Below are 114779 nucleotides of genomic sequence, written 5' to 3'. Positions count from 1 at the left end.
CGAACATGAAACTCCTGATCGTCGCGGTCGGCACGCGCATGCCTGGATGGGTCGAGGCCGGCTTCGACGAGTTCGCGCGCCGAATGCCGCGTGAGCTGCCGCTGCAGCTGATCGAGGTGAAGGCCGAAGCACGCACGTCAGGCAAGACGGTCGAAGCGATGATGACCGCCGAGGCCTCACGCATCAACGCCGCGCTGCCGTCGCGCTGCCGGCGGGTCGTGCTCGACGAGCACGGCACCGAGCTCACCACCACCGCGCTGGCCGGCCGCCTCACCGCGTGGCAGGGCGGCGGCGAGGATGTCGCCTTCATCGTCGGTGGTCCGGACGGACTTGCATCGGAGATCAAGAATCGCGCGCACGAGCGCATCCGCCTGTCCAGCCTGACCCTGCCGCATGCGCTGGTGCGCCCGCTGCTGGCCGAGGCCTTGTACCGCGCCTGGACGGTGACCCGCAACCATCCCTATCATCGCGAATGACCGTTCCCGCAACCATGACCTCGAAAATCTATCTCGCGTCCCGCAGCCCGCGGCGCCGCGAACTGCTGCGCCAGATCGGCGTCCATTTCGACCTGCTGGTGTTTCGCAGCGGCGAGCGGGGCGAGGACGCGGACGTCGACGAGACCCCGTTCGACGGCGAAGCGGTGGAGCGCTATGTCGAACGGCTCGCGCTGTGCAAGGCGGATGCGGGTTACCGGCGCGTGCGCTGGCGCCACCTGCCCCCCCAGCCGGTGCTGGCGGCCGACACCACGCTCGAACTGGATGGCGAGATCATCGGCAAACCGGCCTCGGCCGACGATGCGCGTGCGATCCTGCGCCGGCTGTCGGGACGCGCGCACCGGGTGCTGACCGCGGTGGCGGTGTGCGACGGCGAACGCACCCGCAGCGCGATCAGCATCAGCGACGTTCGCTTCCGGGAACTCGACGACGCCGAGATCCGTCACTACGTGACCACCGGCGAACCGCTGGACAAGGCGGGCGCCTACGGCATACAGGGGCGCGCGGCGATGTTCATCGAAGAGATACGCGGCAGCTATTCCGGCATAATGGGGCTGCCGTTGTTCGAGACGGCGCAACTGCTCGACACCTTCGGTAATCCGCTTCATCCCTAGCAACCCGGCGGACGGATGGACAATCCGCAATGGCTGGCCGCGCTCCGACAGCCGGCCTGCCATTGCGCATTTTCCATCTTGGGGGGACCGTTCGCCCGAACGGTCCCGGGTTCACCGATGAACATCGAATTTCTGATCAATTTCACGCCCCAGGAGACGCGCGTCGCCCTGGTCGAGCAGGGCATCGTGCAGGAACTGCACGTCGAGCGCACCGCCAATCGCGGCATCGTCGGAAACATCTACCTCGGCAAGGTGGTGCGGGTGCTGCCCGGCATGCAGTCGGCCTTCATCGACATCGGCCTGGACCGCACCGCGTTCCTGCACGTGGCCGACATCTGGAACGAGCAACGGCACAACGGCCACAATGGTCATGGCGGCGATGGCACCCGCCCGATCGAGCGCATCCTGGCCGAGGGGCAGAGCCTCACCGTGCAGGTGCTGAAGGATCCGATCGGCACGAAGGGCGCACGCCTGTCGACACAGATCAGCTTGGCCGGACGCCTGCTTGTGTATCTGCCGCAGGAAAAGCACATCGGCATCTCGCAGCGCATCGAGGACGCGACCGAGCGGGAATCCCTGCGCGACCGCCTGACCCGCATGATGCCCGAGGAGGAGACCGGCGGTTTCATCGTGCGCACGATGGCCGAATCCGCTTCGGACGACGAACTGGCGGCCGACATCGCCTACCTGCGCAAGCTGTGGGCCGAGATCCGCAGCCGCGCCACCGGCCAACTGCCGCCCGACCTGCTATACGAGGACCTCGACCTCGGCCAGCGCGTATTGCGGGACCTGGTCAATGGCGACACCACGCGCATCCTGGTCGACTCGCGCGAGAACTTCCAGAAACTCACGGCCTTCGCGGCCGAGTACAGCCCCAAGGTGCTGCCGCTGCTCGAGCATTATGGCGGGGAGCGTCCGCTGTTCGACCTGCACAACATCGAGGACGAGGTCCAGCGGGCGCTCGCGCGTCGCGTCGACCTGAAGTCCGGCGGCTATCTGATCATCGACCAGACCGAGGCGATGACCACGGTCGACGTAAACACCGGCGGCTTCGTCGGCGCGCGCAACTTCGACGACACCATTTTCAAGACCAATCTGGAGTCGGCGCACACGATTGCACGCCAGCTTCGCCTGCGCAACCTGGGCGGCATCATCATCATCGACTTCATCGACATGGAAAACGCCGAGCACCGCGACATGGTGCTCGACGAGTTCCGCAAGGCGCTGGCCCGCGACCATACCAAGATGAGCGTGAATGGCTTCACCGCACTCGGCCTGGTCGAGATGACGCGCAAGCGCACCCGGGAGTCGCTCGCACACCTGCTGTGCGAACCCTGCCCCACCTGCGAGGGCCGCGGCGAAGTCAAGACCGCGCGGACCGTCTGCTACGAGATTCTGCGAGAACTGTTGCGGGAGGCGCGCCAGTTCAATGCCCGCGAGTTCCGCGTGCTGGCCGCCCCGAACGTGATTGACCTGTTCCTCGACGAGGAGTCGCAGGCGCTCGCGATGCTGTCGGACTTCATCAGCAAGAAGATCTCGCTGCATCCGGAAGCAAGCTACACGCAGGAACAGTTCGACATCGTGCTGCTGTAGAACATGACGCCGGCCGAACCGACTCCGCAGGCCTTTGCGAACCCGCTCGCGCGCCATGTCGCCGCGACCCGGCCGGCGTTCCTGTCGGTGACGCTGGTCGCCGGCCTGATCGGACTCGCCTCCGCCCATGCGGACGGCGTCACGATCGATATCGCGCGCGCACTGGTGACGGTGTTGTTCGCATTGCTCGCGCACGCCGGGGGCAACGTCATCAACGATTACCATGACGCGCGCAGCGGTGCAGACAAAGCGAATACCGGCCGGCTCTTTCCCTTCACCGGCGGCAGCCGTTTCATCCAGAACGGGGTCATGACACCGCGCCAGACCGCTGTCTTCGGCTATGGGCTGCTTGCCGTGGTGGTGCCGGCCGGCCTGTGGCTGGCGGCGGGCTCGGGCGGCGGCCTTCTTCTGATCGGTGCCGCCGGGCTGCTGCTGGGCTGGGCCTATTCCGCCCCGCCGCTGCAACTGGTCGGTCGCGGCCTGGGCGAGATCGTCGTGGCCGCGTGCTGGCTGCTGGTGGTGGTCGGCACCGACTATGTGCAGCGCGGCGCGTTCGCCTGGACGCCGGTCGCGGTCGGCCTGTCCTTCGCATTGCTGGTCGCCAACCTGCTCTACATCAACCAGTTTCCGGATCACGACGGCGACGCGGCCGCGGGCAAGCGCACCGTGATCGTCAGGCTCGGGCCGGAGAGCGCCAAGTGGGGTTATTTCGGCATCGCGATCGCCGCCTATGCCTGGCTGGTGATCCAGATCGGACGGGACAACCTGCCGCAGGCCTGCGGTGTGGCGCTGATCACGATCGTGATGTCGATGAGCGCATCACGCGAACTGCGCGAATACGCCAGCAGTCCGTCGGAACTGGGCAAGGCGATCAAGCTCACCATCGCGACCGCGGTGCTGCACGGCCTGCTGCTCGCCGGCACCCTCGCGTTCGACTGGCGCGCATGACTGATTACCGCCCCAATAACCTCGACGAACTGACCCCATCATGATCGGACGCATCACCGGCCTGCTGCTCGAAAAGAACCCGCCCCAGATCGTGCTCGACTGCAACGGCATCGGCTACGAAATCGACGTGCCGATGAGCACCTTCTACGGCCTGCCGGCGACCGGGCAGAAGGTCACGCTGTTCACGCATTTCGCGGTGCGCGAGGACGGCCACTTTCTGTACGGCTTCGCCAGCGACGACGAGCGCACCGCGTTCCGCCAGTTGCTGAAGGTGTCCGGCATCGGTGCGCGCACCGCGCTGGCGGTGCTGTCCGGCCTGTCGGTCGCCGACCTCGCGCATGCGGTGACCCTGCAGGAATCCGGTCGCCTGGTGAAGATTCCCGGCATCGGCAAGAAGACCGCCGAGCGCCTGCTGCTGGAATTGCGCGACCGGCTGGGCAAGGCCCTGCCCACGTTGCAGACCACCGGTGTCGCCGCGCCAGCCGCCGCCCCGCCCGACGCCCGCAGCGACATCCTGAATGCCCTGCTCGCACTCGGCTACAACGAACGCGAGGCTGCCGCCGCGATGAAGGGTCTTCCCGCGGACGCGACGGTGTCCGATGGCATCCGGCTGGCCCTGCGGCAGCTCTCCAAGGCCTGAGCACTCCCGGACCTGGCCGCATCTTGACTCGAGACGGTGTGGCGCTAGAATGAACATGCACAGCACATGTACACAGGAGGCAAGTCATGGCCACTGCAACCGAACGCATTCCGGTCCTGGTCACCCCGCAGGAGAAGGCGCACATCGCGCAGATGGCCCGGGAGGCCAACCTGTCCATGGGCGAATACCTGCGCCGGGCCGCGGCGGCGTTCCGGGCGCCGGAGGACGAGCGCCTGCTAGCCGGCATGATCGAGCAGATGCTCGCGACCACCGCGCGCGCGAACAAGGCCATGGACGAGGCCCTGGCCCTGGTCGCCAAATCCGAGGCACGCATCGAGGCGCGGGAGCGCAAAGCGGGTGCGCACGGATGAGCGTGACCGAGAAGATGTGGGACGCGATCACCACGGTGATCCGCATGAATGACAAGATCGAGCGCATGGCCGAAGCCATGGGCAGGCAGCAGCAAAGGATCGAGCAGCTCAACGAGCGCGTGATCCGGCTCGAGACCGCGCTCGAGATCGCGCTGTCCCAGGGCGGCACGACACCGCGGCGCATCACCCGCCCGGAGTAGCCTGCTACGGACACGCGCCGCGACACCCCGACGATAGTGGGCGACAATACCGCATGATCGAAACCGACAAGCTGCAGGCCCCGAGACTGATCTCCGCACAAGCCACGGATCGTCAGGAAGACGCGGTCGAGCGCGCGCTCAGGCCCAAGCGCCTGGTCGAATACGTCGGGCAGGCCAAGATCCGCGAGCAGCTGGAGATCTTCATCCAGGCCGCGCGCAATCGCAACGAGTCGCTGGATCACGTGCTGCTGTTCGGTCCGCCCGGCCTGGGCAAGACCACGCTCGCGCATATCGTCGCGGCCGAGATGGGCGTGAACTTGCGTCAAACCTCCGGCCCGGTGCTGGAGCGCGCCGGAGACCTGGCCGCGCTGCTGACCAATCTCGAACCGCATGACGTGCTGTTCATCGACGAGATCCATCGCCTCTCCCCGGTGGTCGAGGAGATCCTGTATCCGGCGCTGGAGGACTTCCAGATCGACATCATGATCGGCGAAGGCCCGGCCGCACGCTCGGTCAAGCTCGATCTGCCGCCGTTCACGCTGGTCGGCGCGACCACCCGCGCCGGGATGCTGACCAACCCGCTGCGCGACCGCTTCGGCATCGTCGCGCGGCTGGAGTTCTACACCCCCGACGAGCTGTCCTACATCGTCGGGCGCTCGGCGCGACTACTCAATGTCGAGATCGACGACGCCGGTTCGTTCGAGATCGCACGGCGCTCGCGTGGCACGCCGCGCATCGCCAACCGGCTGCTGCGCCGGGTCCGGGACTATGCCGAGGTCAAGGCGCAGGGCCATATCACCGCCGCCGTCGCGGACGCGGCACTGGTGATGCTGGACGTGGACCACCTCGGCCTCGACCTGATGGACCGCAAGCTGCTCGGCGCGATGCTGGAGAAGTTCGGCGGCGGTCCGGTCGGCCTGGACAACATCGCCGCGGCGATCGGCGAATCCTCGGACACGATCGAGGACGTGCTCGAACCCTATCTGATCCAGCAGGGCTATCTGCAGCGCACCCCGCGCGGACGCATGGCCACCGCGTCGATCTGGCAGCACTTCGGCCTGACCCGCCCGGGAAGTGGCAACGACCTGTTCCCCGGCGGCTGAGACCGCCGGCCCGCCCCGATGCGCACCTTCCAGGCCTTCGTCATCATCCTGTGCCTGATCGGCGGACTGTATCTGCTGCAGGGCCCGGAATTCTACTGGCCGGATCGCGGGGACCCGTCCCACGCCACGCATCTCGCCGGATGGTCGTCGCGCCTGCTGGGGCTGGCCTTGCTCACCACCGCCGGGCTGGGCGTGATGATCGCGCGGCAGGCGGGCCGTGCCGACGGCAAGGCAGCGCCGCGCGCATGGCAGCTACGCTTCTTCGTGCTGCTGATGCTGGTGATCGGGCTGATCAACGCCGCCTTCCAGCTCGGCGAGCACGGCCCCAATCCGGAATCCCGACGCTACGTCGAACCGCGCTGACGCGGGACCTCAGCCCACCTCGACCGCCAGCCCCTTCAGATATTCGCCCTCCGGCACGGCCAGGCCCACCGGATGATCCGCGGCCGCCGACAGGCGATGGATGATGCGCGCATCCACGCCCGCGTCGGCAGCCGCGCCGGCGACGATCTTCTGGAACAGTTCCACCCCGATCCCGCCCGAACAGGAATACGTCATCAGGATGCCGCCCGGATTGAGCAGGCGGAAGCCGAACAGGTTGATGTCCTTGTACGCGCGGGCGGCGCGCTCGGCATGGGCGGCCGACGGGGCGAACTTGGGCGGATCGAGCACGATCAGATCGAAGCGCCGTTCGTCGCGCCTGAGCGCGCGCAAGGCCTCGAATACGTCTGCCTGCTGCCACTCGGTCCGGCCGGCGTCCAGCTGCGGGTTCAGCGCGAGATTGCGACGCGCGATCTCGAGCGCCGGCCCCGAGGAATCGATCGACAGCACCGAGGACGCGCCGCCGGCCAGCGCCTGCAGCGAAAACCCGCCGGTATAGCAGAAGCAGTTGAGCACCGCGCGATCGCGTGCCAGCACACCGGTGAGCAGGCGGTTGTCGCGCTGATCCAGATAGAACCCGGTCTTGTGCCCGGCGACCACGTCCACGATCAGCCGGACGCCGTTCTCGTCTATCGTGATGCCCTCGTCCGGCAGCGCGCCCGAAATGCAGCCCGACACCGGCTCCAGCCCCTCCAGTGCGCGCACCTCCGAGTCGGAGCGCTCATATACCGCGGTGCACGAGGTCGCCTGCTCGAGCGCGGCCACGATCGCGCCCCGCCACTTGTCGGCTCCGGCACTGGTCAGCTGCAGCACCACGACGTCGCCGAAGCGATCGGCGATCACGCCCGGCAGTCCGTCGGATTCCCCGTGGATCAGGCGCAACCCGGACTGGCCGGCGAGCATCGGATGCGACGCGCGTCGCGCCACCGACGCGGCCACACGGCGCTTGAAGAAACCATGGTCGATGCTCTCGTCCGGCGAGAACGACCACATCCGCGCGCGGATCTTCGACGACGGCGACCAGGCCGCGCGTCCCAGCAGGCGACCGTCGTCGGTCACGACCTCGACCGTGTCCCCGGGTCGTGCGCGTCCTTCGAGGCCGGCGACCGAACCTTCGAACACCCACGGATGACGACGGAAGAGCGAACGCTCCTTGCCGGCTTTCAGAACGAGTCGGGACATCGCGAACCACCGAATGAGCGGGAAAGGCGCCGATTCTACTGCGATTTCGATGCGAGCCAGGAACCGCCCAAGGGTCCGCGTGCAGTTTGCCGGCCTGAGACGGGGATCGGGACGCGAGCTGACACCGTGACGGACGCCTTCGCATCTGCAAGAAACGGGATGTTCGGCTCGACCGGCGCCGGCGTCGATGGGGCGGTCGAGCCGTTCGGACTATGTCAGCGCGTCAAGCACGGAAGGTCCACGTTCGCATCGGCATAGAGACGGCGAACCTTGTCGGTGGTTTCGAGCAACTCCGGAAGGTCGCGGGATAGCAGCAATCGACCGAAATACTCGAGCGCGTTCGAGCTCACATACAGATGGCCGTTGTGGCGCTTGTTCAACCAGCCGAGTTCGACCAGGCGAGCGATCTTGCGCCGCACCGTCTCGCGCGGCAGGCCGGTCGCAGCGGCAATCGAGTAGGCGTTGCATGGCTTGAGCCTGCAGTCCAGCCAGTCTTCGGCGTCACCATTGGGCGGGAGCGTTTCACCGCGCTCCCGCGCACCGATATTGTGCAGCGCGACTTCTCCGAGCAGCAGCGGCAACAGGATGTCACGCTCGAAATCGTCGTAGAGGCGCTTCAGATTGTGAAGCTCGTAGCGCGCCAGAATGATGGAGACCGCTCTCATCAGCTTGTGCGTATCGTTCCTGCGCTCGGCGACGGCATTGCCTGTGGATTCTGGATTCACGATTTTTTCACGGGTTACCCATCGTTCGACACTGGCCAGCACACCGGTGCCTCGTGGCACGCGCCCCTTCGCTGACCCCATGTGATTCGGCCACTACGACGAACTGCTTATCGTCGAACCCAGCTTACCCATGAGCGGTTAAGGCTCTGCACAACTATTTCTCACTTTGGGGAATATCGCATCCAGGACGTTAAATACTTCGACGCGATGGCTCAGCGCTTGCGCGCCCGCGGATGTGCCGCGTCGTAGACCTTGGCGAGATGCTGAAAATCGAGATGGGTATAGACCTGGGTGCTGCGAATGCTGGCATGGCCGAGCAGTTCCTGAACCGCGCGCAGGTCACCGCTGGACTGCAACAGGTGGCTGGCGAAGCTGTGGCGCAGCATGTGCGGATGAACGTGAACCCCGAGCCCGTGCTGACTCGCCCAGCGCATCAGTCTGGAGCGGATCGCGCTGGTGCTCATGCGCGTGCCGGTACGGGTGACGAACAAGGCCGGCTCGTGGCCTCGCACCCAGTCGTGGCGGTGGCTCAGCCAGGCCTGCAGTGCCCGCAGCGCCGGCCCGCCGACCGGAACGCTGCGAGTCTTGCCACGCTTGCCGATGACGGTCACCAGGCCTTCCTCCACATCCACGCCGTGATGCACGTCCAGCCCGGCAAGCTCCGCCACCCGCAACCCGGACGAATACAGCAGTTCGAACATCGCGCGATCGCGCAGTTCGAGATCGTCTTCGGGCTGCGCATCGAGCATTGCGCCCGCCTGGTCCGGAGACAGGGTCCGGGGTAGCGTCTTCGGCGACCGGGGTGCGCGCACGCCCTCCACCGGATTCGCCGACACGAAGCCCTGCCGCAACATCCAGCGGTAACAGCCGCGCCATGCCGACAGCACCCGGGCGATCGAGCGGCCGCCGAGTCCACCGCCATGCAGCCGCCCGACGAAACGGCGGATGTCGTGTCGCACCAGCTCACCGAGCGGTCGACCGTCGGCCAGGGCCGCCAGCCGCGCGAGGTCCCGCGCGTAGTGCTGCACCGTGAGCGGCGACAACCGCCTCTGACTCGCGAGATGGGTCAGATAGACCTCGCATTCGGCCGGCAGGCCGGCCGGGGTGGACGACGCACTCGCGCCGGCGGGCGAAACCGGACCGGGCAGGTTCATCCCAGATGACGACGCAACGCGGAAGCCACCAGATCGCCGATCCGGGAAAGATACAGGGTTCCCATCTCCGGATAGAAACGCTCGGCCTCCTCGCTGGCGAGTACGAGCAGGCCGAAGACCTGCGCATCCCGACGCAGCGGGATCAGCGCGACCGAGCGGACATGAGGGGCCACCTCGCCGAACCACTGAAGCAGTTCGAGATTGTTCGGCGCCCCGCAATAGGGTTGATGCAGGTCGCCCGCCAGCATGCGCAGGTCATCGCTGACCGGCGAAAAATCCTCGTCGCCATGGCTGATCACACTGTTCCAGATCCGCACCCCCACATGGGGGATCGCGAAATCGTCGCGCAGGCTCGACAGCAACGCGTAACGCAGGCTCTCGTAGTTGTCCGACTCCAGCAATTGCAGGCTGAGCCGATGGACCTTCTCCCCGATCTCGTCGTTCTCCTCACCGAACCGGATCAGCTCCGCCAGCTTCAGCTCGAGCAGCCGGATCTTGTCCCGCAGCGCGTGCAGTTGACGCTCGGCCAGCGAGATCGCCTGGCCGCCATGCGGATGAGGCACGGTGATCTCGGTGAAGATCTCGCCGTGGAGGGACAGAAAATCGGGATGCTGCTTCAGGTAACTCAGCACATCATCGGCAGTCATGAATCGGGCACTCCCTGCGAGCGTCGAAAGTCAGGAACATCAGGCGACATCGAGCTCGCCCTCGAAGACGGTGACCGCCGGGCCGGTCATCCATACCGGCGTGCCCGGACCGGTCCAGTCGATCTTCAGCACCCCGCCCCGGGTCTCCACCGACACCGGCGACTCGAGCAGGCCACGCAACACGCCCGCGACCACCGCCGCGCACGCGCCGGTGCCGCAGGCGAGCGTCTCGCCCGCACCGCGCTCGAACACCCGCAGCCGGATCCGGTGGACATCGACCACCTCCATGAAACCGGCATTGACCCGGGCAGGAAAGCGCGGATGCTGCTCGATCAGCGGCCCCATGACTTCGACCGGTGCGGTATCGACATCGGCGACGACCTGTACCGCATGCGGATTGCCCATGGACACCGCGGTGATCGCGATACGCACATCACCGTCCAGTTCCAGCGCCTGGACCACCGCATTCGAGTCCGATGCGAACGGCACCCTGGCCGGCTCCAGTTCCGGCACGCCCATATCGACCGTGACCAGGCCATCCGGCTGCAGGCGCGGTGCGATGATGCCGGACGCGGTCTCCACCCGGATCTCGTCCTTGTCGCTGAGGCCTTTTTCGCGCACGAAACGCACGAAGCAGCGCGCACCGTTACCACACTGCTCGACTTCGCTTCCGTCCGAATTGAAGATGCGATAGCGGAAATCGACCCCCGGCGTCGACGTCGGCTCGACCACCAGCAGCTGATCGCAGCCGACACCGAAATGGCGATCGGCGATCGCCCGCACCTGCTCCCGCGTCAGCGATACCGACTGGCGCACCGCGTCGATGACGACGAAATCATTTCCCAGCCCGTGCATCTTGGTAAAACGCATGCGCATCAAAGCACTCCCTTCATTGAGCCGGGATTTTCCTCTACCGGCCGAAGCCCGTCCAGTCGGCACGCGCAATCGCATGAACCCATTGCGGCGCAGCGAGCCCGGCATGGCCGCTGTCCCTTCGGCTCCGACGGCCACTCCCGCTGCCGCTGTAAGGCGCGCTTCGCTGCAGGCCTCGAACTCGCGCTGGCGCGCTCAGACAGCGAGGCCCGCGGCCGCTACGCTCGCCAACAGCGGCATGCGCTCGGGCCGAGTCGCCGCAGGGACAGCGGCCATGCCGGGCTCGCTAAACGCCACAGTGTCCATGCAACCAGCCTCACTCAATACGGCTTGCTTTCCCCCGACGGGCGGGTCTTGAAGCGGCGGTGCACCCAGTAATACTGCTCGGGCATCGTGCGCACCAGCCGTTCGATCTCCTCGTTCATGCGCCGCGTGTCCGCTTCCACGTCCGCGGTGGGGAAGTTCTCCCACGGTTCGCCGACCTCGATCACATAGCCCTGTCCGCCCGGCAGCATTCGCGCGGCGCATACCACCACCGCAGCCCCGGCCAGCCGTGACAGGCGCGACAGGCCGGTGATCGTCGCCGCAGGCACGCCGAAAAACGGCACGAAGATCGAATCCTTCAGACGGTAATCCATGTCAGGCAGGTAGTAGAACGGACGGCCTGCCTTCATCGCCTTGACCGTGGGCCGGGCGCCGTCCGAGCGCGAAATCAGCTGCTGATCGCCGAAGCGGCTGCGACCGTGCTTGAGCCAGTGGTCGATCACCGGATCGCTCTGCTTCGCATAGATGCTGACGCCGTTGAAGCGCATCGCGACCGAGATTCCGCCGGCATCGAGCCCGACGAAGTGCGGTGCGAGCAGGATCACCGGGCGCCCGGCGTCCAGCAGCCGCTGAATCCTCTCGGGCCGATCCATCCGGATCAGCCGCTGCAGTCGCGCCCGACTGCCCCACCACAGCAACCCGCGCTCGATGAGGCTGCGACCCAGCATGCGAAAATGCGCCCGCACCAGCCGGCGCCGCTCGGGCTCGCTCAGGGCCGGAAAGCACAGGCGGAGATTGACGTCGGCGATATGCCGACGCGCACGCGCGACCCGATACAGGATCTCGCCCATAGCCTGACCGATCGGCGCGAGCACACCCAGCGGCAACCAGTGCAGCAACCACAGCAGCGCGATGACGAGGCGACTCATGCTTCGCCCTCGGGCGGCGGCACACCCGACGGCCTCTTGTAGCGGTTGTAGCCCCACAGATACTGGGCGGGGCATCTCAGGATCAGGCGCTCGATCTCACGGTTGATCGCGACCGTGCGGGCGGCGAGATCGCCTTCAATCGGCTCGACCGGTTCGGTGAGACGCAGCACGTACCCCGTCGCCCCGGGGAGCCGCTCGGTCCAGACCATGATCACGCGCACGCCCTTGACCTCGGACAGGCGCGCGGCCAGCGTCATCGTCCAGGCAGGCCGGCCGAAGAACGGCGCCCACATGCCCTCGCCCTCCTTGGGCGCCTGGTCCGGCAACATGCCGACCATCTCGCCGCTACGCAGGGCCTTGACCAGCTTGCGCACACCCGACACGTCGGCCGGCGCGACCCGCACATTGCCGCGTGCGCGCCCCGCCTCCATCAGCGGTTGCAGCACGGCCTTGCGCGGCGGGCGATACAGCACCGTGATCGGACCATGGGTCGAGCAGTACTGCGCGCACAATTCGAAGCAGCCGAGGTGCGCCGTCAGCAACAGCACGCTGGCGCCGTCCCGGCGGGCAGCTTCCAGCAGTTCAACCCCCTCCACCCTGACGATTCGCGACAACACCTCCTGTTGCGGTCGCACCCACACGAACGGCAGTTCCAGCATCTGCCGGCCGGTCTCGGCGATCACCGCATCGAGCAGCGGTTTGTCGTCGCGACCCGTTGCGATGATCAGGTTCTCGCGTACGCGGGACCGATACCCCTTCGAGAACAGCCAGACCACGCGCCCTGCCAACGCGCCGAGGCGGTGAAGCCAGGACAGCGGCAGACGCGACAAAAACCGGAAGACTGGGGAGACGAGCACGAAGGGCCTGGACCGGAAGCAGCGGAACTGCTTTCACCGGCAAATTGGAAACGCTACAATTATCGCCCAGCCGCCGAGTTAACACGACAACTTGCAGGGCGGATGTGGACGCTATCGCATGCAAATGCTGCGGGCCGACACGCAAATACTGCTAAAGCGTCGCCGCTCGACGAAATCCCCGGAGCTGGCGCCACGCCAGACATACTGGGGATTTTCGTTTTTGGAGCGTAGCCATGAGCAGGGAATATCTCTTCACCTCGGAGTCGGTGTCGGAAGGCCATCCGGACAAAGTCGCCGACCAGGTGTCTGACGGAGTGCTGGACGCAATCCTGGCCGAGGACCCGCATGCCCGCGTGGCCTGCGAAACACTGGTGTCGACCGGCCTGGTCGTCATTTCAGGCGAAATCACGACCACCGCCCATCCCAACTACAAGGAAATCGCGCAGGACGTGATCCGCCGGATCGGCTACAACGCTTCCGAGATCGGTTTCGACTACCGCTCCTGCGCGATCCTGACCGCGATCAACCGCCAGTCGCCCGACATCGCGCAGGGCGTGAACGAAGGCCAGGGCATCGACCTCGATCAGGGTGCGGGCGACCAGGGCCTGATGTTCGGCTACGCCTGCAACGAGACCCCGGCGCTGATGCCGCTGCCGATCTTCTATGCGCACCGGATCATGCAGCGCCAGGCCGAACTGCGCAAGGACGGCCGCCTGCCGTGGCTGCGCCCGGACGCCAAGAGCCAGCTCACCGTGCGGCATGTGGATGGCAAACCGGTCGCGATCGACACGGTCGTGGTGTCCACGCAGCACGACCCGGAGGTGTCCCATGCCCAGATCACCGAGGCGGTGATCGAGGAGATCATCAAGCCGGTACTGCCGCAAGAGCTGATGCAGGGGGAAGTGCGTTATCTGATCAACCCCACCGGCCGATTCGTGGTCGGCGGCCCGCATGGCGACTGCGGCCTGACCGGGCGCAAGATCATCGTGGATACCTATGGCGGTGCGGCCCACCATGGCGGCGGCGCGTTCTCCGGCAAGGACCCATCCAAGGTCGACCGTTCGGCCGCCTACGCCGGACGCTACGTGGCCAAGAACCTGGTCGCGGCCGGCCTGGCCGAGCGCTGCGAGGTCCAGATCGCCTACGCGATCGGCGTGGCCAGGCCCGTGAGTCTTATGGTCGATACCTTCGGCACCGGCAAGGTGCCGGACGAGCGCATCGAAGAACTGATCGCGAAGCATTTCGACCTGCGCCCGAAAGCCATCATCCAGACACTGGACCTGTTGCGCCCGATTTACGGCAAGACCGCCGCCTACGGCCACTTCGGGCGCGACGAACCCGAGTTCAAGTGGGAGACGACCGACAAAGCCGCGGCACTGCGGGCCAACGCGGGCCTCTGATCACGCACCCACGCCATGCTGACCCACGCCCTGTTCTTCGTTCTCGGCCTCACGCTGCTCGTCATCGGCGCCGAAGTCATGGTCCGGGGCGCGGCCAAGCTGGCGCTGTCGTTCGGCGTGTCGCCGCTGGTGATCGGTCTGACGGTGGTCGCGTTCGGCACCAGCGCGCCCGAAATGGCGGTATCGGTCGGGGCGTCACTGACCGGCACGCCGGATCTGGCGATCGGCAACGTGATCGGCAGCAACATCGCCAACATCCTGCTGATCCTGGGCATCTCGGCCCTGATCGCGCCGCTGCTGGTGCACGAACAGATCATCCGCCAGGAGATCCCGATCATGCTCGGCGCGTCCTTGCTGATGGTGGTCATGGCACTGGACGGCAACATCAGCCGGCTCGAGGCGGCCGTGCTGTTCATGCTGGTCGCCGCCTATTCGTTCTTCCTGATACGCCAGTCGAGGCGCGCGTCGCGCGACACCCAGGACGAATTCGCCGGGGAGATGCCCCCGGACACGAAATGGGACCGGCACTGGAGCGTCCAGCTCGGCCTGATCTTGGCCGGCCTGATCGCGCTGGTGCAGGGCTCGGACTGGCTGGTCGGCGCAGCCGTGGCCTTCGCGCAGGCCTTCGGGGTCAGCGATCTGGTGATCGGTCTGACCGTGGTCGCGGTCGGCACGTCCATGCCGGAGGTCGCCACCTCCATCGTCGCAGCGATCCGCGGCCAACGCGACATCGCGGTCGGCAACGTGATCGGCAGCAACGTGTTCAACATCTTCGCGGTACTGGGCGTCACCGGCCTGGTGTCGGCCGGCGGCATCCCGATCTCGGAGGCTGCGCGCAATTTCGACCTGTGGGTGATGCTGGCGGTCGCCTTCGCGTGCCTGCCGATCATGATCACCGGCCGCGAGATCGCGCGCTGGGAGGGCGCGGTGTTCCTCGGCTACTACGCCGCCTACACCGCCTATCTGGTGCTGGCTGCTCAACAACACGCGCTGCTGCCGGCGTTCTCCAACGCGATGCTCGGCTACGTGATGCCGATCACCGTGATCACGATCATCGTCAGCGTGATGCGGCATAACAGGCGGTAGGAGGCTGTCGGTCGGGGGGTTGCGTTCTGGCTCGATAGCGGTCGACACAATTGGGTGAAGTGGCAGGAGAGCCGAAGATGTTGGATCACCTGAGTTTCGTCATCAAGCAGTTCCATGAGCGGCTGTGGGTCAGGCCACTCATCGTCTGCGTGCTGTCCATTGCCGCAGTTTTTCTCGCCGATCTCATGGACATGACTGAACTCGACCGTTTCCTGCCGGACATCTCGAAGGAATCGACCGAAACGTTGCTCAAGATCATCGCGTCGAGCATGTTGATGATGGCCACGTTCGCGGTGACTTCGATGGTGTCCGCTTATGCGTCGGCAAGTCAGTCTGCGACGCCCCGCTCGTTTTCGCTGATGATCGCCGATGACGTTTCGCAGAACGCGCTGTCGGTGTTCATCGGCGCGTTTATCTACAGCGTGGTCGCGCTCATTGCGCTGATGAACGGGGCTTACGGTGGACCGGGCAGTCGTTTTATCCTGTTCTCCCTGACAATAGGCGTGCTTGCAATTGTCATTCTTGCCTTCATCCGCTGGGTCGATAAAATCGCCCGGCTCGGTCGGCTGGGAGATACGATCGACAAGGTGGAAGCGATAGCCGGGAAAGCTGTTCGGAAGCGGCAGTCGGCCCCACGTCTTGGGGGCGTCGCGGCGTCCAGTCCCCCAGATAGGGGTCGGGCGGTCTTCGGACAGGCCATCGGGTACGTAGGGTATGTCGACACCGCCGCGTTGCAGAAGCGGGCGGTGGAGTCGCAACTGAGGATTGTTGTGGCGGCGTTGCCCGGCACCTTTTGCACGCCAAACCGCCCTGTCGCGTGGGTCATCCGGGAGGCGTCGGACAGTGTGTCCGACGAGGACGCCGAAGCAATCGCTGCCGCGTTCGACATTGGCGGCTCGAGGGTCTTTGAACAGGATCCGCGGTTCGGACTGGTGGTCCTTTCGGAGATCGCCAGCCACGCGCTTTCGCCGGCGGTCAATGATCCGGGGACCGCCATCGCCGTCACGGGCGCGTTTGTCCGCCTGTTCGTCACGTGGAACGAGTGCGGCAAGGCGGGTGACGTTTCCGTGCAGTTCGACCGCGTCGCGGTGCCGGAATTGTCCATGGCGGACATGTTCGACGACGCCTTTACCGGAATCGCCCGGGACGGCGCGGGTACTATCGAAGTGGTGCTGCGGCTGCTCAAGGCCTTCGAGGCACTTGCCGCGGCCGGGGACGCCACGATGCGCGGCAACGCGCTGCGGCATGCCCGTCTCGCGTTGGTTCGCGCCGAAATTGCATTGAAGGCTCCCCAGGATCTCGCAGCCGCGCGCCAGGCAGCCAAGTTTGCCATGTGACCGGAAGGCCGAACCAAGCGCGGCACCCGACCCGGCGAGCAGGTCAGCGCACGAGCGCAGCGAATCAGGCACTGCAGCAGATGACGCCGTTGATGTATACTCAGCATCCTCCGAGGAGCGCTGCAAGGCGTCGAGTCATCCGCATCATGCGGTGTCCGCCCCCAGGCTCGGAGCCAGCCGACCGACAGGTCGCGGTTCTTGTACAGAAACGGCGCTCACCCGAGACACCGCTTGGTGTTTCATTTCTCAACCCTGCCGGGTTAGGGATTCCGGGTGAGCAAGACCGCACTACCCGTTCCCCCCGGCCATAGCAAGGAGCATTCAATGAACGCTGTGGCTGATTTCAAGGATTTCGTGGTCGCCGATCTGGCGCTGGCCGACTGGGGCCGCAAGGAAATCCGTATCGCCCAAACCGAAATGCCGGGGCTGATGGCGATCCGCGAGGAATTCGCGGCGAGCCAGCCGCTCAAGGGCGCGCGCATCACCGGTTCGCTGCACATGACCATCCAGACCGCGGTGCTGATCGAGACGCTGACTGCGCTCGGCGCCGAAGTGCGCTGGGCCTCGTGCAACATCTTCTCGACCCAGGATCACGCAGCCGCCGCCATCGCGGCCGACGGCATCCCGGTGTTCGCGGTCAAGGGCGAGTCGCTGAAGGACTACTGGGACTACACCCACCGCATCTTCGAATGGGCCGACGGTGGTTTCTCCAACATGATCCTGGACGACGGCGGCGACGCGACGCTGCTGCTGCACCTGGGTACCCGCGCGGAACAGGACCTGTCGGTGCTGGACAAGCCGACCTCCGAGGAAGAGACCATCCTGTACGCCGCGATCCGCGCCAAGCTCGCGACCGATCCGACCTGGTACTCGACGCGGATCGCGCATATCAAGGGCGTCACCGAGGAAACCACCACCGGCGTGCATCGCCTTTACCAGATGCACCAGCGCGGCGAACTGCGTTTTCCGGCGATCAACGTCAACGACTCGGTCACCAAGAGCAAGTTCGACAACCTCTACGGCTGCCGTGAATCGCTGGTCGACGGCATCAAACGTGCCACCGACGTGATGATCGCCGGCAAGGTCGCGCTCGTGTGCGGCTACGGCGACGTCGGCAAGGGTTCGGCCCAGGCGCTGCGCGCGCTGTCGGCGCAGGTGTGGGTCACCGAGGTCGACCCGATCTGCGCGCTGCAGGCGGCGATGGAAGGCTACCGGGTCGTGACGATGGAATACGCGGCCGAACATGCGGACATCTTCGTCACCGCGACCGGCAACTACCATGTGATCACGCACGACCACATGGCCAGGATGAAGGACCAGGCCATCGTGTGCAACATCGGCCACTTCGACAACGAGATCGACGTCGCCAGCATCGAAGGCTACCAGTGGGAGGAGATCAAGCCGCAGGTCGACCACGTGATCTTCCCGGATGGCAAACGGATCATCCTGCTCGCCAAGGGCCGCCTGGTGAACCTGGGCTGCGCCACCGGGCATCCGAGCTACGTGATGAGTTCGTCGTTCGCGAACCAGACGATCGCGCAGATCGAACTCTTCCAGCGCACCGGCGACTATCCGACAGGGGTGTATACGCTGCCCAAGCATCTGGACGAGAAGGTCGCACGACTGCAGCTCAGAAAGCTCAACGTGCAGTTGACCGAGCTGACCGATGCCCAGGCCGAATACATCGGCGTACCCAAGCAAGGGCCCTACAAGCCGGATCACTACCGCTACTGATCCCGGCTCTGGATCCACCCGCACCGGCCATCGCGCCGCTGCGGGTGCCGGGCGGACTGGATCGCGGCATTCGAAACGGAGAACGACCATGTCGAAAGTGACGATACGCCACACCCGGGCCGAAGACATTCCGGAACTCATACGGCTGCAAAAACACGCCTACCCGCCCGAAATGCCCCCCTGGTCGCGGGTCAAGTTCGAGCATCAGCTCGAGATCTTCCCTCACGGCCAGATCGTGGCCGAATTCGACGGACGCGTGGTCGGATGTGCGAGTTCGTTCGTCGTGATCTGGGACGACTGGTTCGACACGCACACCTGGAAGGAGATCACCGCCTCGGGCACGTTCCAGGAGCACGACCCCGGCGGCAAGACGCTTTATGGCGCCGAAGTGTTCGTCGACCCCGAGGTACGGGGCATGGGGCTGGGGCACGCACTCTACGAGGGACGCCGCCGCCTGTGCCAGGCAATGAACCTGAAGCGCATCATCGCCTGTGGGCGGCTGCCCGGCTATCATCTGCATGCCGCCGAGATGAGCGCCGAGGACTACGCCAAGCGGGTCGTGTGGGGCGACTTGCGCGACCCGGTGCTCGGTTTCCAGCTGCATGAAGGCTTCCACTATTGCGGCGTGATCGAGGACTACCTGCCGGAGGACCATGAATCCTGTGGCAACGCCTCCCTTATCGTGTGGCTGAATCCGGCCTACGATGCGGGCAGGCCCACGCGCATACCCGAAAAGGAGATCCTATGATCGTCAGAATCGCCGCAGTCCAGTACCTGCTCCGTCAGATCCACGACTGGTCCGGGTTCGAGAACCAGGTGCGCTTCGTCGTGCAGGCGGCGGGCGACTATCGCCCCCACTTCGTGCTGCTGCCCGAGATCTTCACCACGCAGCTGCTGTCCTTCATGGACACCCGCGAGCTGCCGGAGGCGGTGCGCAACATGAACGATTACACGCAGCGCTACATCGAGCTGATGCGCGAACTCGCACAATACTGGCGGGTGTTCCTGATCGGCGGCAGCCACCCCACGCTGCGCGACGGGCAACTCTACAACACCGCGTATCTGTTCACGCCCGACGGCGAAGTGCATGAGCAGGACAAGATCCACCGCACGCGCTGGGAGCGCGAGATGTGGGACACCGCCGCCGGCGACCAGCTGCACCTGTTCGAGACGCCCTACGGCAAGATCGCGATCCTGATCTGCTACGACATCGAGTTTCCCGAGCTCGCCCGCATGGTCTGCGAGGCCGGTGCCGACATCCTGTTCGTGCCCTCATGCACCGACGATCGCCAGGGTTTTCTGCGCGTGCGCTACTGCTGCCATGCGCGCGCGATCGAGAATCAGGTCTATGTCGCGATGACCAGCACGGTCGGCAATCTGCCGGTCGAAGGCCTGGGCGTGCATTACGGCCAGGCGAGCATCATCACGCCGTCCGATTTTCCGTTCTCGCGCGACGGCATCGCGGCCGAAGGCACACCGAACGTCGAGCAGATCGTGATCGCCGATGTGAATCTCGACAACCTGACCCAGAACCGGGTCAACGGCACGACCATTCCGCTGTACGACAAGCGTCACGACGTCTATGACAACGAAGTCCAGACCCTGGCGATCAAATGACCACGGACCGAGGCGGCTGTCGGACCCGAGGCTGACATCATGTCGATGAACTCCTTCCACAGCCGCAGCCATCGCGCCGCACCCAAGCGCGAGCGGACCGCAGCGATCGCGCCACGGCCGGCCGGTCTGCAACGCCTCGACACGCTGCTGGTCGCACAGGGCCTGGTGGAATCGCGCACCCGCGCCAGGCAGTTGATCGAAGCCGGCCGGGTGTCGTGCGACGAAGGCGTCATCGTCAAACCCGGGCACCTGCTGCCCGAATCCGCGCGGCTGACGGTCGCCGAGGACGAACAGACCCGCTATGTGTCGCGCGGCGCGCTGAAGCTCGCCGCCGCACTCGAACGGACCGGACTCGACGTACGCGGCGCGACCTGCCTCGACATCGGCCAGAGCACCGGCGGGTTCACCGACTGCCTGCTGCAGGCCGGTGCCGACCGCGTGGTCGGCGTCGAGGTCGGACACGGCCAGCTTCACCCGCGTCTGCATGACGATCCGCGCTGCGTCACGCTGGAGGGCGTCAACGCCCGTCATCTGGTCGCGGCCGATCTCGCACCGCACGTGCCGCCCGAAGGCTTCGACCTGATCGTGTGCGACGCGAGCTTCATCTCGCTGGCGCTGTTGATGCCACAGTGGCCGGCGCTGCTCGCCCCGGGCGGGCAGATCGTCGCGCTGGTCAAGCCGCAGTTCGAGGTCGGTCCGAACGGGCTCGGCAAGGGCGGCGTGGTCAGGGACGAGGCCCTGTACGAAACGGTCGAGCGGACGATCCGGCTCGCGGCGCAAGAACTCGGCCTCGCGGTGCGGGGCTGGTACGAATCCCCACTCACAGGCGGCGGCGTCGGCAACATCGAAGGCAATCGCGAATTCCTGATCTGGATGCAACACCGACATGACGACCAAGACTGAACTTTCGATCGAGTTCTTCCCGCCGCAGACGCCGGAGGGCGCGGAGAAGCTGCGCGCGACCCGCGCGCGCCTGGCCGAGCTCGAACCGGCCTTCTTCTCGGTGACCTACGGCGCCGGTGGTTCGACCCGCGAACGCACCTTCGCCACGGTACGCGAGATCGCCGACAGCGGCAGCGAGGCCGCGCCGCACCTGTCATGCATCGGGTCGAGCCGCGACGGCATCCGCGAGATCCTGCAGGAGTACGCCGCGACCGGCATCCGCCGCATCGTCGCGCTGCGCGGCGACCTGCCGTCGGGCGTGGGTGCGGCAGGCGAGTTCCGCTATGCCAACGAGCTGGTCGAGTTCATCCGCAGCGAGACCGGCGATCGCTTCATCGTCGAGGTCGCCGCCTATCCGGAATGGCATCCGCAGGCGAAAAGCCCGCGCGACGACCTGCTCGCGTTCAAGCGCAAGGTGGACGCCGGCGCGAATTCGGCGATCACGCAGTACTTCTACAACCTGGACGCCTACCTGCACTTCGTCGACCAGGCGCAGGCACTGGGCGTGAGGATCCCGATCGTACCCGGCATCATGCCGATCACGAGCTTCAGCAAGCTGGCGCGCTTCTCGGACGCCTGCGGCGCCGAGATCCCGCGCTGGATGCGCAAGAAGTTCGAAGGTTTCGGCGACGACACCGACTCCGTGCAGGCCTTCGGTCTGGATGTCGTCACGGCCTTGTGCGAGAAGCTGCTGCGGGCCGGCGCACCGGGCCTGCACTTCTACAGCATGAACCAGGCCGGACCCACGATGGACATCTGCCGGCGGCTCGGCCTGGCGATCTGAGCGGTCGGGCGCTCAGCGCTTGGCGCCTCCGAGCAGCGAGCCGAGGATGCCGCGCGCGATCTGACGCCCGATCGAGCTGCCGATGGTCCGGGTCACGGTCTTCGCGGCGACCTGTGCAAGACCGTCACGACGGCCGCCGCGCGGGCCGGTGGAGCCGAACAGCACGTCGGACAGTACGTTGCCGCCCTGTTGCGGCGTGGTCGACGCCGTGCTCCGGGCCGCCTTCTCCGCCGCGGCTTCGAACGCCGCCTCGGCCGCGCGCTGCGCGGCGCTCTCGGCCTGCGCCCGCAGCAGTTCGTAGGCCGATTCGCGATCGACCACCTGCTCGTAATGGCCGTACAGCACGGATGACCGGATCGCGGCGAAGCGCTCGGCCTCGGTCATCGGGCCCAGGCGCGATCCGGGCGCGATGATGGACGTGCGTTCGACGACGCTCGGTCGCCCCTTCTCGTCCAGGAACGACACCAGCGCCTCGCCCACGCCCAGCTCGGTGATCACGTCGGCCGCATTGAAGGCCGGATTGGCGCGCATCGTGTCGGCCGCGCTCTTGACCGCGCGCTGGTCACGCGGCGTGAACGCGCGCAACGCATGCTGAACCCGGTTGCCGAGCTGGCCGAGCACGCTCTCGGGCACATCCAGCGGGCTCTGCGTCACGAAATACACGCCGACGCCCTTGGAGCGGATCAGCCGGACCACGCGCTCGATCTTCTCGACCAGCGCCTTGGGCGCATCCTTGAACAGCAGGTGCGCCTCGTCGAAGAAGAACACCAGTTTCGGCTTGTCCGGGTCGCCGATCTCGGGCAACTGCTCGAACAGTTCGGCCAGCATCCACAGCAGGAAGGTGGAGTAGAGCTGGGGCGAGTTGTACAGCTTTTCCGCTGACAGGATGTTCACGACGCCGCGCCCGTTGGCATCGGTCTGGATCAGGTCGGCCAGATCCAGCATCGGTTCGCCGAAGAAGAGATCGCCCCCCTGCTGCTCGAGATTCAGCAGTCCGCGCTGGATCGCACCGATCGAGGCGATCGAGACGTTGCCGTACTCGGTCGTGAAACTGCGTGCGTTCTCGCCCACGTACTGGATCATCGCGCGCAGATCCTTCAGATCGAGCAGCAGCAAGCCGTTGTCGTCGGCGATCTTGAACACCAGCTGCAGCACGCCGGCCTGCGTGTCGTTCAGATTGAGCAGGCGGCCGAGCAGCAGCGGACCCATGTCCGAGATCGTCGCGCGCACCGGATGACCCTTCTCGGCGAACACGTCCCAGAACACCACGGTGTTGGCGACCGGCTCGAACTCGGTGATGCCGATCGCGTCGAGACGGCTCATCAGCCGCTCCGACGCGACGCCCGGCGCGCCGATGCCGGACAGATCGCCCTTCACGTCGGCGACGAACACCGGCACGCCGATCCCGACGAAGGCTTCGGCCATCTTCTGCAGCGTGACCGTCTTGCCGGTGCCGGTCGCGCCGGTGATCAGTCCATGTCGATTGGCCAGCCTGGACAACAACTGGCATTCGGTGTCGCGCGTGCGCGCAATCAGCAAGGGTTCAGTCACGATTGAGCACCTCGGATGGATGACGGATCGACGCGGCTTCGGGATACGCGGCTCCGGTCATCGGGGAAAGCGCGCGAAACAGCTGTTCACGCATTGTTCATAGGTCTGTACGCAGGGTTCGCAGGCCGGTCCGCGGCAGGTCTGCTGCTGACACTGGTACAGCGTGTCGGCGCAACGACGCGCACAGGTGTTCCAGTCGTCCTGGCCGGACGGCGGATGCGCGAGTGAGGGCCGGTCGGCATATTCGCGCATGCAGGCCGGCAGATACCACTCGAAGCCGCGCGGCGGCCCGGGCAGCAGCGACCAGTCCTCGATCGCGAAACGCATGTCGGGCAGCATCGCCGGTACGTCACGGTCGTCGAGCAGCCTGGAGCGGATCAGCGTGACCAGCCCCCAGCAGTCAGCCTCGCGCGCATCGGCGAGCATGCGCGGCGCGGCCGGCGCCATTCCCAGATTCACACGCGCACATTCGTGCGCATAAAAGAACAGCCTGACCTTGGGCGCCATGTCCGGCAGCAGGTCCGGGTTGTAGCGGATCACCGGCCGACCGCCCTCGATGCGCGTGTCGAAGGTCCGGGCCAGCGTCTCGTCCAGCACCGACGGCACCTGCACGCCGTTCGAATCGAGACAACCGTCGAAGGTCATGCGCACCTGAGCATGCGCGCCCCCCGCAAGGGCCATGAAGCACAGAAACAAAGACAGGACGAGGCGATTCGGCATGCGTGGCTCACGGGACGTCGTTACAAGTCCATTGATACACCAAACCGATGGAAAATGACACTGTCGAAGGGTCGCGAGGTCGGGCGGCCCCGGTCATGGCGCGCGCGGTATAATTCGCGCTTCACACATCACCGGCAGTCTCGAGGAATCTATGGCGGGTCACTCCAAATGGGCCAACATCCAGCACCGCAAGGGGCGTCAGGATGCCAAGCGCGGCAAGGTCTTCACGAAGCTGATCAAGGAGATCACGGTCGCCGCGCGCATGGGGGGCGGGGATCCCAACTTCAATCCGCGCCTGCGACTCGCGATCGACAACGCCAAGGGCGAGAACATGCCGGGCGAGAACATCGAACGCGCGATCAAGCGCGGCACCGGCGAGCTCGAAGGCGTCAGTTACGAGGAAGCCCGCTACGAAGGCTACGGCATCGGCGGCGCGGCGGTGATGGTCGACTGCCTCACCGACAACAAGACCCGCACCGTGGCCGACGTACGCCACGCGTTCTCCAAGTATGGCGGCAACATGGGCACCGACGGCTGCGTGGCGTTCCAGTTCACCCACTGCGGCCAGCTGATGTTCGCACCCGGTACCGACGAGAACGCGCTGATGGAAGCGGCACTTGAGGCTGGCGCCGAGGACGTGGTCGGCAACGAGGACGGATCGATCGAGGTGATAACCGCGCCCAACGATTACTCCGCGGTCAAGGAGACGCTCGAGAACGCCGGATTCAAGGCCGAGTTCGGGGAAGTCACGATGAAGCCTCAGAACGAAACCGAGCTGACCGGCGACGACGCGGCCAGGATGCAGAAACTGCTGGACGCGCTGGAGAGCCTGGACGACGTGCAGGAAGTCTATACGTCCGCGGTCTTCGACGACTGACGATCGCCCGATCCTCGAACCGCCCCTTTTTTCTGAACAGCGGTGCCAGCTGCACCGCTGTTCTGTTTTGAACCCGGCTCGCACGCCCTCTGCCATGACCCGACCCGCCCTCCGCTCCGCGATGCCGTTCCTGTTCGTGCTGTTGTGGAGCACCGGTTTTCTCGGTGCCAAGTTCGGTCTGCCCTTCGTCGAACCGCTGACCTTCCTGTCCATCCGCTATGCGCTCGTGATCGCGCTGATGACCGTGATCGCAGTCGCGATGCGCGCGCCGTGGCCGAACAGCTGGCAACAGGTCTTCCATATCGGCGTGACCGGCCTGCTGGTGCAGGCCTTCTACCTCGGTGGCGTGTTCGTCGCGATCCATTTCGGACTGCCGGCCGGCGTCGCGGCGCTGGTCGTCGGCATGCAGCCGCTGCTGACCGCGCTCGGCGCCGGCTGGCTGCTGCATGAACGTGTCAGCCGGCCGCAGTGGATCGGCCTGGGCCTCGGCTTCATCGGTGTCGCGCTGGTGGTCGGCTCCAAGAGCGGCCAGGACGGCGCATCGTTCGCCGAGGTCGGCGTGATGATCGTGCCCGCGATCGTCGCGCTGCTCGCGATCACGCTCGGCACGCTGTATCAGAAGCGCTTCTGCCCGCGCTTCGACCTGCGCACCGGTTCGGTCATCCAGTTCGTGCCCTCGCTGGTGCTGACGCTGGCGATCGCGTCGCAGACCGAGACCATGCGGGTCGAGTGGAGCGGCGAGTTCATCTTCGCGCTGCTGTGGCTGGTCGTGGTGCTGTCGCTGGGCGCGATCAGCCTGCTCAATCTGCTGATCCGCAGCGGCAGCGCGGTCAATGTCGCCAGCCTGTTCTACCTGACCCCGCCGACGACCGCGCTGCTCGCGTGGTTGCTGTTCGGCGAAACGCTGACCGGCTTCGCGCTGGTCGGCATGGCGATCGCAGTCGTGGGCGTCTGGCTGGCGCGCAAGTAGGCATACAATCCAGGCATGCCGACCGCGAGCACCATCGTCACCACCCGCATACTCGGGCTCGACCCGGGCCTCAGAATCACCGGCTTCGGCCTGATCGACAGGCTCGGCAGCCAGGTCCGCTACGTCGCGAGCGGCTGTATCAAAACCCGGGACGGCGAATTGCCCGGCCGTCTGAAGACGCTGCTCGACGGCGTCCGCGAGGTCATCGAGACCTACCGGCCCGATCAGGTCGCCGTCGAAAAGGTGTTCGTCAACGTCAATCCGCAATCCACGCTGCTGCTCGGCCAGGCGCGCGGCGCGGTGATCTGCGGGGCGGTGTCCTGCGACCTGCCGGTGCACGAGTACACCGCGCTGCAGGTCAAGCAGGCGGTGGTCGGCTACGGCAAGGCCGACAAGGTGCAGGTCCAGCACATGGTGCAGCGCCTGCTGACGCTGGAGGGCAATCCCAGCGCGGACGCCGCCGACGCACTGGCCTGTGCGATCTGCCATGCGAATGCGGGCGAGGGCATGCTCGGCCAGCTCGGCGGGCGCCGCCGCGCGGGACGCATCCTGCTGGCACGCTGACCCGCCCACTAAGGCGCGGCGGGCGATGCGGGCGCGCCGGCCTCAGGTCTTGGGCAGCCGGCCCATCAGGTAGAACTCCTCGTTCGGACGCATGCTGCTCATGTTGGCCAGCCGGTTGCTCATCGCGAAAAAGGCCGCGATCGCACCGATGTCCCACGCGTCGTCGTCCGAGAAGCCGTGCTCGCGCAGCCGCGCGTAGTCGGCCTCCTCGACCTCGGCCGCGCGCAACGCGACCTTCATCGCGAAGTCCAGCATCGCGCGCTGGCGCGGCGTGACCTCGGCCTTGCGGTAGTTCGTCGCGACCTGGTCCGCCACGCGCGGATTCTTCGCACGCACCCGCAGGATCGCACCATGCGCGACCACGCAATACAGGCAGTCGTTCGCCCCCGAGGTCGCGACGACGATCATCTCCCGTTCGGCCTTGGTGAGGCCCTCGTTCTTCTCCATCAACGCATCGTGATACGCGAAGAACGCGCGAAACTCCTCCGGGCGATGCGCCAGCGCCAGGAACACGTTCGGCACGAAGCCGTTCTTCTCCTGCACCGCGAGGATCTTGTCGCGGACATCGTCCGGCAGCCTGTCCAGCGCCGGAACCGGGAATCGACTGATCTGCGGTAGTGTCATCCACGCGCTCCTTGTTTCATGGTGTGTGTTCGCCCATGATGCCATCAGAACGCTCGCAGACACATCCCTACAGTGAGATGAGCGCATCGAAGGAGGCTTTCCACTCGTATGTCGAGAATCCTGCTGCTCGCCACCGCGTTCCTGCTGCTGAGCTACGGCTTCTGGGTCAGCGCCGACTTCAAGGAGATCGTAGCCGGCGTCGCGATCTTTCTGTTCGGAATGATGTCTCTGGAGGAGGGCTTCAAGGCCTTCACCGGCGGCACCCTCGAACGCCTGCTGCAGCGGACCACCGACCGGCTGTGGAAGAGTTTCCTGTTCGGCGTCGTATCCACGACCTTGATGCAGTCGAGCTCGCTGGTGTCGGTGATCACGATCTCGTTCCTGAGCGCCGGTCTGCTCGGACTGGCGCAGGGCATCGGCATCATCTTCGGCGCCAACCTCGGGTCGACCACGGGTGCGTGGCTGGTCGCCGGTTTCGGCCTGAAGGTGGACATCGCCGCATACGCGATGCCGATGCTGGTGTTCGGCGTCGTGCTGATGTTCAACAGCTCGAAATCGCTGAAGGGCGTCGGATACGTGCTGGCCGGCCTCGGTTTCCTGTTCCTCGGCATTCACTACATGAAGACCGGGTTCGAGACCTTCGGCCAGACCATCGACCTCGCCGAGTACGCAGTGTCGGGCCTGAAGGGTCTGCTGCTGTTCACCCTGATCGGCATGTTCGCGACGGTGGTGATGCAGTCCAGTCACGCGACCATGGTGCTGATCATCACCGCGCTCGCAGCACAGCAGATCACCTACGAGAACGCGCTCGCGCTGTCGATCGGAGCCAACGTCGGCACGACGATCACGGCGCTGATCGGCTCGATCAGCGCGAACATCGAAGGCAGGCGGCTCGCGGCCGCGCATCTGATCTTCAATGTCACCACCGGACTCGTCGCATTGTTCTTCATCGGCCAGTTCGAACAGGCGGTCGAGGTCGGCAGCGCCTGGCTGGGCATCGCGGCAGACGATCACACGCTCAAGCTCGCGCTGTTCCACTCGCTGTTCAACATGGCCGGCATCCTTCTGGTGATGCCGTTCACCGAGCGACTGGTCCGGCTGCTTGAAACATATCTGAAACCGAAGCCGCGTAAAGTCTCCAGTCCCCAGTTCATCAACGATTCGATGATCGAGATGCCCGACGCCGCGCTGGAAGCCGCCCGCAAGGAGATACGGCATTTGTTCGGCAACGTCTTCGACATCATGGCCCTGGTCCTGCATATCGACCCGGGTCGCCTTCGCAAGGGCGAGTCGCTCGAAGGGCTGGCCAACCCGCCGGAGCGGGTCAGGTCGATCGACGTGGACGACTACTATCAGCGGCGCGTGAAACCCCTGCACGGCAGCATTCTGGACTTTCTCGCCCGCACCCGGACGAACGAAGTGCAGTCCCGCCAGGCCTTCATCCTGCGCGCGGCCAGCCAGCAACTGGTCGAGGCGCTGAAGGACCTCAAGCACTTGCAGAAGAATCTGGTCCGCTTCCTGATGTCGCCCAACCCGCACCTGCGCCGGGAATATGTCGCAATCCGCCAGAATCTGGCGTTGTTGCTGAACGAACTGCACAAATTGTCCATCGACCCGGATGCCAATCCGACGCTGACACTGGACGTCCTGCGCGCCGGTCTTGAGACCCATGACATCGTCGGCAATGGCACGCTGGACAGCTTGATCCGGGAGAAGCGCATCAGTGCCGAAACCGCCACTTCGCTGATGAACGACAATGCCTATGCACACGATATCGCGAGCAATCTGTTGGCGATGGCCAAGGTCGTGTTCATGCCGTTCGAAAGGCTTGGCCACGAGATCGACCGCGCACTGCGTCTGGAGAATCACGAGATCGCCGCGCTGCTCGCCGCATCCGGACAACAGCGCACACACCCCGAGGTCAGCCCCCATGAAGATCACTAAACTCATCGACAGGCTCGGAGACCTGCTGTCGGCCGACCGTCGGCGTCAGCACGAGAAGCGCGACAAGCTCAAGAACCTGCTGAGGCAGATGAAGGCGCAGCAGCAGGCGCTTCAGCGGCAGCTCGACGACGAGGCAGATACCGACAAACGGGCCGGCCTCGAGTTGAAGCTGCAGATCCTGATCGAACAGCGCAAAAAAGGCATTCGTCTGCGCAAGACACTGAAGGCCGAGGGCTGAGATCGGCTCCCGGGACATCGCGGCGACGGGAACATCGGCGACGGTCACGAGTCTGCCGAGAGGCGCGCATCATTCGCAGGGTGCGATACACGCCCGAAACACTAAGCCCGAATCCCTTACAAGAATACAGGAGACCCTAGCCATGAACACCACCGCCGAATTCGACAGCCTGCTGCCCGCGGCGAAACTCGACCGTCGCGCCTTCGTCGCGACGCTTGCCGCGACCGGTTTCGCGCTGGCGGTGCAGCCGGTACAGGCCCAATCGGTCGTCACCACCGACACTGCCGGGCTGACGACGGGCGAAACCACGATCGATGTCGACGGCGACTCGCTGCCGGTGTACTTCGCAAAGCCAGAAGGCGGTGGCGACCTGCCGGTCGTGCTGGTGGTGCAGGAGATCTTCGGCGTGCACGAATACATCAAGGACGTCAGTCGGCGCCTGGCCCAGGCGGGTTATCTGGCGCTCGCGCCCCAACTGTTCTTTCGCCAGGGCGACCCGGCGACGATGGAAAGTGTCGGCGAGATCCTGCAGGGCATCGTGTCCAAGGTGCCGGACGCCCAGGTGATGGCCGATCTCGATGCGGCCGCGGCCTGGGCGGCGGCCAACGGCGGAGATCCGAACCGGCTGGCGATCACCGGATTCTGCTGGGGTGGCCGCATCACGTGGCTGTATGCCGCGCACAATCCGGGGCTCAGGGCGGGCGTCGCCTGGTATGGCCGCCTGGACGGCGCGCCGACCGACCTTCAGCCGCAGCATCCGGTCGACATCGCGGCAGAACTGCATGCGCCGGTACTGGGCCTGTACGGCGGACAGGACCAGGGCATTCCGGTCGCCGACGTGGAGATGATGCGCGACGAACTGCGTCGCGCCGACAAGCCGAGCGACATCGTGCTCTATCCGGACGCCCCGCATGCTTTCCACGCCGACTACCGTCCGAGCTATCGGGCCGAGGAGGCTGCCGACGGCTGGAATCGCCTGCTCGGCTGGCTGGACACCCACGTCTGACACGCTCGACCGTGCGATAGCCCCTGACTTCTGTCATGACCGGAAAACCGCAGTGAGAGGCCCGTGTCGGCGCGGTTCCTCCCCCTTCACGCAAGGGCGGAAGTCAGGAGGGGGATGGGTCTTGGCGACGTCCGTTCGACCCGCAGACCGTCATGGGCGCCAGCGCGCCAGCACCTGTAGCCTGCCGTCAGCCGGTCGCGTCACCAGCACTTCACCCATCGCGACCGAAGTCCCGGTCAGCGCCGTGATGTTCACCTGATGGGTAACCCACACCCAGTTGGCCTGCGGCGGAAGATCACGAAGCGCGGCCAGGGCCGCGCGGGTCTGGCTTTCGCGATCGCCCTGGCCGGCGAAGAAGGAGTTCAGCGGCGCCCAGACCTCGACCGGGAGATCGGGCGCGAACGCGAGCGTGGCGGTTTCCAAGCAGCGGCACCACGCGCTCGAGCGGACCGCGGCGATCGGCACGTCCGCATCCCGGAGCCGGTTGCCGAGGCGCCGGGATGCGGCCCGACCGGCATCCGACAGATTGCGCTGCGTGGCGCAATCGGCAAGGTCGAAGCCCGGCGGGTCGCCGATGCCGGGGACGGTCGTCGCATGTCGCACCAGCACGACGTTTCCGCCTTCGCGCAACAGCTCGAACACCCGCTCGTCCGACGCCCCGTCCAACGCGCCCACCGACGTGGCGCACAGTGCGACCACGGCGATCAACCATGACGGCAGCCATCTCTTGTCATTCATCGCGCGGACGCTCCGTTCGGTGTGCAGGCCTCCGCTGGACCCTGCCAGTCGAGCACCGTTCCCGCAAAAGAAGCCGGGCTCAGTCCGCGCTGGACGAACCCCGCTGCAATGGCGCGTCGCCGTCGGGCATGTCGCGCAGCAGACGGGCCGCCACCAGACCATTGACCAGACCGAACACGGTCGCGGCCAGCGCGAACACCGGCACCAGGTAGAACACGCCGTCATGCGGCACCAGCCATAGCCTCGCCAGGATCAGCTGCCCGCCGATGTGCGCGAAGGCGGCCAGAATACTCAGGCTGACCGGACCAAACCAGCGCCGGGGCAGGTGCATCGCCACGCCCAGCATCGCGAGACTGGTCACGGACCCGGACAGCGCCAGAAAGAAGCCCGGGGCGAAGAACTGACCCAGCAGCAGGCTGCCGGCGAAGACCCGCAGCAGCGCGACCCACACCGCATCCCGCCAGCCCCAGCGCAACAGCACGATCAGGATCACAATGTTGGCCAGCCCCGGTTTCACGCCCGGCAATGGCAGCGGGATCGCGGCCTCGGCTACCGACAGCACGATCGCCGCGGCCGCCAGCCGGGCGATGCGCGCATCGTCGCGCGTCGGCTGGATCTCAATAGTGGAGGGAGTCATAGTCGGAAGAGCCGCCCGCCAGCGTCAGGCTGACCTGGTTCGGGGCGCAGATCGCCGCCGCGCCGGAACGGGTCAGCCAGCCTTGGCGCACGCAATACTGCCGCGGACCGGGGTCGGACATGACCCGCGCCCGACCCGGTTCGATCTCGACCAGGGTGATTCCGAGCGGGCCGGGCACCTCGATGATCTGCGGCCGCGACAATGCCGCCTCCGCGAACACCAGGCCGCCGGCCCGCACGATGGCCTTGTCCGGCGCGCCGCCGCGCCACAGCATCAGCACCGACGAAAGACACACCGTGATTGCGACCACCAGTGTCAGAACGTCGCCCGGCCGGACCAGCGCCAGCCAGGACCGCAGCCCGCCACGCAGCATCAGACGGACGATTCAATCGCTTCGCGATCGGCCTTGCGCCGCGACGCGGATCGATGCCGCAGCAGCACGCGCGCATTGTCGCGAAAGCGTTCGGCCAGCCATTCCGCGATGTACACCGATCGATGCTGCCCGCCCGTGCATCCGATCGCGACCGTCAGATAGCTGCGATTGTCGCGGGCATAGGTCGGCAGCCAGGTCGCGATGAAGCGGCGTATGTCCTCCGACATGCGCCCGACCTCGGGAATCCGCTTCAGGAAGTCGATCACCGGCTGGTCGCTGCCGGTCAGGGGCCGCAGCCGCGGGTCGTAGTGCGGATTGGGCAGACAGCGCACATCAAACACGATGTCGGCATCCAGCGGAATGCCGTACTTGAATCCGAAGGACTGGAACATCAATGTCAGTCCTTCGGCCGCGGCCACGTGCAGGAAGTCCTTGACCCAGCCGCGCAGCGTGTTCGGATGCAGGTCGCTGGTGTCGATGTTGTGCCCGAGTTCGGCGATCGACGCCAGCGCGTCGCGTTCGATATGGATGGCCTCCGCCAGCGACACCGTCTCGCTGGCCAGCGGATGACGGCGGCGCGTCTCGGAAAACCGTGCGATCAAGGCATCGTCACGCGCATTCAGGAACAGCAGGCGCAGATCCTCGACCATGCCGCGCAGCGTCTCGACCTGCTGCGGCAGCGCAGCGATGCTCACACCGGAGCGCACGTCGACCGCCACCGCGATCCGCTTGTAGCCGCTGCCGCGAAGATGCGTGATCAGCTGCGGCAGCAGCGTCGCCGGCAGATTGTCGACCACGTAGTAACCCGCGTCCTCGAGCACGTTCAGCGCGATACTCTTGCCGGAACCCGACAAGCCACTGATCAGGACAAACTGCATGAGACCTTGCTCCGCAACGGGTGATGAATCGGGATTATCGCCAAAGTCCTGGCGAGCGAACAGGCTCAGTGCGACCGATCCACGCGGCCACGCCCTTCAAGCCGCGACCAGAAGCGCGCCCTCGCGCCGGGCGACGCCAGCGCGGATCAGCTCGGCGACCAGCCATTGTGCCAGTGCGTCCGGGGAAAGTCCGAGAAAGCGCCGGTTCGCCTCATGATAGAGTGGAACGGTATCGAGATGTTCCGCCAGTCCGTCGAGCGGCATCGCGCGCACGTCCAGCAGCGAGAATGTGAAGCAGGCGCGGATCGCGTTTCGCGCCATGCGCGCGCCATCCTCCTCGAACGCACGCAAACGGCCGAAGGCCCGCGCGAGTGCGTCGTCCACGTCGGTGAAGGCCCCGCCGTGCCCCGGAATCACGATATCCAGCGGCAGGCGCGCGATCGCCTCGAGCGTGCGACGCGCCTCGCCGACGCCGTCGCCGGTGCCGAGCACGTCGGCGAACAGGATGCCGAATCCGTCCCGCCACAACGCGTCACCCGAGATCAGCACACGCCGGTCGGAATTGTAGAAGACGAGCGCATCCATGTCGTGACCCGGCGCCTCGATCGCCTGCCATGTGAAGCCGCCCATGTCGACACAGTCGCCAGGCGAGACCAGGTCGTCGGCACTGAACCGCTCACCGACCTGCTCCGCGATCGTCAGCATCAGCGCATCCTCGTCCCAGTTGGCGATCATGTCGGCCATGCCGAGCGGAACCGCGATGCTGCAACCGAAGGCGCGCTGCAACGCGGCGTTGCCGCCGATGTGATCCGAGTGCGAATGGGTGTTGATCAGCCGCGCGAATCTGCGCCCGCCCAGCGCTTCGCGCACCAGCGCGACGGTCTGGTCGCTGCGGGTGCGATAACCGCTGTCGATGACGGTCGCGTCACCGCCGTCGAACAGCAGGATGCTGTTGGAGGACAGCCAGCCGCGCTCGATGACCCGTATGCTGTCCGGCAGCCGCGCCGTCATTCCGTGCCTTCGCCGACCTGCGCCGCGACATTGGGCGGCAGCGGCGGCGCGCTCGGCTTGGTGTCATGCTTCACCGGTGCGACCGGCACGCCGTCGATCTCCTCAGGCGTGCGCCCGCAGCCGAGACAGACGCCCGAATCCCAGTCGATCATGCACACGCCGACACACAGGGGATCGCTCATGTACGCGCTCCGGCCGTGGCACCGGCAGAAACGCCATGGATGTCGACGCGACGCGCCTCGACCGCTTCGAGTATCCACAGGCGGGTCTCGTGATCGTAGGCGCTCCAGCCGGCAATCTCGTCGAGCGTGCGGAAACAGCCTTCACAGTAGCCGGTATCCGCGTTCATGCGGCAGATGTTGATGCAGGGGGAAGGGATGGACATTTTTTTTGGAGCTTTAAGCTTTAAGCCGTAAGCTTTAAGCTTGAAGCAAAGCGTGATGATGGTTGTTGAACGATGGGCTGAAATCGATCGATAGAGCCATGCAGACCCGATCGGTTCCCCCGCCTCATAATTTTCAGCTTACAGCTTAAGGCTTACAGCTCAAAGCCGCGCCCCTCGGCGCCCGTTTCGCCAGCACCGCGCGCGCGACCCTCGAAGCGGGTTCGCGTCCGAGTTCGCCACTGATCCACGCGGCCGTATCCACCAGTCGATCGAGGTCGATGCCGGTCTGAATGCCGAGTCCGTCGAGCAGCCACACCACGTCCTCGGTGGCGACATTGCCGGACGCGCCGGCGGCATAGGGACAGCCCCCGAGGCCCGCCACCGACGCATCGAACACCGCCACCCCCATCTGCAGCGATGCGAACACGTTCGCGACCGCCATGCCGTAGGTGTCGTGATAGTGTCCGGCGAGGCGCTCGGCCGGCACGCGCGCCATCACCGCGTCGAGCATGCGCTGCACCTTAGCCGGCGTGCCGACCCCGATGGTGTCGCCGAGCGAGATCTCGTAGCACCCCATGTCGAGCAGGGTTGCGGCCACGTCGGCCACCTTCTGCGGCGCGACCGCACCCTCGTAAGGACAGCCGACCACGCACGAGATGTAGCCGCGCACCTTCACGTTCGCCGCGCGCGCGGCTTCGGTGACTGGTCGGAAGCGTGCGAGCGATTCGGCGATCGAGCAGTTGATGTTCTTCTGGCTGAACGATTCGGATGCGGCACCGAATACAGCAACCTCCCGTGCGCCGGCCGCGAGCGCGGCCTCGAAGCCCTTCAGATTGGGCGTGAGCACCGGGTAGTCGATGGCGACGTCAGCGCGGGCACCGAGCACGCGCTGCAACACCTCCGTGTTGTCGCCCATCTGCGGCACCCATTTCGGCGACACGAAGGACGTGACCTCGATCGTGCGCAGGCCGGCATCCGCGAGGCGGCGAACCAGCTCGACCTTGACGTCGGCGCCGACCAGCTGCTTTTCGTTCTGCAAGCCATCGCGCGGGCCGACATCTACGATTCTGACTGACTGGGGAAGGCTCATCCCACGCTCCTCATGCTGCCGCGGTTTCGGCGGCCTCGAAGTCGACCAGTTCGGCCCCGTCGCCGACCTGGTCACCGACGGCGAAACGGAAGGCCTTGACCGTGCCGGCCGAAGGCGCGGTGATCGTGTGCTCCATCTTCATCGCTTCGAGGATCAGCAACGGCGCGCCCTTGTCGACCCGCTGACCCTCGGTCGCGACCAGTGCGATGACCTTGCCCGGCATCGGCGCGAGCATTCCGCCCTCCGCACCGCCGCCCTCGCCCGCGTGATGCAGCGGATCGACGTTGGAAAGTTGCCAGGCCCGGCCATGGATGAACACATGGCGCTTCTCGGCGGCCGCGATGACGGTCGCGTCCATACGCATGCCGTCGATCTCGACCCGCAGCAGGCCGCGCGTATTGAGCTCGCCGCGGGCCTCGACCGGGCGGCCGTCCACGGTCAGCGTATAGGTCTCGCCCCGATACGCGACGCTCACGCTCTTCTGCGTGTCGCCCGCCCTGAAGACCAGATCGCGGTGCGCGGTCGCATTCATGCGCCAGCCGTCGCGCGCATGCCACGGCGACAGCGGATCGGCGTGGCGCCGGGCCGATTCCGCCGCTCGGGCGGACTCGCGCAGCAGTTCGGCCAGCGCGGCGACCTGCCACACCTCGGCCATGATCTCGGTCTGCTCCGGAAACAAGTAGTCTTTCTCGCGCTCGATCAGGCCGGTATCCAGATCCGCTCCGGCGAAGGCCGGGCAGGCGGTCAGGCGCGACAGGAACTCGATGTTGTTGGACACGCCGACCACGCGGTAATCGGCCAGCGCCTGCAACATGCGCGCCAGCGCGCGATCCCGGTTGACGTCCCACACGATCAGCTTGGCGATCATCGGATCATAGTGCGGGCTGATCTCGTCGCCCTCCTCGACCCCGGTATCGACCCGCACGTGCAGGCCCTCCTCGGGCGGGGCCAGGTGCAGCAGCCGGCCGGTCGAGGGCAAAAAGCCCCTGACCGGGTCCTCGGCATAGATCCGCGCCTCGAGCGCATGGCCGCGCAACTGCAGCTGTTCCTGCGCGAGCGGCAGTTTTTCTCCGGACGCGACCCGCAGCTGCCACTCGACCAGGTCGAGCCCGGTGATCATCTCGGTGACCGGGTGCTCGACCTGCAGCCGCGTGTTCATCTCCATGAAGTAGAAGCTGCCGTCCTGATTGGCGATGAACTCCACCGTACCTGCACCGACATAGCCGACCGCCTTGGCCGCATCGACCGCCGCCTGGCCCATCGCGGCGCGGCGTTCGGGCGTCATGCCGGGCGCGGGCGCCTCCTCGAGCACCTTTTGGTGGCGGCGCTGCACCGAGCAGTCGCGCTCGAACAGATACACGACGTTGCCGTATGTGTCGCCGAACACCTGGATCTCGATATGGCGCGGACGGGTCAGGTATTTCTCGACCAGCACATGCTCGTCGCCGAACGAGGACGCGGCCTCGCGCTTGCATGACGCAAGCGCGTCGAGGAAGTCCTCGGCCCGCTCCACCAGGCGCATGCCCTTGCCGCCGCCGCCGGCCGCGGCCTTGATCAGCACCGGGTAGCCGATGCCGTCGGCCTCCGCCTTGAGTAGCGCCGGGGTCTGGTCGTCGCCGTGATAGCCCGGGGTCAGCGGCACGCCGGCCGCCCCCATCAGCTTCTTGGCCTCAGACTTGGAGCCCATCGCCCGGATCGCCGACACCGGCGGCCCGATGAACACGATGCCCGCGCGCTCGCAGGCTTCGCAGAAGTCCTCGTTCTCGGACAGGAAGCCATAGCCCGGGTGGACCGCCTGCGCACCGGTCTGCTTCGCGGCGTCGATGATCCGGTCGATGACGAGGTAGCTCTCGCGCGCCGGCGCCGGACCAATCAGCACCGCCTCGTCGGCCATGCGCACATGGCGCGCATTCGCATCCGCCTCGGAGTACACCGCCACGGTCTTGACACCCATGCGGTGCGCGGTCTTGATCACCCTGCAGGCGATTTCGCCGCGGTTTGCAATGAGGATCTTCTCAAACATGGGTCACCTCCACGCACCAACGGCCCGATTTCGCGGCGAATTCGCCTGGCGTGCTGCGCACCCTTGGCGATGTGACTGCGTCGCTGCGCCGCCAAGCGGCTGGTCGCCGCGGATTGCGATCAGTATCTTCTCGAACATCATATGTCTCCAGCCTCGTTTTCCGTGAGCCGAAGCTCAGCGAAGTGATCGGTTCGCTCCCTCCCCTTCAAGGGGAGGGCTGGGGTGGGGATGGGTGGACTTCGCAGCGCTCGCACCAAACCCATCCCCCTCCTGTCCTCCCCCTCGAAGGGGGAGGAACCTGCTGATTCATTCCGTCGGCACCCACGCCGCTGGGCGCTTGCTCAGAAAGGCGTCCAGGCCTTCCCGCGCTTCCGGCGTCACGCGCAGCTGCGAGATGCGCCGGGCGGTGTCCTCGACCACGGCGTCGTCGATCGGGCGGTTGGCCACGCCGCGGATCAGGTCCTTGGCGGCGGCCTGGGACAGCGGCCCCCCTTGCAGCAGCGCGCCAACGATCTCGGCGACCTTGGCGTCGAGTTGGTCGGCAGCGACCACTTCATGGGCGAGGCCGATCTCGAACGCACGTTGTGCGCCGATGCGCTCGGCGCTCAGGAAATAGCGGTAGGCCTGACGCTCGCCGATTGCGCGGATCACGTAGGGGCTGATCGCCGACGGAATGATGCCGAACTTGACCTCCGACGTCGCGAACACGGCCCTCTCGCTCGCGACGCAGATGTCGCAGGCACTCGCCAGCCCGGTACCGCCGCCGAGGGCCGCACCCTGAACCCGCGCGATGGTCGGCTTATTCATCTCGGCCAGCGTGCGCAGCATGCCGGCCAGCCGCATCGCGTCGCCGAAGTTTTCGGCCTCGCTCGCCTCGCCCGCCGCTTTCATCCAGTTGAGGTCGGCCCCGGCCGAGAAGCTTTTGCCCCGCCCGCCCAGCACCACCAACCGCACCGCGTCGTCGGCGTCCAGCTCGTTGCACGCCTCGGTCAGATCCACGATCAGCTGCGCATTGAAGGCGTTATGCACATCCGGCCGGTTCATCCAGACGTTGGCCACGCCCTGCTTCAATTCGATTTCGAGTGTTTGGTACATTGTTTCCGGTCTCCTCGTATCGGCGCGATGCCGGTTCCGGCATCGCCCTACATCACATCCTGAACACCCCGAACCGGGTCTGCGGAATCGGCGCATTCAGCGCGGCCGACAGGCTCAGGCCCAGCGTGCGGCGCGTCTGCGCCGGGTCGACGACACCGTCGTCCCACATCCGCGCGGTCGCGTAATACGGATGTCCCTGCAATTCGTACTGGTCCCGGATAGGCGCCTTGAAGGCTTCCTCGTCTTCCTTGCTCCATGCGCCGCCCCGGGCCTCGATGCCGTCGCGACGCACGGTGGCGAGCACGCTTGCCGCCTGCTCGCCCCCCATCACCGAGATGCGCGCGTTCGGCCACATCCACAGGAAGCGCGGGCTGTAGGCGCGGCCGCACATGCCGTAGTTGCCGGCGCCGAAACTGCCGCCGATCAGCATCGTGATCTTGGGCACCTGCGCGGTCGCGACCGCGGTCACCATCTTCGCGCCGTCCTTGGCGATGCCGCCGTTCTCGTACTTGCGCCCGACCATGAAACCGGTGATGTTCTGCAGGAACACCAACGGGATGCCGCGCTGCGCGCACAGCTCGATGAAATGCGCGCCCTTCTGCGCCGATTCGCCGAACAGGATGCCGTTGTTCGCGACGATGCCGACCGGATAGCCATGGAGCTGCGCGAAGCCGGTGACCAGCGTCGTGCCGTAGCGGGCCTTGAACTCGTCGAAGCGCGATCCATCGACGACCCGCGCGATGACCTCGCGCACGTCGTACGGCTTGCGCGTGTCGGTGGGGATGACGCCGTAGATCTCCTCCGGGTCGTACAGCGGCTCCTCACCGGCGCCCAGGACCATGTTCATCGGCTTGGTGCGATTCAGGTTGCCGACGATGCGGCGCGCGAGGTACAGCGCATGGGTGTCGCTCTCGGCGAGGTGGTCGGCCACGCCCGACAGCCGGGTGTGCACGTCGCCGCCGCCCAGGTCCTCCGCGGTCACCACTTCGCCGGTGGCGGCCTTCACCAGCGGCGGGCCGCCGAGGAAGATCGTGCCCTGGTTCTTCACGATGATCGCCTCGTCGCTCATCGCCGGTACATAGGCGCCGCCGGCGGTGCATGAACCCATCACCACCGCGATCTGCGGAATGCCGAGCGCGCTCATGTTGGCCTGGTTGAAGAAGATGCGGCCGAAATGATCGCGGTCCGGAAAAACCTCGTCCTGGGTCGGCAGGTTGGCGCCGCCGGAGTCCACCAGATAGATGCAGGGCAGATTGTTCATCTGCGCGATCTCCTGCGCGCGCAGATGCTTCTTGACCGTCATCGGGAAATAGCTGCCACCCTTCACCGTCGCATCGTTGGCGACGATCATGCATTCCAGCCCCTTCACCCGGCCAATGCCGGTGATCACGCCGGCCGAGGGCGCCTCGTCGCCATACATGCCGAGCGCGGCGAGCTGGCCGACCTCGAGGAAGGGCGTCCCGGGGTCGAGCAGGTGATTGACCCGGTCGCGCGGCAGCAGCTTGCCACGCGCGACATGCTTCGCGCACGCCGCCTCGCCGCCGCCCAGCGACACCGCCGCCGCCTTGTCACGCAGGTCCGCGACCACCTTGCGCAGCGCTTCGGCATTGCTGTGGAACTCGGGACTGCGCGTATTGATGTTCGATTTGATTGTACTCATGTCTCCTCACCTGATCGTGCACGGCCGGTCTTCGATGACGGCATTCGTGTCCCATGTTCGATGAATCAGAAACCGCCCTCGGCCAGCCAGCGCTCGATCTGCGGCAGGCGATCCACACCCCAGAACGGCTCGCCGTCGATGATGACGTAGGGCGACCCGAACACGCCGCGCTCGAGCGCCTCGTCGCAGGCCGCGCGCAGCCGGGCCTTGACCGCATCATCGACCAATGCACGCTGCAGCGCAGCCCGATCGACGCCCAGATCGACCGCGATGTCGCAAACGACTTCCGGCTGCGAGATGTCGCGGCCATCCACGAAATAGGCCCGGAAGGTCGCCAGCGCGAAGCGCCGCGCAAGCACCGGATCCTGGTCCGACAACCAGTAGAACGCACGCGCGGCATGCTGCGTGCCGACCGGAAAATTGTCCGGAATCCGCGACTTCAGGCCCAGAAATCGACCGGTACGCGCAAAGTCATGAACCGAGTAAGGCCCCTTTATCGGTCGGGAAGGCAGCGGTTGCTCGCCCAGCTTCTTGTACACCGCGCCCAGCAGATAGGGGCGCCAGTGCACGTCGCGGCCATGACGGGCGGCCACCTCGTCGATCTTCTCGGCCATGAAATAGCCAAAGGGCGAAGAGAAATCGAAATAGAAGTCGATTGCTGCGGTCATCGTGACGACTCCGGCCAGGGTGTAAAGAGATCCTGCGGCGCACGACCGGGTGGAGAGGGAGGCAAGGAGCCCGGTCGACGCAATTGCCGCAGGATCTGAAAAGCTTGTCAGCCCGCCAGCGAGCGTCCGATCACGAGCCGCTGGATGTCGCTGGCGCCCTCGTAGATCTGGCAGACCCGCACGTCGCGGTAGATCCGCTCGACCGGGAAATCGCTGACGTAGCCGTACCCCCCATGCACCTGGATCGCGTCCGAGCACACCCGCTCGGCCATCTCGGACGCGAACAGCTTGGCCATCGACGCCTCCTTCAGGCACGGGCGTCCCGCGTCCTTCAGGCTGGCCGCGTGCCACACCAGCTGGCGCGCCGCCTCGAGCTGGGTGGCCATGTCGGCCAGACGGAAGTTCACCGCCTGATGCTCGAAGATCGGCTTGCCGAAGCTCTCGCGCTCGTGCGCATACTTGATCGCGGCCTCGAGCGCTGCACGGGCCATGCCCAGACACTGCGCGGCGATCCCGATGCGACCGGCTTCGAGGTTGGACAATGCGATCTTGTAGCCCTGGCCCGCTTCGCCGACCAGCGCATCGGCCGGCACCCGGCAGTCCTCGAACAGGATCTGGGTGGTGTCCGAGGCCTTCTGCCCCATCTTCTCCTCGATCCGTCCGACCTGGTAACCCGGCGAATCGGCCGGCACCAGGAAGCACGAGATCCCTTTCTTGCCCGCCGCCTTGTCGGTGACCGCGAACACGATCGCGACATCGGCGTACTTGCCGGTAGTGATGAACTGCTTCACGCCGTTCAGCACCCACTGGTCGCCGTCCCGCACGGCCGACGTGCGGATCGCCGATGCGTCCGAGCCGACATGCGGTTCGGTCAGGCAAAAGCAGCCCAGTGCCTCGCCGCTCGCGAGACGACGCAGCCAGCGGTCCTTCTGTGCATCCGAACCGAAGCGGTTGATGATTCCGCACGGCAGCGAGTTCTGCACGCTGACGATGGTCGAGGTCGCGCCATCTCCTGCGGCGATCTCCTCGAGCGCGAGCACCAGGCTCATGTAGTCCATGCCGGCACCGCCCCACTCCTCGGGAACCACCATGCCCATCGCGCCGAGGCCCGCGAGTTCGGTCAGTGCTTCACGCGGAAAGGTGTGGTTGCGATCCCAGTCGGCCGCGAACGGCGCGAGCCGCTCCTGCGCGAACGCGCGCATCGCGTCGCGGATCATTTCCTGCTCTTCGGTGAGAATCATGCGTCGTCTCCGTTGTTACCTGGTTTTACCGGTCAGCGCTCAGACCATCTCCACCGCGAGCGCGGTCGCCTCGCCACCGCCTATGCACAGGCTGGCGACGCCGCGCTTCAGTCCGTACTGACGCAGCGCGCCGAGCAGCGTGACGATGATGCGCGCACCGGATGCGCCGATCGGATGACCCAGCGCACAGGCGCCACCATGTACGTTCACCTTGTCATGCGGCAGCTTCAGGTCGTGCATCGCGGCCATCGTGACTACCGCGAAAGCTTCGTTGATCTCCCACAGGTCTACCTGCTCCGCGGTCCAGCCGACCTGGCCGAGCACCTTGCGGATCGCGCCGACAGGTGCGGTGGTGAACAGGTTGGGTTCCTGCGCGTGGGTCGCATGGCCGACGATGGTCGCCAGCGGCGTGAGTCCGAGCGCATCGGCAGTCGACCGGCGCATCAGCACCAGGGCGGCGGCGCCGTCCGAGATCGAACTGGAGTTGGCGGCGGTGACGGTCCCGTCCTTGCGGAAGGCCGCCTTCAGGCCGCCGATCTTGTCAAGCTGCGCCTTCAGCGGCTGCTCGTCCTTGTCCACCACGACATCGCCCTTGCGTCCGGCCACGGTGACCGGAGCCACCTCCCACGCGAACGAGCCGTCCTGGATCGCCTTTTGCGCGCGCTGCGTGGAGGCGATCGCGAATTCGTCCTGCGCCGCCCGCGTGAACCCGTAGCTGTCGGCGCATTCCTCCGCGAAGGTCCCCATCAGCCGGCCCTTCTGATACGCGTCTTCCAGTCCGTCGAAGAACATGTGATCGAGCAACTGGCCATGGCCGAGGCGATAACCGCCACGCGCCTTGGGCAGCAAATAGGGCGCGTTCGACATGGACTCCATGCCGCCCGACACCATGATGTCGTTGCTGCCGGCGACGAGCAGGTCGCGCGCGAGCATCGTCGCCTTCATGCCGGACCCACAGACCTTGTGCACCGTGGTGCAGCCGGCCGACAGCGGCAGCCCCGCACCCAGCGACGCCTGGCGGGCCGGTGCCTGGCCGACGCCGGCCTGCAGCACGTTGCCGAAGATCACCTCCTCGACCTGCTCGGGCTTGATGCCCGCGCGCTCGACCGCGGCCCGGATCGCGACCGCACCGAGTTGCGGCGCGGTCACGCTGGCGAAATCGCCCTGGAAGCCTCCCATCGGGGTACGGGCGGCAGATACGATGACAATCGGGTCACTCATGGAATCACTCCTTATGCTCGGGTTGATCGACGAAGCGAGGGGGCGGTCGCTGAAAGCTCATGCGGTCGCAGCCCCCCACCCGTCGGTACGGCGCGGCCGGGCCGCGCACGCGTCGGGGATCGGGGTCAGGCGGTTTCGGCGAACAGCTCGCGGCCGATCAGCATGCGCCGGATCTCGGAGGTGCCGGCTCCGATCTCGTACAGCTTCGCATCGCGCCACAGGCGACCGGTCGGGTATTCGTTGATGTAGCCGTTGCCGCCCAGGGTCTGGATCGCCTCGCCGGCCATCCAGGTCGCCTTCTCGGCCGAATACAGGATCGCGGCGGCCGCATCCTTGCGCAGCGCTCGGCTGTGATCCATGCGGTCGCAGGCCTGACCGACCGCGTACACATAGGCGCGCGACGCAGACCAGATGGTGTACATGTCGGCCACCTTGCCCTGCATCAGCTGGAATTCGCCGATGCTCTGGCCGAACTGCTTGCGGTCGTGCAGGTAGGGCACGACCACGTCCATGCAGGCCGCCATGATGCCCAGCGGACCACCGCACAGCACCGCCCGCTCGTAGTCCAGCCCGCTCATCAGCACCTTGACGCCGCCGCCGATCTCGCCGAGCACGTTCTCCTCGGGCACCTCGCAGTCGTCGAAAAACAGCGGATAGGTGTTCGAACCGCGCATGCCCAGCTTGTCTAGGTGGGTGCCGCAACTGAAGCCCTCCATGCCCTTCTCGACCAGGAAGGCGGTCACGCCGCGCGGCCCGGCCTCGACGTCGGTCTTGGCATAGACGACCAGCGTGTCGGCGTCGCCACCGTTGGTGATCCACATCTTCGCGCCGTTCAGCACATAGCGATCGCCCTTGCGGTCGGCGCGCAGCTTCATCGACACCACGTCGGATCCGGCATTCGGCTCGGACATCGCCAGCGCGCCGACATGTTCGCCCGAGATCAGCTTGGGCAGATATTTCTGCTTCTGCGCGGCGTTGCCGTTGCGCCTGATCTGGTTCACGCACAGGTTGGAGTGCGCGCCATAGGACAGCCCGACCGATGCGGACGCACGCGAGATCTCCTCCATCGCGACGATATGGGCGAGATAGCCCATGCCGGTGCCGCCATACTCCTCTTCCGCGGTCATGCCGAGCAGCCCCATGTCCCCGAACTTCCTCCACAGGTCGGCCGGGAATTCGTTCTCGCGATCGATCGCCTCGGCACGCGGGGCGATCTCGTTCTGCGCGAAATCCCGCACGCTGTCGCGCAGGGCGTCGATGTCTTCACCGAGGTTCAGGTTCAGGCTCGGAACGTTCATGTAGAGGTCTCCTTCTCCGGGTTGTCTTGACGCGAGGGCGGCGCGCATGAACCCATTATGGACGGCCGCCGCCCAAGGATGTACGGAGATTAGCCGGAAGCGATGAGCGACGAGTGCCATTGGGGTTGCAAATCGTGCCACGATGTCTAGCATTGCTGTTGATGAAGATCCTCGCCCCCTCGCCAGCCGAACTGACGCGCGGTCGCGCCGCTACACCGATCGCGTTCATCCATGCGATCGTCGTCGGATACGCGCGCCTGGGCATGGATCCGGCCAGTGCGCTGCAGCAGGCGCAGATCCCCGCCAGGCTGCTGGATAACCCCGACGCGCGGGTCACCGCGGCGCAGATGGAGGTGATGTCCGGTACCGCGATGCAGGAACTCGACGACGAGGCCCTGGGCTGGTTCTCGCGCCGCCTGCCCTGGGGCAGCTACGGCATGCTGTGCCGCGCATCGCTGGGTTCGCCGACGCTGGAGGTGGCACTGAAGCGCTGGTGCCGCCACCACCGCCTGCTCACCGAGGACATCTCGCTCGGCCTCGATCAACAGCGCGGCATGGCCACGATACGCATCACCGAAGCCTGCGACCTGGGTGAGCTGCGCGAGTTCTGCCTCGTCAGCAGCCTGCGCTACCTGCTCGGCTACGCCAGCTGGCTGATCGACTCGCGCATCGCGCTGGCCGAGACGACCTTCCCGTTCGCCGCGCCGCCCCACGCCGACGCGTACCGCTATCTGTTCCCCGGTCCGCTGCGTTTCGCTGCCGACGCCGCCGGCTTCGGCTTCGACGCCCGCTACCTCGCCCTGCCAGTGCGGCGCGACGAGCGCGCGCTGCAGACCATGCTGCAACGCGCATTGCCGCTCACCGTGCTCCAGTACCGCCGCGACCGCCTGCTGGTGCACAGCGTCCGCCAGCTCCTCGCCGCCGACCCGGCCGCCGCCCACACCGCGGAGGAACTCGCCCCGCAACTCAACCTGTCGGTCCGCACGCTGCACCGCCAGCTCAAGGACGAAGGCGTGTCGCTGCAGCGACTGAAGAACGAAGCCCGCCGCGAACAGGCCATCAGGCTGCTGCTGCACACGCGCAAGCCGATGAAGCAGATCGCCGCTGCGGTCGGGTTCGATAGCGACAAGAGCTTCGCGCGCGCGTTCCGCGAATGGGTCGGCGTGACGCCGGGCGTGTTCAGGTCCGGGGCGATGGCACAGGGCGCGAAGACCGAAGCACCGGCCTAGGAGGCTGTCGGACTTGAGCGATCGTCACGAGCCGGGTGGGAAAGCGAAGACAGATCTGGTTGATTTTGAGGCGCATAGTGGTTCTATGCAACGCAAAAATCGGGCAGATATGGACCGATTCTCCCACCGGCGCAGTAGATCAGCCTCAAGTCCGACAGCCTCCTGGGACGGAAAGGCCGAACGGCCCTTTTATCCGCTGACGCGTCGCGCTCAGCTCCCGAGCGCTTCGAGCGCCGCTACATAATGCGGCATGAGTTCTTCGCTGCGACTCACATTCATGCCGAGATCCCGGATCAGACCATTCTTCAGTCCGTAGATCCAGCCATGGACGGTCAGGTGCTGGCCGCGTTGCCAGGCGTCCTGCACGACGACGGTCTGGGCCACGTTGGCCACCTGTTCGATGACGTTGAGCTCGCAAAGGCGGTCGTAGCGCAACTCGGGCGGCAGCGCGTCGACGACCTTGACATGGCGCACATGCACGTCCTGCACGTGGCGCAACCACAGATCGACCAGACCGACCCGGGCACGGTCCAGCGCGGCTTTCACGCCGCCGCAGCCATAATGTCCGACGACCATGATGTGCTTCACCTGCAGCACGTCCACCGCGTACTGCACGACCGCCAGACAGTTCAGGTCGGTATGGACCACCACGTTGGCGACGTTGCGATGCACGAAGACCTCGCCCGGCAACAGACCGACGATCTGGTTGGCCGGTACGCGCGAATCGGAACAGCCTATCCACAGGTATTCCGGGCTCTGCAGGTGGGACAGCTTGTCGAAGAAACCGGGGTCGATCTGCTGCATCTGCCGCGACCACGACCGGTTGTAGTCGAACAGATGCAGAAGCTTCTCGTTGCCGACCTGGTCCTCGGACCATTTCGACAGATCGAGGGTCAGGAACATCGTGCCCTCGATCGGCGACGGGTAGTAGGCCGGCGTCTCGGTGAAGCCGAGCTCGCGATACAGCTTCATCGCGATCCGCATCGCCGGCAGGGTGTCGAGCAGGATGCGGCGATAACCGAGCACCTGTGCGGTCTTGATCGCCTCCAGCGCCAGTTGCCGCCCCAGGCCGCGACCGCGCATGTCCGGGTCCACGTAGAGCCGCTTCATCTCGCACACGCCTTCGGAGAAACGGCGGATGCCGACGCAGCCGGCAGGCCGGCCATCGACCTCGGCGAAGAACAGGCGCCCATCGGCTTGGCCGTAGGCGCCGGGCAGGTTCGCCACCTCGTCCGCAAAACCCTGAAAGCTCAGGTCCACGCCCAGCCAGGCGGCATAGTTGCGGAAGAACTGGCGTACATGCCCGATTTCGACCGTATCGGCAGCAGTGAGAGCGCGCAAGGATGTCGCCACGTCAGTTCTCCTGTTCAAGTTGAGGGGTGGGTGCGAGCCGGAACGCAGCGGCGCGCATCAATCCCCACGCTCCTTCCGGCCGTGCATCGCCATGATGGTCTGCTGCATCATCGCGCACAAGGTCCACTTCTCGTCCCGAATGGCGAACACTTCCGCCTTGGTCACGATCAGCGTGCGCCCCGGCTTGATCACCTCGCCGCGCGCCACCAGGCGCTGGCCATCGGCCGGGGCCACCAGATTCATCTTGTATTCCACCGTCAGCACGCTGGTGTCGGCCGGCGTCAGCGTGTTGGCCGCATAACCGGCCGCCGAGTCGGCGATCATGCCGACGATCCCCCCATGGATGAAACCGTGCTGCTGCGTCAGATCGGGACGATGCAGAAGATGGATCTCGACATAACCGGGTTCGACCACCGCCAGTTCCGCACCGATCAGTGTCATCGCGTGCTGCATGCCAAAACTCGCCCGCACGCGCTCGGCGTAGCCCGGATCCTTGGGCTGGTAGATCGGCAGCTCGGGTCGCATCGTCTTTCCCCTGTAGTGTGCGTCTTGTCGATGCTGCATCACGCCTGCCGCGATTCCAGCACCGACAGACGCGGTTGACAAACGCTCGGGACGGGCACGCTTCGCGCTGGTATAAACTCGAGAGCGGAACCGAGCGTGGCGCCACTGCCAGCCACCGATCGCTGTGGCATCGGATTGCGAACGGTCGTCGTCCGGCACTGCAAGTCGGTCGGAGTTAATCAGATTTGCGCCCGTCGATCAATTGCCGGCGTGATCCCGAAACACAGGAGGGTATCAGTGATCCAGTCCGTCGAACTCGAGTATCCCATCGAACAGATCCCGGCCGGCGGCGAAACGCTGACGGTACAGCCCGGCATCCGGTGGATCCGCATGCCGCTGCCGTATGCGCTCGATCACATCAATCTGTGGCTGCTCGACGATGACGCGGCCGTCGTCCCGGTCGACTGCGGCTTCGGCCTGGACGAGGCCAAGGCGCACTGGCAGCAGATCCTCGAGACGGACGGTCGCAGCGTGTCGGGCGTGGTGGTCACCCACTGCCACCCGGACCATGTCGGTCTCGCCGCATGGCTGGCGGCCCGCGACCACGCGCCGGTATTCATGACTCAGGCGGAGTTTCTCGGCGCCCATGCGATGTGGCACCAGTTGCCCGGCTATTCGGTGGGCGACATGGTCGCGCACTACGGCAGGCATGGCCTGGACGCGGAACGGCTCGCGGCGCTGGAAACGCGAGGCAATGCCTACCGGCGTGGCGTACCCGTATTGCCGAGCGCCTATCACCGCATGTTCGACGGCGATCTGCTGCACATCGACGGCAACGAGTGGCGGGTGATCGTCGGCTATGGCCATTCGCCCGAGCATGCGAGCCTGTACTGCGAGCACCTGGGCCTACTAATCTCCGGAGATATGCTGTTGCCGAGGATATCGACCAACATCAGCGTCTTTGCTGCGACGCCCAACGATGATCCGCTGGGCTGGTTTCTGGAATCGCTGCAGCGCATCAAACACTTGCCGGACAACACGCTCGTGCTACCATCTCACGGTCGACCATTCCGAGGCGTGAGGACGCGCATCGAGCAACTGGAGGCGCATCACCGCGAACGCTGCGATGCGCTGCTCGGCGCGATGCGCGGCCCGCGAAGTGCCGGAGAACTGCTTTCGACCCTGTTCGCGCGCGAACTCGACACGCATCAGGTCATGTTCGCGATGGGAGAGGCGGTCGCGCACCTCAATTATCTTGCCAACCGAAAATTGGTGCGCAGACTGGCGAGTAGCGACGGCATGATCCGATTCGAACGAACCGTCTGAAAGAATAGGAGTAGAAAACCATGGCTGCATCCACCCCCGACAACGCATCCTGCGAACTGCCCGACCCGAAGGAGATCGCCAAGACCTACGCGGAAGTCGCCCAGCGCGCATCGTCCCTGATCAGCGAACATGTGCAGCGCCAGCTCAAGAAGGGGGTATCCACCCCCAGCGACGAACTCGGCATCGCGCAGGCCTTCATGGACATGATGGCCAAGCTGCTGTCGAATCCGTACAAGCTCGCGCAGTCGCAGATGAACCTGGTGTGGGATTATTTCTCGCTGTGGCAACACTCGATGCTGCGGGTCATGGGCATGCACACCCAGCCGGTGGCCTCGCCGGACAAGAGCGACAAGCGCTTCAAGGACGAGCAATGGGAAGAGCACTTCCTGTTCGACTTCATCAAGCAGTCCTACCTGATCGCGGCACGGCATGTGCATGACACCGTGAGCGGCGTCGATGGCCTGGAGGAATCGACCCAGAACAAGGTCAATTTCTTCACCCGTCAATACATCGACGCGCTGTCACCGTCCAACTTCGCCGCCACCAACCCGGAAGTCTTCCGCGAAACGCTGAAGTGCCAGGGCCAGAACCTGATCAAGGGCCTGAACAACCTGCTGCGCGACATGGAAGACGGCGGAGGACAGCTTCGGGTCAAGATGACCGACACCAGCGCCTTCGAACTCGGCAAGAACGTCGCGACCACGCCGGGCAAGGTCGTGTTCCAGACCGAGATGATGCAGTTGCTGCAATACACGCCCAGCACCGACACGGTGCTGAAGCGCCCGCTGCTGATCGTGCCGCCATGGATCAACAAGTTCTACATCCTCGATCTGCGCGAGAAGAATTCCTACATCAAGTGGTGCGTGGACCAGGGCCACACGGTGTTCGTGATCTCGTGGGTGAACCCGGACGAGCAACTGGCCGAGAAGAGCTTCGACGCCTACCTGCTCGACGGCGTGATAGCGGCATTGAACGCGATCGAAAAGCAGACCGGCGAGAAGGAAGTGAACGCGGTCGGCTACTGCCTGGGCGGCACGCTGCTGGCCACGACGCTGGCCTATCTCGCCTCCAAGCGTCAGAAGCGGATCGCGTCGGCGACTTTCTTCACCACGATGACTGACTTTTCCGAGCCGGGCGAACTGGGTGTGTTCATCGACGAACAACAGGTCTCCAGCCTCGAGAAGAAGATGGCCGAGCGCGGCTACCTGGAAGGTTCGGAAATGGCCACGACCTTCAACATGATGCGCGCCAACGACCTGATCTGGTCCTTCGTCGTCAACAACTACCTGATGGGCAAGGATCCGTTCCCGTTCGACCTGCTGTACTGGAACTCGGACTCGACCCGCATGCCGGCGACGATGCACAGCTTCTATCTGCGCAACATGTACATGCAGAACAAGCTGGTCGAACCCGGCGGCATCGAGATCGACGGCACGCCGATAGATCTGTCCAAGATCAAGGTGCCATGTTATTTCATCTCGACGATCGAGGACCATATCGCGCCGTGGAAGAGCACCTACATCGGCGCACGCAACTTCGGCGGCCCGGTGCGCTTCGTGCTTGGCGGATCCGGCCACATCGCGGGTATCGTCAACCCGCCGGCGGCAAACAAGTACGGCTACTGGATCAACCCTCAGGTCAAGCTTTCGGACGACGCCGACGCATGGTTCAAGGGCGCGGAGCAGCAGGGGGGCTCCTGGTGGACCGACTGGAAGGACTGGGTGACCAGCCAGGATCCCGACCAGGTCGATGCCCGCGATCCGGCCAAGGGCAAGCTGAAGGCGCTGGAGGATGCGCCGGGCGCGTTCGTGAAGATGCGCGCGGACCGGCAGAAGACGGCCTGAAACCGGCTGGTCGACCAAAGGGGCGCAAGCCCCTTTTTTGTCGCCGTCCGATCCCTGACGATGCGCCCCGACTTACCGACCCGGCTGGTCCTCGACACCAACACGGTGCTGGCCCTGTGGCACTTCGAGGACCCGGCGCTGTTGGGACTACGCCGGATGATCGACACCGGCCACCTGGAACTGGCCACGCGGGTGGACGCGCTGGAAGAACTCCGCCGCGTGCTCGCCTATCGCCAGTTCGCGATCGATGCTGGCAGACAGTCGGACATTCTGGACGCGTACCGTCTGCGTTGCGTTCAGATTCGCGACGAACCCGCGACCATGCCGATACTGCCGCCGTGTCGCGATCCAGACGATCAGAAATTCCTCGAGATCGCCCGTGACGCCGGCGCCAGCCGCCTGCTGAGCCGGGACAAGCTGCTGCTCAGGCTCAATCGCCACCGGCTCGTCCGGCCGCTGTTCGGCATCGTCACGCCCGAGTCCTTCTGCCAGGCCATCGAATGACCCGCCCTGACCACCACGAACGTCCGTCAGGCAAGCCGGGCACGCAGATCGGTCAGATAGCGAATGCCGGCGATGGCGCGACTGCCGTACCAAGAGGCCATCTCACCGTCGATCAGTTCGACCGGCGCGCCGCACAGGCCCACGACCTCCTCGACATGCCGCGCCCTGAAACGGTAGGGCTCTGACGACAGCAACACGCGTCCGAGTCGTTTCAGCCACGGCTCGTTCCAGTCGATGACCGGATAGCGCACGTCCGACGCCTCCGGCAGGCTGTGCCAACCGACGCGTGCGAGCATCGCGGAGATGTAGGTCGACCGCGAGACGGTCATCCAGGGATCCCGCCAGATCAGATAGAGCACCGATTCGGGTTCGATGCCCATGCGCAACGCGTCCGCGTCGGCCAGCGCCCGTTGCAGTTCGAGCGCCAGCGCCTCGCCCCGTTCGCGCCGATCGAACAGCGCCCCGAACAGCCGATAGAGTGCGAGATTGTCCTCCGGCACGCAGGGATGGGTCACGATCACGTTCGGAACGAAGGTCGCGAGTTCGTCGACCGTTTCGCGCCGATTTTCGTCGATGTTCACGATCAGATGGGTCGGCGCCAGCGCCCTGATGACATCCACCTTGACGTCCTTGGTGCCGCCGACCTTGGTGACGGATCGCAGCGCATCACGCGGATGGATGCAGAACCCGGTTCGACCGACCAGCTGTCCGGCCAGCCCCAGCTCGCAGACGAGTTCGGTCAGGGACGGTACCAGCGACACGATCCGGGCGGCCCCGCGCCATGCGCGATGCACGGTGCCGATCGCATCGCACAGCACTTGCTCATCGTGGTCTCGGGAACGGGAAATCATCGAGAAAATCGTAACAATGGTGGCCAGCTCGTTATCCACATGCGGTCCCGGCCGGTGAAGCTGCAGTGGACCGGGTAAACCCTCATAAGGCTATCCCTAGCTGGAAAAAGGGGTAAAAGCGGGTTAGTGTAAGCCTCAAGCATGTGCATGAATTAGCCGTTCCGGATGGCGACGCTGCGTTGTTTCCAAGCCTTTCAGCTCACATCCGGTTCATTCTCTCAACTGATGAGGAACATCCAACATGAAAAGATTTACCGTTATCGCAGCGGCCTTCGCAACCGCGGGCATGATCGGCACCGCTCCGGTGCATGCCCAGCAGCAGTTCGTGACGATCGGAACCGGGGGGGTCACGGGCGTGTATTACGCGGCAGGCGGTGCGATCTGCCGCCTGATCAACATGAACCGTGCCCAGCATGGCATCCGCTGCTCGGTCGAGAGTACTGGCGGCTCGGTGTTCAACCTTAACACCATCCGCGCTGGCGAGCTCGACTTCGGCGTCGCCCAATCCGACTGGCAGTATCACGCCTTCAACGGCTCGAGCACGTTCAGCGACGCCGGTGCAAACACGGAACTGCGCGCAGTCATGTCGCTGCACCCGGAGCCCTTCACCGTGCTCGCCCGCAGGGAAGCCAACATCGGTGAATTCGCCGATTTCAAGGGCAAGCGTTTCAACGTCGGCAACCCCGGTTCCGGCACGCGTGCATCGATGGAAGAGCTGCTGAGCGCGCTCGGCATGGGCCTGTCCGACTTCTCGCTCGCGTCCGAATTGCGTGCGGACGAGCACGGCGCGGCGCTGTGCGACAACCAGATCGACGGCTTCTTCTACGGCGTGGGTCACCCGTCGGCCAACATCCAGGATCCGACCACGACCTGCGGTGCGCAACTGATTCCGCTGACCGGACCGGCGGTGGAGAAGCTGATCGAAGAGCGCCCGTATTACGCGCAGGTCGACATTCCGGGCGGGCTGTACGCAGGCAACCCCGACCCGACCCCGACCTACGGCGTGCTCGCGACCTTCGTGACCTCGACCAAGACCCCGGACGACGTGGTGTACACCATGGTCAAGGCGGTCTTCGACAACTTCGAGGATTTCAAGCGCCTGCACCCGGCCTTCGGCTTCCTGCAGGAAGCCGACATGATCAAGAACGGTCTGTCGGCCCCGCTGCATGACGGCGCCATCCGTTACTACAAGGAACGAGGCTGGATGTAATGCCTTCGTGCCGGCACCTGCGGGCTGCCGGCTTCGTGCGACCGCATCCTTGCTCCAACCTGGATGCGGCCGCGCGGCTCGTCCCGGCGCTGCCTGACGGGCGTCGCGATGCGAACAGGAATCTGAGCCCGAACCACCCCATGCAATGGCCCAGGCCATGCATGGGGTGCGCGTGTCCACCGGGAAGAATCCGTCGCTGAAACACTGAATTTTCAGACTGAAGGTGCAGCCATGTCGAACCATAAAGGCAATACGCCGCCTCATCACGAACTCAGCGAGGAAGAACTGCAGCGGATCGTCGCCGAGGCCGACACCGGCGGACGCAAGCCGACCGGGGTCACGGCGACTTTCCTGATGCTCGTCGCGCTGACCTGGTCGCTGTTCCAGCTCTGGATCGCGTCACCGCTGCCCTTCAGCCTGGGTTTCCTGGTCTTCAACAGCACCGAGACCCGCGCGATCCACCTCGCCTTCGCGGTCTTTCTGGCGTTCTCCGCCTACCCGGCCTTCAAGCACTCACCCCGGGATTACGTGCCGATCTTCGACTGGCTGCTCGCCGCCGTGGCGGCCTTCTGCTCGGCCTACCTGTTCATCTTCTATCAGGAGCTGTCGGGCCGCCCCGGACTTCCGACCACGATGGATCTGACCGTCGCGGTCATCGGCCTGGCGCTGCTGCTCGAGGCCGCACGCCGCTCGCTCGGACTGCCGATCGTGATCCTCGCGGTGCTGTTCCTGATCTACATCTTCTTCGGCAACTACATGCCGGAGATGATCGCGCACCGCGGTGCATCGCTGTCGCGCGGCATGAGCCATCTGTGGCTGACGTCCGAGGGCGTGTTCGGCGTCGCGGTCGGCGTGTCGGCCGGCTTCATCTTCCTGTTCGTGCTGTTCGGTGCATTGCTCGAGACCGCTGGCGCCGGCAACTACTTCATCAAGTCGGCGATCGCGCTGCTCGGCCACCTGCGCGGTGGCCCGGCCAAGGCGGCCGTGGTCGCGTCCGCCTCCACCGGTTTGATCTCCGGTTCGTCCATCGCCAACGTGGTCACCACCGGCACCTTCACCATTCCGCTGATCAAGCGGGTCGGATACCGGGCCGACAAGGCGGCCGCGGTCGAAGTCGCATCCTCGGTGAACGGCCAGCTGATGCCGCCGGTCATGGGGGCGGCCGCGTTCCTGATGGTCGAGTATGTCGGCATTCCGTACATCGAGGTGCTCAAGCACGCGATCGTACCGGCGCTGATCTCCTACATCGCGCTGTTCTACATCGTCCACCTCGAAGCGATGAAGGCCGACCTGAAGGGTCTCCCGCGCCGGGTGCCGCTGGTGTTCCGCGACACGATGATCAGCACATTGATGACGCTGTCCGGGGTGATCATCCTCGCCGGCATCGTGTATTGGGGCCTGGGCTGGATCAAGACGGCCACCGGCGATGCGTCCTTCATCATCATCTCGGTGCTGATGGTCGCCACCTACATCGGCATCATCGCGTTCGGCGCGCGCTACCCGGAACTGCAGATGGAGGACCCGAAGGAGCCGATGGAGTACCTGCCCGAGATCGGCCCGACGCTGAAATCCGGCCTGCATTTCCTGCTACCGGTCGTCGCACTGATCTGGAACCTGATGGTCGAGCGACTTTCACCGGCGCTGTCGGCCTTCTGGGCCACCGTATTCCTGATGGTCATCATCATCACGCAACGGCCCCTGTTCGCGTTCTTTCGGCGTACCGGCGATCTCGGCGGACAGATCCGGGTCGGCTTCTCCGAACTGCTCAATGGCCTGGTCACCGGCGCACGCAACATGATCGCGATCGGGGTCGCGACCGCGACCGCCGGCATCATCGTCGGCACGGTGACGCTGACCGGCATCGGCCTGGTCATGACCGAACTGGTCGAGGTCATCTCCGGCGGCAACCTGATGATCATGCTGGTGCTGGTGGCGCTGATCTCGCTGGTGCTGGGCATGGGCCTGCCGACCACGGCGAACTACATCGTAGTGTCGTCGCTGATGGCGCCGGTCATCGTCGAACTGGGCGCGCAGAGCGGGCTGCTGGTGCCGCTGATCGCGGTGCACCTGTTCGTGTTCTATTTCGGCCTGATGGCCGACGTGACACCGCCGGTCGGTCTCGCATCCTACGCGGCCGCCGGCATCGCCAACAGCGACCCGATCAAGACCGGCTTCACCGCCTTCGGCTACAGCGCCCGAACCGCGATCCTGCCCTTCATGTTCATCTTCAACACACAGCTGCTGTTGATCGGCATCGAGAACACGACCCAGATGATCATGACCATCGTGACCGCGACGATTGCGAGCATGGCGTTCGCGGCGGCCACGCAGGGCTGGTTCCTGACGCGCAACAGGATTCACGAGGTGCTGTTGTTGCTGCTGGTGACCTTCAGTCTGTTCCGTCCGGGATACTGGATGGACATGTTCGCGCCACCCTATGACGAGATGCCGGTCACCGAGCTTACGCGCCTGGTGGAGAGCGCCCCGGCGAACGCGAACCTGCGGGTCTGGGTCGAGGGCATGTCGCTCGAAGGTCGCGACGTGTCCAAGGGCGTGCTGTTGCCGCTCGGCCCGACCGCCCCCACCGCGCGGGAGCGTCTGAACGCGGTCGGCCTGACCGTGATGGCCCTGGGGGACGAAGTACAGGTGGCGGCGGTACGCTTCGGCAGCCGGGCCGAGCGCCTCGGCATGGAACAGGGCTTTCGCATCGTGTTGCTGGAGGTCCCGACCACCGAGCGCCCCGCCAAGGAGTGGATCTACATCCCGGCCCTGGGCCTGCTCGCACTGGTCTGGTTCCTGCAGACGAGCCGGATCAGAAAGTACGGGGTGCGGCCGCAGGCGACCGCCTGACCGACGCCGGCTGAACCGGCGCGTGTTCTGACACGCGCCGCACGCGACAAGAACGGGGGCGATCCATGGCTGGATCGCCCCCGTTGTCTTACCCGCTGAACGACGGATTCCGCACCGCCGGGACGGACCGGATCGCAGTCCGGATCGTCCCGACGCGCGCAGCGCTCAGGCCATGCTGCGCAGCTCGCGCATCAACACCGAGACCATCGGCATCTCGATGCTCTTGCTGGCCTTCACGTCGCCGAGCAGATGCGCGTAACGCTCGACATGGAACTGATGCCGCCCGAGCCAGGCCTCCACCATTTCGGCCGGCTCGGACGTGTCGGGCGACAGCTTGAGCGCATCGGCCGCGAGGCTGCGCGCCTGGCCGGACAGATCGACGCGCAACGCGCTGCGGGCAAGCGACTGCCAGCGGGTCTGCGCCGGCAGCGCCCCGATCTGGCGTCCCAGCCAGTGCAGTTCCAGACGACCACCCAATGCGAAATACACCGCCGCGACCGTCGCTTCGGGACGACCGGCCTCGGTGGCCACCTCGACCAGATCGAGCGCGGAATACAGCTCGTCCAGGGACGCGATGCGCTGCGCCAGGGCTTCGGGCACACCCCTGGCGACATACTCGCCCGCGATGCGATCCAGTTCGGCGCGATAGTCCTCGGTCACCAGCTCGCGCAGGCCCACGGCCAGCTTTCCGACGCCGGACGAGAAATGCGCCAGCGTGGCCTGCAGATCCGCCAGCCATGCACGATGACGCAGGAACCACATCGTGCCCCGCTGGACCAGCCGGCCGATGTCGACGATCATCGCGGTCTGCACGGCATCCTCGACCTGATTGTCCAGCGCCTCGATGTCGCGCCAGGTCTGGACCAGTCCGAACACCTCCCGGGTCGCCATGTAGGCCCGAACGATGTCCTGGGCCGAGGCTCCGAGTTCGTTCTGCAGGCGGCTGACGAAGGTGCTGCCCACCCGGTTGATCATGCTGTTGATCACGTGGGTCGAGATGATCTCGCGGCGCAGCGGATGCTGCGAGATCTGCTCGCCGAAGCGCTCGCGCAGCGGCACCGGGAAATAACGATGCAATGCGGTCGAGATGTACGGATCCTCCGGCACATCGGATGCGAGCACCTCGTCGTACAGCTCGATCTTGCTGTAGGCGAGCAGCACGGCCAGCTCGGGCGTCACCAGACCGGTTCCGGCGGCCTTGCGCTCCACGATCTCCTCGTCCATCGGCAGGAACTCGATCTTGCGATTGAGCCGTCCGGCATGCGACAGCTTGCGGATGTAGTCGGCCTGCTCGTCGGTGAGCGACACGCCGCGCGAGCGCGTGACCGACAGGACCTGCGTCTGCGCATAATTGTCGCGCAGCACCAGCGCCGCGACTTCGTCGGTCATGTCCGCGAGCAGCTTGTTCCGCTGCTTCTCGGTCAGTTCGCCTTCCGCGACCACCGCGTTGAGCAGGATCTTGATGTTCACCTCGTGATCCGAGCAATCGACGCCACCTGAATTGTCGATCGCGTCGGTGCAGATCTTGCCCCCCTTCAGCGCGAACTCGATCCGCCCGAGCTGCGTCGCACCGAGGTTGCCGCCCTCGCCGACGACACGGCAGCGCAACTCGCCGCCATTGACCCTGATCGCATCGTTGGCGCGGTCACCCACCGACGCGTCGGTCTCGTTGCCGGCCTTGATGTAGGTGCCGATGCCGCCGTTGTACAGCAGATCCACCGGCGCCTTCAGGATCGCCCGCATCAGCTCGTTGGGCGACAGCGACTCGGCGTCGATGTCCAGCGCGGTCCGCACCTGCTCCGACAGGCGGATCGACTTCGCGCTGCGCGGCCACACCCCGCCGCCGGCCGAGATCAGTGCCTTGTCGTAGTCGTCCCACGAGGATCGCGGCAACGCGAACAGCCGCTCGCGCTCGGCCCAGCTCGCCTCCGGGTCGGGATCGGGGTCGATGAAGATGTGACGATGGTCGAAGGCCGCGAGCAGCCGGATTTTCTTCGACAGCAGCATGCCGTTGCCGAACACGTCACCTGACATGTCGCCGATGCCGGCCACGGTGAACGGCTCCTCCTGCGTGTTCAGGCCGAGTTCACGGAAATGGCGCTTGACCGACTCCCATGCGCCGCGCGCGGTGATGCCCATCTTCTTGTGGTCGTAGCCCACCGATCCGCCCGAAGCGAACGCATCGCCGAGCCAGAAGCCGTATTCCGCGGCCAGCTGATTGGCATAATCGGAGAAGGTCGCCGTGCCCTTGTCGGCCGCGACCACCAGATAGGGGTCGTCGTCGTCGTGGCGCACCACGTCGGACGGCGGTACGACCTTGCCCTGGACCAGATTGTCGGTCAGATCGAGCAGCCCGCTGAGGAACATCCGGTAGCACGCGATGCCCTCGGCCTGCAGCGCCTCGCGTCCGCCTTCGGCCGGCGGGTTTTTGACGACGAACCCACCCTTGGAGCCGACCGGCACGATCACCGCGTTCTTCACGATCTGGGCCTTCACCAGGCCCAGGATCTCGGTGCGGAAGTCCTCCATGCGGTCGGACCAGCGCAGCCCGCCGCGCGCGACTTTGCCGCCACGCAGGTGCACACCCTCGATCCGCGGCGAATACACGAAGATCTCGAACATCGGCAACGGGTGGGGCAGTGCCGGGACGAGTTTCGGGTCCAGCTTGAACGAGATGTAGGGCTTGGGCCGCCCGTCGGTGCCCTTCTGGAAGAAGTTGGTGCGCAACGTGGCCTGCATCAGCGCAAGAAACTGGCGGATGATCCGGTCCTCATCCAGATTCGCGACGTCGTTGAGCGCCTGCTCGATGCCTGCGACCAGTTTTTCGCATTGCTTGTCGCGCTGCCGCGACTGGGCCGGATCGAAGCGGTGCATGAACAGATTGACCAGCTGTCGCGCGAGACCGGGGTGCGCGGCCAGCGTCTGCTCCATGTAGGTCTGGCTGAACGTGAAGGCAGCCTGCTTCATGTACTTGGCGTACGCACGCAGCACGCTGATCCCGCGCCAGTCGAGTCCCGCGAGCAGCGTCAGCCGGTTGAAATCGTCATTCTCGATCTGGCCGCGCCAGGCCTGCTGGAAGGCCTCCTGGAACAGCGGCCTGAGCTTGTCGATCTGCAGATCGTCCTCACCGCCATGGCTCAGACCGAAGTCGTGGATCCAGACCTGAACACCATCCTGGCGCTCGATGTGAAAGGGCCGCTCGTCCATCACACGCACGCCCATTCTTTCCAGCATCGGCAGGCTGTGCGACAGCGGCACCGGCGCACCCGAGCGGTAGAGCTTGAAGTTCAGCCGCCCCGGCGGCGCCTCCAGCGGTACGTACAGGCTCATGCCCAGACCGTCCTGCTCGGCCAGCGACTCCATCTGCTCGATGTCGAACACCGCGACCCGGGCCGGATATTCCTCGCGATAGCCGGCCGGAAAACCCTCGCCATAGCGGCGCAAAAGGCGCATGCCGCGCTCCTCACCGCAGTGCTCGATCAGCGCCTTCTGCAGGTCGTCCTCCCAGCGCCGGGCCGCCCGTACCAGGCGTTCCTCGAGCTCACGCGCGTCATAGGAGGGGATCTCGCCGTCCGGTGTGCGCACGATGATCAGGATGCGCGCCAGTGCGGATTCCGAGAAATGAACGTCGAACTCCGACGCGGTGCCGTTGAAGGCGTCCATCAACACCGCCTGCATGCGCTGGCGCTGTTCGGTGTTGTAGTTCTCGCGCGGTACGTAGATCAGGCAGGACACGAAACGCGCGAACGGATCGCGACGCACGAACAGTCGCGTGCGCTGACGCTCGCCCAGGCGCTGGATCCCCATTGCATGGGCGAACAGGTCGTCGGTCGAGATCTGGAATAGCTCGTCGCGCGGATAGCGCTGCAGAATGGTCTGCAAGGCCTTGGCAGAATGACTCCCGGGCAGGAAGCCGGAACGCTCGACCACGGCATCGACCTTGCGCCTGAGCAGCGGAATCTCGTGCGGGCTGGTGCTGTAGGCGGTGGAGGCGAGCAGGCCGATCACGCGGCGCTCGCCGGTGACCGTGCCGTCCTCGGCGAAGGTCTTGACCCCGATGTAGTCCAGATAGCCCGGTCTGTGCACGGTCGAGCGGCTGTTCGACTTGGTGACCATCAGCAGCGTGGGCAGATGCGCCTGCGCCTTGATCTGCGGCGGCAGCGCGGCGAACGAACGCGAACTCGTCTCGTCGCCGGCATCGCGCAACAGACCGAGACCGGACCCGGCGCGAATCCGCAGCTCGTTCTGGCCGTCCGCACTGATGAGATCGTAGTCGCGGCAGCCCAGCAGCACGAAGTTGTCGTCGAGCAGCCAGTTCAGAAACGCCTGCACCTCGCGCGTTTCATCCGCGTCGGCGCCAGTCCGCGTGCGGCTCGTGTCCTCGACGATGTCCTTCACCCGCTCGCACATGGCCGGCCAGTCGCTCACCGCTGCCTTCACGTCGGCCAGCACGCGCTCCAGCCCGGCCTGCAATTCCTCGAGGTCCTCGGGCTCGGTGCGGCGATCGACCTCGACATGCATGATCGACTCGTAGTGCCCCTCCTTCGCGCAAGTGTCGTCTCCGAGTCCAACGAAATGACCGCCCGCGTCGCGCGATACGCACATGACCGGATGGATGATGAGGTGCAGCGTCAGCCCCTGCCGATTGACCTCCATCGTCACCGAATCGACCAGAAAGGGCATGTCATCGCCGACGATCTCGATGACCGTGTGGGTCGAGTCCCAGCCGTGCTCCTCCAGACGCGGGTTGTACACCCGCACCCGAGCCACGCCCGCGTGCTTGCGCACGAAATGCCAGTGGCTCAGCACCACGCCGTAAAGATCCCCGATCGCGAATCCGGCCAGATCATCCGGATCGACCGAGTCGAAGTACTTCCGCGCAAAGGGTTCGACGACGGCCACCATGTCGGCCGGTAACTTGTCCCGAATCTGTTCGACGACCGCTTCGATCTGTCCGGCCGGTGTCTCGGTCCTGCTTCGCCTCATATCCGTCTCCCATTCTTGGTATGCGAGCGGCACGATCAAGGCCTTGCGGAACGCCGCGACCGGTCAGGGCCGGCCCACATGCCTGCTCAGGGTTTACCTTAGGGGGATTGCGTGACGGTTGATAGGCGCGTTTTCCCTAACCCGCGCTATGCCCCACGGGCGGCGGGATCAGATCAACGACCGACCGGACACGATGTCGGCCGCATCCCGTTCGCTGATCGGGACGGTCGCGTTCGCGAGCACATGCGCGGTCAGCCAGTCCTGCAGCCTGTCGCGCCCGTCCCCGTCGAGTTCGACGAAAAGACAGCCGAGCTGCGCGCCCGTCGGCGTGTCGATGTGATTGACTACGCGCGAGCGGCCGCGAATCTCGTCGGGTACGTTGACACGCTGCAATACGAAGTCGAAGACTTCACCGAGCACGGCCGGGCTTGCCGCCGGGACCGCGAAGCCCTCGAGCGACAGGTCGACCAGCGGCCTGCGTTCGCCGTCCACCAGTGCCCAGAAACAGTACTCGCCGCGCCATCGGGCGACGAAGCGCTGCCGGCCTCTGCGTTCGACACCGTCCATGTCCGGCTCGTCGGCCATGCTGCCCCGGGCCCCCGATGATAGGTCAGAGTTCGCTGCGGGCCTTGACGATCAACTCGTCGACCACCGCCAGCGTACGCTCATGGCTGCCGGTCATCGACGCGGACGTGACGTACCGGCCACCCACCACCATCGTCGGCACACCCTGGATGCGATAGGTGCGTGCGACCTGGTCGGCACGTTGCACCAGCGCCTGCATTGCAAACGACTCGTAGGTGTCCATGAAGGCCTTGTGATCCAGCTCGTAGCGGCTGATCCAGTCGCGCACGCCCGCCTCGTTGAAGATCGGGCGGCGCTCGTCCTGCACCGCGGCGAAGATGTCCTCCTCGATCAGGTCCAGCGTGCCGGTGCGCTCGGCCGTGTAATAGAGCCGTGCGAGCCCGCGCAGCTGTTCGTTGCCCCAGATCGCCGGCACCGCACGAAAGGCTACATCGTCGGGCAGGCGCTTGAGCCAGTCCTTCATCAGCGGGTGGAAATCGCGACAGTGCGGACAACCGTAATGGAAGAACTCGATCACTTCGATCTTGCCCGGCGTGTCGGGCGGGATCGGGTTCGGCAGGCTGCGAAACAGTTCCTGGCCGCCCTGCTGTGCAAACGCCACCGTGCCGGCGGCCGAAAACAGCGCCAGCGCGCCGAACTGCTTCAGGATCAAACGACGGTTCATCTATTTCTCCGGTCGGGATGGGATCTCGTACGCGTTCTGACGCGCCCAACGCGCAAGCGTTCCGTTTTCACTGTTCAGGGGTTCACACGCACCACCGATGCGGTCAGCCCGGCCGTGGCCAGCCGTGACCGGATCGGATTCATGTCCTCGGGGTTGCTGAACGGCCCGATCCGCACGCGATGCACGATGCGCCCATCGGTCAGCTGCGTGCGCTGCGCGTTAGCCTCGATGCCGTTGAGCGCGAGCAGCGCCTTCATGTTGTCCGCCTCGGCGGGATCCTCGAACGCGCCAACCTGCAGGTACAGGCGCTCGGGGCGCGCCGGTTCGACCTGCGGCTGAGGCGCGACCGGCGCGGTCTGCGCCCCGCCACCACTGCCCTGCGGCAGAATGCGGTAGAACTCGAAATCCTGTTTCACCACCGGCCGGTCACCGGCCTTTCCTGGCAGCGACAGCGGCGCCTGATCGCCCGACACGATCGCGGCCGGCGTGTTCGGCGGCGGCTGGAACGGCGACGAGCGGGTCAGATACCAGGCGGTGCCGGCCGCCAGCAGTGCGCCGAGCACCAGCCCGATGAAGATTCCGACGATGACGCCGCCCCCACTGCGGGCCGGCTTGCGCGCCGGCTTGCGGCGAGGCTTCTGGTCACGAGTCACGGCGCTTCTCCACTGTGTCACATCTCCTGCGGTGCCGACACACCGAGCATGTTCAGGCCGGACGCGAGCACCTCGCGCACCGCCTGCGCCAGCGCGAGGCGGGCGAGCCGCAGGCCGTCGTCATCGACCAGCATGCGCTCGGCGTTGTACCACGCGTGAAACTCGCCGGCCAGATCCTTCAGGTAGAACGCGATCTGATGCGGCGCGTAGTCCGCGGCGGCGCTCTGCACGACCTCGGGATACGCGCCGAGCAGCGCGCACAGCGCCAGCTCGCGCTCGCTGGCCAACCGCGCCGGATCGGCATCGGCCAGTTCGCTCGCGTCACCGCCCCATTGCTGCATCACCGAGCACACCCGCGCATGCGCGTACTGCACGTAGAACACCGGGTTCTCGTTGCTGCGGCTCTTGGCCAGGTCCAGGTCGAAGTCCAGGTGCTGGTCGCTCTTGCGCAACACATAGAAGAAGCGACACGCGTCGTTGCCGACTTCCTGGCGCAGGTCGCGCAGCGTGACGAAGTCACCCGAACGGGTGGACATCGACGCCTTCTGGCCGTTGCGATACAGCACCGCGAACTGCACCAGCGCGACATCGAGCTTCTCCGGCGGCAGACCCAGCGCGGCCACCGCGCCCTTCACGCGTGCGATGTAGCCGTGGTGGTCCGCCCCCCACACATCGATGATGCGGTCGAAGCCGCGCTCGTACTTGTTCAGGTGATAAGCGATGTCGGACGCGAAATAGGTGTACATGCCGTTCTCGCGCTGCACCACCCGGTCCTTCTCGTCGCCGAAGGCGCTGGAGCGGAACCATCTGGCTCCGTCCTGCACATAGACATGGCCGCGCCGCTCGAGCTCGGCCACCGCGCGCTCAACCAGTCCGGTGTCGAACAGGCTCTTCTCGGAGAACCATTTGTCGAACCTCACACCGAACTGTTCGAGGTCCTCGCGGCAGTCGCCGAGTTGCTGGTTCAGCGCAAAACCATGCACCCATGCGTAGTCCTCGCCCAGCAGACGCTTCGCGTTGGCGATCAGCGCGTCGAGATGATCCTCGCGCATGGTCGCGGCCTCGTCGTCCTTGCGATCGGCGACCGGCAAGCCGGGCGTGCCGCGCAGCAGGTCGGCTGCGGAGATCTTCGCGAAGCGGTCCTGATGCGCGTCGCGCATCTCGCGGGCCATGTCGATGACGTAGTCGCCCTGGTAGCCGTTAGGCGGAAACGGCACCTCGATGCCGAAGAACGCGAGATAGCGCAGCCACGTGGACAGCGCCAGGATGTCCATCTGCCGGCCCGCGTCGTTGATGTAGTACTCGCGCGACACCTCGCAGCCGGCGAAATCGAGCACCGACGCGAGCGAGGACCCGTAGGCCGCGCCCCGGCCATGACCGACATGCAGCGGCCCGGTCGGATTGGCCGACACGAACTCGAGCTGTACCCGCACGCCGTTGCGCACCCCCCGCCCATAGGTGGCGCCGGCGGCGATCACGTCGCGGACCACCGCGGTCTTGGCAACCGCGGCCAGCGTGAAATTGATGAAGCCGGCGCCGGCGACCTCGACCCGGGTCACCAGCGGCGACGCGGGCAGCTCGCTTGCGAGCATCGCGGCGAGCTCGCGCGGATTGCGCCGCAGCGGCTTGGCCAGTTGCAGCGCGACATTGGTTGCGAAATCACCATGCCCGGCCTGCCTGGGGCGCTCCAGATGAATCGGCGTGTCGGCGTGATTTGGTGCGACGCTCTTCAGCGCAACGCGCAGCAGCTCGGCGATCAGGGTCTTAGGTTCGGCGCTCATGGCACTCGGCAGTTCGAAAAGGGCTGAATTATAACGGATTGACGGCCGGCCGCCGGCACGGCATTCGTGACGACTCGTAAGTTCGGCGCGGCCGGCAAGCAGCATCGGCCTTCCGCCGCCCTGGCTTTCCGGCTACAGTCGTTCCTTTGCCGATTTCAATCCGCTGCCGTGCGCCTGTTCCGTCTCGCCAAGATCATCACTGTAGGCCTGCGCTTCGGACTCGACCAGATGGTCCTGGATGCCGACGCCAGCGGCCGCCTGCTCAGGATCTGGCACGTGTTCTTCTTCTGGCGTCGTTTCGAGCAGCCGCGCGCGGTGCGGCTCCGGTGCGCGCTCGAGTCGCTCGGCCCGATCTTCGTCAAGTTCGGCCAGATGCTGTCCACGCGGCGCGACCTGCTGCCGCCCGATCTCGCCAACGAACTCGCGCTGCTGCAGGACCGCGTCCCGCCGTTTCCGATCGAACAGGCGCTGATCACGCTGGAAGGCCTGTACGAGAAGCCGATCGACGAGGTCTTCATCAACTTCGACCGCACGCCGATCGCATCCGCGTCGGTCGCGCAGGTGCACTTCGCCGAACTGCCGGACGGCACCGAAGTCGCGATCAAGGTGCTGCGGCCCGGCATCGAGCGGGTCATCGCGCACGACCTGGCCCTGCTCGAGACCGCGGCGATGCTGCTCGAGAAGGTCTGGGTCGAGGGCCGCCGGCTCAAGCCGCGCGAGGTCGTGGCCGAGTTCACCAAGTACCTGAACGACGAACTCGACCTGATGCGCGAGGCGGCCAACTGCTCGCAGCTGCGGCGCAACTTCAAGGACTCGAAGCTGCTGGTGGTGCCCGAGGTCTATTGGGACTGGTGCGGCAAGTCGGTGATGGTCATGGAGCGCATGCACGGCATCCCGATCTCGCAGACCGAGGCCTTGCGCGCCCAGGGCACCGACCTGTCGATACTGTCGCGTGCGGGCGTCGAGATCTTTTTCACGCAGGTGTTCCGCGACGGCTTCTTCCATGCCGACATGCATCCGGGCAACATTTTCGTGCATCGCGACGGCCGCTACATCGCGCTCGACTTCGGCATCATGGGCACGCTCAACGAGGAAGACAAGAACTACCTCGCGCAGAACTTCCTCGCGTTCTTCAAGCGGGATTACCGGCGCGTCGCGCTGGCCCACATCGAGGCCGGCTGGGTGCCGGCCAAGACCCGGGTGGAGGAATTCGAGGCCGCGATACGCACCGTGTGCGAACCGATCTTCGACAAACCGCTGAAGGACATCTCCTTCGGCAAGACGCTGCTGCGCCTGTTCCAGACCGCGCGCCGCTTCGAGATGGAAGTCCAGCCGCAGCTGGTGCTGCTGCAGAAGACACTGCTCAACATCGAGGGCCTGGGCCGCCAGCTCGACCCGGAGCTGGACCTGTGGAAGACCGCCAAGCCCTTTCTCGAGCGCTGGATGGACGAGCAAATGGGCTGGCGCGCGATGGTCCAGGGCGTGCGCGACGAAGCCCCGAACTGGGCCGCGTCGCTGCCGCAGTTGCCGCGCCTGGTGCACAAGGCGCTGACCGAACCCGAACGCCAGAACCGCATCCACCGCGAGGAGATGGCCCGGCTCGAGGCCGCCCAGCGTCGCCACAACCGCCTGCTCGCGTTCATCGGCGTACTGCTGGTGGCCATGGTCGGCCTGGAGCTGTACCGCTTCGTCGGCTGAGCGCGCCGCGATCCGGCGCCCGCAGGCCGATTCTCGCAGGTCCGCGCCGCCCCTCGACCGGCCTGACACCCCCGCCCGGCACGCCCTTTCTGGTGCATCGCACCACCTCCCGAAATCCGCGTGGCACAAGGGATAAAACGGTCCCCACGCATGAATTTCGTTGCTAAACTGCGGCCGTTTGCATATCGCACATCGGGTCGCCTCGCCCTTTCCGTCACCCCAACCGGAAAATCCATTCATGCTCCTGTGGCTCGTGATTGCCTACATCGTCGTGTCGGTCGGCATCGGTCTTTATGCCGCCACACGGGTGCACGATGCGCGCGACTACATCGTCGCCGGACGCAACCTGCCGATGATCATGGTGCTCGCAATGGTATTCGCGACCTGGTTCGGTGCCGAAACCGTGCTCGGCATCTCGGCGACCTTCATCGACGAGGGCTTCCGCGGCCTGATCTCGGACCCGCTCGGCGCGTCGATCTGCCTGGTGCTGTTCGGCCTGGTGTTCGCGCGGCCGCTGTACCGCATGAACCTGCTGACGCTGGGCGACTTCTTCCGCGTGCGCTACAACCGCAGCACCGAGGTGGCGCTGTCGCTGGCGATCATCGCGTCCTACCTGGGCTGGGTCGGCGCTCAGATGGCGGCGCTGGGGCTGGTGTTCAACGTATTGTCCGACGGCGCGATCACCGTGAACCAGGGCGTGTTCATCGGCGCCGCGGTGGTGCTGGTGTATACGCTGTTCGGCGGCATGTGGTCCGTCGCGATGACGACCTTCGTGCAGATGATCGTGATCGTGCTCGGCCTGCTCTACGTGACCTGGCTGGCCGGTGACATGGCCGGCGGCTTCACCAACGTGATCGCCAAGGCCTCGGCCGAGGGCAAGCTCGAGTTTCTGCCGACCCTGGACCGGCTCGACATGCTCGCATGGATCGCGGCGCTGCTGACGATGGCGCTCGGCTCGATCCCGCAACAGGACGTGTTCCAGCGCGTGAACTCGTCCAAGAACGAACGGGTCGCGGTGTGGGGCACCACGCTCGGCGGCGTGTCCTACTTCTTCTTCGCCGCGGTGCCGCTGTTCCTCGCGTATTCTGCCACCCTGATCGATCCGGCCATGGTCGAGCGCTTCATGGACGAGGATTCCCAGCTGATCCTGCCCAACCTGATCATCGGCTACATGCCCTTCGCCGCCCAGGTGGTGTTTTTCGGCGCGCTGATCTCGGTGATCATGAGCACCGCGTCCGGCACCCTGCTCGCACCATCGGTGACCTTCTCGGAGAACATCCTGCGCGGTTACTGGAACGACATGACCGACCGCCAGCTGCTGCTCGCCACCCGGCTCGCGGTGGTCGCGTTCTCCATCATCGTCGCGGTGTATGCGGTGTCCACCGACGCGACCATCCATCACATGGTCGAGAGCGCCTACCGGGTCACGCTGGCCGGCGCCTTCGTGCCGCTGGCCGCCGGGCTGTTCTGGAAGCGCGCCAACAACCTCGGCGCGACGCTTGCGATCGTGCTCGGCATCGGCACCTGGCTGCTGTTCGAACTTTTCGTGCCGGAAGGCGACATCGAGCCGCAGTTGTACGGCCTCGCGGTCAGCGCGCTGGGCATGCTGGTCGGCGGCTTCGTCGGCGCGAAACCCCACCACCGCCCGCACGCCGGCCACCACCACGCCGCCGGCGGCGCGCATCACGTCGCACGCTGACCATCAAGCGCACGGACCCGGTTCCGGCACCTTGTTCCTCCCCCTTCAAGGGGGAGGGAGCGACACCCCGCTCTCGACCGACCCAGCATCGCCGGACTAGTCGGCGTGTCAATGGACGCCCACAACCACGAATGCACCTAAGTGTCGGATTTTTTTACACTTCCGCACGCCCATCCGGGCGCGCTTTCCGTGACAAACGTCACACTCGCGCAAAAATCGGCACGAAAGCGTGATTTTTGTCGCGTCGACCTCATGCATCCGCGGCCAGACTTGCTTGCAATGACGAGGCGCTTCTGGCACGAGCGGGACGCATCGAACCGACACTTGTTGCGAAAATGTCAGCGATTCTTACAGTTCTTGCGAAACGGATGAACGGCCGCGCCTGAAATGGCGTAAAAGCCCAGCGAGGCGGGGATTTTTGGAATCTGGCACGGGATCTGCTTAGTGAGAGCCAGCAGCAGTATTCACGTGGTCGATCGTTGCCCGGATGCAACAGGACCCAAGAGCAAAAAAACGACGGAGAAAAGGAAAATGAAAACCACACGCAAGATTTTGGTCGGTGCGATCCTGGCGGGGTTTGTCGGGATGGCACATGCGATACCGACCCAATTGGAGTTCCAACAAAACATTATCTTTTCGGGATCTGGTCAAGCGCTCTCAGATTCAACGACCTTTTCGTATGTGCACAACTTAACGCTGATCACTACAAATCCGTACTCTTACGGTGATCATGATTTCATAAGCGGAATCCTGCAATTGACCTTCTCGACATCGGGCGGCATTAATGCATCGGGTGACACCATCTACGTGAGTTTCGGCACGGAAGCTGGACCGTCCGACACAGCTGCATTCCTCGGAGGCGCGGCAATTGACATCGCATCGTATTTCGACGTTGAAAATGGGACATTGGGCGTAGGAGTCCGAAGAGGCGTGAATCAAGGCACGATTCGCCTGACGGAATCGCTCTTGACAGTTCAGGCAAATCTTCGTGAAAACGGCAACGAACCAGAACCACCTCCCGTCGGTGCCGTCCCCGAACCCGGCACCCTCGCCCTGCTCGGCCTGGGCCTTCTCGGCCTTGGTGCCATGCGCCGCCGCATGAGCTGAAGGCTCGGCGAAACACGATCGAAGAAAGGCGACCCGCGGGTCGCCTTTTTTGTTGACCCAGCAGGATCGCGAGGCCCGTCACCGGCCCGGCCTTTGACACGGGTCAACGCACGCACCGCGGCACGACACTAGACTTGCGGGGCTTTCACAGCCCCGCAAGCACATGACCCAGCACACAATCGAACTCGTCTGCCCCGCCGGCAGCCTGCCGGCACTGAAGGCCGCTGTCGACAACGGCGCCGACTGTGTCTACGTCGGCTTCAAGGACGCGACCAACGCGCGCAACTTCACCGGCCTGAACTTCGACCCGAAGGCGATGCGCGACGGCGTGGCCTACGCGCACGCGCGCCGCCGCAAGGTATTGCTCGCGCTGAACACCTACCCGCAGGCGCACAACTGGGCCGACTGGACCGCCGCGATCGACCGGGCGGCCGAGTTCGGCATCGACGCGGTCATCCTCGCCGACCCCGGCCTGATGGCCTATGCGGCGAAGACGCATCCCGAGCTGCGGCTGCACCTGTCGGTGCAGGGCTCGGCGACCAGCTACGAGGCGATCAATTTCTACCGCGAGCGCTTCGGCATCCGGCGCGCGGTGCTGCCGCGGGTGCTGGCGCTGGCGCAGGTCGAGCAGGTCATTGCGCACACGCCGGTCGAGATCGAGGTGTTCGGTTTCGGCGGGTTGTGCGTGATGGTCGAGGGGCGTTGCGCATTGTCGGCCTATGCGACCGGCGAGTCGCCCAACTGCAACGGCGCCTGCTCGCCGGGCAAGCATGTGCGCTGGGAACAGACCCCGCGCGGCATGGAGACCCGTCTCAACGGGATCCTGATCGACCGCTTCGGCGACGCCGAGCGCGCCGGCTATCCGACGCTGTGCAAGGGCCGCTTCGACGTGAACGACGAGACCTATTACGCGCTGGAAGAACCGACCAGCCTGAACACGATCGCATTGCTGCCCGAACTCGCGCGGGCCGGCGTGCGCGCGATCAAGATCGAGGGCCGCCAGCGCAGCCCGGCCTATGTCGCGCAGGTCACGCGCGTGTGGCGGGCCGCGATCGACCGCGTGCTCGCCGATGCCGACCGCTTCTCGGTGCAGCCGGCGTGGATGGCCGAGCTGGACAAGGTCTCCGAAGGCCGCAGCCACACGCTGGGCGCGTATTACAGGCCATGGAAATGAATGCCACCCGCATCGCGCTCGGCCCGCTGCTGTACTACTGGCCGCGCCAGGCCACGCTGGACTTCTACGCCGGCATCGCCGACGGTCCGGTCGACATCGTCTATGTCGGCGAGACCGTGTGCTCGCGCCGGCATGAACTGCGCCTGGAGGACTGGCTGGACGTGGCTGCGATGCTGGCCGACGCGGGCAAGGAAGTGGTGCTGTCGTCGCAGTCGCTGATCGAATCCGAGTCCGACCTGAAGACGCTGCGCCGAATCGTCGCGCAGGACCGCTTCACCATCGAGGCCAACGACATGTCGGCGGTGCAGCTGCTCGCCGCAGCCAGCCGGCGCGACTGGATCGCCGGACCGACGCTGAACGTGTTCAATCCGGACACGCTGGCGCTGCTGATGGAGCTCGGCGCGCGCCGCTGGGTGGTCGCGCCCGAGATGTCGGGCGATGCGCTCGCCGCGCTGCAGACCGCCCTCGCACGCCCGATAGACACCGAAGTGCTCGCGTGGGGGCGGCTGCCGCTGGCGCATTCGGCGCGCTGTTTCACCGCGCGTCATTTCAACCTGCAGAAGGACACCTGCGAGTTCCGCTGCCTCGGCCTCGCGGACGGGCTGGTGCTGCGCACCCGAGAAGGCGAGCCCTTCCTGACCCTGAACGGCGTGCAGACGCAGTCGGCGCGCGTTCACAACCTGCTTGGCGACCTGGACGAGGCCTGCCGCCACGCGCAGGTTCTGCGCATCAGCCCGCAGGGCAACGACACCGCGCGCATCGTCGAACTGTTCGACGCGGTTAGGCACCGCCGGACCACTCCGCAGCAGGCCTTCGCCGCCAGCGCGCAATGGAGCGTGGACCAGGCCTGCAACGGCTTCTGGCATGGCCGGCCCGGACTCGAGCTGCAGACCATACCCTGAACCCAACGCGCCACCAGGCTTCCGTCAGTGGAGCGAAAAAAACGAGTGAACTCGGTAAAGACAACCTTTCCTCCCCCTTGAAGGGGAGGGAGCAACTGCACCGCGCTCCGACCCCTCGACTTGCCGGAACCCAATGCCATGAGCCTCCCCCGCCTGCCCGCCTTCACGCTCTCACCCATGCTCGCCGGCCTCGCCGCGCGCCTGCCGCAACGCCCGCCGGCGCGAGCGCTGACGCTCGCGCTGAACTTCGCGCGCGGCCGCATTCTGCCGGTCGGGGACCTCGAGCCGCTCACCGGCCGGCACCTGCGCCTGCGGGTGAAGGACGCCGGTCTGACCCTGGACTTCACGCTCGGACCGACCGGCTTCCGGACCATCGAGCGCCGCGCCGCGCCCGACCTGACCTTGAGCGCGACGCTGCGCGACTACATCGCGCTGGCGCTGCGCGAGGAGGACGCCGACACGCTGTTCTTCGACCGCCGGCTGCTGATGGAGGGTGACACCGAACTCGGCCTGCTGGTCAAGAACACGCTGGACGCGGTCGATTGGGAGCGGCTGCAGCGCGAGTACGCACCGGCCACGGTGCTGCGGCGACTGATCCCGGGCTGAGCGTCGCCGGACCGTCGCATTTTCATGCGACACTTGGGCAGGCCGCCCGGCATGCCGCTTCGATGCATCCGGCATCGCGGCTGAACCCTTCCGCCGCCCGGCGGGCGCCGCCGCAGGAGAGCAGACATGAGCCGACGTATCCTGATCATCCAGGGCCATCCAGACCCGGATGCCGAGCATCTGTGCCACGCGCTGGCCGCGCAGTATCGCGACGGCGCCGAAGCCGCCGGCCATGAGGTCAGGCAGGTCGATGTCGCGCGGCTGTCCTTTCCGCTGCTGCGCAGCCAGCACGAGTGGGAACACGGCATCCTGCCCGAGACGCTGCACGATGCGCAGGCGGGGATCGCGTGGGCCGAACATCTGGCGCTGTTCTTTCCCTTGTGGATGGGCGACATGCCGGCGCTGCTGAAGGGCTTCCTGGAGCAGATCGCGCGCCCCGGCTTCGCGTTCACCGCGGACGGCGACAACCCGATGGCCCGCAAAGGCCTGACCGGCCGCTCGGCGCGGGTCGTGGTCACGATGGGCATGCCGGCGCTGGTGTATCGCTATTACTTTCGCGCGCACAGCGTGAAGTCGCTGGAGCGCAACATCCTCGGCTTCGTCGGCATCGCGCCGGTGCGCGAGACGCTGATCGGCGGTGTCGACTCGCTCGACGATGCGGGCTGCCGGAAATGGTTCGCGAAACTGCGCAAGCTCGGCACCGACGCGGCGTGAGCGCGACGATGCGCCGCACCGCGCACATCGCCGCGATGCCGCACTGAGCCGGCGACCGATGCGCGACAGCGACGCTTCGACCCGCCTGACCGTCTATCTGGCGGTCGCCTACACGCTGCTGATCGCGTATGCCTGCCTGCATCCGCTGACCGGCTGGCGCACGAGCGGCCTGCCGCTGTTCGACTATCTGACCGCGCCCTTCCCGAAGTACTACCGGACCGAGGATCTGGTGCTGAACGTGCTCGGCTATGTGCCGCTCGGCTTCGTGCTGTTGGCGGCCCTGCCGCGACGCGTCGGTCGTACCGGTGCGGTCGTGCTCGCGACCGTGATGGCCGCGCTGCTGAGTTTCGCGATCGAGACCGCGCAGAACTTCCTGCCGACCCGCATCTCGTCCAATGTCGATCTGGGCTGCAACGTCGCCGGGGCCTTCATCGGCGCGATGCTGAGCACGCTGTTCGGACGCCGCCTGTTCGACCGTCACGGCTGGCTGCAGCGCTGGCGTTCGGTCCGCATCATCCCGGGGCGGACCGGCGATCTCGGCCTGATCCTGCTCGCGCTGTGGCTGCTGACCCAGCTGATGCCCGAGAGCATGGCGTTCTCCAACGGGGACCTGCATCGCCTGCTCGAATTGCCAACGCCGCTGCCGTTCGCGCCGGAGCGTTTCATCACGCTCGAAGCCGCGCTGGTCGCCGCTTCGGTCATCTCGGTGGGACTGCTGGCGAGTTGCATGATGCGCGCGACCAGCCCCTGGCCGGTGGTGCTGCTGCTGGTACTCGCGATCGGCGCGAAATCGCTCGCGAGCCTGCTGTTCTTCGTGCCCGGTGCCGCGCTGGCGTGGCTGACGCCGGGGGCGCGCCTGGGCCTCACGATCGGCCTGCCGTTGCTCGCGCTGGCGCTGCTGCTGCCGAGCCTGATGCAGCACGCGCTGGCGGGCATGGTGCTGCTGGTCGCGACCACGCTGACCAATCTGATCCCGGACAACCCGTATCTGCTGGTCGATCAGCGCGTGCTCGACCGCGGGAATTTTCTGAATTTCCACGGTCTCACCCAGTTCGTCGCGAGCGCCTGGCCCTTTCTGGCGCTCGCCTGGCTGTCGGCGATCGGACTGTGGCGCGGCGAGCATCTCCACGATGATGGCCACTGAGCGGCCGATCGTTATAATCGTCCCGAACGACACCAATGACCGCAACGCGGCACAGCGCCCCCACGGAGACCCCAACATGAGTTATTACCGGCACCACGTCTTTTTCTGCTGCAACCAGCGCCAGCCCGGCGACACCTGCTGCAACGAGCACCACGCGGTCGAGATGCAGACCTACGCGAAGGACAGGATCGGCAAGCTCGGCCTGAAGGGCAAGGGCAAGGTCCGCATCAACAAGGCCGGTTGCCTGGACCGCTGCGACGAAGGCCCGGTGCTGGTCGTGTATCCGGATGAAGTCTGGTACACCTATGTCGACAAGGAAGACATCGACCAGATCATCGACGAGCATCTGGTCGGTGGCCGTGTCGTCGAGCGACTGAAACTGGAGAGCTGATGACCCGCCCGCTGCCCACCGAAAAAGTCCTGCTGCGCGGCCCGGAAGGCGCGATCGACGCGCTGATCGACGCCCCGGCCGACGTGCGCGGCATCGCGCTGGTCTGCCATCCGCATCCGCTGTACGGCGGCGCGAACACCAACAAGGTGGCGCACACGCTGGCGCGCGTGTTCCGCGACCTCGGCTATGCGGCGATCCGACCCAATTTCCGGGGCGTAGGCGCGAGCGAGGGTGCGCACGACCACGGCCACGGCGAGACCGAGGACATGCTCGCGGTGATCGCATGGGCCCAGTCGCGCTGGGGCTTTCAGCCGCTGGCCTTGGGCGGCTTCTCGTTCGGCGGCTTCGTGCAGACCCGGGTCGCGGCCCGGCTCGCCGACGACATGACGCCGCCACGCCGGCTCGCGCTGGTCGGCATGGCCGCCGGCACCGCCGGCGACGGCGCCCGTCACTACGACACCGGCCCGCTGCCAAAGGGCATCCCGGCGCTGATCATCCATGGCGAGCTCGACGAGACGGTCGCGCTCGCCAACGTGCTCGAATGGGCGCGCCCGCAGGAACAGCCGATCATCGTGGTTCCGGGTGCCGACCATTTCTTTCATGGCAAGCTCCATGTGATCCGTGACATCATCTCCACCACCTGGGCCCCGCTCTGAGGAAACCATCATGTCGATGAAGCTGTTCGCGTCCCTGACCAGCCCCTACGCCCGCAAGATCCGCGTCGTGCTGCAAGAGAAAAAGCTGCCCTTCGAGCTGGTCGTCGATTCGCCGTGGGAGATCAGCACCCGCGTACCCGAGTTGAACGCGCTGGGCAAGGTCCCGGTGCTGATCACCGCCGACGGGGAGGCCTTCCACGACTCGCCGGTCATCGCGGGCTATCTGGAGACGCTGAATGCGCCGCCACACCTGCTGCCGCTCGATCACCTGGAGCGTGTGCGGGTGCGCCAGATCGAGGCGCTGGCCGACGGCATCAACGACGCCGCGGTGATCGCGCTGCTCGAATCCCGCCAGCCCGATCCGCAGCGCAGCGATGCCGTCATCGAACGCCAGCTGCAGAAGGTCGAGCGCGGCCTGGACCATCTGGAGAAGCACGCGACCGGTCGCGAGTGGCTGCACGGCGACCAGATGAGCCTGGCCGACATCGCGGTCGGCATCGCGCTCGGTTATCTCGACCTGCGCTTCGCACAGCTCGGCTGGCGCGAGGGCCGGCCCGCACTGACGCGGCTGGCAGAGCACATGTTCGCGCGGCCGAGCTTCGTCGACACCGTTCCGCCCGCCGGGTAGGGTTGAAAAGCCGAAGGCGCCTTACAGCGGCAGCGCGAGTGACAGCTGGAGCCGCGAGGCCAGTCGCCGGCACCGGTGCGCGGGTTCGACCCTCAGACGCCCGTTCCCGCAACCGGCAACGAACGGCTACGCCAAAGTCAGCCCCCCCGAAAAGCCGGCTTGCGCTTCTCGAGAAAGGCGTTGACGCCCTCGACGAAGTCGCCGGTCGCGCCGCAGCGCCCGAAGGCTTCGGCCTCGCTCTGCAGCTGCGACTCGATCTTGTCGTCCAGCGTGTTCGCGAGCAGGCGCTTGACCTCGCCGTAGGCATGATGCGGTCCGTTCTTCAGCCGTTCGATCAGCGCGGCGGTTTCGTCGTCCAGCCGGTCAGCCGCGACCACCCGGTTCACCAGCCCGAGCCGCTGCGCCTCGGCCGCATCGAAGCGATCCGCAAGCAGCAACAGCTCGGTCGCCTTGCGCGTGCCGACGATGCGCGGCAGAAAGTAGGACATGCCGCCATCGGCCGGCAGACCGATCGACGCATATGCGGTCGTGAACTTCGCGTTGTCGGCACAGACCGCCAGATCGCAGCCCAGCATCAGGGACATGCCGAAACCGGCGCACGCACCGCGCACCTTCGCGATCACCGGCTGGTGCAGACCCTGCATGATCTCGATGGTCGGGTTGATGTGCTTCTCGATCATCGCGCGGTAGGTCACCAGCCGGGTGCTGGCGTTCTGGTCGAAATGGCGCGCAAAATCCTTCAGGTCACCGCCCGCCATGAAATGATCGCCGGCACCGGTCACCATCACGACCGCCACGTCCTTGTGATCCCTGAGCAGGCGCGCGACCTCGTACAGGTCCTGCATCATCTCGACCGACAGCGCGTTGAGTTGCGCGGGGCGGTTCAGCGTGATCGTCGCGACACGATCATTGACTTCGAACAGTACGGTATTGGCCATCTGGCGGGTCCTTGAATTGATCGGGTGAGGCGTGGAAGCGGATCAGACACTCAGCAACCGGTGATCAGGAAGTCGATCGCGGCGATGATGCTGTCCCGTTTCGGGCCGAAATCGGTGACGATGTTGCCGAGTTCCTTCCGGGCGACCCCTGCCATCTGCGGTGTCAGCAGAACATGCGCCTCGCCATGAATCTCGAACACCGGAGTGACGCGATCCATCGCGCGCCCACCCAGAATCCTTAGCGGCGTCAGCGGTATCACGAGCCGGGTTTCCAGGCCCTCGAGCAACGGCGACTGCACATCGAGCAGGAAAGGGTAGCGCCCGGCACTGTCCTGGTTGCAGTTGCGATGAACGGCAAACTGGCTCATCAGAAGCTTCGCACCGCATCGCTGAACGTGCCGTGCTGCTCCACTTGCCGGTTGTACGCGGCCATCGCATCACGATTTGCCTCCAGCCACTGCGCCTGGCGTCGAACCCTGACCGCTTCGGCCAAGGCCTCTTCCATCAATGAGGACAGATTGATCCCCATCGCACGAGCCTGACCCAACAAGTCACTGTTGATGCTCAGATTGGCCGAGCGTTTCGGGCCCTTGAGATCGTAGTCGACCGGCATGCGCCCACTCCTGCGCGTAATCGATGCGCACAGATTACGCGCAGCAGGCGTTCGATACAAGCACGGCCACCCCCTGCGCCCACTGAAGAATGAGCCTGCAGGTGAGCCGTCCGACCGAAGCATTCAAAGCCGCTCGAACACCCCCGCCGCGCCCATGCCGGTGCCGATGCACATGCTGATCATGCCGTGGCGCAGCGTCGGGTCGCGCTGCATCGCGCTCATCAGCGTGGCCATGCGGATCGCGCCGGTCGCGCCCAGCGGGTGGCCGAGCGCGATCGCACCGCCCAGCGGATTCACGCGTGCCGGATCGAGCGCTAGCGTGCGCATCACCGCCAGTGCCTGCGCCGCGAAGGCCTCGTTGAGTTCGATCCAGCCGACATCGGCCTGCGCCACACCGGCGGCCGCGAGCGCACGCGGGATCGCCTCGACCGGGCCGATGCCCATGATCTTCGGCGACACGCCGGCCACCGCATAGCTGGCGAAGCGCGCGATCGGCGTCACGCCGTGGCGCTTGACCGCCGCTTCGCTCATCAGCAGCACCGCGCCGGCGCCGTCCGACATCTGCGAACTGTTGCCGGCGGTCACCGAACCCTTGGTCGCGAACACCGGCCGCAATTTCGCGAGCGCCTCCGCGGAGGCGTCCCGACGCGGGCCTTCGTCGGTATCGCACAGGCGCTCGACCACACGCACCTGGCCGCCGTCTCCCGGCACATGCGTGCGCACCGCGTATGGCGTGATCTCGTCGCGGAAGGCGCCGGCATCGATCGCGGCCACCGCGCGGCGATGCGATTCCAGCGCGAACGCGTCCTGGTCCTCGCGGCTCACCTGCCACTGCTGCGCGACCTTCTCGGCGGTGAGCCCCATGCCGAACGCGATGCCGACATTCTCTGCCTTCGCGAAGATGGCCGGGTTGAGGCTGACCTTGTTGCCCATGATCTGCGGCATCGCGCTCATCGACTCGGTGCCGGCCGCGATCATCACTTCGGCCTCGCCGAGCCGGATGCGCGCGGCCGCATCGGCCACCGCCTGCAGGCCGGACGCGCAGAAGCGGTTGATCGTGATGCCGGGCACCATCTCGGGCAGACCGGCCAGCAACAGGCCGATGCGCGCGACATTCATGCCCTGCTCGGCCTCCGGCATCGCGCAACCGACGATGACGTCGCCGATCTCGGCCGGATCCAGCCCCGGCACCTTGCCGAGCACGGCTGACAGCACGTGCGCGAGCAGGTCGTCCGGCCGGGTACTGCGGAACATGCCGTTGCGGCGCGCCACCGGGCTGCGGGTGGCGGCGACGATGTAGGCGTCCTGGATCTGTGTGTTCATGATGATGTCTCCGGATCAGTTGCGCAGCGGCTTGCCGGTCTCGAGCATGTGCGCGATGCGTTGCTGCGTCTTGGTGGTCTGCAGCAACTCGACGAACAGCGCACGCTCGACGTCGAGTATCCATTGCTCGCTGACGCGCGAACCGGTCTCGACCTCGCCACCGCACAGCGCGGTCGCGACCGCCCGGCCGACCTTGTAGTCGTGTTCGGAGATGAAGCCGCCCTCTGCCATGTTGAGCAGCATCAGCTCGCAGGTCGCGATGCCGTTGCGCCCGGCCACCGTGATCGCGCGCTCGACCAGCGGCGGGCGATATCCAGCCTCGGCGAGTGCGCGTGCCCGCCGGATCGCTACATACAGCAGTTCCTGCGGATTGAACAGGATGTCGTCGGAGGGCCGCGCGAAGCCGAGCTGCACCGCCTCGAGCGCGCTCTTCGCGACGGTGGCCATCGCGATCGTCTGGAACGTGTTCTGGACGAAGCCGAACACGTCGCCGCCGGCCGCACGGCGGGCGAGGCGATGCGCCTGCACTGCGAATGCCTTGCTGCCGCCCCCGGCCGGGATCAGGCCGACGCCGACCTCGACCAGACCGAAGTAGGACTCGAGCGCCATGACCCGGTGCGCCGCATGCATCGCGAACTCGCAACCGCCGCCCAGCGCCATGCCCTGCACCGCCGCGACCACCGGCACCTGCGCCTGCTGCAGGCACATCGACGCCTGCTGAAAGCGCGCCACCATGCGTTCGAGCCGGTCGAACTCGCCGGCCTCGCAGGCCGCCGCCACCTGCTGCAGGTTCGCGCCGACCGCGAACGGGGCCTCGTGCCACAGCACCAGCGCATCCAGATCGCGCTCGACCCGCGCCACCGCCTCGATCAACCCGTCGATGACACCGGCACCGAGCGCGTGCATTTTTGAAGTGATCGACACGATGCCGACCCGCTCGTCCTGGTCCGGGCGCAGCCACAGGCGCACGCCGTCGCGCGCATCGCCGCTGTCCCACAGCGTGCGGCCGCGATCCGGCGCGGCCTCGCCGAGCACGCGGTCGGGATAAAGCTGTCGCCGATACACCGGCAGCGTCGAACGCGGCGCCAGTGCATCCGCCGCGGCCGAGTAGGACCCGCCGCCTTCATGTACGCCAGCGCGCGCGAACACCCACGCGGGCAACGGTGCATCGCTCATCGCGCGCCCCGCGTCGATGTCGTCGCGCACCGCGTTCGCGATGTCGTTCCAGCCGGCTGCCTGCCAGGTCTCGAACGGCCCCTGCGACCAGCCGAAACCCCAGCGCATCGCCAGGTCGACATCGCGCGCGTTGTCGGCGATGTCGCCCAGATGCACCGCGCAGTAATGGAACACATCGCGGAAGATGGCCCACAGGAACTGCGCCTGCGGGTGCGCGCTGGCGCGCAGCTGCGCGAATCGTTCGGCCGGGTCGCGATTCTTCAGGATCGCCTCGACCTCGGGCGCGACCTCGCCCGCGCTCGGACGATAGTCCTGTCGCGCGAGGTCCAGCACCATGATCTCCCGGCCCGCCTTGCGGTAGATGCCGGCGCGGGTCTTCTGCCCCAGCGCGCCCTTCGCGATCAGCGCCTGCAGCCAGTCGGGCTGAGCGAAATGCCGGTGCCACGGATCGTCCGGCAGCGTCGCCTGCATCGTGCCAACCACATGCGCGAGCGTGTCCAGACCGACCACGTCGGCGGTGCGATAGGTCGCGCTCTTCGGTCGGCCGATGACCGGACCGGTCAGCGCGTCGACGTCGTCGAAGCCCAGACCCAGCCGCGCCGTATGATGCATGACCGCCAGGATCGAAAACACGCCGACCCGGTTCGCGACGAAATTGGGCGTGTCCTTCGCGCGGACGATGCTCTTACCGAGCCGGGTCGTGAGCCAGGCTTCGAGCGCGTCCAGCATCATCGCGTCGGACTGCGGGGTCGGGATCAGCTCCACCAGCGACATATAGCGCGGCGGGTTGAAGAAATGGATGCCGCAGAAGCGGCTGCGCAAGGCCTCGGGCATGCCTTCGGCCAGCAACGCGATCGACAGGCCGGACGTGTTGGTCGCGAAGATCGCGTCAGCGCGGATGAAGGGCGCGACCTTCGCGAACAGGTCGAGCTTCCATTCCATCTTCTCGGCGATCGCCTCGATGATCAGGTCGCAATCACGCAGCGCCTCCAGATCCGAACCGTAGTTGGCGGCGTCGATGAAGGCCAGCCGGTCCTTCGCGGCCAGAGGTGCCGGGTCCAGCTTCTTCAGACCGGCCAGCGCCTTGTCGACAATCGCGTTCGGTTTGCCGTCGCCGGACGGCAGGTCGAACAACAGCACCGGCACGTCCGCGCTGGCGCAATGGGCCGCGATCTGCGCGCCCATCACGCCTGCACCGAGTACCGCGACCTTGCGGATGATAAAATTGCTCACTGGGGGTCTCCTCCAAAACAACTGCTTCCGCCCGGGAAGCTCAGGCGGCGGTCGTGTCGCGACCGCCGGACCGGGTCCGGGATGCGTCTAAAAGTGGCTTCATTCGGCCGGGACCGGGCGCTTGCGCCCGCGGTCGTCGAGTGCGACATAGGTCAGCGTCGCCTCGGTGACCTTGACCACGACCGGGTTCTCCGGGTCGCGCTCGGCATAGACCTCGACATCCACGGTCACCGACGTGCGTCCGGTCGACTTGACCTTCGCATAGAAGCTGACCAGGTCGCCGACCGACACCGGCTGCTTGAACAGGAATGAATTGACCGCGATCGTCGCGACCCGCGACTTCGCGCACCGGCGCGCCGGGATCGCACCGGCGATGTCCACGTTGGCCATGATCCAGCCGCCGAACACATCGCCGGCCGGATTCAGGTCGGCCGGCATCGTCATGATGCGCAGGGCCGGCTGACGGTCGTGCGGCAGGGTCACCAGATCGTGTTGCGCTTGCTCGTCGGACATGTTCGTGTGCTCCTCAGCTCGATTGTTCGAGCGCCATCGGCGCGACCTGCGCGTTCGGCGAATGCGGTCCGGAAGAATCCAGGCTCGCGACATGATGCAGCGGGCCGCCGGTCCACGGCGCGAAACCGGTGCCGAAGATCACCCCGGCATCGGCGAGGTCGGCGTCGGCCACCACGCCCTCATCGACGCAGCGTTGCGCGGCCGCGAACAGCGGCGCGAGTATCCGGTCGTCCAGCCCGGCCGGCACCGGTCCGGCATCGGACTTGACCGCCTTGCCGTTCTCCCAGCGATAGTACCCCTGCCCGCTCTTGCGTCCCAGATGGCCGGCGTCGACCAGTTCGACCAGCTTCCGGGGTGGATCGCCGCCCGCGTCGCCGGCGAGCGCCCGCCCGGCCGCGAGTGCGATGTCCAGGCCGACCGTGTCGACCAGCTCCACCGGCCCCATCGGCATACCGAAATCGACCAGCGCCCGGTCGACCGTCTCCGCCGCAATGCCCTCGTCCAAGCAGCGCAGGGCCTCCAGCATGTAGGGGCCGAGCACCGCGTTGACCAGGAAGCCCGGCGCACTCCTGACCGGCAGCGGCAGCTTGTCGAGCGCGCGCACGAACTGGGCCGCCCGCGCGAATGTGCCGACCTCGGATGCGTCGCCCTGCACCACCTCGACCAGCGGCATCATCGTGACCGGATTGAAGAAATGGATGCCGACCAGGCGCTCGGGCGATTGCAGCGCGGTGGCGATGTCCTCCACGCGCAGGCTGGACGTGTTGGTCGCGAGCACCGCGTCCGGCCGGGCCATGCGTTCGAGCCGCGCGAACAGCGCCCGCTTGGCGGCCAGGTCCTCGAAGATCGCCTCGACGATCAGGTCCGCACGCGTCGCGCCGTGACCCTGCGGGTCCGGAATCAGGCGATCCAGCGCGAAACGCACCTGGCGATCGTCGCCCCTGTACTTGCGCGCGAAGAACTTCGCCGCACGCGCGACCGCCGGCGCGATCCGCTCCACCGTCTGATCCTGCAGCGTCACCGTCATGCCGCGCTGCGCGCACACCGCCGCGATGTCGCCGCCCATCACCCCGGCGCCGACCACATGCACGTGACGCGCGACGAAGGGCGGCGCACCATCGGCCGGTTTGCCCATCGCCTTCAGGCGCTCCTGCAGAAAGAACACCCGCACCAGATTCTTCGCGGTCGGCGAACGGAAGATCGCGTCGAGCGAAGCCGGGTCGTCCGGCGGCACCGCCAGTGCATTGCCGCCGAACTTCGCCCACGTGTCGATGATCGCCCAGGGCGCCGGGTAGTGCTCGCGGCGCGCACGGGTCGCGACCTGCTTGCGCGCCCTGGCGGCCACGACCGCCTTCAGCGGCCCGTTCAGCAAGCGCATCCCCAGCGGCAGGCGCCGCACCCGATGACCGGACAGGATCATCGTGTCGGCGGCGTTCTCCATCACGCGCACCGGCACGCACGCGTCGGCCAGACCGATGCGCTTTGCCCGGTTCGCGTCGACCGGCTTGCCGGTCAGCATCAGGTCGAGCGCCACCGCCGGCCCGACCCGCTGCGGCAGCCGCATCATGCCGCCCCAGGCCGGCATGATGCCGAGCATGACCTCGGGCAGCGCAAGCCGGGTGTCCGGCTCGTCCACGACGATGCGGTAGCGGCAGGCCAGCGCCAGCTCCAGCCCGCCGCCCATGCAATGCCCCCGGATCAGCGCCAGCGTCGGAAACGGCAGGCGCGCCAGCCAGTCGAACAGCGACCAGCCGCGCTCGACCAGGTCGCGCGCGCCCTGGGCCGAATCGATGCGGGTGAACTCGTCGATGTCGGCACCGGCGACGAAACCGGCCGGCTTGGCCGATGCGATGACCAGCCCGGTGGGCGGATGGCGCTGCAGCGCCTCGAACAGGCGGGCGAGTTCGTCGAGCATGTCCGAGGATAGCGTGTTCGTCGTCGATCCGGCCTTGTCCAGATACAGCCACGCGATACCGCTCGGCTTGCGCACCAGGACCAGATGCTCGAACGTGTCGGTCATCGCACCACCTCCACCAGCATCGCGCCGCCCTGGCCGCCACCGATGCAGATCGCGGCGACCCCGCGGTGCGCGCCCTCCCGCCGCAGCACTTGCATCAGATGCAGTACGATGCGCGCACCGCTCGCGCCGACCGGGTGACCGAGCGCGATCGCGCCGCCATCGACGTTGAGCCTGTCCTCGTCCAGCCTGCCGAGCGCCGCATCCAGGCCGAGCTGCTCCCGACAATAGGTCTCGTCGTCCCACGCGCGCAGGCACGCGATGACCTGCGCGGCGAAGGCCTCGTTGATCTCCCAGCGGTCAACATCGGCCAGCCCCAGCGAACGACGCAGCAGCAGCGGCGTGGCCGCATGCACCGGCCCGAGGCCCATCTGCGCCGGGTCCAGTCCGGCCCACTCGCTGTCGACGATGCGCGCGAGCGGCTCCAGGCCGTGGCGCTCGACGGCTCGCGCCGACGCGAGGATCAGCCAGGCCGCACCATCGGTGATCTGCGAGCTGTTGCCCGCGGTGACCCGTCCGTACTTGCGGTCGAAGAAGGGTTTGAGCCTGGCCAGATTGTCCATGCTCGAATCATCGCGCACGCCGTCGTCCTGCGCATGGACCTTGCCGTCGCGATCGATCAGCGGCACGACCTCGTCATAATGGCCGGCCCGCTGCGCGGCGCCGACCCTCTGGTGACTGCGCACCGCAAACCCGTCCATGTCCTCGCGGGAGATGTCGAAATGATGGGCGAGGTTCTCGGCAGTCTGCCCCATCAGCTGGCCGACCACAGGGTCGGTGAGCCCCTTCATGATCGCGATCACCGGCGCCAGATGGGCCGGCCTGAAGCGTCGCAGCAGCGCGAGCTTCTGCCCGACGCTTCGGGCTGCATACCAGTCCGACAACCATTGCACCATCGCGTCCGAAAACAGCAAAGGCGCACGCGACAGCGCATCGACGCCACCGGCCAGCACCAGTTCGGAGCGCCCCTGGCGGATGTTGATCAGCGCCGAATCCAGCGCCTGCATGCCGCTGGCGCAGTTGCGCATGACGGTCCAGCCCGGCACCTCGTGGCCACAGCCCATCCGTAAGGCCACCACGCGACCGATATTGACCTCGTCCGGCGACGGGCTGGCGCAGCCGAGAATGACCTCGTCGAGCTGATCCGGCGCGAAGCGCTGGCGCATCAGCAGCGCGGTGCCGGCCGCGGTGGCCAGATCCGATGCGGCGAACGGACCCGGAGCGTTACGTGCCTTCAGGAACGGCGTGCGGGCGCCGTCGATGATGAATACGTCGGGCGACATGCGGCTGCGCTCCCTTTCCGCTCAGACCGCGGATCGCTTGCGCCGCGCGGCCTTCTTCGGCGTGGTTGCGGCCTCGATGGCAGGGCCGGGTTCAGCAGAACCGGCGACGCTCGCATCTGCGGCGCATAGCACGTCGCGCAGGCCGAAATCGAACGGAAAGTCGTCGACGCGGATGACCTTGTCACGCAGCCGGTTGCGGCGCTCGACGATGTCGTATTCCTGCTGCATGATCACGCCGGCCGCCAGCGCATCGCGCCAGATCGCGTCCACATCTCCCCCGAGGTTGAGCGGCGGCGTGAACCGCCCCTGTTTCTGCGACTCCCTGAGCCTGGCCTCGATCGGCTCGGCCGCTATCGTCGCGACCAGCGCCGCCTCGAGCGCGCCCACCGGTTCCTCGACGTCGTCCGGCACATAGGTGTCGGCGGTCAGGCGCTCGCGGGTCGCGGAGGGCTCGATCAGCAGTCGCGCGACCTCGTGACCGAGTCGGTCGGACGGCACCACATAGGGGCGACCGAGCGGAAACACGACCAGCCGGCGCAGGATCGTCTGCAGGATCCGGTTCGGGAAGTTCGCGATGACGCCCTCAAACGCGTTCTGGATGCGGAACATGCAGTCCCAGATGGCCCAGTGCATCAGCGGCGCGTCGGCCGCCTGGCGGCCCTCGGCCTCGAAGCGCTTCAGCGTCGCGCTCGCCAGATACATCTGCGACAGGATGTCGCCCAGACGCGCGGACAGCTTTTCCTTGCGCTTCAGCGCACCGCCCAATGTGCCCATCGAGATGTCGGCCAAGAACGCGAAGGCCGCCGAGAAGCGCGTCAGCTGCTGGTAATAGCGTCGCGTGTCCGGGGCGACATCGGCCGGCACCTTCACGAAATGCGAACCCGTGAGGCCCATCACCAGTGCGCGCGCCGCATTCGACGCGGTATAGCCGACATGTCCCCAGAACGCCCGGTCGAAGCCATCGAGGTCGTCGCGCTGCGCCGCATGCATCTCGTCTAGCACGTAGGGATGGCAGCGGATCGCACCCTGACCGAACAGGATCAGGCTGCGGGTCAGGATGTTGGCGCCCTCGACGGTGATGCCGACCGGCAGTTGCTGATACGCGCGACCGAGAAAGTTCTGCGGCCCGAGGCAGATGCCCTTGCCGCCGATCACGTCCATGCCATCGTTGACGGTCTGGCGCGCGCGCTCGGTGACGTGATACTTCACGATCGCGGACACCACCGACGGCTTCTCGCCGAGGTCGATCGCTCCGGCGGTCATGATACGGGCCGCGTCGCACAGGTAGGTGTTCGCGCCGATGCGGGTCAGCGCCTCCTCGACCCCCTCGAAGCGGCCGATCGCGGTCTTGAACTGATAGCGTACCCGCGCGTAGGCGCCGACCGCCCGCGCGGTGAGCTTCTGCATGCCGGTGTTCGAACCCGGCAGCGAGATCGACCGCCCCGCCGCCAACGACTCCATCAGCATGCGCCAGCCCTGACCGGCCATCGCCGGCCCGCCGATGATGAACTCGAGCGGCATGAACATGTCTCGTCCGCGGATCGGACCGTTCATCCACACAGCATTGAGAGGCAGGTGGCGGCGGCCGATATCCACGCCCGGGTGATCGTGCGGCACCAGCGCGCAGGTGATGCCGAGGTCCTCGACGTCGCCGAGCAGGCGCTCCGGGTCGTACAGGCGGAACGCGAGCCCGAACACGGTGCACACCGGCGCCAGCGTGATGTAGCGCTTGTCGAAGCTGACCCGCATGCCAAGCACATCCTCGCCGTTCCACATGCCCCGGCACACCACACCGGCATCGGGAATCGACGCCGCGTCCGACCCCGCCCACGGGCTGGTCAGCGCGAAGGCCGGAATCGCTTCGCCGCGCGCGAGCCGCGGCAGGTAATGCTGCTTCTGCTCTGGCGTGCCGTAATGCAGCAGCAGTTCGGCTGGGCCGAGCGAGTTCGGCACCATCACGGTGACCGCCGGGGCGGACGAGCGGGTTGACAGTTTGGTCACGACCTGGGAGTGCGCGAACGCGGAGAAACCCTTGCCGCCGTATTCCTTTGGGATGATCATGCCGAGGAAGCCCCGCTCGCGGATGAACTGCCACACTTCGGGCGACAGGTCCTGGCGCTGGGTCGAGTCCCAGTCCTTGCACATGCGGCACAGCTCGGTCGTTTCATTGTCGAGGAAGGCCTGCTCCTCGTCGCTCAGGGCGGGCCATGGATAGCGCTGCAACCGCGACCAGTCAGGCGCCCCGCGGAAGAGCTCGCCTTCCCACCACACGGTGCCGGCTTCGAGCGCATCCTTCTCGGTCTGCGACATGCCGGGCAGGGCCTGGCGGAAGGCCGCGAAGATCCTCGTGGTGACGAGGCGCTTGCGCCGCTCGCCCATGAACACCTTGCAGCCCGCCGCCCAGGCGGCGAGCACCAGGATGGTGAGCAAGATCGGCAGCCCCGCCGCGACCGATGCGAGCACCAGCCAGGCGCCTCCGGCACCCGCCCACGCCGGCAGCGGCGCGCGCCGATAGGCGAGCACCACGATCATCACCGGTAGCAACAGCATCAGAAGCCAGAACATCACCCTCTCCTTTTTGTCGACAATGGCCTGCGCCGCCGCCGGAAAACTCTCGGTTACCGCCGGCGCCGCTCACATGCATCATCGGCCCAGCGCGGACCCGCCTCTCACGTCGCGCCCGATTCCCTCGCCCGCCCCCTCACCCCTCGCGCTGCACCCAAGCCCGTCAGCCCCTCGCTTCATTGGGATGTTCCCGATCGTCGCAGCGTTTCCGGACGCTGTCCCACACCCTCCGGCAACGGTGCGCGCAGGCCGCCGAGCAGGAAGGACATCAGCCGCGGCACCATGCGTGCCGGATCCTGGTCGTCGAAGGTACCGGCGAAAAGCTGCAGCGCGTCGGTCCCGGCGAACGCATACGAGGTCGCCCCCATCATGAAATGGAAACGCCACAGGATCTCTTCGCGCGGCACACCGGGCAGCGACGCATACAGCGCGCCGAGAAAACGGTTCAGCGTCGCGGCGTACTCCTCGGCCAGAAACTGGCGCACGAATGCGTTGGGTTCGGTGTAGGTGCGCCCGAGCAACTGCATGAAGGTATGTCCGCCGTGCTCGGTATCGGATGCGAGCTGCAGCGCAGGGCGAAAGAACGCGTCCAGCACCTCGCTCGGTTTGACCGGCTGTCCGCGACCCGCCGCCCTCGCCTCGACCGCGTCCAGCGCGGCCAGACGCTGCCGGTTCAATTCCAACAGACGCCGCTGGAAGACCTCCTGGATCAGCGCGTCCTTGCTGCCGAAATGGTAATTGACCGCCGCGAGATTGACTTCGGCCCGGGTGGTGATCATGCGCATCGACGTGGCTTCCAGCCCGTGTTCGACGAACAGCGCCTCGGCCGCATCGAGGATGCGGCTGCGGGTTTCGGGAGGGTGCCGGCCGGTGCTGGTAATCATGCTCGCGTCTCCGGAATGAGATCACCGTCCGATTGAAACGTTCGTTTGAATTCTACGGATGATCCCGGGGCTGTCAACCGGAGTTCCCTGCGCCGGCGCGGCGATCCCGCAGGTTCTGCCCCGGTTCTCATGCGCGCGCGGGGCTGGGCCGATCGGCGCGCTGCCCGTTCCCGAGGAGCATGGCCGCGATCGCCGGCAACAGCACCAGCGCGCCGAGCATGTTGACGATGAACATGAACGCCATCAGGAGGCCCATGTCCGCCTGGAACTTCAGTGCCGAGAAGGTCCAGGTGCCGACCCCGACCGCCATCGTCGTCGCGGTGAACATCACCGCCGTGCCGCGCTGGCTCAGGGCCTGGAAGAAGGCCTCCGGCAGGTCGTCGCCGTGGCTGAAGCGGTGCGACATGCGCTCGTAGAAGTAAATGCCGTAGTCGACGCCTATGCCGACCGCGATCGCGACCACCGGCAGTGTGGACACCTTGAGACCGATGCCGAGCCAGGCCATCAGCGCATTGCAGAGGACCGCCGCAATCATCAGCGGCAGGATGATGCACAGGGTCGCACGCCATGAGCGGAACTCGAGGAAGAACAGCAGGCCGATGGCGCCGAACACCAACGCCAGGATCGTCACCGACGCGGCATCGACCGCCTCGTTGGTCGCCGCCATCACGCCGACGTTGCCCGATGCGAGCAGGAAGTCCAGATTTTCGGTCCGATACGCATCCCGGAAAGCCTTCACCTCGCGGATCACATGCGCAATCGTCGGGCCCTCGTGATCGCGCGTGAAGATCAGCACCTGCATCGCGCTGCAGTCGGTGTTGAGCAGGCCGGTGCCGGTGTCGACCGGCGTCACCGACTGCGCCAGCACCGCCGGATTGCGCGACAGCACCCGCCAGCGCGGATTGCCCTCGTTCCAGCCCGCGTTGATCGTGCGCGCCACGCCGGGCAGGCCGACCACGCTCTGCACCCCGTGCACGCCGCGCATCGTCATCTCGAAGCGGTCGATCGTGTTCATGATGTCGAAGTTCGTGCACGCCCCGTCGACGCCCTGCGTCTGCACGATCACCGACAGCACGTCCACGCCGATCGAGAACGCCTCGACGATGGCCGCCGCATCCTGGTTGTAGCGGGAGTCCTGGTGCAGTTCCGGAATGCCGTGACCGAGGTCGCCGGTGCGCAGCTCGCGCGACTTCCAGGTGGCCGCGCCGAGCAGCAGCGCGGTGACGACCAGCACGACGATGGCCCGCCTGGGTGCGGCCAGCGAGCGCAGTCGCGACCACAGCCAGTGATCCTTGGTCTCCGCGCCGGCGCTGCGACGTAGTTCCGCCGCGCTCAGGCGGACGAAGGACAGCAGCACGGTCAGCAGCAGCATGTTGGTGATCAGGATCAGCCCGACGCCCAGACCGGCGGTCAGCGCCAGTTCGCGCACCATGTCGATCTCGATACGCAGGATCACGAGAAAGCCGACCACGGTCGTGGTTAAGGCCATGGATCCGGGCAGGAGCAGGCGCCGGAAAGCCATCCGTGCCGCGTACAGCGGGTCGTCCTGCGCCATCAGTTCCAGCCGCCAAGCATGGGTCATCTGCACCGCGTGGCTCACGCCGATCGCGAAGATCAGGAAGGGCACCAGGATGGACATCGGGTCGATGCCGAATCCGATCAGCGGCAACAGCCCCAGCAGCCACACGACCGGCACCATCGCGCACAATAGCGTCAGCGCGGCGAGCTTGACCGAACCGGAGTACAGCACCAGCAACACCGCGGTGATCGCGAACGCGACCAGGAAGAACATCAGCACGCCGCGCGCACCGTCGGTGATGTCGCCCACCGCCTTGGCGAAGCCGATGATGTGCACGTCCACGCGGTCGTCCGCATGGCGCGCACGAATGTCCTCGAGCAGGCGCGCGACCGCGAGCGTGTCCAGCCGCTGGCCAGTGCCCGGGTCGATCTCGAGCAGTTCGGCCGTGACCATCGCGCCGCCATGATCGTTCGCAACCAGACGCCCCAGGCGGCCGGACTTGAGCACGTTCTCGCGCACCGTTTCGAACTCGTCCGGCGTGCCCGCGAAGCCGGCCGGAATCACGTTGCCGCCGGCGAACCCGTCCTCGACCACTTCGATGAAGCGCACGTTGGGCGTGAACAGCGACGTGACCGTCGCGCGATCGACGCCCGGGATGAAGAACACCTCGTCGGTGACCGCCTTGAGCCGGTCGAAGAACGCCGGCTCGTAGATCTCGCCTTCGCTCTGACGCAGCGCCACCAGCACCCGGTTGGCCCCGCCAAAAGTGCTGCGGTAATCGACGAAGGTCCGCATGTACGGATGTTCGAGCGGAATCATCTTCTCGAAACCGGCATCCACATACAGGCGGGTGGATGACGCGCCGAGCGACAGCGTCACCAGCACGAACAGCGCGAGAAAGAGCTTGCGGTGACCGAACACCAGGTCCCCGAGCCGGTCGATGAACTGCGCCAGCCTCACGAGTCACTCCCCGGCAGGCGAATCCGGACAGGCAGCACGCCCTCGTCGCCGAACAGCAGAATCTCGCCGGCTGCGGCGCCGTCGGTGACCGCGACGAAGCTTCGGCTGGAGCCGCTGTCGATCGCGTCGAAGCGGCGTGCGTGCCGGTCGGCGACCAGCACCAGGCCGCTCTGGCCCACCAGCACCACGCTACCGTCGGCGAGCACCCCGCCGCCGAAGATCGACGCTTCGGTGCCGGTCGGCACTGCCTGCCAGCGCTCGCCGCGGTCGTCCGAGCGGAACGCGTGGCCGCGCATGCCGAACACCAGCAGGCTGCTATCGTCCAGCGCAAGCGCACCGAAAAAGGAACCCTCGTAGGGGCTGTCGAGCTCGACCCAGTTCGCGCCGCCGTCGTCCGAACGCAGCAGCGTGCCGGCCTCGCCGGCGAGGATCAGGCTGTCGCCCACCGCTACGATCGCATTGAAGTGAAAGTCGTTGCCGTCGAGCGCGCGCTCGGTCCAGCCTCGCCCGCCGTCGTCGCTGACCAGAAAACGGCCATAGGCCCCTACCGCGATGCCCCGGCCGGCTGCATCGAAACGCAGCGCCAGCAGCGGCTCCTCGGCCTGCGGCGCCTCGAAGACCTTGTCCCAGCCGAGGCCCCCGTCGGTGCTCCTCAGGATCACCGAATCATGACCGACGGCGACCAGCGTGGAGCGGTCGACCAGCGCCAGCGCCGTCAGCGTCGCCTCGGTCGGTGACGGCGCGCTTCGCCATTGCCCGCCGCCATCGTCGGACAAGAACACGTGCCCGCGCTCGCCGACCGCCACGATGCGCGTGTCCGCAGCGTACGCGGCCAGCATCAGCAGATGCTCGATGCGCACCTCGGTGGCCGGCATCGGAGCATCGCTGCGCTCGCCGAATGCGATCGTCACCGCCGCAACGACGAACAGCGCGAATGCGAAGCCGACGAGTCTGTTCATGGTGTCGACCCGCACGGTCCGGCATCGTGGGCCGTCGATGAATTGCGGCGGCAGATCGAGTTCATGCGCCGAACGCCGCGACTGCGATGCAGACGATGCACCTCCGCGCCGCGGATGACGCACCCGCAACGCGGAGCATGCGCATCAGCGCGTCCCGACTCGGCGCAGACCGGACGGCGTGAACCGTGCCGGCCGGGCGTCGATCGGGTCGTGGATGCGGGGCTCGTCGTTACGCAGGCCCATCGCGATGTAACGGCCGGACTGCAGGTCGTGGTGCACCTCGAGATTCGGGTACAACATCGGGATGTCGAACCACACGATGCTGTGCAGTTCCGCCACGCGCCACAGCTGATCGCGTGCGTCGTACTTGTCGATCACCAGCACCGACCAGGAGTCCTCGTCGAGGTAGAAGGTGCGCCGCTTGTAGATGTGGCTGGTTCCGTCCTTCAGCGTTGCATCGACGACCCACACCCGGTGCAGCTCGTAGCGGGCGTGGTCCGGATTGACATGTCCCGGCTGCAACACATCGGCCATGGTGATCTTGTTGCCCACCAGCCTGTATGAGTTGTAGGGCACGTAGATCTCGCGCTTGCCGACCAGCGTCCAGTCGTAGCGCTCGATCGAACCGTTGTACATGTCGAAGTCGTCGTTGGTGCGCAGGCCGTCGGCGGCGGTCCCCGGGTTGTCGAACTCGACGTTGGGCGCGAGCCGCACCCGGCGCTGGCCCGGGTTGTAGGTCCAGGCCTGGCGCGTGCCGAACATTTCATGCACCAGCAGGATCTGACCGGCCAGGCGCGCCGGCGCGGTCACCGTCTGCAGGAAATTGAACAGCTTGTCCGGTTCGATCTGATCCGCGGCCTTGCCGAGACTGCCGTAATGGAAGTCGTACTCGTACTCGAAGCGCACCGGCGTATAGCTGCCCGAGCGGGTCACAGCCGCCTGACTCCAGTTCATCGCATAGGCTTCGCCTCGATAACGGGTCAGGTGGTTCCAGATCGCCTCGGCACCGCTCTGCGGAATCGGGAAGGGGATGCCGCCGGTCGTGCCGATGACGCCGTTGCCGTCCGCGGCCAGCGACGCGCGTGTCGCATTGGCCACCGTCTGCTCATAGTGCGCCTGCGGGAACGCGGCGCTACGACGGGTCGGATAGACGTTCATCCTCCAGCTCGGATAGGTCTCCAGCATCGCGATCTGGCCGGGCGTGAGTTGCTCACGGTACTGGGCCAGGTTGGACGCATCGATCGTGAACAGCGGCCGGTCGTCGGCGAACGGATCGGCATAGTGACCGCCCGCCACGTGGCCGGCGGGGGCGCTGGCGAAGCCGCCGTCCCATGCCGGGATCGTGCCGGCGGCGTTGCCGGCACGCTCGGCGCCCATCGGGGTGAGGTCCTGCCCCAGCCGCGTGGCCTCGGCGGCCGAAACCTGCGCCAGCGCGCCTGGGGTCGCGAACGCGAACGTCACTGCCAAGCCGAGAATCGAGATTGTGTTGCGCATGTCCGAAGTCTCCTGAATGCCTTGTACTGGCTCAGAACGAATAGCTGACGCTGACCGACAGGAAGTCGCGATCGACGAGCGGGTTGGTATGGCTGGCGTAGGTCTGGGGCTGTCCGGCCGGAACCTGAGCGGGATCCGTGCCGCTGATCTTCTTGCCGCCGAAGAACGACGTGTAGGCGATGTCCGCCTGCCACTTCTGCTGGTAGTTGATGCCCAGCCCGAGGGTGACCGCCTTGGCGTCCTCGTTGAAGGTCGGACTGCGGCCATTCACGTCATGCACGAACGCGATGCGCGGCGACAGCGTCGCAGCCCCGAGCGCATTGGCATAGTCCGCGCGCGCCAGCAGCCGATAACCCCAGGAACTGCGCGTCGTGAAGCAGCCGGTGCTGGTGGAGCCGAAGGAAGCCGCCGTCGATGAACCCGGCTGCGGCAGATGGCAGCCCGGTGCCGCAAACTTCAGATCGGACGGCAGATCGAGCCGCGTGTAACCGACCTCGCCGACCATGACCATCTGATCGGCGCCCAGCACCTGCGGCACCGCCTTGGTCGCGGTCATCTGGATCTGGTGCATCTTCACGCGACGATAGCCCTTGATCTCGGCGCCGTAGGGCACCGCCGCGGCCTGCCGCGGATCGGTCCCGGTCAGCTGGTTGCCGATGCCGAGCGCCGCGCCGAGCAGTTCGGCTGACGGCAGCTGCAGCGGCTGGTTGGAGCGGTAGGAGTACTCGCCCTGCAGCGCGATGCCGGCCGGGCCCAAGGTATTGAAGCTGAGGCCGTAGAGCTTGATGTTCTTCGGGTAGTCGATGAAATAGCTGCCCGGCCCACCTCTGGCCACCGACGCGCCACAGGCGGCGTTGGTCGCGTTCAGTGCGGACAACTGCGTGGCAAGGGCGATGTTGCCGCCGAGCACCCCGGCAAGGGCGCCGATGTTGCCGGCGCTGTGCAGCGCGCCGAAGGTCGGGATGTCCACCGCGGTACAGCCCGGGACCGCAGCCGCGACAGGCAGTCCGGCGGCAGCGAGCGCACCGCCTGCACCGGGGGGCAGCGGCCCCGCAATCGTCGCCGGTGCCGTGATGCCGCCCCGAACGCCAGACACATAGGGCGTGCGGCTGTGGTAGTTCACGTGATAGACGCCGATCTCGGTGAAGTTCAGTTCCGGCAGCAGCATGCGCATGGCGATGCCATATTCGCCACCGTTGCCCGGCTCCCGGTCGGCCGAACGCGGTGCGATCAGCGCGCCTGTCGGATCGGCCGGAAACGCACCGAAGAACGGGGCAGACAAGGCCACGTCGGCATCGTTGCGCCGCCCGAACCCGGTGTAGGCATTGCGGCCGCCGACCGCGACGAAATCGTTGGTGCTGAGGAAGGTTCCGACCGGATCGATCTTGGTCTCCTTCCACTGCGCCATCCACACCGCTTCGAGCGAGATGTTGTCGGTCAGTTCCTGCGAAGCCCAAACCATCGGAATCGGCATCAGTCCCTCGCGCAGCTCCGAACCCGGGATGCGCAGGCGGCTGACGTTGATCGGGTTCAGGATGTTGATACCGTTCCGGATGAAGGTGCTCTCGCCCCAGCTCACGACCTGCTTGCCGGCACGCATGTTCAGGTCCCGACCGGCGACGTCGAAACGCCCGCGCACATAGGCGTCCAGGATCTCCGCATCGCGCCCGACCTCGTCGCGCACCCTGGAGCTCAGTTCATCCTTTTTTCGGATCGCGTTGTCGTAGAAATACGACGCGCGCACGAACGCGCCGAAGTTGCGGTAGTTGAGTTCGAGGTCGTGGGTGGCCTTGAACGCGAGCGAGACCAGGTCGCGCTTGTCGTAATTGAGGTTGCCGTCGTCGGAGTTGGGGTCGCGCGAGGTGCCGCCGTTGGCGATGCTGATCAGCGATTTCTCGCGATCCTGCATGCGCCACAATCCGCCGATCGACAGCGTCGTGTCGAAGCTGCCGGTCAGTTCGCCACTCGCACTCGAAAATTCGAATGCATGAACCGGCGCTCCTCCCCCGAACGCCAGCGCGACGGTTGCGGCGAGCGTGCCGAAACGGCATGCCGGCGCCGCGAAGAAACGGTTTCTCCGTGACATCGAGTCTCCTCCATGTAGGCCGGGCCGCTCCGGCTGATTCTTCTTTCGGCGATGCTGAATGGTCGTGCGAGACACCCGATCCGGGCCCTTCGTCCGCGCGGGCCGCAGTGCGGCACGTTCGGAAGACATCGACTCGATCGCGGGTCTACAGTCCTGATTCAAACGTTTGTTTGAATATTACGAGTTCCTCCATGCAAGTCAAGCGGTCGCGTCGAACATGCCGATGGTGCGTCGAATCCATGCCCTACGGTTTGACCTCGATCAACACTCCCGCGACAATTCGCGCTCGCTGTCGACCACGCCGCGCGGTCGCGCATATCGGGACGATTCCCCCACACCATGCCGCCATTCGATGTCCTGCTGAGTTTTCTCGCCGTGTCGGTGGTGGTCACGCTCGCCCCGGGGCCGGACAATCTGATGGTGCTGGGGCAGAGCCTGGCGCGCGGGCGCCTGGCCGGCTTCGGACTGGCGCTCGGCTGCGCGCTCGGCTGTTTCACCCACACGCTGTGGGCCACCCTCGGGGTCAGCGCAGTGCTGCTGGCCTCGCCCAACGCGTTCTTCGCCCTCAAGCTCGCCGGGGCGGCCTATCTCACCTGGCTCGGCGTACAGGCCCTGCGCAGCGGAAGCGTTGGCGTGCAGGGTGTCACCCGTTCGACGCCGCTGCCGTGGTTTCGCTATGTGATCCGCGGCTTCATCGCCAATGCGGTCAATCCCAAGGTGGCCCTGTTCTTCATGGCCTTCCTGCCGCAGTTCGTCCGGCCGGACGCCGGTCCAATCGGTGCGCAGATGGTGGCCCTGGGGGGCGTGTTTGCGCTGCAGACCGTCATCGTGTTCGGCTCGATCGCGTATGCGGCGGGCAGCATCGGTCAGTTGCTGAACAGACGGCCCAGACTCGGTCCATGGCTGGACCGCCTGGCCGGCCTGATCTTCATCGCGCTCGCAGTCCATCTATTGTGGCCGGATTCCGGTCGCTGACCGGTAGAATCGCTGCATGAGACGCGCACCCGCCACGGCCCTGCCCGGCCCCGAACCCACCGAACGCCGTGACTGGCAAACCCTCAGAAGCCTGATCCCGTACCTGTGGGCCTACAAGGGCCGCGTGCTGTTCGCGCTGCTGTGCCTGCTCGCCGCAAAGGGCGCGAACGTCGCGGTGCCGCTGGTGTTCAAGGAGCTCATCGACGCGCTGACGATCACGCCGCAGCAGGCCTTCATCGTCGTGCCGGCGGCGCTGCTGCTGGCCTACGGCGTGCTGCGCTTCTCGAACTCGCTGCTGACCGAGTTGCGCGAGATCGTGTTCGCGCGGGTCACGCAGCAGGCGGTGCGGCGCATCTCGCTGCAGGTGTTCCGGCACCTGCACGCGCTGAGCCTGCGCTTCCATCTGGAACGGCAGACCGGCGGCCTGACGCGCGACATCGAGCGCGGCACCCGCTCGATCAATTCGCTGATCAGCTACACGCTGTACTCGATTCTGCCGACGCTGGTCGAGATCGGGCTGGTCATCGGCATCCTGCTGCTGCGCTATGACGCGATCTTCGCGATCATCACCGTGGTCACGCTGAGCATCTACATCGTGTTCACGATCAAGGTCACCAACTGGCGCACCGCGCTCAGACGCCACGCCAACGAACTCGATTCGGCCGCGAACGCGCGCGCGATCGACAGCCTGCTCAACTTCGAAACGGTCAAGTACTTCAACAACGAGGAGTACGAGGCGCGCCGCTACGACGAGCAGATCGACAAATGGACGCAGGCGCAGCTGAAGAACCAGTTCTCGCTGTCCGGGCTGAACATCGGCCAGGCCATCATCGTGTCCATCGGCGTGACGCTGATGATGTGGCAGGCCGCCGACCGGGTCGCGACCGGCGAGATGACCATAGGCGACATCGTGCTGGTCAACGCCTTCCTGATCCAGCTCTACATCCCGCTGAATTTCCTCGGCGTGATCTATCGCGAACTGCGCCAGGCGCTGACCGACATCGAGCGCATGTTCGGGCTGATGCACCAGAACAAGGAGATCGCGGACGCGCCGGATGCGCTGACGCTGCCCGCGGGCCCTGCGTCGGTCCGCTTCGAATCGGTGAGCTTCGCCTACGATGCCAAGCGTCCGATCCTGTTCGATGTCGATTTCGAGATCCCGGCCGGCCGCACGGTCGCGATCGTCGGGCACTCCGGTTCCGGCAAGTCGACGCTGGCGCGGTTGCTGTACCGCTTCTATGACGTTCAGGGCGGCGCGATCCGGATCAACGGGCACGACCTGCGAGCGCTGACGCAGCACAGCCTGCGCGCCGCGATAGGCATCGTGCCGCAGGACACCGTGCTGTTCAACGACACGCTGTTCTACAACATCCAGTACGGACGGCCGGATGCGACCCGCGAAGAGGTGGTGGCGGCAGCGACCGCGGCGCAGCTGACCGATTTCATCGCGCGGTTGCCCGACGGATTCGAGACCCGGGTCGGCGAGCGCGGCCTCAAGCTCTCCGGCGGCGAGAAACAGCGGGTCGCGATCGCGCGTGCGCTGCTGAAGAATCCGGCCATCCTGATCTTCGACGAGGCCACATCGGCGCTGGACTCCAAGACCGAGAAGGCGATCCAGGCGCAGATGGACCGCGCCGCCGAAGGGCGGACCGCGATGGTGATCGCGCACCGGCTGTCGACGATCATGAATGCCGACGAGATCATCGTGCTCGACCAAGGGCGCGTCGTGGAGCGCGGCACCCACGGCATGCTGCTGCTCAAGGGCGGCGATTACGCGCGGATGTGGGCGCTGCAGCAGCAGGAGGCCGAGCAGGCCTGAGCCAGGCGCAGACCGTGCCGAGGCTGCCGGGGTGTAGCCGGTGGCGGGCAGCATGTCACGGCGGACATCAGAACCCGTGAAACAAGCTCACGAACGACGAGCACGGCGGCGCCGGCGGCGCTAGAATCCGGACAGCGTGCAGTAGAGCCCATCAGGCGACGACCGCGCCTCGAAACGGATGACAGGGCGACCCCCCATGATGACTCCCCCGGGATCGGGCCGGCGCAAGGGCTGGCTCGCCGTGATCACAATCTGGCTCGCGGCCGCCGCGCTGCCTGCCGGGGCGCAGCTTGCGAGCACCGATACGCTACAGCGGATCAAGGAACGCGGCACCATCACGCTCGGACATCGCGAATCCTCGGTCCCGTTCGCGTATTACGACGACAAGGGGCAGGTGATCGGGTACTCGCACGAACTGGCGCTGAAGATCGTCGATGCGGTGCGGCGACATCTGGACGAACCCCTGCTGGTCCTGCGCCTGGTGCCGGTCACGCCGGAGACCCGGATCGACATGATCCGGCGCGGCGATATCGATCTGGAATGCGGCTCGACCACGCACAACTCGCAGCGCGCGCGGCAGGTCTCCTTCTCGAACACCTTCTTCATCGTCGGCACGCGCATGCTGACCCGCCGCGACTCCGGCATCCACGATTTCGCCGACCTGCCCGGACGCACCGTCGTGACGACCGCCGGCACGACATCCGAGAAGCTGCTAAGCGCCATGAACGAGCGCCAGCAAGGCGGCATCGAAATCGTGACCGCCCCGGACCATCGCGAGAGTTTCATGATGCTCGAACGTGACGAAGCCGAAGCCTTCATGATGGACGACGCGCTGCTATACGGCGAGCTGGCCAAGGCCGCATCGCCCGAGCAGTGGATCGTCACCGGCACGCCGCAGTCCTACGAGGCCTACGGCTGCATGATGCGTCGCGGTGATCTCGCGTTCAAACGCCTGGTCGATGCCACGCTAGCGAGGGTCATGACATCGGGCGAGGCGGAACGCATCTATCGCAAGTGGTTCATGAGTCCGCTGCCGCCGAGCGGCCTCAACCTCAACTATCCGCTGTCGGAGACGATGCGCGCCCTGTTCCTAAACCCGAACGACAATCCCTTCCAATGAGCACTTATCTTCCCCAAATCAGACTGATCGCGACCGGCGGCACGATCGCCGGTTCGGCCGCTTCGGCCACTGCGGTGTCCGGCTATGCGGTCGGCGGCGTCGGTGCCGACGCGTTGCTGGCAGCGGTCCCACAGATCGGCGCGCTCGCCAGGGTTCACGCCGGGCAGCCGTTCAACATCGACAGCAAGGACATGACGCCGGCGCACTGGCTGCAACTGCTCGCCCACGCACGGACCTCCCTGGCGGACCCGGCCATCGACGCGCTGGTGATCACGCATGGCACCGACACCATGGAGGAGACCGCGACCTGGCTGGATCTGATGCTGGACACGACAAAACCGGTCGTGATGACCGGCGCGATGCGACCGGGCACCGCGCTCTCGACCGACGGACCCATGAACCTCTACGACGCGGTACGCACCGCCGTCTGTCCGGACAGCGCGGGACGCGGCGTGCTCGTGTGCTTCGCCGAGCACATCTATCGCGGGCTCGGCGTGCGCAAACGTCACACCGGTCATCTGGACGCCTTCGAAGGCATCGGCGGCGCGATCGGATGCACGCGGCCGGACATCGCCTACTTCATGGCGCCCGCCGGCCGCTGCCTGCCCATCCCTCGCGTGAACTTCGACGCAACGCTGCCCCGGATCGATGTGCTGTATGCCGGCGCCGGCAGCCCGCCTGATCTGCTGCACGCCTCGGTCGCCAGCGGGGCGCGCGGCATCGTCCTCGCGCTGCCCGGCGGTGGCAGCGCGGCCGACGTCTGGCTCGACGATATCGCTGCGATCGTGGGTCTGGGCGTGCCGGTGCTGCGCGCATCCCGTTGCGGCGAAGGCGACGTGTCGCGCGGGGCGCTGGACGAGCGAACCGGCACTCGACCGGCCGGCCGCCTGTCGCCGGCCGCCGTACGGGTGGCGCTGATCATCGCGCTCGCGGCCCAGGACGCAGATCCGGCCTTCGACCCGGATGCGTTTCTGGATGCGGTAACGACGGGCTGGCGCTGAAACCTGCCACCGCACCCTACAACTGGTAATCGTCGCCGCCGCGACCGGCCAGCGCGGTCTCGACGCTGTGGCGGGTCAGGTGCGGCGCGAACAACTCGATGAAGCTGAAGATGTAGCCGCGCAGGTAGGCGTTGCGCCGCAGGCCGATCCGGGTCGTGCTCGATTCGAACAGATGGGCCGCATCGACCATGCCGAGCTTCCTGTCCTCGGCCGGATCGAAGGCCATGCGCGCCAGGATCCCGATACCCAGATCCATCGCGACATAGGTCTTGATGATGTCCGAGTCGATCGCGGTCAACACAACTTTGGGCCGCAGCCCCCGGCCGAGAAAGGCCTTGTTGATCAGGCTGCGGCCGGTGAATGCGTCGTCATAGGTGATCAGCGGATAGCGCGCGATCTGTTCCAGCGTCAGCGGCTGGGCCTGCAGGATGGGATGGCGCGGCGTCGCGACGATGCAGCGATTCCACTGGTAACACGGCAGCATCACAAGTTCGTCGTACTCGTCGATCGCTTCGGTGGCGATCGCGATGTCGGCCTCGCCCGCGAGCGTCATCTCGCACACCTGACGCGGGTTACCCTGATGCAACGACAGGCTGACCCGCGGGTAGCGCTGCAGGAAGTCTCGAACGACCCGCGGCAGCACATATCGCGCCTGCGTGTGCGTGGTCGCGATGGACAGGCTGCCTTCGGCTTCGTTGCTGAACTCGTCGCCGACCTGCTTGAGGCTGTCGATGTCGCGCAACATGCGTTCGGCGATCAGCAGCACATGGCGCCCCGGTTCGGTCACGCCGACCAGACGCTTGCCGTGCCGCACGAAGACGTCGACCCCGAGTTCCGTCTCCAGCTGCCGGATCTGCTTGGAGACGCCCGGCTGTGACGTGAACAACGCCTCGGCCGCCTCCGACACGTTCAGATTGTTGCGTGCCACCTCGAGCACATAGCGCAATTGCTGAAGATTCATGTCCCCCCCGATGCGTGACCGCCCCCGGATCCATGCGCAGCATGCAAAATCCGGCTTTATATAACTTGATGTTATTAGAGTTTAACCCAGTCGAGCTTCCGAACCCTAAACAGTCCCTTTAGCATTCGACCATGACAAAAAAGCCGACGCATGCACGACCGGCCAACGGAGAGCACGATGTACCAGTACGATGAATATGACCAGCGGCTCGTCGATCAGCGGGTGGCGCAGTTCCGGGACCAGACCCGTCGCTACCTCGCAGGCGAACTGTCGGAGGACGAGTTCCGTCCGCTGCGACTGCAAAACGGGCTGTACATCCAGCGTCATGCGCCGATGCTGCGGGTCGCGATCCCATACGGCCTGCTGTCCAGTCGCCAGCTGCGCAAGCTCGCCGCCATCGCCCGCACCTACGACCGGGGCTACGCGCACTTCACGACCCGTCAGAACGTGCAGTTCAACTGGCCGGCCCTCGAGCAGGTACCGGAGATCCTCGCCGAACTGGCCACGGTCGAGATGCACGCCATCCAGACCTCGGGCAACTGCATCCGCAACATCACATCCGACCCGCTCGCAGGTGTGGCCGGGGACGAACTGATCGACCCGCGTCCATGGTGCGAGATCGTGCGCCAGTGGAGCACCTTCCACCCCGAATTCGCATACCTGCCGCGCAAGTTCAAGATCGCGGTCAATGGCGCGGAACAGGACAGGGCCGTCATCCAGGCGCACGACATCGGCCTGGATCTGAAGCGCGATGCAGACGGTCACATCGGCTTTCGGGTGCTGGTCGGTGGCGGGCTCGGGCGCACACCGATCGTCGGCGAGCAGATCGCGGAGTTCGTACCGTGGCAGCACATCCTGACCTACTGCGAGGCGATCCTGCGCGTCTACAACCGCTTCGGCCGGCGCGACAACATGTACAAGGCCAGGATCAAGATCCTGGTCAAGTCGCTGGGTATCGCCGCCTTTCGCGAGCAGGTCGAGTCCGAGTGGGTCCATCTGAAGAACGGACCGTCCACGCTGACCGAGGCCGAGGTCGAGCGGGTGTCCGCGCACTTCGTCGATCCCGACTACGCGTCGCTTGCGAGCGACGACGTCGGCCACCGCAAGCAGCTGGCCGAGAACAAGGCGTTCGCGGCGTGGGTCGGGCGCAACGTGCGCGCCCACAAGCGACCGGGTTACGCGATCGTGACGCTGTCGACCAAGCACAAGCTGGTTGCACCGGGCGACACCACGGCCGAGCAGATGGACCATGTCGCGGACTGGGCCGATGAATACAGCCTCGGCGAGCTGCGCGTCACACACGAGCAGAACCTGGTGCTGGCCGACGTCCGCCAGGCGGACCTGTTCGCGCTGTGGCAGAAGGCGCGCGACGCGGGCCTCGCGACCCCGAACATCGGGCTCGTGACCGACATCATCGCGTGCCCGGGGGGTGACTTCTGCAATCTGGCCAACGCCAAGTCCATCCCGATTGCGAACGCGATCCAGGCGCGCTTCGACGACCTCGACTACCTGCACGACATCGGCGAGATCGAGATCAACATCTCCGGCTGCATGAACGCCTGCGGCCACCACCATGTCGGCCATGTCGGCATCCTCGGCGTCGACAAGAACGGCCAGGAGTGGTACCAGGTTTCGATCGGCGGCGCCCAGGGCAACGACACCGCGCTCGGCAAGGTCATCGGCCCGTCGTTCTCTGCCGCCGAGATGCCGGACGTGGTCGAACAGCTGATCCGCACCTATCTCGCGCTCCGCCATGCGGACGAGCGCTTCATCGACACCGTGCGTCGCACCGGCATCGAGCCCTTCAAGCAAGGGGTGTATGCCGACCGCCAACCGCAAAGAAGGGTCGCCAATGCCTGAGCTCATCAAGAATGGCCGGATCGTCGACGACGACTGGCAAATCGTCTTCGTCGCGGAGGGACAGACCGCCGCGACGATCAGCCTGCCTGCGGGCAGGCTGATCGTCCCGCTGGCGGTATGGTCCGAACGCCGGGACGAACTCGCCGCACGCGACGAAATCGGCGTGTGGCTGGACGGCAGCGACGATCCGGCGACGATCGCGCCGGACCTGGATCGTCTGGGCGTCGTCGCGATTCACTTCCCGAAGTTCGCGGACGGTCGCGGTTACTCGAGCGCGACGCTGCTGCGCAGCCGCCACGGCTACCGCGGGGAACTGCGCGCAATCGGCGTGGTGCTGCGGGATCAGTTCAATTATCTGACGCGCTGCGGCTTCGACGCACTGCAACCGGCCGCCGGACACTACTCGACCAGCCAGCTGCAGGCCGCGCTCGCCAGCCTGAATGACTTCACCGAACCCTACCAGGCCTCGGTCACTCTGGTCGCACCGCTGTTCCGGCGCGTTCGCCGCGCGGCCTGAACCTGAACGAGCGGAGCACGGCATGCACCCGAACATGAATCCCGATCTGGCCGACAAGGCCCTGCGCATCGAACTCGACCGCAAGGTGGCCGCCGCCGAGGCGCTGCTGGCCGACATCGCGCGCGATTTCCAGCCGGCGGCCCTGGCCAACAGCCTGGGCGCCGAGGACATGGTCCTGACCGATCTGATCCTCAAGAATTTGCTCCCGATCGAGATCTTCTCGCTCGACACCGGGCGCCTGCCGCCGGAGACCTATGCACTGATGGCCGATGTGCAGCGGCACTACGGCCTGAAGCTTAAGCTCTACTACCCGAATCACGACAGCGTCGAGCGCTTCACGCGCGACCACGGCATCAACGGCTTCTACGATTCGGTCGAGCTGCGCAAGGCGTGCTGCCATGCGCGCAAGGTCGAGCCGCTGCAGCGCGCGCTGGCCGGCAAGCGCGCCTGGGTGACCGGTTTGCGTGCGCAGCAGTCGGCCACGCGAACCGACCTGCCGGTGCGCGCCTTCGACGAAGCCAACGGCCTGGAGAAGTTCAATCCGCTGTCCGCGTGGAGCGAGAAGGACGTCTGGGCCTACATCCGCTTGTTCGACGTGCCCTACAACAAGCTGCACGACCGCTTCTACCCGAGCATAGGTTGCGCGCCCTGCACCCGACCGGTTGCGATCGGCGAGGATGTGCGCGCCGGCCGCTGGTGGTGGGAGGATCCGGCGTCCAAGGAATGCGGCCTGCATGTGATCCGGAGCGCGTCATGAACGGCCCGGATGGAAGCTTTCGCATGACGCTGCGTCGCCAGCTCGATGCGCTTCGCGCCGGCCTGCGCGCCGCCGCGCGCGCACTCAGATCATACCCTTCACGCAACGCGAGATAAGCATGTCCACGCTGACCAGACAAACCCTCAGCCATCTCGACTGGCTCGAAGCCGAGGCGATCCACATCCTGCGCGAAGTCGCGGGTCAGTGTGCCAATCCGGTGCTGCTGTTCTCGGGCGGCAAGGACTCGATCTGCCTGCTGCGTCTGGCCGAGAAGGCCTTCCGTCCCGGGCGCTTCCCGTTTCCGCTGATGCACATCGACACCGGCCACAATTACGCCGAGGTCATCGCGTTCCGCGACAAACGTGCCGCCGAGCTGGGCGAGCGCCTGATCGTGCGCTCGGTCGAGGATTCGATGGCGCGCGGCACGGTCCAGCTCAAGCACCCGGGCGAGTCTCGCAACAAGCATCAGTCGGTCACGCTGCTCGAGGCGATCGAGGAGTTCGGCTTCGATGCCTGCATCGGCGGCGCCCGGCGTGACGAGGAGAAGGCGCGGGCCAAGGAACGCATCATGAGTTTCCGGGACGAGTTCGGCCAGTGGGACCCGAAGAACCAGCGTCCGGAACTGTGGAACCTGTTCAATGCGCGCACCCACAAGGGCGAGAACATCCGCGCCTTCCCGATCAGCAACTGGACCGAGCTCGACGTGTGGCAGTACATCCGGCGCGAGCAACTGGAGCTGCCGAGCATCTACTTCGCGCATGTCCGGCCAGTGGTGCGCAAGGGCGGGCTGCTCCAGCCGGTCACCGAGCTGACCCCGGCGAAGGACGGGGACATCGTCGAGAACGTGCAGGTGCGCTTCCGCACCGTCGGCGACATCACCTGCACCGCCCCGGTCGAGTCCGACGCCGATTCGGTGGACAAGATCCTGCTCGAGACTGCGACCACGACGATCACCGAACGCGGTGCGACCCGCATGGACGACCAGACCTCGGAAGCGTCGATGGAGCAGCGCAAGAAGGAAGGCTACTTCTGAACATCACAGGAACCATCATCATGTCCGCACCCGAAAACCTTCCCGGCATCGACAACGGCCTGCTGCGCTTCCTGACCTGCGGCAGCGTCGACGACGGCAAGAGCACGCTGATCGGCCGCCTGCTGTTCGACAGCAAGACCATCCTGGCCGACACGCTCAGCGCGATCGAGACCACGTCGAAGAAGCGCGGCCTGACTGCGGTGGACCTGTCGCTGCTGACCGACGGTCTGCAAGCCGAGCGCGAGCAGGGCATCACCATCGACGTGGCCTACCGCTATTTCTCGACCGGCACGCGCAAGTACATCATCGCCGACGCGCCCGGCCACGAGCAGTACACCCGCAACATGGTCACCGCCGCCTCCACCGCCAACCTCGCGATCATACTGGTCGATGCACGCCGCGGCGTGCAGACGCAGACCCGGCGCCACTCCTACCTGGCCCATCTGGTCGGCATTCCGCATCTGGTGGTCGCGGTCAACAAGATGGATCTGGTCGACCACGACCAGGCGACCTTCGAGCGCATCTGCGCCGACTATCGCGCATTCGCGCGCAAGCTCGGCATCCCGGATGTGCGCTTCATCCCGATGTCCGCACTGAACGGCGACATGATCGTCGATCGGGGCGACCGGCTCGACTGGTATACCGGCCCGACGCTGCTCGAAGTCCTCGAGACCACGCCGGCCGCGCACACCGAACAGGCCGAAGACTTCCGCTTCCCGGTTCAGTATGTTTGCCGTCCGCGGGATTCGGCCAACCCCGAGCTGCACGACTACCGCGGCTTCATGGGGCAGGTAGAGTCCGGCGAGATCGCGGTCGGTGACGCGGTCACGGTGCTGCCGTCCGGGCGCAACAGCACCATCAGACGCATCGAGATCGGCGGTCTGGCGCAGCCGCGCGCGATCCATGAACAGTCGGTGGCGCTGCTGCTGGCCGACGAAATCGATGTTTCGCGCGGCGACATGATCGTCAAGCGCGACGAACAGCCCGCTATCCGCAAGGAGCTGACCGCGACCTTGTGCTGGCTGTCGGAACAGCCGCTGTCGCTGGCGCGCACCTATCTCCTGCGCCACACCAGCCGCGAAGTCAAGGCCAAGGTGGCGAAAATCGACTTCCGGCTGAACCTGAACACGCTCGACCATGAGCAAGCCGGCTCGCTCGACACGAACGACATCGCGCAACTCACGATCAGGCTTGCGCAACCGGTCTTTGCCGACCCGTATCTGGCCAACCGCGCGACCGGGGCGTTCATCCTGGTCGACGAGAGCACCAACAACACGGTCGGCGCCGGCATGATTCGCTGACCTGAGTCAATAAACGACGAAGTCGCAGGGGGAGCATGATGCTCCCCCTTTGTTTTCGTGTTAAAAGGTCGGGTTTGATCGAGTCGTGTCGGCGAGCATCTCCGCACCCGTGGCGCGGTTTTATTTATCGGGCGGGTGTGGTTGAATTCCGTTGCGTGTCGGACCTTCTTCCGGCCCCTCCCCGCGGCGCTTCTGCCGACCACTGCGACGAGACAACGCAGCCAACTGGACAAGACAAGTTATGAAATGCGTCGATGACTTCCGTCTGAAACTCGGAAACCGTGAGTACGTCCCGATCATCATCGGCGGCATGGGCGTGGATATCTCGACGGCCGACCTGTCGCTGGTCGCGGCCCGCCTCGGCGGTATCGGCCACATCTCGGACGCGATGGCCCCTACGATCAGCGACCGCCGCTACGACACCAAGTATGTGCGCAACAAACTCAAGCTTTACAAGTACAACGTCGCGAACACCGACAAGTCGGAAGTGCAGTTCGATCTCGCACTGCTGGCCGAAGCCACCGAAACGCACGTGCGGCGTACGATGGAACGCAAGCAGGGCGACGGGCTGATCTTCATCAACTGCATGGAGAAGCTGACGATGAACGGGCCCAAGGACACGCTCCGGGTTCGTCTTCGCTCGGCCCTGGACGCCGGCATCGACGGCATCACGCTAGCGGCGGGTCTGCACCTCGGTTCGTTCGCGCTGATCGAGGATCACCCGCGCTTTCATGATGCCAAGCTCGGCATCATCGTGTCGTCGCTGCGGGCGCTGCAGCTCTTTTTGAAGAAGTCCTCCCGCACCGGCCGCCTGCCCGACTATGTCGTGGTCGAAGGTCCGCTCGCCGGCGGCCACCTCGGATTCGGCATGGACTGGGCGCAATACGATCTGGCCACCATCGTCGCCGAGATTCGCGACTGGATGAAGACCCAGGAGCTCGACATTCCGCTGATCGCGGCCGGCGGCGTGTTCACCGGCACCGATGCGGTCAATCACATTCAGAACGGCGCCGCGGCGGTGCAGGTCGCGACCCGGTTCACGGTCGCCCATGAGTGCGGTCTGCCGGAAGACGTGCAGCAGCACTACTTCAAGGCCAGCGAGGACGAGATCGAGGTCAACACCATATCGCCGACCGGCTATCCGATGCGAATGCTCACCAGCAGCCCGGCGATCGGCGCAGGCATCCGCCCGAACTGCGAGGCCTATGGTTATCTGCTCGACGCCAACGGAAACTGCGCCTACATCAACGCCTACAACCACGAGGTGGCGCTGCACCCGGAAGAGAAGCGGATCAGGGTCATGGACAAGACCTGTCTATGCACCCACATGCGCAACTTCGACTGCTGGACCTGCGGTCACTACACCTACCGTCTGAAGGACACCACGCACCGCAAGGACAACGGCGACTATCAGTTGCTGTCGGCCGAGCACGTGTTCAAGGACTACCAGTTCAGCCGGGACGGCAAGGTCGCGCTGCCGGAAGTCGAGGCCTGAACACTCGGCGGCCGGCCCGGCCGCCCACGCCGGCGCGCGAGCCGGATCCGAGCGCCCGATAATCGCGAACATATCGGGGCTGCGCCCGCCTACCTGATCAGCCCTCTCAGGCCGCGGCGCAGGTTCTCCTGCAGGTTCTCGGGCACCCTGTCCTGTATCTGCTGCTCGATCCGATCGCGCGCCTGCTGCTTCGCGCCTTCGGCCAGCAGGCGCTCCACGTCCAGTCGATACTGCGGACTGTCGAAGCTGCCGGTGACGCGAATCGGAACGGTCACACCGCGCAAGGCCTCGAGATCCGCGCCGCCCTGACCGGCAAGCGTGCCGACGACGCTGGCCTGGATGCGGTAATCGATCTGTCGATTGCCCAGATCGACGCTGCCTTCACCGGCCACGCGCAGCAGCGGCGAGCGGACCAGCAAGTCCTGGTTGCGCGCGACGCCGTTGGCGATCTGCACCGTGCCGACCATGTCGGTGAAGTCGGTCTGGCTCGGGCCCGACTCGGCCGGCACCGGCTGGCCACGCAAGCGGGCCGCCGCCTCGCGCATGTACTGCGCCACATTCACACCCTTGACGGCCCCGTCGGCGAAGCGGAACTCCGCATTGCCGCCCAGACTGCGCGTCATCGCGTCGCCATCGTTGCCGACCGCCTGCAGTCGTGCGCGCAGGTTGGCCTGGCCGGTCAGCCGTTCGCTCTGTCCGGTGAGGTCCCGCAGCAAGGGCCCGATCTGCACGCCGGTCAGCGACTCGTCGAGCGACAGGCGCATCTGCCGACCGCTCGCGTCGAGCACGACGTTGCCGGCATACCGCCCCTGGTACAGCGATGCGCCGAGCGGGGCGAGCCGCATCACGCCATCTGCCGCATTCGCGTTGATGTCGAGTTCCGACAGTTGCAGCCCGGCGAGCTTCAGCGTACCGACCCGCAGGCGTCCCGCGAGCGTCAGGTCGCGCAGCGCCTCGGGCGGACCCGCCGCGGCTGCGGCCGCCCCGGGGGTCGCGACTGCCGGCGCCGATGCCGAACCCGCCCCGGTCGCCGGTGGCAGATACCGATCGAGGTCGATGCGGTCCAGCGCCAGATCAAAGCGCATCGCCTGGGTCGCGAGGTCGGACAGACCGGCGCTGCCCTGCAGCGTGCTGTCGTCCAGATGCAGTGCCAGATCGCTCAGTGCCAGACTGGTCGGGTCGACGGTGAAGTCGGACCACAGGTCCGCGCGGGTCAGCGCGTTCGGGTCGGCCATGTCAGGCACGGGCTGTCCGAGCGCACGCAAGAGCTCGCGCGGGTTGAATGTCGCGATCGCGATCGTGCCATTCGCCGACGGACGCGCATCGGCGAGGCCGGTCGCGCGCAACGCGCCGGTCGCCTCGAGTCCGAGCGCGGCCACGGAAAGATCCTTGACCTGCAGGCTGCCCGCCGCGACATCGAACGCGACATCCGCCCCGACCGCCACATCCAGCCGACCGCCGGGAAGCGCGTCGCCCACACCGGCCAAGCGCAGCGTGAATCCCTCTACCGTCACGGCGGCCGGTTCGGGCCGGATCGACACCTTGCCCGTCAGGTCGAGGCGCCCACGCAGATCGGGCGCGCTGGACGCGACATCCAGACCAATCTCGAGCGGAAACGCAACGCCGGGACGAATCTCGCCCGAACGCAGACTCAGGTTGCTGACCTCATGTCTGACCCCGGCCTGCCGGTCGTCCAGCGACACGCTCGCCGACTCGATCTCGACCTCGCCGACCGCGAACGCGGCCGCCCCGATACGCAGGTCGGGACCGTCCCGGCGATCGCCGGACGGGGCCGCCTGCGGCTGCGCGTCGCCGGCAAGATCCTCCCAGTTGCCTCGCCCGTCCGCATCGCGCACCAGCCTGAGCGCGAGGCCATGCAGCACCACCCGATCGACGTCGATGTCACCCCCGAGCAGGGGCAGCAGACGTGCCCGCAGCTCGGCGCGCTCGACGCTGGCAAACGGTTCGTCGCCGAAACCGGGCGCATCCCCGAGCCGCAGGCGCTCCACTTCGACGCCCAGCCATGGAAACACCGACAGGCCGATGTCACCGGCGATGACCAGTTCCCGACCGGTCTGCTGGCGGACCTCGGCCGCGATCCGATCGCGATAGTCGTTCGGATCGAACACCAGCAGCAGATAGGCCGCAACCACACCGAACAGCACCACCAGAGCAGCGACCAGGAATACGGTGATACGCAGCGCGGCTTTCATGAACACATTCCTTGCAGACGGTATGAAACAGGCTAGCAAGGGGCCCGGCATGTCGCAAGCCGATTCGCTGCGTGCACTGGCGTGAAGCGCCGCTGACGGGAACAAGCAGACTGGACTACACTCATACATGCAACCGACGATTGACGACGAGGATTCTGCGATGCCCGCGAACCTGCGACGCCTGTTTGCCTTACTGCTGCTGCTCGGCGGACTCGCGCTGCTCGGTCTGGCGGTCGCGACCGACACGCCGCGCAGCGGCAGCGTGCTGGTGCTGCGGGTCGATGGTGCGATCGGCCCGGCCAGTGCCGACTTCATCAAACGGGGCCTGGCGCTCGCGGTGGAGCGCAATGCCGGCGCGGTCGTGATCGAGATGGACACGCCCGGCGGGCTGGACACGTCGATGCGCGCCATCATCAAGGACATCCTCGCCTCCACGATCCCCGTCGTCACCTATGTGAGTCCGGAGGGCGCACGGGCCGCGAGCGCCGGCACCTTCATCCTGTATGCGAGCCATGTCGCCGCGATGGCGCCGGCCACCAACCTGGGGGCGGCGTCCCCGGTCGCGATCGGCGGCCCGCCCGGCACCGGGGGCTCGCCTTCGCGGGGAGACCGCGGAGGGGACCGCGACGATGCGCCGGAACGCACCGACGGTGCCACGGACGACGCCGACGCGAGCGGGAAGACCGACCCGGATGCCACATCGTCGCGGCAGCGCGGCAGCGGCGCCAGCACCGGCAGTACGCTGATGGACAAGGCCACCAACGATGCCGCAGCCTATATCCGCGGCCTCGCGCAGTTGCGCGGCCGCGATGCGGACTTCGCCGAACGTGCGGTGCGCGAGGCGGCCAGCCTGTCGGCGACCGAGGCACTGGAAGCCGGCGTCATCGAAATACTGGCCGCCGACCTGCGCGACCTGCTGAGCCAGCTCGACGGGCGGGAGGTCAGGCTCGACACGGGCGCGACGGTGACGCTCGCGACCGCCAACGCGTTCGTCGACCATGTCGCGCCGAACTGGCGCAACCAGTTCCTGGCGGTGATATCGAATCCGCAGATCGCGCTGATCATGATGATGATCGGCATCTACGGGCTGTTCTTCGAGTTCACCAGCCCGGGTTTCGGCGTGCCGGGGGTGGCCGGCCTGATCTGCATCCTGATCGCGATGTACGCGTTCCAGTTGTTGCCGGTAAACTGGGCCGGCGTCGCGCTGATGGCGGTAGGTGCGGTGCTGATGCTGGCCGAGGCCTTTCTGCCCAGTTTCGGCGTGCTCGGCATCGGTGGCGTGATCGCGTTCGTCATCGGCGGCCTGTTCCTGATCGATGGCGACATTCCCGGTTTCGGCATTCCGCTGCCCTTCCTGATCGGACTGGCCATCGTCAGCGCCGGGCTGCTGCTCGCGATCGGCGGCTTCGCGGTGCGGGCGCGCAATCGGCGCGTGGTCAGCGGGCGCGAGGATCTGATCGGCAAGATCGGCACCGTGACGTCGACCGACGCCGGTGGTACCTATGCGCACCTGCACGGCGAGAGCTGGCAGGTGGAAAGCGCCACCCCACTTGCGCCCGGCGACCGGATCCGGGTCGTCGCGATCGACGGCCTGGTATTGAAGGTGGAAGCCGCGGCAATCGACCATGACATCGCTACAGGGAGTGCGACATGATTTTCGACTTCAACCTCGGTCTCGGTACAGTGGTGATCGTCCTGGTCGCGCTGCTGATCAGCGCGATCCGGATCCTGCGCGAATACGAACGCGGCGTGATCTTCATGCTCGGCCGCTTCTGGAAGGTCAAGGGGCCCGGCCTCATCCTGGTGATCCCGGGCGTGCAGCAGATGGTACGGGTGGATCTGCGCGTCGTGACGATGGACGTGCCCAGCCAGGACGTGATCTCGCGCGACAACGTGTCGGTCAAGGTCAATGCAGTCGTCTACTTCCGCGTCGTGGACCCGGAAAGGGCGATCATCCAGGTAGAGGACTACTTCAATGCGACCAGCCAGCTCGCGCAGACCACGCTGCGGGCGGTGCTCGGCAAGCACGAACTCGACGAGATGCTGGCCGAGCGCGAGAAGCTGAATCTGGACGTGCAGCAGATCCTGGATGCACAGACTGATGCCTGGGGCATCAAGGTCACCAACGTCGAGATCAAGCATATCGATCTCAACGAGAACATGATCCGGGCGATCGCGCGCCAGGCCGAAGCCGAGCGCGAGCGGCGTGCGAAGGTCATCCATGCCGAAGGCGAGAAGCAGGCCGCCGAATCGCTGATGGAAGCGGCCGAAATGCTGTCGCGCCAGCCCGCCGCGATGCAGCTGCGCTATCTGCAGACGCTGACGCAGGTCGCCGGCGACAAGAGTTCGACCATCGTCTTCCCGGTACCGGTCGAGCTGATCGGTTCGCTGGTCGACAGAATGACCACGCCCCCGAAAGGCGACAAGGTCCCCGACCAGCCCTGACCGACGGGACCGGGGCGGAGCGGCACGCGTCGTGGTGCGAACTTTTATCCGACTAATTTAGTCAACTAAAGGATCCCGACCACAGCGGAGGACAGCATGAGCACCCCTGACGACAAATTCACGCGCGAGACGATCACCCGCATCCACACCTGGACGCCGGGCCTGTTGTCGTTCCGTACCACCCGCCATCCCGGCTTTCGCTTCGTTCCGGGTCAGTTCGCACGGCTGGGCCTGCAAACCAGGGACGGCGAAACGGTGTGGCGCGCCTACTCGATGGTGTCGGCCCCGTATGACGATTTCCTCGAGTTCTTTTCCATCGTAGTGTCGGACGGTGAATTCACGACCCGGCTGGCGCAATGCTCGGTCGGCGACCAGATCCTGATCGGCAAGACCAGCTTCGGCTTTCTGACCATCGATCGCTTCCGTCCGGGCCAGAACCTGTGGCTGCTCGCGACCGGTACCGGCCTCGCGCCCTTCCTGTCCATTCTTCAGGATCCCTCGACCTGGAGCGACTATCGACACATCGTGCTGGTCCACAGCGTGCGCACCGCCGCCGAACTGACCTACCGCGACGCGCTCGCCCGGCTGAACGAGCACCCGCTGATCGGGGCGCACGCCGACCGGTTGATCTATGTGCCGGTGGTCACGCGCGAACCGCATCCGGCCGCGCTCGGCCACCGCATCCCGGCGCTGCTCGCTTCCGGGGAACTCGAGCGTCGCGCCGGACTGCCGCTGAACCGCAAGGATTCGAGAATCATGATCTGCGGCAACCCGGAGATGGTGCGCGACACCCGCAAGCAGCTCAAGGACATGGGCTTCGCGCTGGCACGGCGCGAAGAACCGGGCCAGTTCGCGGTCGAAAACGCGTGGTGACGCGCGCGTGTGGATCGACGCGCGCCGTCATACGAGGTCGATCCCACATCGCACCGTGAGTCGGCCATCAGCTGTCATGCTCGAACGGCTTCAGCGCGCCGCAGTTCCAGCACTGCGCAAACTGGCCCTCCATGGTTTCACCGCAGCGCTCGCAGCGCCACGACGCGGCGCGCGGTGCCTGTTCCGATTCGGTCAGGATGGTGCGCGCGATCGTCTCGTCCTGGCGATCGTCGATCCAGATCTGCGGGCCGGCCTCGATAAACGGAATGTCGCCGACCGCGCCGGCCAGAAAGGTGTTGCGCACCTCCGCATGGATGCCGGCCGAACGCAGCAGGTTGGCGCAATGATGGGCCTCTACCAGGTTGAGGCAGTGCATGAAGCGTTTCACCGGGGGTAACCTCGGACCATTCAGGGCAGCACGATCGCGAGCGCGACCATCAGGAAGATCGGCGCGAGCAGATTGCCGATCAGTACCATCGACGCGACCGTCTCCGGGTCCTGATGATAGCGTTCCGCAAACATGTAGTTGAGCACGGCCGGAGGCAGCGCGCCGAACACGAACACCAGCGCATGCTGTTCCGGCGGCAGATCGAACATCAGCAGCACGCTCCACGAAATTGCCATCCCGACCATCGGTCGGGCGATCCCGACGAACATGCCCTTGCCGACCGACGTGATGCGCGAGTCGTTCAGCCGCACACCCAGCGCGAACAGCATCAGCGGCACCGAGATGTCGCCGACCATGCGGATCGCAGTCAGCAGGGGCGGCCAGATGTCGATGCCGGCGAACGCGACCGCGAGGCCGAGCAGGGTCGCCAGCACCGACGGAATCTTCCACACCGTCCACAAGCGGACCCGATGGTCCAGCAACCACGCGCCGAAGGTGAAGTGCACCAGGTTCATAGTCATGAAGATCACCACCGCCGGTGCCAGCGCGCTTTCGCCGAATGCCAGCACCGCCAGCGGCAGCGCGAGGTTGCCGGTGTTCGGAAACATCATCGGGGGCACCAGCGTGCGCGCCGGAATCCGGCTCAGATGCGCCAGCCCCCAGCCGGCCAGGCCGGTCGCGATAACGATGATCAGCGTCGCCTGCGACAGCA

General features: G+C 66.1%; 104 protein-coding genes and 1 riboswitch (1 of these 105 only partly in view). Of the genes, 53 read left to right on the top strand and 51 right to left on the bottom strand.

Features of this window, described 5'->3' with window-relative positions:
• Positions 1–5 precede the first annotated feature (5 nt).
• The 9 genes from rlmH to ACKVEX_RS10625 all read left to right on the top strand — a co-directional run bounded on the left by rlmH (position 6) and on the right by ACKVEX_RS10625 (position 6326).
• Positions 6–476 (top strand): 23S rRNA (pseudouridine(1915)-N(3))-methyltransferase RlmH, encoded by a 471-nt coding sequence (gene rlmH, locus ACKVEX_RS10665; RefSeq protein ID WP_473215710.1) that lies wholly within the window; start codon positions 6–8, stop codon positions 474–476.
• Positions 477–490: 14 nt separating this feature from the next.
• Complete coding sequence (locus ACKVEX_RS10660; RefSeq protein WP_473215709.1) at positions 491–1108, top strand: Maf family protein; 618 nt, start codon at positions 491–493, stop codon at positions 1106–1108.
• A 117-nt stretch (positions 1109–1225) separates the two neighbouring features.
• A complete protein-coding gene (gene rng / locus ACKVEX_RS10655) occupies positions 1226–2701 on the top strand; it encodes a ribonuclease G (protein WP_473215708.1) in 1476 nt (491 codons plus the stop codon).
• 3 nt (positions 2702–2704) lie between these two features.
• Complete coding sequence (locus tag ACKVEX_RS10650; RefSeq protein WP_473215707.1) at positions 2705–3649, top strand: prenyltransferase; 945 nt, start codon at positions 2705–2707, stop codon at positions 3647–3649.
• Positions 3650–3689: 40 nt separating this feature from the next.
• Positions 3690–4289: a Holliday junction branch migration protein RuvA gene (gene ruvA, locus ACKVEX_RS10645; RefSeq protein WP_473215706.1), complete on the top strand. Its 600-nt coding sequence runs from the start codon at positions 3690–3692 to the stop codon at positions 4287–4289.
• An 86-nt stretch (positions 4290–4375) separates the two neighbouring features.
• The gene (locus ACKVEX_RS10640; RefSeq protein ID WP_473215705.1) at positions 4376–4660 is read left to right on the top strand and encodes a plasmid mobilization protein; all 285 of its coding nucleotides are present in this window, start codon (positions 4376–4378) and stop codon (positions 4658–4660) included.
• Positions 4657–4860 carry a hypothetical protein gene (locus tag ACKVEX_RS10635; protein ID WP_473215704.1) on the top strand — a complete coding sequence of 68 codons (204 nt, stop codon included), beginning with the start codon at positions 4657–4659 and terminating at the stop codon, positions 4858–4860. Before ACKVEX_RS10640 ends, ACKVEX_RS10635 begins: the two co-directional genes overlap by 4 nt.
• Positions 4861–4913: 53 nt before the next feature.
• Positions 4914–5963, top strand: a complete 1050-nt coding sequence (ruvB, locus tag ACKVEX_RS10630; RefSeq protein WP_473215703.1) for a Holliday junction branch migration DNA helicase RuvB — start codon at positions 4914–4916, stop codon at positions 5961–5963.
• A gap of 18 nt (positions 5964–5981) precedes the next feature.
• Positions 5982–6326: a hypothetical protein gene (locus tag ACKVEX_RS10625; protein ID WP_473215702.1), complete on the top strand. Its 345-nt coding sequence runs from the start codon at positions 5982–5984 to the stop codon at positions 6324–6326.
• Between the two features lie 9 nt (positions 6327–6335).
• Here the strand turns inward: ACKVEX_RS10625 and ACKVEX_RS10620 are convergent, their stop codons facing one another.
• From ACKVEX_RS10620 to ACKVEX_RS10590, 7 genes are all read right to left on the bottom strand, one after another.
• On the bottom strand, positions 6336–7526 hold the full coding sequence (locus ACKVEX_RS10620) for a class I SAM-dependent rRNA methyltransferase (RefSeq protein ID WP_473215701.1): 1191 nt from the start codon (positions 7524–7526) through the stop codon (positions 6336–6338).
• Between the two features lie 215 nt (positions 7527–7741).
• Positions 7742–8251, bottom strand: coding sequence for a hypothetical protein (locus ACKVEX_RS10615; RefSeq protein ID WP_473215700.1), 510 nt, complete (start codon positions 8249–8251; stop codon positions 7742–7744).
• A 212-nt stretch (positions 8252–8463) separates the two neighbouring features.
• Entirely contained in the window at positions 8464–9405 is a 942-nt protein-coding gene (gene xerC, locus ACKVEX_RS10610; protein ID WP_473215699.1) for a tyrosine recombinase XerC, read from the bottom strand.
• Complete coding sequence (locus ACKVEX_RS10605; protein WP_473215698.1) at positions 9402–10052, bottom strand: DUF484 family protein; 651 nt, start codon at positions 10050–10052, stop codon at positions 9402–9404. The genes xerC and ACKVEX_RS10605 overlap by 4 nt, the downstream gene beginning before the upstream one ends.
• Before the next feature lie 39 nt (positions 10053–10091).
• The gene (gene dapF, locus ACKVEX_RS10600) at positions 10092–10928 is read right to left on the bottom strand and encodes a diaminopimelate epimerase (protein ID WP_473215697.1); all 837 of its coding nucleotides are present in this window, start codon (positions 10926–10928) and stop codon (positions 10092–10094) included.
• A 317-nt stretch (positions 10929–11245) separates the two neighbouring features.
• A complete protein-coding gene (locus tag ACKVEX_RS10595) occupies positions 11246–12118 on the bottom strand; it encodes a lysophospholipid acyltransferase family protein (RefSeq protein WP_473215696.1) in 873 nt (290 codons plus the stop codon).
• Positions 12115–12975 carry a lysophospholipid acyltransferase family protein gene (locus ACKVEX_RS10590; protein ID WP_473215695.1) on the bottom strand — a complete coding sequence of 287 codons (861 nt, stop codon included), beginning with the start codon at positions 12973–12975 and terminating at the stop codon, positions 12115–12117. Before ACKVEX_RS10590 ends, ACKVEX_RS10595 begins: the two co-directional genes overlap by 4 nt.
• Before the next feature lie 233 nt (positions 12976–13208).
• On the opposite strand from ACKVEX_RS10590, the gene metK reads away from it, so the two are divergent.
• From metK to metF, 8 genes are all read left to right on the top strand, one after another.
• Positions 13209–14375: a methionine adenosyltransferase gene (gene metK / locus ACKVEX_RS10585; RefSeq protein WP_473215694.1), complete on the top strand. Its 1167-nt coding sequence runs from the start codon at positions 13209–13211 to the stop codon at positions 14373–14375.
• A gap of 15 nt (positions 14376–14390) precedes the next feature.
• Positions 14391–15461, top strand: coding sequence for a calcium/sodium antiporter (locus ACKVEX_RS10580; RefSeq protein ID WP_473215693.1), 1071 nt, complete (start codon positions 14391–14393; stop codon positions 15459–15461).
• A 77-nt stretch (positions 15462–15538) separates the two neighbouring features.
• On the top strand, positions 15539–16798 hold the full coding sequence (locus ACKVEX_RS10575; protein ID WP_473215692.1) for a DUF2254 domain-containing protein: 1260 nt from the start codon (positions 15539–15541) through the stop codon (positions 16796–16798).
• 106 nt (positions 16799–16904) lie between these two features.
• A riboswitch (S-adenosyl-L-homocysteine riboswitch) is annotated at positions 16905–17022 on the top strand.
• 100 nt (positions 17023–17122) lie between these two features.
• Positions 17123–18532, top strand: a complete 1410-nt coding sequence (gene ahcY / locus ACKVEX_RS10570) for an adenosylhomocysteinase (protein ID WP_473215691.1) — start codon at positions 17123–17125, stop codon at positions 18530–18532.
• 88 nt (positions 18533–18620) lie between these two features.
• Positions 18621–19280 carry a GNAT family N-acetyltransferase gene (locus ACKVEX_RS10565; protein WP_473215690.1) on the top strand — a complete coding sequence of 220 codons (660 nt, stop codon included), beginning with the start codon at positions 18621–18623 and terminating at the stop codon, positions 19278–19280.
• Positions 19277–20149 carry a carbon-nitrogen hydrolase family protein gene (locus ACKVEX_RS10560; RefSeq protein ID WP_473215689.1) on the top strand — a complete coding sequence of 291 codons (873 nt, stop codon included), beginning with the start codon at positions 19277–19279 and terminating at the stop codon, positions 20147–20149. The genes ACKVEX_RS10565 and ACKVEX_RS10560 overlap by 4 nt, the downstream gene beginning before the upstream one ends.
• A 39-nt stretch (positions 20150–20188) precedes the next feature.
• Complete coding sequence (locus ACKVEX_RS10555; protein ID WP_473215688.1) at positions 20189–21052, top strand: TlyA family RNA methyltransferase; 864 nt, start codon at positions 20189–20191, stop codon at positions 21050–21052.
• Entirely contained in the window at positions 21036–21875 is an 840-nt protein-coding gene (gene metF, locus ACKVEX_RS10550) for a methylenetetrahydrofolate reductase [NAD(P)H] (protein ID WP_473215687.1), read from the top strand. The genes ACKVEX_RS10555 and metF overlap by 17 nt, the downstream gene beginning before the upstream one ends.
• 12 nt (positions 21876–21887) lie before the next feature.
• On the opposite strand, the gene ACKVEX_RS10545 is transcribed toward metF, so the two are convergent.
• Together ACKVEX_RS10545 and ACKVEX_RS10540 are read right to left on the bottom strand one after the other, a co-directional pair.
• Complete coding sequence (locus ACKVEX_RS10545) at positions 21888–23426, bottom strand: helicase HerA-like domain-containing protein (RefSeq protein WP_473215686.1); 1539 nt, start codon at positions 23424–23426, stop codon at positions 21888–21890.
• A gap of 57 nt (positions 23427–23483) precedes the next feature.
• Positions 23484–24146, bottom strand: coding sequence for a hypothetical protein (locus tag ACKVEX_RS10540; protein ID WP_473215685.1), 663 nt, complete (start codon positions 24144–24146; stop codon positions 23484–23486).
• A gap of 151 nt (positions 24147–24297) precedes the next feature.
• Between ACKVEX_RS10540 and ACKVEX_RS10535 the strand changes: the two genes are divergently transcribed.
• The 3 genes from ACKVEX_RS10535 (at position 24298) to ruvC (ending at position 26557) form a co-directional block, all read left to right on the top strand.
• Entirely contained in the window at positions 24298–25023 is a 726-nt protein-coding gene (locus ACKVEX_RS10535; RefSeq protein WP_473215684.1) for a YebC/PmpR family DNA-binding transcriptional regulator, read from the top strand.
• A gap of 94 nt (positions 25024–25117) precedes the next feature.
• Positions 25118–25993 (top strand): DMT family transporter, encoded by an 876-nt coding sequence (locus tag ACKVEX_RS10530; protein ID WP_473215683.1) that lies wholly within the window; start codon positions 25118–25120, stop codon positions 25991–25993.
• Between the two features lie 15 nt (positions 25994–26008).
• Positions 26009–26557 carry a crossover junction endodeoxyribonuclease RuvC gene (gene ruvC, locus ACKVEX_RS10525; protein WP_473215682.1) on the top strand — a complete coding sequence of 183 codons (549 nt, stop codon included), beginning with the start codon at positions 26009–26011 and terminating at the stop codon, positions 26555–26557.
• Positions 26558–26599: 42 nt separating this feature from the next.
• On the opposite strand, the gene ACKVEX_RS10520 is transcribed toward ruvC, so the two are convergent.
• Positions 26600–27181, bottom strand: coding sequence for a peroxidase-related enzyme (locus ACKVEX_RS10520; protein ID WP_473215681.1), 582 nt, complete (start codon positions 27179–27181; stop codon positions 26600–26602).
• Between the two features lie 108 nt (positions 27182–27289).
• Between ACKVEX_RS10520 and ACKVEX_RS10515 the strand changes: the two genes are divergently transcribed.
• The 3 genes from ACKVEX_RS10515 (at position 27290) to ACKVEX_RS10505 (ending at position 30369) form a co-directional block, all read left to right on the top strand.
• The gene (locus ACKVEX_RS10515; RefSeq protein WP_473215680.1) at positions 27290–29125 is read left to right on the top strand and encodes a Na/Pi cotransporter family protein; all 1836 of its coding nucleotides are present in this window, start codon (positions 27290–27292) and stop codon (positions 29123–29125) included.
• A complete protein-coding gene (locus ACKVEX_RS10510; RefSeq protein WP_473215679.1) occupies positions 29112–29363 on the top strand; it encodes a hypothetical protein in 252 nt (83 codons plus the stop codon). The genes ACKVEX_RS10515 and ACKVEX_RS10510 overlap by 14 nt, the downstream gene beginning before the upstream one ends.
• A gap of 142 nt (positions 29364–29505) precedes the next feature.
• Entirely contained in the window at positions 29506–30369 is an 864-nt protein-coding gene (locus ACKVEX_RS10505) for a dienelactone hydrolase family protein (RefSeq protein ID WP_473215678.1), read from the top strand.
• A 150-nt stretch (positions 30370–30519) separates the two neighbouring features.
• Here ACKVEX_RS10505 and ACKVEX_RS10500 read toward each other — a convergent pair whose 3' ends face one another.
• From ACKVEX_RS10500 to ACKVEX_RS10430, 15 genes are all read right to left on the bottom strand, one after another.
• Positions 30520–31107, bottom strand: a complete 588-nt coding sequence (locus ACKVEX_RS10500) for a histidine phosphatase family protein (protein WP_473215677.1) — start codon at positions 31105–31107, stop codon at positions 30520–30522.
• A gap of 79 nt (positions 31108–31186) precedes the next feature.
• Positions 31187–31744 (bottom strand): Gx transporter family protein, encoded by a 558-nt coding sequence (locus ACKVEX_RS10495; RefSeq protein ID WP_473215676.1) that lies wholly within the window; start codon positions 31742–31744, stop codon positions 31187–31189.
• Positions 31725–32117 carry a NusG domain II-containing protein gene (locus ACKVEX_RS10490; protein ID WP_473215675.1) on the bottom strand — a complete coding sequence of 131 codons (393 nt, stop codon included), beginning with the start codon at positions 32115–32117 and terminating at the stop codon, positions 31725–31727. The genes ACKVEX_RS10495 and ACKVEX_RS10490 overlap by 20 nt, the downstream gene beginning before the upstream one ends.
• Positions 32117–32995 carry an RNase adapter RapZ gene (gene rapZ / locus ACKVEX_RS10485; RefSeq protein WP_473215674.1) on the bottom strand — a complete coding sequence of 293 codons (879 nt, stop codon included), beginning with the start codon at positions 32993–32995 and terminating at the stop codon, positions 32117–32119. Before rapZ ends, ACKVEX_RS10490 begins: the two co-directional genes overlap by 1 nt.
• A gap of 96 nt (positions 32996–33091) precedes the next feature.
• Positions 33092–34006, bottom strand: coding sequence for an MBL fold metallo-hydrolase (locus ACKVEX_RS10480; protein WP_473215673.1), 915 nt, complete (start codon positions 34004–34006; stop codon positions 33092–33094).
• The gene (locus tag ACKVEX_RS10475; RefSeq protein WP_473215672.1) at positions 34003–34188 is read right to left on the bottom strand and encodes a DUF1289 domain-containing protein; all 186 of its coding nucleotides are present in this window, start codon (positions 34186–34188) and stop codon (positions 34003–34005) included. Before ACKVEX_RS10475 ends, ACKVEX_RS10480 begins: the two co-directional genes overlap by 4 nt.
• Entirely contained in the window at positions 34185–34391 is a 207-nt protein-coding gene (locus tag ACKVEX_RS10470) for a DUF1289 domain-containing protein (protein WP_473215671.1), read from the bottom strand. The genes ACKVEX_RS10475 and ACKVEX_RS10470 overlap by 4 nt, the downstream gene beginning before the upstream one ends.
• 145 nt (positions 34392–34536) lie before the next feature.
• A complete protein-coding gene (locus ACKVEX_RS10465; protein WP_473215670.1) occupies positions 34537–35481 on the bottom strand; it encodes a hydroxymethylglutaryl-CoA lyase in 945 nt (314 codons plus the stop codon).
• Positions 35482–35491: 10 nt separating this feature from the next.
• Complete coding sequence (locus ACKVEX_RS10460) at positions 35492–37504, bottom strand: acetyl/propionyl/methylcrotonyl-CoA carboxylase subunit alpha (protein WP_473215669.1); 2013 nt, start codon at positions 37502–37504, stop codon at positions 35492–35494.
• 306 nt (positions 37505–37810) lie between these two features.
• Positions 37811–38599 (bottom strand): enoyl-CoA hydratase/isomerase family protein, encoded by a 789-nt coding sequence (locus ACKVEX_RS10455; protein ID WP_473215668.1) that lies wholly within the window; start codon positions 38597–38599, stop codon positions 37811–37813.
• Between the two features lie 52 nt (positions 38600–38651).
• Positions 38652–40259 (bottom strand): carboxyl transferase domain-containing protein, encoded by a 1608-nt coding sequence (locus ACKVEX_RS10450; protein WP_473215667.1) that lies wholly within the window; start codon positions 40257–40259, stop codon positions 38652–38654.
• Positions 40260–40324: 65 nt separating this feature from the next.
• Complete coding sequence (locus tag ACKVEX_RS10445; RefSeq protein ID WP_473215666.1) at positions 40325–40927, bottom strand: DsbA family protein; 603 nt, start codon at positions 40925–40927, stop codon at positions 40325–40327.
• Positions 40928–41034: 107 nt separating this feature from the next.
• Positions 41035–42168, bottom strand: coding sequence for an acyl-CoA dehydrogenase (locus ACKVEX_RS10440; protein WP_473215665.1), 1134 nt, complete (start codon positions 42166–42168; stop codon positions 41035–41037).
• A 39-nt stretch (positions 42169–42207) separates the two neighbouring features.
• Positions 42208–43389, bottom strand: coding sequence for an acetyl-CoA C-acetyltransferase (locus ACKVEX_RS10435; protein ID WP_473215664.1), 1182 nt, complete (start codon positions 43387–43389; stop codon positions 42208–42210).
• Positions 43390–43514: 125 nt separating this feature from the next.
• Positions 43515–44687 (bottom strand): isovaleryl-CoA dehydrogenase, encoded by a 1173-nt coding sequence (locus tag ACKVEX_RS10430; protein WP_473215663.1) that lies wholly within the window; start codon positions 44685–44687, stop codon positions 43515–43517.
• A 161-nt stretch (positions 44688–44848) separates the two neighbouring features.
• Here ACKVEX_RS10430 and ACKVEX_RS10425 point away from each other — a divergent pair, with 161 nt between their 5' ends.
• Positions 44849–45916: an AraC family transcriptional regulator gene (locus tag ACKVEX_RS10425; protein WP_473215662.1), complete on the top strand. Its 1068-nt coding sequence runs from the start codon at positions 44849–44851 to the stop codon at positions 45914–45916.
• 210 nt (positions 45917–46126) lie between these two features.
• Here ACKVEX_RS10425 and can read toward each other — a convergent pair whose 3' ends face one another.
• Together can and ACKVEX_RS10415 are read right to left on the bottom strand one after the other, a co-directional pair.
• On the bottom strand, positions 46127–47269 hold the full coding sequence (can, locus tag ACKVEX_RS10420; protein WP_473215661.1) for a carbonate dehydratase: 1143 nt from the start codon (positions 47267–47269) through the stop codon (positions 46127–46129).
• Positions 47270–47326: 57 nt separating this feature from the next.
• On the bottom strand, positions 47327–47794 hold the full coding sequence (locus tag ACKVEX_RS10415) for a PaaI family thioesterase (RefSeq protein WP_473215660.1): 468 nt from the start codon (positions 47792–47794) through the stop codon (positions 47327–47329).
• 276 nt (positions 47795–48070) lie between these two features.
• On the opposite strand from ACKVEX_RS10415, the gene ACKVEX_RS10410 reads away from it, so the two are divergent.
• The 3 genes from ACKVEX_RS10410 to ACKVEX_RS10400 are packed head-to-tail and all read left to right on the top strand — an operon-like array spanning position 48071 to position 51447.
• Positions 48071–49099 (top strand): MBL fold metallo-hydrolase, encoded by a 1029-nt coding sequence (locus tag ACKVEX_RS10410; RefSeq protein ID WP_473215659.1) that lies wholly within the window; start codon positions 48071–48073, stop codon positions 49097–49099.
• Between the two features lie 20 nt (positions 49100–49119).
• Positions 49120–50943, top strand: coding sequence for a PHA/PHB synthase family protein (locus ACKVEX_RS10405; protein WP_473215658.1), 1824 nt, complete (start codon positions 49120–49122; stop codon positions 50941–50943).
• A gap of 60 nt (positions 50944–51003) precedes the next feature.
• Entirely contained in the window at positions 51004–51447 is a 444-nt protein-coding gene (locus ACKVEX_RS10400; protein ID WP_473215657.1) for a PIN domain-containing protein, read from the top strand.
• 26 nt (positions 51448–51473) lie between these two features.
• Here the strand turns inward: ACKVEX_RS10400 and ACKVEX_RS10395 are convergent, their stop codons facing one another.
• Complete coding sequence (locus ACKVEX_RS10395) at positions 51474–52298, bottom strand: helical backbone metal receptor (RefSeq protein WP_473215656.1); 825 nt, start codon at positions 52296–52298, stop codon at positions 51474–51476.
• Between the two features lie 241 nt (positions 52299–52539).
• Here ACKVEX_RS10395 and ACKVEX_RS10390 point away from each other — a divergent pair, with 241 nt between their 5' ends.
• Both ACKVEX_RS10390 and ACKVEX_RS10385 read left to right on the top strand, forming a co-directional pair.
• A complete protein-coding gene (locus tag ACKVEX_RS10390) occupies positions 52540–53508 on the top strand; it encodes a TAXI family TRAP transporter solute-binding subunit (RefSeq protein WP_473215655.1) in 969 nt (322 codons plus the stop codon).
• 231 nt (positions 53509–53739) lie between these two features.
• Complete coding sequence (locus tag ACKVEX_RS10385) at positions 53740–56358, top strand: TRAP transporter permease (RefSeq protein ID WP_473215654.1); 2619 nt, start codon at positions 53740–53742, stop codon at positions 56356–56358.
• 165 nt (positions 56359–56523) lie between these two features.
• Here the strand turns inward: ACKVEX_RS10385 and ACKVEX_RS10380 are convergent, their stop codons facing one another.
• The 5 genes from ACKVEX_RS10380 to argS form a co-directional block, all read right to left on the bottom strand.
• A complete protein-coding gene (locus ACKVEX_RS10380; protein ID WP_473215653.1) occupies positions 56524–61344 on the bottom strand; it encodes an NAD-glutamate dehydrogenase in 4821 nt (1606 codons plus the stop codon).
• A 168-nt stretch (positions 61345–61512) separates the two neighbouring features.
• On the bottom strand, positions 61513–61911 hold the full coding sequence (locus tag ACKVEX_RS10375; RefSeq protein ID WP_473215652.1) for a PilZ domain-containing protein: 399 nt from the start codon (positions 61909–61911) through the stop codon (positions 61513–61515).
• 43 nt (positions 61912–61954) lie between these two features.
• The gene (locus ACKVEX_RS10370) at positions 61955–62593 is read right to left on the bottom strand and encodes a thiol:disulfide interchange protein DsbA/DsbL (protein WP_473215651.1); all 639 of its coding nucleotides are present in this window, start codon (positions 62591–62593) and stop codon (positions 61955–61957) included.
• A gap of 74 nt (positions 62594–62667) precedes the next feature.
• Positions 62668–63246: an SPOR domain-containing protein gene (locus ACKVEX_RS10365; protein WP_473215650.1), complete on the bottom strand. Its 579-nt coding sequence runs from the start codon at positions 63244–63246 to the stop codon at positions 62668–62670.
• 17 nt (positions 63247–63263) lie between these two features.
• On the bottom strand, positions 63264–65027 hold the full coding sequence (gene argS, locus ACKVEX_RS10360) for an arginine--tRNA ligase (protein ID WP_473215649.1): 1764 nt from the start codon (positions 65025–65027) through the stop codon (positions 63264–63266).
• Between the two features lie 168 nt (positions 65028–65195).
• Here argS and ubiB point away from each other — a divergent pair, with 168 nt between their 5' ends.
• The 11 genes from ubiB (at position 65196) to ACKVEX_RS10305 (ending at position 75746) form a co-directional block, all read left to right on the top strand.
• A complete protein-coding gene (gene ubiB / locus ACKVEX_RS10355) occupies positions 65196–66725 on the top strand; it encodes a ubiquinone biosynthesis regulatory protein kinase UbiB (RefSeq protein ID WP_473215738.1) in 1530 nt (509 codons plus the stop codon).
• Between the two features lie 238 nt (positions 66726–66963).
• Positions 66964–68424 carry a high affinity choline transporter 1 gene (locus ACKVEX_RS10350; RefSeq protein WP_473215648.1) on the top strand — a complete coding sequence of 487 codons (1461 nt, stop codon included), beginning with the start codon at positions 66964–66966 and terminating at the stop codon, positions 68422–68424.
• A gap of 531 nt (positions 68425–68955) precedes the next feature.
• Positions 68956–69531, top strand: coding sequence for a PEP-CTERM sorting domain-containing protein (locus ACKVEX_RS10345; RefSeq protein WP_473215647.1), 576 nt, complete (start codon positions 68956–68958; stop codon positions 69529–69531).
• Positions 69532–69694: 163 nt separating this feature from the next.
• A complete protein-coding gene (gene ubiU, locus ACKVEX_RS10340; RefSeq protein WP_473215646.1) occupies positions 69695–70705 on the top strand; it encodes a ubiquinone anaerobic biosynthesis protein UbiU in 1011 nt (336 codons plus the stop codon).
• Positions 70702–71607, top strand: a complete 906-nt coding sequence (locus ACKVEX_RS10335) for a U32 family peptidase (protein ID WP_473215645.1) — start codon at positions 70702–70704, stop codon at positions 71605–71607. Before ubiU ends, ACKVEX_RS10335 begins: the two co-directional genes overlap by 4 nt.
• Positions 71608–71745: 138 nt before the next feature.
• Positions 71746–72213, top strand: a complete 468-nt coding sequence (gene ubiT, locus ACKVEX_RS10330; RefSeq protein WP_473215644.1) for a ubiquinone anaerobic biosynthesis accessory factor UbiT — start codon at positions 71746–71748, stop codon at positions 72211–72213.
• Between the two features lie 126 nt (positions 72214–72339).
• On the top strand, positions 72340–72927 hold the full coding sequence (locus ACKVEX_RS10325) for an NAD(P)H-dependent oxidoreductase (protein WP_473215643.1): 588 nt from the start codon (positions 72340–72342) through the stop codon (positions 72925–72927).
• A gap of 58 nt (positions 72928–72985) precedes the next feature.
• Positions 72986–74071, top strand: coding sequence for a VanZ family protein (locus tag ACKVEX_RS10320; RefSeq protein WP_473215642.1), 1086 nt, complete (start codon positions 72986–72988; stop codon positions 74069–74071).
• A 76-nt stretch (positions 74072–74147) separates the two neighbouring features.
• Positions 74148–74462: a (2Fe-2S) ferredoxin domain-containing protein gene (locus tag ACKVEX_RS10315; RefSeq protein ID WP_473215641.1), complete on the top strand. Its 315-nt coding sequence runs from the start codon at positions 74148–74150 to the stop codon at positions 74460–74462.
• Positions 74462–75118: an alpha/beta hydrolase gene (locus ACKVEX_RS10310; protein ID WP_473215640.1), complete on the top strand. Its 657-nt coding sequence runs from the start codon at positions 74462–74464 to the stop codon at positions 75116–75118. Before ACKVEX_RS10315 ends, ACKVEX_RS10310 begins: the two co-directional genes overlap by 1 nt.
• Positions 75119–75134: 16 nt before the next feature.
• On the top strand, positions 75135–75746 hold the full coding sequence (locus ACKVEX_RS10305; RefSeq protein ID WP_473215737.1) for a glutathione S-transferase: 612 nt from the start codon (positions 75135–75137) through the stop codon (positions 75744–75746).
• Positions 75747–75883: 137 nt separating this feature from the next.
• On the opposite strand, the gene ACKVEX_RS10300 is transcribed toward ACKVEX_RS10305, so the two are convergent.
• The 14 genes from ACKVEX_RS10300 to ACKVEX_RS10235 all read right to left on the bottom strand — a co-directional run bounded on the left by ACKVEX_RS10300 (position 75884) and on the right by ACKVEX_RS10235 (position 95309).
• Complete coding sequence (locus ACKVEX_RS10300) at positions 75884–76684, bottom strand: enoyl-CoA hydratase/isomerase family protein (protein WP_473215639.1); 801 nt, start codon at positions 76682–76684, stop codon at positions 75884–75886.
• Between the two features lie 50 nt (positions 76685–76734).
• On the bottom strand, positions 76735–77052 hold the full coding sequence (locus ACKVEX_RS10295; RefSeq protein ID WP_473215638.1) for a CcdB family protein: 318 nt from the start codon (positions 77050–77052) through the stop codon (positions 76735–76737).
• On the bottom strand, positions 77052–77297 hold the full coding sequence (locus ACKVEX_RS10290) for a type II toxin-antitoxin system CcdA family antitoxin (RefSeq protein ID WP_473215637.1): 246 nt from the start codon (positions 77295–77297) through the stop codon (positions 77052–77054). Before ACKVEX_RS10290 ends, ACKVEX_RS10295 begins: the two co-directional genes overlap by 1 nt.
• 123 nt (positions 77298–77420) lie before the next feature.
• Complete coding sequence (locus tag ACKVEX_RS10285; RefSeq protein ID WP_473215636.1) at positions 77421–78620, bottom strand: acetyl-CoA C-acyltransferase; 1200 nt, start codon at positions 78618–78620, stop codon at positions 77421–77423.
• Between the two features lie 15 nt (positions 78621–78635).
• Complete coding sequence (locus ACKVEX_RS10280; RefSeq protein ID WP_473215635.1) at positions 78636–81029, bottom strand: 3-hydroxyacyl-CoA dehydrogenase/enoyl-CoA hydratase family protein; 2394 nt, start codon at positions 81027–81029, stop codon at positions 78636–78638.
• Between the two features lie 99 nt (positions 81030–81128).
• Entirely contained in the window at positions 81129–81542 is a 414-nt protein-coding gene (locus ACKVEX_RS10275; RefSeq protein WP_473215634.1) for an acyl-CoA thioesterase, read from the bottom strand.
• 13 nt (positions 81543–81555) lie between these two features.
• Positions 81556–83562, bottom strand: a complete 2007-nt coding sequence (locus ACKVEX_RS10270; RefSeq protein WP_473215633.1) for a 3-hydroxyacyl-CoA dehydrogenase NAD-binding domain-containing protein — start codon at positions 83560–83562, stop codon at positions 81556–81558.
• Positions 83559–84842, bottom strand: coding sequence for an acetyl-CoA C-acetyltransferase (locus tag ACKVEX_RS10265; protein ID WP_473215632.1), 1284 nt, complete (start codon positions 84840–84842; stop codon positions 83559–83561). Before ACKVEX_RS10265 ends, ACKVEX_RS10270 begins: the two co-directional genes overlap by 4 nt.
• 21 nt (positions 84843–84863) lie before the next feature.
• The gene (locus ACKVEX_RS10260) at positions 84864–87407 is read right to left on the bottom strand and encodes an acyl-CoA dehydrogenase (RefSeq protein WP_473215631.1); all 2544 of its coding nucleotides are present in this window, start codon (positions 87405–87407) and stop codon (positions 84864–84866) included.
• 176 nt (positions 87408–87583) lie between these two features.
• Positions 87584–88291, bottom strand: a complete 708-nt coding sequence (locus ACKVEX_RS10255) for a TetR/AcrR family transcriptional regulator (protein WP_473215630.1) — start codon at positions 88289–88291, stop codon at positions 87584–87586.
• Positions 88292–88418: 127 nt separating this feature from the next.
• Positions 88419–90770 (bottom strand): efflux RND transporter permease subunit, encoded by a 2352-nt coding sequence (locus ACKVEX_RS10250; protein ID WP_473215629.1) that lies wholly within the window; start codon positions 90768–90770, stop codon positions 88419–88421.
• On the bottom strand, positions 90767–91729 hold the full coding sequence (locus tag ACKVEX_RS10245; protein WP_473215628.1) for a WD40/YVTN/BNR-like repeat-containing protein: 963 nt from the start codon (positions 91727–91729) through the stop codon (positions 90767–90769). The genes ACKVEX_RS10250 and ACKVEX_RS10245 overlap by 4 nt, the downstream gene beginning before the upstream one ends.
• A 144-nt stretch (positions 91730–91873) precedes the next feature.
• Entirely contained in the window at positions 91874–93223 is a 1350-nt protein-coding gene (locus ACKVEX_RS10240; RefSeq protein ID WP_473215627.1) for a DUF1329 domain-containing protein, read from the bottom strand.
• Between the two features lie 31 nt (positions 93224–93254).
• Positions 93255–95309, bottom strand: coding sequence for a DUF1302 domain-containing protein (locus ACKVEX_RS10235; protein ID WP_473215626.1), 2055 nt, complete (start codon positions 95307–95309; stop codon positions 93255–93257).
• Positions 95310–95648: 339 nt separating this feature from the next.
• Here ACKVEX_RS10235 and ACKVEX_RS10230 point away from each other — a divergent pair, with 339 nt between their 5' ends.
• The 4 genes from ACKVEX_RS10230 (at position 95649) to ACKVEX_RS10215 (ending at position 100224) form a co-directional block, all read left to right on the top strand.
• Positions 95649–96284, top strand: coding sequence for a LysE family translocator (locus ACKVEX_RS10230; protein ID WP_473215625.1), 636 nt, complete (start codon positions 95649–95651; stop codon positions 96282–96284).
• Positions 96285–96300: 16 nt separating this feature from the next.
• Entirely contained in the window at positions 96301–98103 is a 1803-nt protein-coding gene (locus tag ACKVEX_RS10225; protein WP_473215624.1) for an ABCB family ABC transporter ATP-binding protein/permease, read from the top strand.
• A 196-nt stretch (positions 98104–98299) separates the two neighbouring features.
• Complete coding sequence (locus tag ACKVEX_RS10220; protein ID WP_473215623.1) at positions 98300–99223, top strand: transporter substrate-binding domain-containing protein; 924 nt, start codon at positions 98300–98302, stop codon at positions 99221–99223.
• On the top strand, positions 99220–100224 hold the full coding sequence (locus tag ACKVEX_RS10215; protein ID WP_473215622.1) for an asparaginase: 1005 nt from the start codon (positions 99220–99222) through the stop codon (positions 100222–100224). Before ACKVEX_RS10220 ends, ACKVEX_RS10215 begins: the two co-directional genes overlap by 4 nt.
• Before the next feature lie 16 nt (positions 100225–100240).
• Here the strand turns inward: ACKVEX_RS10215 and cysB are convergent, their stop codons facing one another.
• Complete coding sequence (gene cysB, locus ACKVEX_RS10210) at positions 100241–101185, bottom strand: HTH-type transcriptional regulator CysB (protein WP_473215621.1); 945 nt, start codon at positions 101183–101185, stop codon at positions 100241–100243.
• 177 nt (positions 101186–101362) lie between these two features.
• On the opposite strand from cysB, the gene ACKVEX_RS10205 reads away from it, so the two are divergent.
• The 6 genes from ACKVEX_RS10205 (at position 101363) to ACKVEX_RS10180 (ending at position 108148) form a co-directional block, all read left to right on the top strand.
• Entirely contained in the window at positions 101363–103045 is a 1683-nt protein-coding gene (locus tag ACKVEX_RS10205; RefSeq protein WP_473215620.1) for a nitrite/sulfite reductase, read from the top strand.
• On the top strand, positions 103038–103562 hold the full coding sequence (locus ACKVEX_RS10200) for a DUF934 domain-containing protein (protein WP_473215619.1): 525 nt from the start codon (positions 103038–103040) through the stop codon (positions 103560–103562). Before ACKVEX_RS10205 ends, ACKVEX_RS10200 begins: the two co-directional genes overlap by 8 nt.
• Before the next feature lie 22 nt (positions 103563–103584).
• Entirely contained in the window at positions 103585–104319 is a 735-nt protein-coding gene (locus ACKVEX_RS10195; protein WP_473215618.1) for a phosphoadenylyl-sulfate reductase, read from the top strand.
• Between the two features lie 118 nt (positions 104320–104437).
• Complete coding sequence (gene cysD, locus ACKVEX_RS10190; protein ID WP_473215617.1) at positions 104438–105352, top strand: sulfate adenylyltransferase subunit CysD; 915 nt, start codon at positions 104438–104440, stop codon at positions 105350–105352.
• A gap of 20 nt (positions 105353–105372) precedes the next feature.
• Positions 105373–106653 (top strand): sulfate adenylyltransferase subunit 1, encoded by a 1281-nt coding sequence (locus ACKVEX_RS10185; RefSeq protein WP_473215616.1) that lies wholly within the window; start codon positions 105373–105375, stop codon positions 106651–106653.
• Between the two features lie 241 nt (positions 106654–106894).
• Positions 106895–108148: a nitronate monooxygenase gene (locus ACKVEX_RS10180; RefSeq protein ID WP_473215615.1), complete on the top strand. Its 1254-nt coding sequence runs from the start codon at positions 106895–106897 to the stop codon at positions 108146–108148.
• A gap of 89 nt (positions 108149–108237) precedes the next feature.
• Here the strand turns inward: ACKVEX_RS10180 and ACKVEX_RS10175 are convergent, their stop codons facing one another.
• Positions 108238–110361, bottom strand: coding sequence for an AsmA family protein (locus ACKVEX_RS10175; protein ID WP_473215614.1), 2124 nt, complete (start codon positions 110359–110361; stop codon positions 108238–108240).
• Between the two features lie 160 nt (positions 110362–110521).
• Between ACKVEX_RS10175 and ACKVEX_RS10170 the strand changes: the two genes are divergently transcribed.
• From ACKVEX_RS10170 to ACKVEX_RS10160, 3 genes are all read left to right on the top strand, one after another.
• On the top strand, positions 110522–112015 hold the full coding sequence (locus ACKVEX_RS10170) for an NfeD family protein (protein ID WP_473215613.1): 1494 nt from the start codon (positions 110522–110524) through the stop codon (positions 112013–112015).
• Positions 112012–112806 (top strand): slipin family protein, encoded by a 795-nt coding sequence (locus ACKVEX_RS10165; protein ID WP_473215612.1) that lies wholly within the window; start codon positions 112012–112014, stop codon positions 112804–112806. The genes ACKVEX_RS10170 and ACKVEX_RS10165 overlap by 4 nt, the downstream gene beginning before the upstream one ends.
• 96 nt (positions 112807–112902) lie before the next feature.
• Entirely contained in the window at positions 112903–113679 is a 777-nt protein-coding gene (locus tag ACKVEX_RS10160; protein ID WP_473215611.1) for a ferredoxin--NADP reductase, read from the top strand.
• Positions 113680–113746: 67 nt separating this feature from the next.
• Here ACKVEX_RS10160 and ACKVEX_RS10155 read toward each other — a convergent pair whose 3' ends face one another.
• The gene (locus ACKVEX_RS10155) at positions 113747–114067 is read right to left on the bottom strand and encodes a putative signal transducing protein (RefSeq protein ID WP_473215610.1); all 321 of its coding nucleotides are present in this window, start codon (positions 114065–114067) and stop codon (positions 113747–113749) included.
• 20 nt (positions 114068–114087) lie between these two features.
• Positions 114088–114779, bottom strand: the 3' portion of a protein-coding gene (locus tag ACKVEX_RS10150) for an AEC family transporter (RefSeq protein WP_473215609.1). Its footprint extends 184 nt past the window's final position; 692 of the gene's 876 nt are visible here — the last part of the coding sequence; its start codon lies beyond the right edge, outside the window — the gene reads right to left on this strand; the stop codon is at positions 114088–114090.

Origin of the sequence: Denitraticella aggregata, assembly GCF_048158365.1 — a bacterium.
Taxonomy (GTDB): domain Bacteria; phylum Pseudomonadota; class Gammaproteobacteria; order Burkholderiales; family Rhodocyclaceae; genus Azoarcus_F.
The sequence above is the reverse complement of the archived record's forward strand: the minus strand, read 5'-3'. Positions and strand labels throughout refer to the sequence as shown.

Excerpts from the sequence above, each read along its gene's own strand:
- rlmH (WP_473215710.1), top strand. The coding sequence starts at position 6 with ATGAAACTCCTGATCGTCGCGGTCGGCACGCGCATGCCTGGATGGGTC.
- ACKVEX_RS10165 (WP_473215612.1), top strand. The coding sequence starts at position 112,012 with ATGATTTTCGACTTCAACCTCGGTCTCGGTACAGTGGTGATCGTCCTG.
- ACKVEX_RS10245 (WP_473215628.1), bottom strand. The coding sequence starts at position 91,729 with ATGAACAGACTCGTCGGCTTCGCATTCGCGCTGTTCGTCGTTGCGGCG.
- ACKVEX_RS10305 (WP_473215737.1), top strand. The coding sequence starts at position 75,135 with ATGAAGCTGTTCGCGTCCCTGACCAGCCCCTACGCCCGCAAGATCCGC.
- ACKVEX_RS10235 (WP_473215626.1), bottom strand. The coding sequence starts at position 95,309 with ATGTCACGGAGAAACCGTTTCTTCGCGGCGCCGGCATGCCGTTTCGGC.
- cysB (WP_473215621.1), bottom strand. The coding sequence starts at position 101,185 with ATGAATCTTCAGCAATTGCGCTATGTGCTCGAGGTGGCACGCAACAAT.
- ACKVEX_RS10455 (WP_473215668.1), bottom strand. The coding sequence starts at position 38,599 with ATGTACCAAACACTCGAAATCGAATTGAAGCAGGGCGTGGCCAACGTC.
- ACKVEX_RS10535 (WP_473215684.1), top strand. The coding sequence starts at position 24,298 with ATGGCGGGTCACTCCAAATGGGCCAACATCCAGCACCGCAAGGGGCGT.
- ACKVEX_RS10540 (WP_473215685.1), bottom strand. The coding sequence starts at position 24,146 with ATGCCGAATCGCCTCGTCCTGTCTTTGTTTCTGTGCTTCATGGCCCTT.
- rapZ (WP_473215674.1), bottom strand. The coding sequence starts at position 32,995 with ATGCAGTTTGTCCTGATCAGTGGCTTGTCGGGTTCCGGCAAGAGTATC.
- ACKVEX_RS10635 (WP_473215704.1), top strand. The coding sequence starts at position 4,657 with ATGAGCGTGACCGAGAAGATGTGGGACGCGATCACCACGGTGATCCGC.
- ACKVEX_RS10465 (WP_473215670.1), bottom strand. The coding sequence starts at position 35,481 with ATGAGCCTTCCCCAGTCAGTCAGAATCGTAGATGTCGGCCCGCGCGAT.
- ACKVEX_RS10650 (WP_473215707.1), top strand. The coding sequence starts at position 2,705 with ATGACGCCGGCCGAACCGACTCCGCAGGCCTTTGCGAACCCGCTCGCG.
- dapF (WP_473215697.1), bottom strand. The coding sequence starts at position 10,928 with ATGCGCATGCGTTTTACCAAGATGCACGGGCTGGGAAATGATTTCGTC.
- ACKVEX_RS10315 (WP_473215641.1), top strand. The coding sequence starts at position 74,148 with ATGAGTTATTACCGGCACCACGTCTTTTTCTGCTGCAACCAGCGCCAG.
- ACKVEX_RS10640 (WP_473215705.1), top strand. The coding sequence starts at position 4,376 with ATGGCCACTGCAACCGAACGCATTCCGGTCCTGGTCACCCCGCAGGAG.
- ACKVEX_RS10265 (WP_473215632.1), bottom strand. The coding sequence starts at position 84,842 with ATGTCGCCCGACGTATTCATCATCGACGGCGCCCGCACGCCGTTCCTG.
- ACKVEX_RS10375 (WP_473215652.1), bottom strand. The coding sequence starts at position 61,911 with ATGGACGGTGTCGAACGCAGAGGCCGGCAGCGCTTCGTCGCCCGATGG.
- ACKVEX_RS10605 (WP_473215698.1), bottom strand. The coding sequence starts at position 10,052 with ATGACTGCCGATGATGTGCTGAGTTACCTGAAGCAGCATCCCGATTTT.
- ACKVEX_RS10180 (WP_473215615.1), top strand. The coding sequence starts at position 106,895 with ATGAAATGCGTCGATGACTTCCGTCTGAAACTCGGAAACCGTGAGTAC.
- ACKVEX_RS10270 (WP_473215633.1), bottom strand. The coding sequence starts at position 83,562 with ATGACCGACACGTTCGAGCATCTGGTCCTGGTGCGCAAGCCGAGCGGT.
- ACKVEX_RS10505 (WP_473215678.1), top strand. The coding sequence starts at position 29,506 with ATGAACACCACCGCCGAATTCGACAGCCTGCTGCCCGCGGCGAAACTC.
- ACKVEX_RS10320 (WP_473215642.1), top strand. The coding sequence starts at position 72,986 with ATGCGCGACAGCGACGCTTCGACCCGCCTGACCGTCTATCTGGCGGTC.
- ACKVEX_RS10325 (WP_473215643.1), top strand. The coding sequence starts at position 72,340 with ATGAGCCGACGTATCCTGATCATCCAGGGCCATCCAGACCCGGATGCC.
- ACKVEX_RS10195 (WP_473215618.1), top strand. The coding sequence starts at position 103,585 with ATGCACCCGAACATGAATCCCGATCTGGCCGACAAGGCCCTGCGCATC.
- ACKVEX_RS10510 (WP_473215679.1), top strand. The coding sequence starts at position 29,112 with ATGAAGATCACTAAACTCATCGACAGGCTCGGAGACCTGCTGTCGGCC.
- ACKVEX_RS10205 (WP_473215620.1), top strand. The coding sequence starts at position 101,363 with ATGTACCAGTACGATGAATATGACCAGCGGCTCGTCGATCAGCGGGTG.
- ACKVEX_RS10625 (WP_473215702.1), top strand. The coding sequence starts at position 5,982 with ATGCGCACCTTCCAGGCCTTCGTCATCATCCTGTGCCTGATCGGCGGA.
- ACKVEX_RS10575 (WP_473215692.1), top strand. The coding sequence starts at position 15,539 with ATGTTGGATCACCTGAGTTTCGTCATCAAGCAGTTCCATGAGCGGCTG.
- ACKVEX_RS10565 (WP_473215690.1), top strand. The coding sequence starts at position 18,621 with ATGTCGAAAGTGACGATACGCCACACCCGGGCCGAAGACATTCCGGAA.
- ACKVEX_RS10220 (WP_473215623.1), top strand. The coding sequence starts at position 98,300 with ATGATGACTCCCCCGGGATCGGGCCGGCGCAAGGGCTGGCTCGCCGTG.
- ACKVEX_RS10460 (WP_473215669.1), bottom strand. The coding sequence starts at position 37,504 with ATGTTTGAGAAGATCCTCATTGCAAACCGCGGCGAAATCGCCTGCAGG.
- ACKVEX_RS10405 (WP_473215658.1), top strand. The coding sequence starts at position 49,120 with ATGGCTGCATCCACCCCCGACAACGCATCCTGCGAACTGCCCGACCCG.
- ACKVEX_RS10425 (WP_473215662.1), top strand. The coding sequence starts at position 44,849 with ATGAAGATCCTCGCCCCCTCGCCAGCCGAACTGACGCGCGGTCGCGCC.
- ACKVEX_RS10490 (WP_473215675.1), bottom strand. The coding sequence starts at position 32,117 with ATGCTGCGTGGCGGGCTGCGGTCCTGGCTGGCGCTGGTCCGGCCGGGC.
- ruvA (WP_473215706.1), top strand. The coding sequence starts at position 3,690 with ATGATCGGACGCATCACCGGCCTGCTGCTCGAAAAGAACCCGCCCCAG.
- ACKVEX_RS10435 (WP_473215664.1), bottom strand. The coding sequence starts at position 43,389 with ATGAGTGACCCGATTGTCATCGTATCTGCCGCCCGTACCCCGATGGGA.
- ACKVEX_RS10380 (WP_473215653.1), bottom strand. The coding sequence starts at position 61,344 with ATGAGGCGAAGCAGGACCGAGACACCGGCCGGACAGATCGAAGCGGTC.
- ACKVEX_RS10200 (WP_473215619.1), top strand. The coding sequence starts at position 103,038 with ATGCCTGAGCTCATCAAGAATGGCCGGATCGTCGACGACGACTGGCAA.
- ACKVEX_RS10475 (WP_473215672.1), bottom strand. The coding sequence starts at position 34,188 with ATGAGCGATCCCCTGTGTGTCGGCGTGTGCATGATCGACTGGGATTCG.
- metF (WP_473215687.1), top strand. The coding sequence starts at position 21,036 with ATGACGACCAAGACTGAACTTTCGATCGAGTTCTTCCCGCCGCAGACG.
- ACKVEX_RS10370 (WP_473215651.1), bottom strand. The coding sequence starts at position 62,593 with ATGAACCGTCGTTTGATCCTGAAGCAGTTCGGCGCGCTGGCGCTGTTT.
- ubiT (WP_473215644.1), top strand. The coding sequence starts at position 71,746 with ATGAGCCTCCCCCGCCTGCCCGCCTTCACGCTCTCACCCATGCTCGCC.
- ACKVEX_RS10345 (WP_473215647.1), top strand. The coding sequence starts at position 68,956 with ATGAAAACCACACGCAAGATTTTGGTCGGTGCGATCCTGGCGGGGTTT.
- ACKVEX_RS10335 (WP_473215645.1), top strand. The coding sequence starts at position 70,702 with ATGAATGCCACCCGCATCGCGCTCGGCCCGCTGCTGTACTACTGGCCG.
- ACKVEX_RS10660 (WP_473215709.1), top strand. The coding sequence starts at position 491 with ATGACCTCGAAAATCTATCTCGCGTCCCGCAGCCCGCGGCGCCGCGAA.
- ACKVEX_RS10470 (WP_473215671.1), bottom strand. The coding sequence starts at position 34,391 with ATGTCCATCCCTTCCCCCTGCATCAACATCTGCCGCATGAACGCGGAT.
- ruvB (WP_473215703.1), top strand. The coding sequence starts at position 4,914 with ATGATCGAAACCGACAAGCTGCAGGCCCCGAGACTGATCTCCGCACAA.
- xerC (WP_473215699.1), bottom strand. The coding sequence starts at position 9,405 with ATGAACCTGCCCGGTCCGGTTTCGCCCGCCGGCGCGAGTGCGTCGTCC.
- ACKVEX_RS10350 (WP_473215648.1), top strand. The coding sequence starts at position 66,964 with ATGCTCCTGTGGCTCGTGATTGCCTACATCGTCGTGTCGGTCGGCATC.
- ACKVEX_RS10225 (WP_473215624.1), top strand. The coding sequence starts at position 96,301 with ATGAGACGCGCACCCGCCACGGCCCTGCCCGGCCCCGAACCCACCGAA.
- ubiU (WP_473215646.1), top strand. The coding sequence starts at position 69,695 with ATGACCCAGCACACAATCGAACTCGTCTGCCCCGCCGGCAGCCTGCCG.
- ACKVEX_RS10480 (WP_473215673.1), bottom strand. The coding sequence starts at position 34,006 with ATGACGGCGCGGCTGCCGGACAGCATACGGGTCATCGAGCGCGGCTGG.
- ACKVEX_RS10400 (WP_473215657.1), top strand. The coding sequence starts at position 51,004 with ATGCGCCCCGACTTACCGACCCGGCTGGTCCTCGACACCAACACGGTG.
- ACKVEX_RS10160 (WP_473215611.1), top strand. The coding sequence starts at position 112,903 with ATGAGCACCCCTGACGACAAATTCACGCGCGAGACGATCACCCGCATC.
- ACKVEX_RS10495 (WP_473215676.1), bottom strand. The coding sequence starts at position 31,744 with ATGACTCCCTCCACTATTGAGATCCAGCCGACGCGCGACGATGCGCGC.
- ACKVEX_RS10530 (WP_473215683.1), top strand. The coding sequence starts at position 25,118 with ATGACCCGACCCGCCCTCCGCTCCGCGATGCCGTTCCTGTTCGTGCTG.
- ACKVEX_RS10595 (WP_473215696.1), bottom strand. The coding sequence starts at position 12,118 with ATGAGTCGCCTCGTCATCGCGCTGCTGTGGTTGCTGCACTGGTTGCCG.
- ACKVEX_RS10240 (WP_473215627.1), bottom strand. The coding sequence starts at position 93,223 with ATGCGCAACACAATCTCGATTCTCGGCTTGGCAGTGACGTTCGCGTTC.
- ACKVEX_RS10415 (WP_473215660.1), bottom strand. The coding sequence starts at position 47,794 with ATGCGACCCGAGCTGCCGATCTACCAGCCCAAGGATCCGGGCTACGCC.
- ACKVEX_RS10520 (WP_473215681.1), bottom strand. The coding sequence starts at position 27,181 with ATGACACTACCGCAGATCAGTCGATTCCCGGTTCCGGCGCTGGACAGG.
- ACKVEX_RS10285 (WP_473215636.1), bottom strand. The coding sequence starts at position 78,620 with ATGAACACACAGATCCAGGACGCCTACATCGTCGCCGCCACCCGCAGC.
- argS (WP_473215649.1), bottom strand. The coding sequence starts at position 65,027 with ATGAGCGCCGAACCTAAGACCCTGATCGCCGAGCTGCTGCGCGTTGCG.
- ACKVEX_RS10385 (WP_473215654.1), top strand. The coding sequence starts at position 53,740 with ATGTCGAACCATAAAGGCAATACGCCGCCTCATCACGAACTCAGCGAG.
- ACKVEX_RS10185 (WP_473215616.1), top strand. The coding sequence starts at position 105,373 with ATGTCCGCACCCGAAAACCTTCCCGGCATCGACAACGGCCTGCTGCGC.
- ACKVEX_RS10275 (WP_473215634.1), bottom strand. The coding sequence starts at position 81,542 with ATGTCCGACGAGCAAGCGCAACACGATCTGGTGACCCTGCCGCACGAC.
- ACKVEX_RS10255 (WP_473215630.1), bottom strand. The coding sequence starts at position 88,291 with ATGATTACCAGCACCGGCCGGCACCCTCCCGAAACCCGCAGCCGCATC.
- ACKVEX_RS10260 (WP_473215631.1), bottom strand. The coding sequence starts at position 87,407 with ATGTTCTGGCTTCTGATGCTGTTGCTACCGGTGATGATCGTGGTGCTC.
- ruvC (WP_473215682.1), top strand. The coding sequence starts at position 26,009 with ATGCCGACCGCGAGCACCATCGTCACCACCCGCATACTCGGGCTCGAC.
- ACKVEX_RS10500 (WP_473215677.1), bottom strand. The coding sequence starts at position 31,107 with ATGAATGACAAGAGATGGCTGCCGTCATGGTTGATCGCCGTGGTCGCA.
- ACKVEX_RS10295 (WP_473215638.1), bottom strand. The coding sequence starts at position 77,052 with ATGAGCCAGTTTGCCGTTCATCGCAACTGCAACCAGGACAGTGCCGGG.
- ACKVEX_RS10445 (WP_473215666.1), bottom strand. The coding sequence starts at position 40,927 with ATGACCGCAGCAATCGACTTCTATTTCGATTTCTCTTCGCCCTTTGGC.
- ACKVEX_RS10390 (WP_473215655.1), top strand. The coding sequence starts at position 52,540 with ATGAAAAGATTTACCGTTATCGCAGCGGCCTTCGCAACCGCGGGCATG.
- ACKVEX_RS10430 (WP_473215663.1), bottom strand. The coding sequence starts at position 44,687 with ATGAACGTTCCGAGCCTGAACCTGAACCTCGGTGAAGACATCGACGCC.
- ACKVEX_RS10230 (WP_473215625.1), top strand. The coding sequence starts at position 95,649 with ATGCCGCCATTCGATGTCCTGCTGAGTTTTCTCGCCGTGTCGGTGGTG.
- cysD (WP_473215617.1), top strand. The coding sequence starts at position 104,438 with ATGTCCACGCTGACCAGACAAACCCTCAGCCATCTCGACTGGCTCGAA.
- ACKVEX_RS10310 (WP_473215640.1), top strand. The coding sequence starts at position 74,462 with ATGACCCGCCCGCTGCCCACCGAAAAAGTCCTGCTGCGCGGCCCGGAA.
- metK (WP_473215694.1), top strand. The coding sequence starts at position 13,209 with ATGAGCAGGGAATATCTCTTCACCTCGGAGTCGGTGTCGGAAGGCCAT.
- ACKVEX_RS10215 (WP_473215622.1), top strand. The coding sequence starts at position 99,220 with ATGAGCACTTATCTTCCCCAAATCAGACTGATCGCGACCGGCGGCACG.
- ACKVEX_RS10300 (WP_473215639.1), bottom strand. The coding sequence starts at position 76,684 with ATGGCCAATACCGTACTGTTCGAAGTCAATGATCGTGTCGCGACGATC.
- ahcY (WP_473215691.1), top strand. The coding sequence starts at position 17,123 with ATGAACGCTGTGGCTGATTTCAAGGATTTCGTGGTCGCCGATCTGGCG.
- ACKVEX_RS10170 (WP_473215613.1), top strand. The coding sequence starts at position 110,522 with ATGCCCGCGAACCTGCGACGCCTGTTTGCCTTACTGCTGCTGCTCGGC.
- ACKVEX_RS10555 (WP_473215688.1), top strand. The coding sequence starts at position 20,189 with ATGTCGATGAACTCCTTCCACAGCCGCAGCCATCGCGCCGCACCCAAG.
- ACKVEX_RS10580 (WP_473215693.1), top strand. The coding sequence starts at position 14,391 with ATGCTGACCCACGCCCTGTTCTTCGTTCTCGGCCTCACGCTGCTCGTC.
- ACKVEX_RS10620 (WP_473215701.1), bottom strand. The coding sequence starts at position 7,526 with ATGTCCCGACTCGTTCTGAAAGCCGGCAAGGAGCGTTCGCTCTTCCGT.
- ACKVEX_RS10175 (WP_473215614.1), bottom strand. The coding sequence starts at position 110,361 with ATGAAAGCCGCGCTGCGTATCACCGTATTCCTGGTCGCTGCTCTGGTG.
- rng (WP_473215708.1), top strand. The coding sequence starts at position 1,226 with ATGAACATCGAATTTCTGATCAATTTCACGCCCCAGGAGACGCGCGTC.
- ACKVEX_RS10515 (WP_473215680.1), top strand. The coding sequence starts at position 27,290 with ATGTCGAGAATCCTGCTGCTCGCCACCGCGTTCCTGCTGCTGAGCTAC.
- ACKVEX_RS10395 (WP_473215656.1), bottom strand. The coding sequence starts at position 52,298 with ATGATTTCCCGTTCCCGAGACCACGATGAGCAAGTGCTGTGCGATGCG.
- ACKVEX_RS10560 (WP_473215689.1), top strand. The coding sequence starts at position 19,277 with ATGATCGTCAGAATCGCCGCAGTCCAGTACCTGCTCCGTCAGATCCAC.
- ACKVEX_RS10290 (WP_473215637.1), bottom strand. The coding sequence starts at position 77,297 with ATGCCGGTCGACTACGATCTCAAGGGCCCGAAACGCTCGGCCAATCTG.
- ACKVEX_RS10440 (WP_473215665.1), bottom strand. The coding sequence starts at position 42,168 with ATGATTCTCACCGAAGAGCAGGAAATGATCCGCGACGCGATGCGCGCG.
- ACKVEX_RS10450 (WP_473215667.1), bottom strand. The coding sequence starts at position 40,259 with ATGAGTACAATCAAATCGAACATCAATACGCGCAGTCCCGAGTTCCAC.